The organism is Luteibacter sp. CQ10 (genome assembly GCF_040900725.1).
GTDB lineage: Bacteria > Pseudomonadota > Gammaproteobacteria > Xanthomonadales > Rhodanobacteraceae > Luteibacter.
The window spans coordinates 226,889-342,231 of sequence record NZ_JAEUYM010000002.1 but is presented as its reverse complement, the minus strand read 5'-3'; the positions used below and the strand labels follow the sequence as shown (position 1 = coordinate 342,231).

The 115,343-nt window shown below is 67.3% G+C and carries 89 protein-coding genes and 1 riboswitch (2 of these 90 running past the window's edge); of the genes, 50 read left to right on the top strand and 39 right to left on the bottom strand.

The genetic code is table 11. From position 1 onward, the window contains the following. Positions 1 to 1,438, top strand: the 3' portion of a protein-coding gene (locus JNG39_RS10365) for a YifB family Mg chelatase-like AAA ATPase (protein WP_368311271.1). Its footprint begins 65 nt before the window's first position; 1,438 of the gene's 1,503 nt are visible here — the last part of the coding sequence; its start codon lies beyond the left edge, outside the window; its stop codon occupies positions 1,436 to 1,438. A 125-nt stretch (positions 1,439 to 1,563) separates the two neighbouring features. On the opposite strand, the gene JNG39_RS10360 is transcribed toward JNG39_RS10365, so the two are convergent. The 3 genes from JNG39_RS10360 to aceB all read right to left on the bottom strand — a co-directional run bounded on the left by JNG39_RS10360 (position 1,564) and on the right by aceB (position 6,785). Beyond that, positions 1,564 to 3,012, bottom strand: coding sequence for an amidohydrolase family protein (locus JNG39_RS10360; RefSeq protein WP_368311269.1), 1,449 nt, complete (start codon positions 3,010 to 3,012; stop codon positions 1,564 to 1,566). Positions 3,013 to 3,883: 871 nt separating this feature from the next. After that, on the bottom strand, positions 3,884 to 5,173 hold the full coding sequence (aceA, locus tag JNG39_RS10355) for an isocitrate lyase (RefSeq protein ID WP_368311267.1): 1,290 nt from the start codon (positions 5,171 to 5,173) through the stop codon (positions 3,884 to 3,886). Between the two features lie 16 nt (positions 5,174 to 5,189). Then, positions 5,190 to 6,785 carry a malate synthase A gene (aceB, locus tag JNG39_RS10350; RefSeq protein ID WP_368311265.1) on the bottom strand — a complete coding sequence of 532 codons (1,596 nt, stop codon included), beginning with the start codon at positions 6,783 to 6,785 and terminating at the stop codon, positions 5,190 to 5,192. Positions 6,786 to 6,909: 124 nt separating this feature from the next. Between aceB and JNG39_RS10345 the strand changes: the two genes are divergently transcribed. Continuing rightward, positions 6,910 to 7,929, top strand: a complete 1,020-nt coding sequence (locus tag JNG39_RS10345) for a LysR family transcriptional regulator (RefSeq protein WP_368311263.1) — start codon at positions 6,910 to 6,912, stop codon at positions 7,927 to 7,929. On the opposite strand, the gene JNG39_RS10340 is transcribed toward JNG39_RS10345, so the two are convergent. The 7 genes from JNG39_RS10340 to JNG39_RS10310 form a co-directional block, all read right to left on the bottom strand. Next, positions 7,930 to 8,517, bottom strand: coding sequence for a 1-acyl-sn-glycerol-3-phosphate acyltransferase (locus tag JNG39_RS10340; protein ID WP_368311261.1), 588 nt, complete (start codon positions 8,515 to 8,517; stop codon positions 7,930 to 7,932). Beyond that, the gene (gene arfB, locus JNG39_RS10335) at positions 8,514 to 8,936 is read right to left on the bottom strand and encodes an alternative ribosome rescue aminoacyl-tRNA hydrolase ArfB (RefSeq protein ID WP_368311259.1); all 423 of its coding nucleotides are present in this window, start codon (positions 8,934 to 8,936) and stop codon (positions 8,514 to 8,516) included. The genes JNG39_RS10340 and arfB overlap by 4 nt, the downstream gene beginning before the upstream one ends. 164 nt (positions 8,937 to 9,100) lie before the next feature. Further along, entirely contained in the window at positions 9,101 to 9,817 is a 717-nt protein-coding gene (locus tag JNG39_RS10330; RefSeq protein ID WP_368311258.1) for a pseudouridine synthase, read from the bottom strand. 5 nt (positions 9,818 to 9,822) lie between these two features. Continuing rightward, a complete protein-coding gene (ubiB, locus tag JNG39_RS10325) occupies positions 9,823 to 11,469 on the bottom strand; it encodes a ubiquinone biosynthesis regulatory protein kinase UbiB (RefSeq protein WP_368311256.1) in 1,647 nt (548 codons plus the stop codon). After that, a complete protein-coding gene (locus tag JNG39_RS10320) occupies positions 11,466 to 12,134 on the bottom strand; it encodes an SCP2 domain-containing protein (protein ID WP_368311255.1) in 669 nt (222 codons plus the stop codon). The genes ubiB and JNG39_RS10320 overlap by 4 nt, the downstream gene beginning before the upstream one ends. A 130-nt stretch (positions 12,135 to 12,264) precedes the next feature. Next, the gene (locus tag JNG39_RS10315) at positions 12,265 to 12,729 is read right to left on the bottom strand and encodes a tRNA (cytidine(34)-2'-O)-methyltransferase (RefSeq protein ID WP_368311253.1); all 465 of its coding nucleotides are present in this window, start codon (positions 12,727 to 12,729) and stop codon (positions 12,265 to 12,267) included. A 7-nt stretch (positions 12,730 to 12,736) separates the two neighbouring features. Continuing rightward, positions 12,737 to 12,949, bottom strand: coding sequence for a hypothetical protein (locus tag JNG39_RS10310; protein WP_368311251.1), 213 nt, complete (start codon positions 12,947 to 12,949; stop codon positions 12,737 to 12,739). Positions 12,950 to 13,303: 354 nt separating this feature from the next. On the opposite strand from JNG39_RS10310, the gene JNG39_RS10305 reads away from it, so the two are divergent. The 6 genes from JNG39_RS10305 to JNG39_RS10280 all read left to right on the top strand — a co-directional run bounded on the left by JNG39_RS10305 (position 13,304) and on the right by JNG39_RS10280 (position 20,691). Beyond that, positions 13,304 to 16,147, top strand: a complete 2,844-nt coding sequence (locus JNG39_RS10305; protein WP_368311250.1) for a M16 family metallopeptidase — start codon at positions 13,304 to 13,306, stop codon at positions 16,145 to 16,147. A gap of 90 nt (positions 16,148 to 16,237) precedes the next feature. Next, complete coding sequence (locus JNG39_RS10300) at positions 16,238 to 16,648, top strand: DUF4156 domain-containing protein (protein WP_368311248.1); 411 nt, start codon at positions 16,238 to 16,240, stop codon at positions 16,646 to 16,648. A gap of 190 nt (positions 16,649 to 16,838) precedes the next feature. Beyond that, on the top strand, positions 16,839 to 17,330 hold the full coding sequence (locus JNG39_RS10295) for a MarR family winged helix-turn-helix transcriptional regulator (protein WP_368311246.1): 492 nt from the start codon (positions 16,839 to 16,841) through the stop codon (positions 17,328 to 17,330). Positions 17,331 to 17,341: 11 nt separating this feature from the next. Beyond that, positions 17,342 to 19,474 (top strand): FUSC family protein, encoded by a 2,133-nt coding sequence (locus tag JNG39_RS10290; protein WP_368311244.1) that lies wholly within the window; start codon positions 17,342 to 17,344, stop codon positions 19,472 to 19,474. Continuing rightward, positions 19,464 to 19,661 carry a DUF1656 domain-containing protein gene (locus JNG39_RS10285; protein ID WP_368311243.1) on the top strand — a complete coding sequence of 66 codons (198 nt, stop codon included), beginning with the start codon at positions 19,464 to 19,466 and terminating at the stop codon, positions 19,659 to 19,661. The genes JNG39_RS10290 and JNG39_RS10285 overlap by 11 nt, the downstream gene beginning before the upstream one ends. 10 nt (positions 19,662 to 19,671) lie before the next feature. Continuing rightward, the gene (locus JNG39_RS10280) at positions 19,672 to 20,691 is read left to right on the top strand and encodes a biotin/lipoyl-binding protein (RefSeq protein ID WP_368311242.1); all 1,020 of its coding nucleotides are present in this window, start codon (positions 19,672 to 19,674) and stop codon (positions 20,689 to 20,691) included. A gap of 131 nt (positions 20,692 to 20,822) precedes the next feature. Here JNG39_RS10280 and JNG39_RS10275 read toward each other — a convergent pair whose 3' ends face one another. After that, a complete protein-coding gene (locus JNG39_RS10275; RefSeq protein WP_368311240.1) occupies positions 20,823 to 21,410 on the bottom strand; it encodes a GNAT family N-acetyltransferase in 588 nt (195 codons plus the stop codon). A 4-nt stretch (positions 21,411 to 21,414) separates the two neighbouring features. Next, on the bottom strand, positions 21,415 to 21,621 hold the full coding sequence (locus JNG39_RS10270; RefSeq protein ID WP_144912859.1) for a YdcH family protein: 207 nt from the start codon (positions 21,619 to 21,621) through the stop codon (positions 21,415 to 21,417). 98 nt (positions 21,622 to 21,719) lie between these two features. Here JNG39_RS10270 and ttcA point away from each other — a divergent pair, with 98 nt between their 5' ends. The 4 genes from ttcA to JNG39_RS10250 all read left to right on the top strand — a co-directional run bounded on the left by ttcA (position 21,720) and on the right by JNG39_RS10250 (position 25,646). Further along, positions 21,720 to 22,592, top strand: coding sequence for a tRNA 2-thiocytidine(32) synthetase TtcA (gene ttcA / locus JNG39_RS10265; RefSeq protein ID WP_368311238.1), 873 nt, complete (start codon positions 21,720 to 21,722; stop codon positions 22,590 to 22,592). Between the two features lie 35 nt (positions 22,593 to 22,627). Next, the gene (locus JNG39_RS10260; protein ID WP_368311236.1) at positions 22,628 to 23,815 is read left to right on the top strand and encodes an amino acid aminotransferase; all 1,188 of its coding nucleotides are present in this window, start codon (positions 22,628 to 22,630) and stop codon (positions 23,813 to 23,815) included. A gap of 79 nt (positions 23,816 to 23,894) precedes the next feature. Beyond that, positions 23,895 to 24,803 (top strand): recombination-associated protein RdgC, encoded by a 909-nt coding sequence (locus JNG39_RS10255; RefSeq protein WP_247372576.1) that lies wholly within the window; start codon positions 23,895 to 23,897, stop codon positions 24,801 to 24,803. Positions 24,804 to 24,878: 75 nt separating this feature from the next. Then, positions 24,879 to 25,646: a M48 family metallopeptidase gene (locus JNG39_RS10250; protein WP_368311234.1), complete on the top strand. Its 768-nt coding sequence runs from the start codon at positions 24,879 to 24,881 to the stop codon at positions 25,644 to 25,646. Between the two features lie 115 nt (positions 25,647 to 25,761). On the opposite strand, the gene JNG39_RS10245 is transcribed toward JNG39_RS10250, so the two are convergent. From JNG39_RS10245 to JNG39_RS10200, 10 genes are all read right to left on the bottom strand, one after another. Then, positions 25,762 to 26,757 carry an alpha/beta fold hydrolase gene (locus tag JNG39_RS10245; RefSeq protein ID WP_368311232.1) on the bottom strand — a complete coding sequence of 332 codons (996 nt, stop codon included), beginning with the start codon at positions 26,755 to 26,757 and terminating at the stop codon, positions 25,762 to 25,764. 98 nt (positions 26,758 to 26,855) lie between these two features. Next, entirely contained in the window at positions 26,856 to 28,706 is a 1,851-nt protein-coding gene (locus JNG39_RS10240; protein WP_368311230.1) for a M1 family metallopeptidase, read from the bottom strand. 90 nt (positions 28,707 to 28,796) lie between these two features. Next, positions 28,797 to 32,096, bottom strand: a complete 3,300-nt coding sequence (locus tag JNG39_RS10235; protein WP_368311228.1) for a hypothetical protein — start codon at positions 32,094 to 32,096, stop codon at positions 28,797 to 28,799. A 65-nt stretch (positions 32,097 to 32,161) separates the two neighbouring features. Further along, the gene (locus JNG39_RS10230; RefSeq protein ID WP_368311226.1) at positions 32,162 to 35,506 is read right to left on the bottom strand and encodes a DUF6543 domain-containing protein; all 3,345 of its coding nucleotides are present in this window, start codon (positions 35,504 to 35,506) and stop codon (positions 32,162 to 32,164) included. A gap of 110 nt (positions 35,507 to 35,616) precedes the next feature. Next, a complete protein-coding gene (gene ubiE / locus JNG39_RS10225; RefSeq protein WP_368311913.1) occupies positions 35,617 to 36,366 on the bottom strand; it encodes a bifunctional demethylmenaquinone methyltransferase/2-methoxy-6-polyprenyl-1,4-benzoquinol methylase UbiE in 750 nt (249 codons plus the stop codon). 94 nt (positions 36,367 to 36,460) lie between these two features. Beyond that, positions 36,461 to 39,817: a DUF6543 domain-containing protein gene (locus tag JNG39_RS10220; RefSeq protein WP_368311225.1), complete on the bottom strand. Its 3,357-nt coding sequence runs from the start codon at positions 39,815 to 39,817 to the stop codon at positions 36,461 to 36,463. 119 nt (positions 39,818 to 39,936) lie between these two features. Then, the gene (locus tag JNG39_RS10215) at positions 39,937 to 43,182 is read right to left on the bottom strand and encodes a DUF6543 domain-containing protein (RefSeq protein WP_368311223.1); all 3,246 of its coding nucleotides are present in this window, start codon (positions 43,180 to 43,182) and stop codon (positions 39,937 to 39,939) included. A gap of 126 nt (positions 43,183 to 43,308) precedes the next feature. After that, entirely contained in the window at positions 43,309 to 45,927 is a 2,619-nt protein-coding gene (gene plsB, locus JNG39_RS10210) for a glycerol-3-phosphate 1-O-acyltransferase PlsB (protein WP_368311221.1), read from the bottom strand. Between the two features lie 16 nt (positions 45,928 to 45,943). Further along, entirely contained in the window at positions 45,944 to 46,894 is a 951-nt protein-coding gene (locus tag JNG39_RS10205) for a hypothetical protein (RefSeq protein ID WP_368311219.1), read from the bottom strand. Positions 46,895 to 47,146: 252 nt separating this feature from the next. After that, on the bottom strand, positions 47,147 to 48,052 hold the full coding sequence (locus JNG39_RS10200; protein WP_368311217.1) for a 5'-nucleotidase, lipoprotein e(P4) family: 906 nt from the start codon (positions 48,050 to 48,052) through the stop codon (positions 47,147 to 47,149). 147 nt (positions 48,053 to 48,199) lie between these two features. Between JNG39_RS10200 and JNG39_RS10195 the strand changes: the two genes are divergently transcribed. Both JNG39_RS10195 and JNG39_RS10190 read left to right on the top strand, forming a co-directional pair. Then, positions 48,200 to 49,219: a hypothetical protein gene (locus JNG39_RS10195; RefSeq protein ID WP_144912890.1), complete on the top strand. Its 1,020-nt coding sequence runs from the start codon at positions 48,200 to 48,202 to the stop codon at positions 49,217 to 49,219. A gap of 52 nt (positions 49,220 to 49,271) precedes the next feature. After that, complete coding sequence (locus JNG39_RS10190; protein ID WP_368311215.1) at positions 49,272 to 50,288, top strand: AI-2E family transporter; 1,017 nt, start codon at positions 49,272 to 49,274, stop codon at positions 50,286 to 50,288. A 170-nt stretch (positions 50,289 to 50,458) separates the two neighbouring features. Here JNG39_RS10190 and JNG39_RS10185 read toward each other — a convergent pair whose 3' ends face one another. Next, positions 50,459 to 52,453 carry a UvrD-helicase domain-containing protein gene (locus tag JNG39_RS10185; protein ID WP_368311213.1) on the bottom strand — a complete coding sequence of 665 codons (1,995 nt, stop codon included), beginning with the start codon at positions 52,451 to 52,453 and terminating at the stop codon, positions 50,459 to 50,461. A gap of 115 nt (positions 52,454 to 52,568) precedes the next feature. Between JNG39_RS10185 and JNG39_RS10180 the strand changes: the two genes are divergently transcribed. Continuing rightward, positions 52,569 to 53,222, top strand: a complete 654-nt coding sequence (locus JNG39_RS10180; protein ID WP_368311211.1) for a thymidine kinase — start codon at positions 52,569 to 52,571, stop codon at positions 53,220 to 53,222. Beyond that, on the top strand, positions 53,219 to 53,995 hold the full coding sequence (locus JNG39_RS10175; protein ID WP_368311209.1) for a hypothetical protein: 777 nt from the start codon (positions 53,219 to 53,221) through the stop codon (positions 53,993 to 53,995). Before JNG39_RS10180 ends, JNG39_RS10175 begins: the two co-directional genes overlap by 4 nt. 5 nt (positions 53,996 to 54,000) lie before the next feature. On the opposite strand, the gene mutM is transcribed toward JNG39_RS10175, so the two are convergent. The 5 genes from mutM to JNG39_RS10150 form a co-directional block, all read right to left on the bottom strand. Continuing rightward, positions 54,001 to 54,813: a bifunctional DNA-formamidopyrimidine glycosylase/DNA-(apurinic or apyrimidinic site) lyase gene (mutM, locus tag JNG39_RS10170; RefSeq protein ID WP_368311207.1), complete on the bottom strand. Its 813-nt coding sequence runs from the start codon at positions 54,811 to 54,813 to the stop codon at positions 54,001 to 54,003. Between the two features lie 88 nt (positions 54,814 to 54,901). Continuing rightward, positions 54,902 to 55,381, bottom strand: coding sequence for a hypothetical protein (locus tag JNG39_RS10165; protein WP_368311206.1), 480 nt, complete (start codon positions 55,379 to 55,381; stop codon positions 54,902 to 54,904). Position 55,382: 1 nt separating this feature from the next. Further along, entirely contained in the window at positions 55,383 to 56,729 is a 1,347-nt protein-coding gene (locus tag JNG39_RS10160; protein WP_368311204.1) for a GldG family protein, read from the bottom strand. Continuing rightward, entirely contained in the window at positions 56,729 to 57,484 is a 756-nt protein-coding gene (locus JNG39_RS10155; RefSeq protein WP_368311202.1) for an ABC transporter permease, read from the bottom strand. The genes JNG39_RS10160 and JNG39_RS10155 overlap by 1 nt, the downstream gene beginning before the upstream one ends. Beyond that, positions 57,481 to 58,203: an ABC transporter ATP-binding protein gene (locus JNG39_RS10150; protein ID WP_368311201.1), complete on the bottom strand. Its 723-nt coding sequence runs from the start codon at positions 58,201 to 58,203 to the stop codon at positions 57,481 to 57,483. The genes JNG39_RS10155 and JNG39_RS10150 overlap by 4 nt, the downstream gene beginning before the upstream one ends. 235 nt (positions 58,204 to 58,438) lie before the next feature. Between JNG39_RS10150 and JNG39_RS10145 the strand changes: the two genes are divergently transcribed. Further along, complete coding sequence (locus JNG39_RS10145; protein ID WP_368311199.1) at positions 58,439 to 59,632, top strand: acyl-CoA desaturase; 1,194 nt, start codon at positions 58,439 to 58,441, stop codon at positions 59,630 to 59,632. 316 nt (positions 59,633 to 59,948) lie between these two features. On the opposite strand, the gene rpmG is transcribed toward JNG39_RS10145, so the two are convergent. Together rpmG and rpmB are read right to left on the bottom strand one after the other, a co-directional pair. Continuing rightward, the gene (gene rpmG, locus JNG39_RS10140) at positions 59,949 to 60,113 is read right to left on the bottom strand and encodes a 50S ribosomal protein L33 (protein ID WP_144912918.1); all 165 of its coding nucleotides are present in this window, start codon (positions 60,111 to 60,113) and stop codon (positions 59,949 to 59,951) included. Positions 60,114 to 60,125: 12 nt separating this feature from the next. After that, entirely contained in the window at positions 60,126 to 60,362 is a 237-nt protein-coding gene (gene rpmB, locus JNG39_RS10135) for a 50S ribosomal protein L28 (protein ID WP_089981369.1), read from the bottom strand. Between the two features lie 304 nt (positions 60,363 to 60,666). Between rpmB and secB the strand changes: the two genes are divergently transcribed. From secB to JNG39_RS10110, 5 genes are all read left to right on the top strand, one after another. Beyond that, positions 60,667 to 61,158, top strand: coding sequence for a protein-export chaperone SecB (gene secB, locus JNG39_RS10130; protein ID WP_368311197.1), 492 nt, complete (start codon positions 60,667 to 60,669; stop codon positions 61,156 to 61,158). A gap of 2 nt (positions 61,159 to 61,160) precedes the next feature. Further along, positions 61,161 to 62,198: an NAD(P)H-dependent glycerol-3-phosphate dehydrogenase gene (locus JNG39_RS10125; protein WP_368311196.1), complete on the top strand. Its 1,038-nt coding sequence runs from the start codon at positions 61,161 to 61,163 to the stop codon at positions 62,196 to 62,198. Positions 62,199 to 62,326: 128 nt separating this feature from the next. Next, positions 62,327 to 65,335, top strand: a complete 3,009-nt coding sequence (locus JNG39_RS10120; protein WP_368311194.1) for a DEAD/DEAH box helicase — start codon at positions 62,327 to 62,329, stop codon at positions 65,333 to 65,335. 82 nt (positions 65,336 to 65,417) lie between these two features. Then, on the top strand, positions 65,418 to 65,735 hold the full coding sequence (locus JNG39_RS10115; RefSeq protein ID WP_368311193.1) for a DNA-binding protein: 318 nt from the start codon (positions 65,418 to 65,420) through the stop codon (positions 65,733 to 65,735). A 225-nt stretch (positions 65,736 to 65,960) separates the two neighbouring features. Further along, positions 65,961 to 66,977, top strand: coding sequence for a hypothetical protein (locus JNG39_RS10110; protein ID WP_368311191.1), 1,017 nt, complete (start codon positions 65,961 to 65,963; stop codon positions 66,975 to 66,977). 48 nt (positions 66,978 to 67,025) lie between these two features. Here the strand turns inward: JNG39_RS10110 and glk are convergent, their stop codons facing one another. Continuing rightward, entirely contained in the window at positions 67,026 to 68,069 is a 1,044-nt protein-coding gene (gene glk / locus JNG39_RS10105) for a glucokinase (protein ID WP_368311190.1), read from the bottom strand. A 190-nt stretch (positions 68,070 to 68,259) separates the two neighbouring features. Between glk and JNG39_RS10100 the strand changes: the two genes are divergently transcribed. The 3 genes from JNG39_RS10100 (at position 68,260) to JNG39_RS10090 (ending at position 72,450) form a co-directional block, all read left to right on the top strand. Continuing rightward, entirely contained in the window at positions 68,260 to 69,360 is a 1,101-nt protein-coding gene (locus JNG39_RS10100) for an ABC transporter ATP-binding protein (RefSeq protein WP_368311188.1), read from the top strand. Between the two features lie 146 nt (positions 69,361 to 69,506). Further along, a complete protein-coding gene (hemB, locus tag JNG39_RS10095) occupies positions 69,507 to 70,496 on the top strand; it encodes a porphobilinogen synthase (protein WP_368311187.1) in 990 nt (329 codons plus the stop codon). Between the two features lie 145 nt (positions 70,497 to 70,641). Beyond that, positions 70,642 to 72,450: a monovalent cation:proton antiporter-2 (CPA2) family protein gene (locus tag JNG39_RS10090; RefSeq protein ID WP_368311185.1), complete on the top strand. Its 1,809-nt coding sequence runs from the start codon at positions 70,642 to 70,644 to the stop codon at positions 72,448 to 72,450. Between the two features lie 92 nt (positions 72,451 to 72,542). Here JNG39_RS10090 and JNG39_RS10085 read toward each other — a convergent pair whose 3' ends face one another. Both JNG39_RS10085 and JNG39_RS10080 read right to left on the bottom strand, forming a co-directional pair. Continuing rightward, entirely contained in the window at positions 72,543 to 75,971 is a 3,429-nt protein-coding gene (locus JNG39_RS10085; RefSeq protein ID WP_368311183.1) for an ankyrin repeat domain-containing protein, read from the bottom strand. A gap of 90 nt (positions 75,972 to 76,061) precedes the next feature. After that, positions 76,062 to 76,352: a YcgL domain-containing protein gene (locus JNG39_RS10080; RefSeq protein WP_368311182.1), complete on the bottom strand. Its 291-nt coding sequence runs from the start codon at positions 76,350 to 76,352 to the stop codon at positions 76,062 to 76,064. A 220-nt stretch (positions 76,353 to 76,572) separates the two neighbouring features. Between JNG39_RS10080 and JNG39_RS10075 the strand changes: the two genes are divergently transcribed. Next, positions 76,573 to 77,997, top strand: a complete 1,425-nt coding sequence (locus tag JNG39_RS10075; RefSeq protein ID WP_368311181.1) for an OmpP1/FadL family transporter — start codon at positions 76,573 to 76,575, stop codon at positions 77,995 to 77,997. 127 nt (positions 77,998 to 78,124) lie between these two features. On the opposite strand, the gene JNG39_RS10070 is transcribed toward JNG39_RS10075, so the two are convergent. The 3 genes from JNG39_RS10070 to trxA form a co-directional block, all read right to left on the bottom strand. Beyond that, the gene (locus JNG39_RS10070) at positions 78,125 to 79,495 is read right to left on the bottom strand and encodes a glutamate--cysteine ligase (RefSeq protein ID WP_368311180.1); all 1,371 of its coding nucleotides are present in this window, start codon (positions 79,493 to 79,495) and stop codon (positions 78,125 to 78,127) included. A gap of 167 nt (positions 79,496 to 79,662) precedes the next feature. Then, positions 79,663 to 81,477, bottom strand: a complete 1,815-nt coding sequence (rho, locus tag JNG39_RS10065) for a transcription termination factor Rho (RefSeq protein WP_368311178.1) — start codon at positions 81,475 to 81,477, stop codon at positions 79,663 to 79,665. A gap of 158 nt (positions 81,478 to 81,635) precedes the next feature. Then, complete coding sequence (trxA, locus tag JNG39_RS10060) at positions 81,636 to 81,962, bottom strand: thioredoxin TrxA (RefSeq protein ID WP_247372643.1); 327 nt, start codon at positions 81,960 to 81,962, stop codon at positions 81,636 to 81,638. A gap of 434 nt (positions 81,963 to 82,396) precedes the next feature. Between trxA and JNG39_RS10055 the strand changes: the two genes are divergently transcribed. The 5 genes from JNG39_RS10055 (at position 82,397) to ung (ending at position 87,696) form a co-directional block, all read left to right on the top strand. Further along, complete coding sequence (locus tag JNG39_RS10055; protein ID WP_368311176.1) at positions 82,397 to 84,109, top strand: DEAD/DEAH box helicase; 1,713 nt, start codon at positions 82,397 to 82,399, stop codon at positions 84,107 to 84,109. 379 nt (positions 84,110 to 84,488) lie between these two features. Beyond that, positions 84,489 to 85,166, top strand: a complete 678-nt coding sequence (gene ftsE / locus JNG39_RS10050; protein ID WP_247372647.1) for a cell division ATP-binding protein FtsE — start codon at positions 84,489 to 84,491, stop codon at positions 85,164 to 85,166. Next, positions 85,163 to 86,143 (top strand): permease-like cell division protein FtsX, encoded by a 981-nt coding sequence (gene ftsX, locus JNG39_RS10045; protein ID WP_144912965.1) that lies wholly within the window; start codon positions 85,163 to 85,165, stop codon positions 86,141 to 86,143. The genes ftsE and ftsX overlap by 4 nt, the downstream gene beginning before the upstream one ends. A 9-nt stretch (positions 86,144 to 86,152) precedes the next feature. Then, positions 86,153 to 86,995, top strand: a complete 843-nt coding sequence (locus tag JNG39_RS10040) for a response regulator (protein ID WP_368311174.1) — start codon at positions 86,153 to 86,155, stop codon at positions 86,993 to 86,995. Next, a complete protein-coding gene (gene ung / locus JNG39_RS10035; RefSeq protein WP_368311173.1) occupies positions 86,992 to 87,696 on the top strand; it encodes a uracil-DNA glycosylase in 705 nt (234 codons plus the stop codon). The genes JNG39_RS10040 and ung overlap by 4 nt, the downstream gene beginning before the upstream one ends. Before the next feature lie 136 nt (positions 87,697 to 87,832). Here ung and JNG39_RS10030 read toward each other — a convergent pair whose 3' ends face one another. Together JNG39_RS10030 and JNG39_RS10025 are read right to left on the bottom strand one after the other, a co-directional pair. Continuing rightward, a complete protein-coding gene (locus tag JNG39_RS10030) occupies positions 87,833 to 89,260 on the bottom strand; it encodes a sugar porter family MFS transporter (protein WP_368311172.1) in 1,428 nt (475 codons plus the stop codon). A gap of 25 nt (positions 89,261 to 89,285) precedes the next feature. Beyond that, the gene (locus JNG39_RS10025) at positions 89,286 to 89,918 is read right to left on the bottom strand and encodes a nucleoside/nucleotide kinase family protein (RefSeq protein WP_368311171.1); all 633 of its coding nucleotides are present in this window, start codon (positions 89,916 to 89,918) and stop codon (positions 89,286 to 89,288) included. A gap of 231 nt (positions 89,919 to 90,149) precedes the next feature. Between JNG39_RS10025 and rpoH the strand changes: the two genes are divergently transcribed. The 6 genes from rpoH to JNG39_RS09995 all read left to right on the top strand — a co-directional run bounded on the left by rpoH (position 90,150) and on the right by JNG39_RS09995 (position 99,068). After that, on the top strand, positions 90,150 to 91,010 hold the full coding sequence (rpoH, locus tag JNG39_RS10020; protein WP_247372661.1) for an RNA polymerase sigma factor RpoH: 861 nt from the start codon (positions 90,150 to 90,152) through the stop codon (positions 91,008 to 91,010). 78 nt (positions 91,011 to 91,088) lie between these two features. After that, positions 91,089 to 91,775 (top strand): response regulator transcription factor, encoded by a 687-nt coding sequence (locus JNG39_RS10015; protein ID WP_368311169.1) that lies wholly within the window; start codon positions 91,089 to 91,091, stop codon positions 91,773 to 91,775. Then, on the top strand, positions 91,759 to 93,141 hold the full coding sequence (locus tag JNG39_RS10010; RefSeq protein WP_368311167.1) for an ATP-binding protein: 1,383 nt from the start codon (positions 91,759 to 91,761) through the stop codon (positions 93,139 to 93,141). The genes JNG39_RS10015 and JNG39_RS10010 overlap by 17 nt, the downstream gene beginning before the upstream one ends. Before the next feature lie 135 nt (positions 93,142 to 93,276). Further along, on the top strand, positions 93,277 to 96,480 hold the full coding sequence (locus JNG39_RS10005; RefSeq protein ID WP_368311165.1) for an efflux RND transporter permease subunit: 3,204 nt from the start codon (positions 93,277 to 93,279) through the stop codon (positions 96,478 to 96,480). After that, complete coding sequence (locus tag JNG39_RS10000) at positions 96,470 to 97,645, top strand: efflux RND transporter periplasmic adaptor subunit (protein ID WP_368311163.1); 1,176 nt, start codon at positions 96,470 to 96,472, stop codon at positions 97,643 to 97,645. The genes JNG39_RS10005 and JNG39_RS10000 overlap by 11 nt, the downstream gene beginning before the upstream one ends. Beyond that, the gene (locus JNG39_RS09995) at positions 97,632 to 99,068 is read left to right on the top strand and encodes an efflux transporter outer membrane subunit (RefSeq protein WP_368311161.1); all 1,437 of its coding nucleotides are present in this window, start codon (positions 97,632 to 97,634) and stop codon (positions 99,066 to 99,068) included. The genes JNG39_RS10000 and JNG39_RS09995 overlap by 14 nt, the downstream gene beginning before the upstream one ends. Before the next feature lie 177 nt (positions 99,069 to 99,245). Here the strand turns inward: JNG39_RS09995 and JNG39_RS09990 are convergent, their stop codons facing one another. After that, positions 99,246 to 99,935: a hypothetical protein gene (locus JNG39_RS09990; protein ID WP_368311160.1), complete on the bottom strand. Its 690-nt coding sequence runs from the start codon at positions 99,933 to 99,935 to the stop codon at positions 99,246 to 99,248. A 349-nt stretch (positions 99,936 to 100,284) separates the two neighbouring features. Between JNG39_RS09990 and JNG39_RS09985 the strand changes: the two genes are divergently transcribed. The 13 genes from JNG39_RS09985 to JNG39_RS09925 all read left to right on the top strand — a co-directional run. Beyond that, positions 100,285 to 100,461 carry a hypothetical protein gene (locus JNG39_RS09985; protein WP_186448268.1) on the top strand — a complete coding sequence of 59 codons (177 nt, stop codon included), beginning with the start codon at positions 100,285 to 100,287 and terminating at the stop codon, positions 100,459 to 100,461. A 156-nt stretch (positions 100,462 to 100,617) separates the two neighbouring features. After that, on the top strand, positions 100,618 to 103,242 hold the full coding sequence (mgtA, locus tag JNG39_RS09980; RefSeq protein ID WP_368311158.1) for a magnesium-translocating P-type ATPase: 2,625 nt from the start codon (positions 100,618 to 100,620) through the stop codon (positions 103,240 to 103,242). A 100-nt stretch (positions 103,243 to 103,342) separates the two neighbouring features. Then, complete coding sequence (locus JNG39_RS09975) at positions 103,343 to 103,840, top strand: hypothetical protein (RefSeq protein ID WP_368311156.1); 498 nt, start codon at positions 103,343 to 103,345, stop codon at positions 103,838 to 103,840. 108 nt (positions 103,841 to 103,948) lie between these two features. Continuing rightward, on the top strand, positions 103,949 to 104,422 hold the full coding sequence (locus JNG39_RS09970; protein WP_368311155.1) for a hypothetical protein: 474 nt from the start codon (positions 103,949 to 103,951) through the stop codon (positions 104,420 to 104,422). Between the two features lie 224 nt (positions 104,423 to 104,646). Next, complete coding sequence (locus JNG39_RS09965) at positions 104,647 to 105,768, top strand: acyltransferase family protein (protein ID WP_368311153.1); 1,122 nt, start codon at positions 104,647 to 104,649, stop codon at positions 105,766 to 105,768. Between the two features lie 542 nt (positions 105,769 to 106,310). Further along, positions 106,311 to 107,741 carry an N-acetylmuramoyl-L-alanine amidase gene (locus tag JNG39_RS09960; RefSeq protein ID WP_368311152.1) on the top strand — a complete coding sequence of 477 codons (1,431 nt, stop codon included), beginning with the start codon at positions 106,311 to 106,313 and terminating at the stop codon, positions 107,739 to 107,741. Positions 107,742 to 107,859: 118 nt separating this feature from the next. Next, positions 107,860 to 108,094, top strand: a riboswitch (cobalamin riboswitch). Between the two features lie 117 nt (positions 108,095 to 108,211). Further along, a complete protein-coding gene (btuB, locus tag JNG39_RS09955; RefSeq protein ID WP_368311150.1) occupies positions 108,212 to 110,089 on the top strand; it encodes a TonB-dependent vitamin B12 receptor in 1,878 nt (625 codons plus the stop codon). Positions 110,090 to 110,113: 24 nt separating this feature from the next. Then, complete coding sequence (locus tag JNG39_RS09950) at positions 110,114 to 110,689, top strand: hypothetical protein (RefSeq protein ID WP_368311149.1); 576 nt, start codon at positions 110,114 to 110,116, stop codon at positions 110,687 to 110,689. Further along, positions 110,686 to 111,315 (top strand): cob(I)yrinic acid a,c-diamide adenosyltransferase, encoded by a 630-nt coding sequence (gene cobO, locus JNG39_RS09945; protein ID WP_368311147.1) that lies wholly within the window; start codon positions 110,686 to 110,688, stop codon positions 111,313 to 111,315. The genes JNG39_RS09950 and cobO overlap by 4 nt, the downstream gene beginning before the upstream one ends. Next, complete coding sequence (locus JNG39_RS09940) at positions 111,312 to 112,601, top strand: cobyrinate a,c-diamide synthase (RefSeq protein WP_368311145.1); 1,290 nt, start codon at positions 111,312 to 111,314, stop codon at positions 112,599 to 112,601. Before cobO ends, JNG39_RS09940 begins: the two co-directional genes overlap by 4 nt. Before the next feature lie 14 nt (positions 112,602 to 112,615). Then, positions 112,616 to 113,584, top strand: a complete 969-nt coding sequence (locus JNG39_RS09935; RefSeq protein ID WP_368311911.1) for a CobD/CbiB family cobalamin biosynthesis protein — start codon at positions 112,616 to 112,618, stop codon at positions 113,582 to 113,584. Beyond that, complete coding sequence (gene cobD / locus JNG39_RS09930; protein WP_368311143.1) at positions 113,577 to 114,545, top strand: threonine-phosphate decarboxylase CobD; 969 nt, start codon at positions 113,577 to 113,579, stop codon at positions 114,543 to 114,545. The genes JNG39_RS09935 and cobD overlap by 8 nt, the downstream gene beginning before the upstream one ends. Further along, positions 114,542 to 115,343: the 5' portion of a cobyric acid synthase gene (locus JNG39_RS09925; RefSeq protein ID WP_368311141.1), read on the top strand. Its footprint extends 662 nt past the window's final position; the window shows 802 of its 1,464 coding nt (coding positions 1-802); the start codon lies at positions 114,542 to 114,544; its stop codon lies beyond the right edge, outside the window. Before cobD ends, JNG39_RS09925 begins: the two co-directional genes overlap by 4 nt.

Genomic DNA, 115,343 nt, shown 5'->3' with positions numbered 1-115,343 from the left:
AGTCCATCTCTCCGGCGGCTTGCCTAGCACCTCCATCGTCGGGCTGCCCGAGGCCGCCGTGCGCGAAGCGCGTGACCGCGTGAGGGTGGCCATCCAGAGCACCGCCTTCGAATACCCCAATCGCCGGGTCACGGTAAATCTCGCCCCGGCCGAATTGCCCAAGGACGGCGGTCGCTTCGACCTCGCCATCGCCCTGGGCATCCTGGCCGCCGGCGCCCAGGTGCCGAGGGAGCGCCTGGACGACTGCGAATTCCTTGGCGAGCTGGCGCTCTCGGGTGAATTGCGCGCCGTGCCCGGCATCCTGCCCGCGCTGATCCGCGCCCGCCGCTGCGGCCGCCGCGTGGTTGTGCCTCGCGCCAACGCCGCCGAAGCGGCGCTCATCGGCGAAGCCGACGTGCTCCTGGCCGACAGCCTCGCCGACGTCTGCGCCTGGCTGCGCGGGCAGGGCGAGCTCGACATCCCGCCGTCATCCACCGATTTCTACGACCTGCCGCAGGGCGGCCCGGACATGGGCGACATCCGCGGCCAGCACCAGGCGCGCCGCGCGCTCGAGATCGCCGCCGCCGGCGGCCACCACCTGCTCATGATCGGCCCGCCCGGCACCGGCAAGACGATGCTGGCCGAGCGCCTGCCGGGCATCCTGCCCTCGATGACCGAAACCGAGGCGCTGGAGAGCTGCGCGATCCGTTCGCTGGCTGGCGAAACCATCGATCCCGACGGCTGGCGGCGAAGGCCGTTCCGCGCGCCGCACCATACGGCGTCCGGCGCCGCGCTCGTCGGCGGCGGTTCCACGCCGCGCCCCGGCGAGATATCGCTCGCTCACAACGGCGTGCTCTTCCTCGACGAGCTGCCCGAGTTTCCCCGCCACGTGCTCGACGTGCTGCGCGAACCGCTCGAGTCGGGTCAGATCGTGATTTCCCGCGCCGCGCGTCAATCGACGTTCCCCGCGGAGTTCCAGCTCGTCGCCGCGATGAACCCCTGTCCCTGCGGTTTTTCGGGCGATCCGCAACACGCGTGCCGCTGCACACCCGACCAGGTGCAGCGTTATCGCTCCCGCATCTCAGGCCCGCTGCTCGACCGCATCGACCTCTGCGTGGAAGTGCCGCGCGTACCCATTTCCGCGCTGCTTGCCGCCGCGTCGCCGTTCGACGAGGACAGCGCGACGGTGCGCGCCCGTGTCGTCAACGCGCGCGAAAAAGCCCTTCTTCGCGCAGGCCAGAGCAACGCCGAACTCAGCGTCGTGAACCTCGAACGCGATTGCGCGCTACCGCAGTCCGAAAAGACCTGGCTGGAAGCCGCCCTCGACAAGCTGGGCGCCTCCGCGCGCGCGTATCACCGCATCCTGCGCGTGGCCCGCACCATCGCCGACCTCGAAGGCGGTACCGGCTGCGTGGAGCAACAACACCTCGCCGAAGCATTGCATTACCGACGCTTCTAGGTCGTCATCGCACCTGGGCGTTCTGCCTCGCCCGTCAATTCCCGAAGGCGATGCGACGGAACTTGAGGGGCAACTGCGGCGGCCTACGACGATGCAAGTGTCGAGTTCTTGGGGTACGTGGCGCCTCAGTGAAGACCTACCTGTCCCGCCACGCTCTGATAGATGGCCTGCGAGTCGTAGCCCACCCCCTTTTTGAAAACAAGCGAAGGACGTTCAATGGCGGATACGTCGTTCGCGATATCGCCCTGTAGCAAAACCAGGTCAGCACGTTTCCCGACCTCGATGCTTCCAATATCGTCCTGGCGCCCCTCGAAAATGGCCCCATTGAGCGTCGCAATGCGAATGGCTTCCGGTACGGTGAATCCCGCTTGCACGAGCAACTCAACGTTGCGCTGGTCGCCGAGGCCAGGGAAGGTGAATCCTTCACCGGTTGGATCACATCCAGCCATGAGCACGCCGCCCGCTTTCGCAAACGCATGTTCGAACACCATCTCCTTCTTCAGCGAGCGAGAGAGCAGGTCTTCGAGCCCCTTGCGCGCAGGCGACGGCGTGTTGAGATAGTTCCATACGACCGGGTGCAAGAGCTTCTCGAGCGTGGCTCGGCGTTGATCGGACATCCCGACGGCGCCCTCCAGCACGGCAAGCGTTGACGTGAGCGGTACATGGTGCTCGACCATCAGGCGGATTAGCGCGTTTGCTTCGTCGCCGTCGGGCGAAACGGTGTTGCTGATGTCGCTGAGTACAACGCGGGCACTCTTCTGATCGGGAGCCGAGCGGCACATGTCCGGGATCTTTCCCACTTCAAGGTCGCCATCGGGGGAGGCGAACGGGCCGTGCTCGAAGTTATCCATGCCGAGTTCAATCGCCTTGGCGTATCCGACCGAGCAAAGGTGGCCGGTGATCTTCATGCCGAGACGATGGGCCTCGTCGATACCCGCGGCGAGTTCGTCGGTTGTGACGTCCGAGTACGCCTTCACGGACGAGAATCCTTCGTCGTGCCAGTAGCGGACGAGCCGTCGCGCATCGTCCGCATCGGTCAATTCGTGCATTTGCGGAATGGCTGCCGGGCTCCCTTCGAGATAGGGCGTGGTTAGATCGAGATCGGGTCCTATGATGCGTCCCGCGTCGATACCCCGCTTCATCGACAGGTCGCCGTATGGATCCATGCTGCCAGCGGTTCTGGCTGTCGTAACCCCGCTTGCCAGATACAGAAGCGGCGCGGTGACGAACTGCTCGATCGCTACCGGCGGACCGGCCACGGGGGACGGATAGAACATGTGTTCGTGCATGCCGACAAGACCCGGGATCAGACTCATGCCCCGCCCATCGATGATTTCGTCGTCCTTCCCGACGGGAGCCCGCTTCAGGGCTCCGACGTACACGATGCGACCGTCCTCCACAAGGACGGTTTCGTCGTGCTTCGGCGCCGCGCCCGTCCCGTCAACGACCGTGACGTGTTCAATCGCCAGCCGCTTGGCGTGAGTTCGTACAACATTGGCCGGACCGGCCGGTTGAGCCGATACCGAGCCAGCCAGAAACAAACCCATGCCGCAGAAAAGGATGCAGGAACGCATGTGAGGAAGTCCGATAAAAAAGGGTTCGTAACGCTCAGTGCCCGCGTTAACGGGTTGAGGGACGGGAAGGTTAGAGAGATGCTTTCCCCACGTCGCGCCATATCAGGCGATGAAATGTATCCGCGCGACATCGCTCGCAAAAAAAGGACGTGCCCCCGGAAACGTTCAAGACGCTGCGCGCGGCCGTCTGGTCGAGAGCTCGATGGATACAAGCTGGACTGAAACGTCCAAAGCGTTGGTCACGTGTCCCGGCCCAATCGATGTGAGTGACCGATACGTCGGGTACATACGAGGACCGTCCTTCGTCGGCAGGAATCCGCACGTGCTACGGTCCCGAGCATCGAGCGGTCCATCGACGGAAGCACGACGTGGAAATTCCGTTCGAACGCCCATTCGGAACGTGCCGTCTCGACGCTCGCCTGGTTATGACCGGGTATGAAACCGACCCGTCTAGCTTGGTCAGAACGTTCGCGTGGACTTTTTCCGTGGACGGTTCGTGGGGACAGGCAACGACGGCGTGTTCCTTTCACCGAAACATCGGCTTGCTCCAGGTCGGTGGTATCGAGCTGGGTTTGGACATTTACGATTCGATCGACGCTCCTGTCGTCGCACCGGGGACGCCATCGGATGGCCCGTAGCCAGCCGGTGAATTCCAGCCCTGCCAGGGTGAAACTTATTTCATGTACTGGCGGGTTGACAAATAGCGGGGCCGGGCGGAGAATTCTGTACCAGGCGGTTTGCTAAAGGGCTGCCTGCCCCGCTCCGGTGCTGGATACCCCTCCCTCCCCCCGCTCCAGCACCGGGGCCCGGCCTTGAACTGACTCCACATTTCTTATTGACGGCCGGCGCATCCTTGCGTGGGTCGTTTTTTTTAGGCCGCAGAGGCCGGATGGAACTGGGCCTCCTCCGTCGAGCCGCTGAGGGCCGACAGGGAGCTGAGGGAGCCGGCGATGACCTGGTTCACGGCGTCGAAATAGCCAGTGCCCACCTCTCGCTGGTGCTTCACGGCCGTGTAGCCGTCTTTTTCCGCCGCGAACTCGGCCTCCTGCAGCTCCACGTAGGCCGCCATCTGGCGCTCGCGGTAGCCGCGGGCGAGCTGGAACATCGAGTGGTTGAGGGCGTGGAAACCGGCCAGGGTGATGAACTGGAAGGCGTAGCCCATGGCGCCCAGGCGCTTCTGGAAATCGGCGATGGTGGCTTCGTCCAGGTGCTTCTTCCAGTTGAAGCTGGGTGAGCAGTTGTAAGCGAGCTTCTTCCCGGGGAATGACGCGTGGATCGCTTCGGCGAAACGGCGCGCCTGCTCGAGGTCGGGGGTGGATGTCTCGCACCAGATCAGGTCCGCGTAAGGCGCATACGCGAGGCCGCGCGCGATGGCCTGCTCGATGCCTTCGCGGCTTTCGTAGAAGCCTTCCACGGTGCGCCCGCCCGTGAGGAACGGCTTGTCGTGCTCATCGATGTCCGAAGTGACCAGCCCGGCGCCCATAGCGTCGGTGCGCGCGACGATGAGCGTGGGCACCCCCGCCACGTCGGCGGCCAGCCGGGCGGCGATGAGTTTCTGCACGGCCTCCTGCGTCGGCACCAGCACCTTGCCGCCCATGTGGCCGCACTTCTTCGCGCTGGCGAGCTGGTCTTCGAAGTGCACGCCCGCGGCACCCGCCTCGATCATGTGGGTCATGAGTTCGTAGGCGTTGAGCACGCCGCCGAAACCGGCCTCCGCGTCGGCGACGATGGGCACGAGCCAGTCGCGTTCGTCCTTGCCTTCCGCGTGATGGATCTGGTCGGCACGCAGCAGCGTGTTATTGATTCGGCGCACGACGTTGGGCACGGCGTCCACGGGGTATAGCGACTGGTCGGGATACATGGTGCCGGCGGTGTTGGCGTCGGCGGCCACCTGCCAACCGGAGAGGTAGATCGCTTCGAGACCGGCCTTCACCTGTTGCATCGCCTGGTTGCCGGTGAGCGCGCCGAGGGCGTTCACGTAGGGCTTGTCGTGGATGGCGCGCCAGAGGCGCTCGGCCCCACGGCGGGCGAGCGTGTGTTCCACGTGCACGGTGCCGCGCAGGCGGACGACGTCGTCGGCGGTGTAGGGTCGCTCGATGCCGGACCAGCGGTCATTGGTCGCCCAGTCCATCGCGATCTGTTTGGCGGTATGCATGTTCATCGTCGGTCTCCTTCGATCAGGACAGGCGTTCGTAGGCGGGAAGGGTGAGAAAGTCGCGGAGCGTGTCGGCGTGCGTGAGCGTGCGGATCAGCTCGGCGGCCTCGTCGGCGCGCGAGGCACCGGGCAGATCGGACTCGCGCAGGCGGCGGCAGTGCGAGGCGAGCGCGTGGTCGAACAGCGCGAAAGTGATCGGCGCGTGGTCGCTGAACTCCACGGGACCGTGGTGCAGCCACTGCCACAGCTGCGCGCGCGCGATCTCCGCGGTGGCCGCATCCTCCATGAGGTGGTGGATCGGCACGCAGCCGAGTCCGTCGAGCCATGCGGCCGTGTAGCGCAGGCACACCTCCACGTTGTTGTCGAAGCCGGTGCGCGTCACTGTGCCGGGCGCGGGGCGGATCAACTCGTCGCGCGTCACCTCGACGTCGTCGCGACGCACGTGCAACTGGTTCGGCGTGGGCATGTGCGCATCGAAGACGGCTTGCGCGATGGGCACCAGCGCGGGGTGCGCCACCCACGTGCCATCGTGTCCGGCGGTGACTTCGCGCAACTTGTCCGCGCGCACCTTCGCCATCGCCGCCTCGTTGGCCGCGTCGTCGCCCTTGATGGGAATCTGCGCGGCCATGCCGCCCATCGCGAACGCGCCGCGACGATGGCAGGTGCGGATCAGCAGTTCGGAATACGCCTTGAGGAAGGGCACGGTCATGACGACGTGACCGCGCTCCGGCAGCAGGCGATCGGCATGCGCGCGGAACGTCTTGAGATAGGAAAAGATGTAGTCCCAGCGGCCGCAGTTGAGACCGACGACGCGACGGCGCAGCGCGTGCAGTATCTCGTGCATCTGGAACACGGCGGGAAGCGTCTCGATCAGCACCGTGGCTTTCATCGTGCCCACGGGCAGGCCGAGGGTGTTCTCGGCGTCGGTCATCACGTCGTCCCAAAGCGCCGCCTCCTCCATGCTCTGTAGCTTCGGCAGGTAGAAGTACGGGCCGCGATCGCGGGCGTACAGCGCCTTCGCGTTATGGAAGGCATAGAGGCCGAAGTCGACCAGCGAACCCGACACGGCCTCGCCGTCGACGCTCAGGTGGCGCTCGGGGAGGTGCCAGCCGCGGGGGCGCACCACGAGCACGGCCGGATCGGCCCCCACGCTGTATCGCTTGCCGGCCTCGTTGGTGAACTCGATGGTGCCGTTCACGGCGTCGCGCAGGTTGCGCTGGCCGTCGATCTGGTTGATCCAGGTCGGCGCGCTCGAATCCTCGAAATCGGCCATGAACACCTTCGCGCCGGAGTTGAGCGCGTTGATGATCATCTTTCGCTCCACCGGCCCGGTGATTTCCACCCGGCGGTCGAGCAGGGCGGCGGGGATGGAGGCGACGGTCCAGTCGCCGTCGCGGATGGCGCGGGTCTCGTCGCGAAAATCCGGCAGCTCGCCCGCGTCATAGCGTTGCTGGCGGGCGTCGCGCTCGGCGAGCAGGGCCCGTCGGCGGGCGCCGAACCGGCGATGAAGCCCGGCCACGAAAGCCAGCGCATCGGGGCTCAGGACATCCCGATGGGTCTCGAGGGCCTGGACGCGGATGCCGGACAGGGGATCGATCTCACTCTGGGGAACGGCCATGCGTGCGGTCTCCGTCGGATGGGCCGGGAGTTCACGCTAGAGCGCGAAGGCATGTTTTGACAAAGCATATGTTTCAATGCATATGATTAAGTATGTTAATTAGCCATTGAATTATTTGATTCAAATGGAAAAAAATCCTGCGAAGAAGCTGAATAGATCCAGGAAGCGGGCTTCGGCACCCGCCGCTCCGGACGCGGCTGGCCGCTTCTACTACAAGGGCAACCGCCTCAAGCAGCTACGCGCCTTCGTCTACATCGCCCGTCTGGGCAGCCTCAGCCGGGCGGCGGAGGCCTTGTTCCTGTCTCAGCCTTCGGTGAGCCTGCAGTTGAAAGCGCTGGAGCGCGAACTCGACGCCACCTTGCTCGAACGCACCCGTCGCCGCATCACGCTGACCGACGCGGGCGAGGCGCTTTACGAGATGGCACGCCCGCTGGTGGAGGGGTTCGAGCAGCTCGACCACGAGTTTCGGACGAAAACCCAGGGTTCCCGGGCGGGGCACCTCACCATCGCCGCCGGTTCCTCCACCATCCAGTACCTGCTGCCGGAGCTGGTGAAGACCTATCGAGAGCGCTACCCAGGCGTGCACCTGGCGCTGTCCAACGTGACCAATCGCGACGGCATCGCCCTATTGCGCAACGACGAGGTGGATATCGCGGTCGGTTCGATGATCGACGTGCCCCACGACATCGCCTGGGCGCCGGTCTATCACTACGACCCGATGCTGATCATGCCGCCGGACCATCCGCTCGCGGCGAAGAGCGACATCCGCCTGGAAGACATCGCGCCCTACGGCCTCATCCTGCCGCCCAAGCGCCTCACCACGTACAAGCTGGTGGACATGGTGTTCCAGCAGCGCCACGTGCCCTACACCGTGGCCATCGAGGTCGGCGGCTGGGACGTCATCAAGCAGTACGTCGCGATGGGCCTGGGTATTTCCATCGTCACCGGTATCTGCATCACCGAGGCCGACCGCGAGCGTCTGGCGGTGCGCAACCTGCGGCAATACCTGCCGCAGCGCAGTTATGGCGTGGTGATGCGCAAGGGCAAGTTCCTCAGTCCCGAAGCGCGGGCCTTCATCGACCTCATCAAGCCGGGGTTGCTGACCCATCGCGACTACGACGAGCCGGGTCACTCCGAACGCTGATCAGGCGTCGCGGTGCTTGCCGTGGTAACCGGCGAACATCGCGCGGATGCGCGCGAGATCGCCGTCGATATCGTCGGTGGCGTGTACGAGGGGGCCGAGGGTGAAGGTCTTCGTGGGGTAATCGATGAAGATCGGGAGGATCGGCACGCTGGATGCGCGCGCGATGCGAAGGAAGCCGGATTTCCACTGTTTCACGGGCTTGCGCGTGCCTTCCGGCGCGATGCCCAGCCACATGCTTTCGTGCGTGGCGAAGCGCTGGACCATCTGGTCCACCACGTTGGTGGCGGCCTTGCGATCGATGGGAATCATGCGCAGGCGGCGCACGATGGGGCCGAACGGTCCGCCGAAGACCTCGCGCTTGATCATGATGCCGAGGTCGAGACCGATGGCCACCTTCATCAACAGGCCCCATACGCCGTCCCAGTACGACGAGTGCGGGGCGCCGATGATGATCAGCTTCGGCAGGTTCGGGAACTCGCCGACGATGCGCCAGCCGCTCGTGCCGATGGCCCAGCGGGCCAGTCGGGTCCAGGGCGTGCGGGGCAGGGAGGGAACGTTCGGTGGCAGCGTCTCGGGCACGCCCTTCATTCGCGACTCCAGTCGCGCGAGCGGGTGCGCTTTGTCTGGCCTCGCTGGGCCTTGCCCGCGAGGCGGCGTTCCTTCGAGGCGCGGGTGGGCTTGGTCGCCACGCGCTTCTTCGCCACCACGGTCGCTTCGCGAATGATCTCCGCCAGCCGTTCGCGCGCGTCTTCACGGTTGCGCGCCTGGTCGCGAAAGCGGCGCGCCTGGATCACCAGCACGCCCGCGTCGGTCATGCGCCGGTCGCGCCGGGCGAGCAGGCGCTCGCGTACCTCATCGGAAAGCGAAGGCGAGGACGCCACGTCGAAGCGCAGTTCCACGGCGCTTTCCGTGCGGTTCACGTGCTGGCCGCCCGGACCGTCGGCGCGGGTGAAGCGCTCGATCAGCTCGGATTCGGCGATGGCGATGGAGCGGGTCACGGTGAGCATGGCGGTGGGATTCTAGCAAGCGAAAGCCGTAGCCGCCTTGGGGCGATAACGGGGATTCACGGCGCCAGGCTCCTGCGTGCGCAGGAGCGACGAGCCGCAAGGTTCACTACGGCGCCCAGAACCCTCACGTCGCTCCTGCGCACGCAGGAGCCCAGCGCGGAGCGTCAGGACGAGCGCCAGCGTTCGTAAGCATCTCGCCAGCCGAACGTCTCGAGCAAACGCAACCACGTCGCATCGAGTCCCGCCTCGACTCGCATCGCCCGCCCGTCACGCGGATGCGTGAAATCCAGCATCGCCGCGTGCAACAGCATCCGGTGCGACGCGAAGTGGATCTTGAACAGGCGGTTGTGGTCGCCCCGTCCATGCTGGCTGTCACCCACGATGGGATGATGGATGTGCGCGAAGTGCTTGCGGATCTGCCGAAAACGGCCGCTGCGCGGTTCGGCGGCGGCCAACGCGTAGCGCTGTTTCTCGTAGCGTCCGAGCGCGATGTCCACCTCGACGGTGGCGAGCCGCCGGTAGTCGGTCTGCGCTTCGCGGCGCGGTCCTGTCGCCCGGGAGCCGGGCAGCGGGTAGTCGATGCACCCCTCGTCGGGCTCAGGCCAGCCGCGGCACACGGTGAGATAGCGCTTGCGCACGCTGCGCCCCATGAACTGCTCGCCGAGCTGTGCGGCGATCTCCGGCGAGCGCGCCACGAGCAGCACGCCCGAGGTGGCGCGATCGAGCCGATGGGCCAGGTGCAGGCGGCCGTCGACCTGTTCGCGCAGCAGGTCGATCAGGAACGCGTCGTCGGGCCCCACGAAGGCCGAACGATGCACCGCGAGGTTCGCGGGCTTGTTGACGGCGACGAGGTCGTCGTCCTGGAACAGGATCTCCAGCATCGGTGTCAGCGGCGTGGCCAGCCCACGACGAAGGCCGCCAGCCCCGCCACGGCGAAGGCGCCGGGCAACGACCAGTGCGTGTGCGGGGCGAGCGCGTACACCACCGCCGAGCCCACCAGCAAGGCCGCGCCGAGGAAGCCGCACGCGAGTACGCGGTGGAGGCGGCGCGATTCCTCGCGGGCCTGCAGCACGACGAGCGGATCGGCCACTTCGCGGCGCTCCCCGCTGGCCACCTGACGCAAGGCGTCGCGCACCAGTTCGGGCACGCGCGGCGCCGTGTGGATCCACTCGGGCAGGCGGCGACGCACGTCGCGCAGCGTGGCGCGCACGCTATAGCGCTCGCGAAGGATGCGCTTGAGCACCGGATGCGCCACGGCCCAGATGTCGATGTCCGGGTCGAGCATGCGGCCCACGCCCTCGATGTTGAGCAGCGTCTTCTGCAGCAGGATCAACTGCGGCTGCAGCGTGAGCTCGAAGCGCCGCGCCGTCTGGAACAGCTTCACCACCAGCTCGGCGATGGATATCTGCGAGAGCGGGCGGGTGAAGTAAGGCTCGCACACCGTGCGCACGGCGGCTTCGAGTTCGTCGAGGCGAACCGTGGTCGGCATCCAGCCGGCGGCCACGTGCAACTGCGCGATGCGCGCGTAGTCGCGCTCGAACAGGGCGATGAAGTTTTCCGCGAGCCAGTACTGGTCGGCCTCGGGCAGCGAGCCCATGATGCCGAAGTCGAGCGCGATGAAGCGCGGTTCGTCGAGGCGGGTGAGGTCCACCCAGATGTTGCCGGGATGGGCGTCGGCGTGGAAGAAGTTGTCGCGGAACACCTGTTCGTAGAACAGGCGCACGCCCTTTTCGGCGAGCCGCTTGCGATCGAGGCCGGCCCGGTCGATGGCGGCGATGTCGTCGGCGCTCACGCCATGCACGCGCTCGAGCGTGAGCACGCCTTCGGTGCTCAACTCCCAATGCACCTCCGGCACGTAGAGGTCGATGCCGCTGGCGAAGTTGCGGCGGAGCAGGCTGGCGCTGGCGCCCTCGCGCTGCAGGTCGAGCTCGTTGGAGAGCATCTTCTCGACCTCGGCCACCACCTCGAGCGGCCGGATCTTGTCGGCGTTGGGATGCCAGCGCTGCGCCAGCTCGCCCAGGGCGTGGAGCAGGTCGACGTCGCGGGCGATGCGCTTGTCGATGCCCGGCCGAAGCACCTTCACCACCACCTCGCGGCCATCGTGCAGCGTGGCCGCGTGCACCTGCGCGATGGACGCGGAGGCGAGGGCGTTTTCGTCGAAGCGGGCGTAGAGCGTGCCGATCGGCGCCTTCAGTTCGCGCTCCACGATGGCGCGCGCCTCGGCGCCGGGGAAGGGCGGCACCTGGTCCTGCAGCAGGGCCAGTTCGTCGGCGACGTCGCCGGGCACGAGGTCGCGGCGCGTGGACAGCACCTGGCCGGCCTTGACGAAGATCGGCCCCAGCTCGGTGAGGGCCAGGCGCAGGCGCGCGCCGCGCGGCAGGGCACGCACTTCGGCGGGCGCGCGCGGGAACATCGCGCGAACGAGCTTGAGCGGACGGAACAGGTGGGCGCCGTCGACCAGTTCGTCGAGCTGGTATTTCAGGAGGATCGCGGCGACACGAAGCAGGCGGGGCGCGAGGCGCAGCGACGTCATGCGCCGTTCCCCTTCAGGGCGCGTTCGATGCGGGCGAAACGCGCCTCGGCGCGCTCCGTGCGCTCGCGAAGCTCGTCCACGCCGTCGAGGAAGCGATCGACCTCGCCCGGCGCCACGGCCACGCGTCCTTCGTCGCGAAGCCAGTCGGCGCCGTCTTCGGTGAAGTGTGCGGCGGACTGCTTCGCATGGGCGAAAGCGCGATGGAACGCCTGCGCCAGCGGCACGCCGATGGCGTCGCCGAACGTCCTGGCGAAGGCTTCCTCGATGTCCGGGGCATACTGGCGTGCAAGACGCTCCAGGCGGCGGGCCAGCTCCGCGTCGCCCGCGATATCGACCTTGCCGGGCGCCACGCCGTCGTCGTCGCGGCGCAGCGCCATGGCCAGCAGGCTGCCCGGCGAAGCGGTGACGCGCAGGCTGCCGCCGTCTTCCGCCGGACCCATGCGCAGGCGGCCCTTCTCCACGGTGATACGCAGCGCCAGTTCCGGTCCGCTCAGGTGTACCTGCACGCTGCGGCCGTCGAGCGCGTCGAGGCGGCCACGGGTGTCCGGGTCGAGATCGACGGCGCGGTTGAGCACGGTTTCCATGGCCTTGCCGGCGAGGACGCGCAGCGGGCGGGGGAGGAAGCGGGAGGGGCCGGTGTCGGCCTGGGGGCGATCGGGGGTCATGCGTCCGATTGTAGCCTGCCGTTTCGCAGGAATCGCCGACAGGGTCGGCTCCCACCCCTTCAGGCGCCGGGCTCCGACGGCCTTGCAACCGAAGGGGCGGGAGCCGATCGCATCGGCGAATCAGGTTGCCTCATGCCGCCCCGTCGAAGCCGCTCTGCCGCCACGCCTCGAACACCGCCACCGCCACGGCATTGGAAAGATTCAGGCTGCGATTACCCGGCCGCATCGGCAACCGGATGCGCTGCGCCTCGGGAATCGCGTCCAGCACGTCGTCGGGCAGCCCTGCCGTCTCGCAGCCGAACAGCAGCGCGTCGTCCGCGCGGTAGGTCACGTCGGTATGCAGATGGCGGCCACGCGTGGAAAAGGCGAAGACGCGCGGATGGCCGAGGGCTTCCAGGCAGGCGTCGAGATGGTCGTGGACCGCCACCCGGGCGAACTCGTGGTAGTCGAGTCCCGCCCGGCGCAGGCGCGTGTCGTCCAGTTCGAAGCCCAGGGGGCGGATCAGGTGGAGGCCGGCGCCCGTGTTGGCGCACAGGCGGATGACGTTGCCCGTGTTGGGCGGTATTTCGGGTCGGAACAGGATGACGTGGGGCATGCGCCCATTATGTGCCAGCGGCGGCGCAAAGCACGCCGTCCGGCGGCAGGGCGCAGGCGCCCGCGGTGATCGAGGCCGCGGCGGAGTCGCCGACGACGGTGGTCGGTGCGGCGAGCTGCACCGAGGTGCCGGAGAGGCCGAGCATGTTGCCGAGGATGAGGCCGCAGACCATCACCGAGGCGACGAGCAGGCTACGCAGGATGAAGAGTTCGTACTTCATGGGGTCAATCCTTCTGGGAATCCGGTTCAGGCCATCAGGGCCAGGGTGTAGCCGCACAGCAGCATCGAGGTGACGAGGAAGGCGGCGAGCATCGGCAGTTCGAATTTCATGGCGTTCTCCTTGAGCGTGGGAGGGCTGATCGCCCCGGCACGGGTATTAAGGCAAACCCCATGCCAGCCCCGGCAGGGCCTGCAATCAGCTGTTTCGCATGAGATTTGTCACCCGTCGGAAGATCGCGCCGTCTGTCCGCGGACAGCGGCGGCGCCATATCGGACAGTGGCCGCATGGACATTCCCCGAGCCTGCGGGCTAGCCTCGGGCGATTGCGGCCACGATGGCCCCTGAAGGAGTTCGCATGAAGAAACGTCTTGCCCTGCTCGCCGCGGGATTGCTTTCCATGGCCGGTGGCGCGTCCGCCGCCACCGCGACGATTCCCGACATCCCCTACACCCGGTTCCAGTTGCCCAACGGCCTGACCGTGATCGTGCACGAGGACCACAAGGCCCCCGTCGTCGCCGTCAGCATCTGGTATCACGTGGGTTCGGCCGACGAGCCGACGGGCAAGACGGGCTTCGCGCATCTGTTCGAGCACCTGATGTTCTCCGGCTCGGAGAACCACAAGGGCACCTACTTCCAGCCCTTCGAGGTGGCCGGCGCCACCGACATGAACGGCACCACCTGGTTCGATCGCACCAACTACTTCGAGACCGTGCCCACCACGGCGCTCGACATGGCGCTGTGGATGGAGTCCGACCGCATGGGCCACCTGCTGGGCGCCATCGGCCAGAAGGAGCTCGACACGCAGCGCGGCGTGGTGCAGAACGAAAAGCGCCAGGGCGAGAACGAGCCCTACGGTCGCGTCGACGAAAACGTACTGGCCAACATCTATCCGGCCAACCATCCCTACCACCACGACACCATCGGTTCGATGGCCGACCTGGACGCCGCCTCGCTGGCCGACGTGAAGCAGTGGTTCCACGACTATTACGGCGCCGCCAACACCACCCTGGTGCTGGCCGGCGACATCACGCTCGAGCAGGCGAAGGCCAAGGCGCAGAAATACTTCGGCGACATCCCGGCCGGTCCGCCGGTGCCGCGCCAGCAACCGTGGGTGGTGCCGCTGTCCGCCGATACGCGCGGCGTGCAGCACGACCAGGTGGCGCAGACGCGCATCATGCGCACCTGGGCCGTGCCGCAACTGGGCACCGACGATGCGGTGCAGCTGGACTTGGCCACCACCGTGCTCGGCGGGGGCAAGACCTCGCGCCTGTACCAGCGCCTGGTCTACCAGGACAAGCTCGCCGACGACGTCTCGGTGGGCATTTCGCCGTTCGCGCTCTCCAGCCGCGTGCAGCTTTCCGTCGACGTGAAGCAGGGCGTCGATCCGGCGAAGGTCGAGGCGGCCATCGCCGACGTTTGGAAAGACTTCCTCGCCACGGGCCCCACCGCCGACGAACTGGAGCGCGCCAAGGTCGCCAACCTCGCCGGCTTCGTGCGCGGCCTGGAAAAGGTCGGCGGGTTCGGCGGCAAGGCCGTCATCCTCGCGGAGGGCCAGGTCTACCGGAACGATCCGGAGGGCTACAAGAAAGACCTCGAGCGTGCGCAGCAGGCCACCCCGGCCTCGGTGCTCGCGGCATCGAAGAAGTGGCTCGGCAAGGGCAGCTATACGCTGACCATCATGCCGGCCGCGCCCGGTTTCGATCCGGCCGCCGAGGACAAGGCCGTCGTCGGCCTGCCGAAGGCGGAAGGCCGTCCCGCGCCCGTCATGCCCGCGGCGAAGCGTTACACCGCCGGCGCCTCGCAGGTCGATCGCGCGAAGGGCGTGCCCCCGGTGGCGAGCTTCCCCGACCTGTCGTTCCCCAAGCTCCAGCGCGGCAAGTTGAAGAACGGCATCGAGGTGGTGCTCGCCGAGCGTCACACCGTGCCGGTGACCCAGGTCCAGATCCTGTTCGATGCGGGTTACGCCGCCGACCAGGGCCGCAAGCTCGGCACGGCCAGCTTCACGTCCACCCTGCTCAACGAGAGCACGAGCGACCTGGATTCGGTGGAGGTGGCGCGTCGCAAGGAGCGCCTGGGTGCCATCATCGGCTCCAACTGCTCGCTCGACACCTGCGCGGTGGCGCTCAACGCGCTCAACGCCGAGCTGAAGCCCTCGCTGGCGCTATTCGCCGACGTGGTTCGCCACCCGGCTTTCAAGGCCGACGACATCGAGCGGGTGCGAGGCCAGTGGATCGCGGGGATCGCGCAGGAGAAGACCGATCCCACCGGCCTCGCGTTGCGTACCCTGCCGCCGTTGCTCTACGGCAAGCAGCACGCGTATGGCATCCCCTTTACCGGCAGCGGTACGGAAAAGGCCATCGCGTCGCTCACCGCGGAGGATTTCAAGGCGTTCCAGCGTGACTACCTGCGCCCGGACAATGCGCGCATCCTCGTCGCCGGCGACACGACCCTGGACGCCATCCTGCCCCAGCTCGACGCCGTGTTCGGCGACTGGACGGCGCCGTCGAGCGCGAAGCCGACGAAGAACATCGGCACGGTCGCCGCGCAGCCCAAGCCGCGCGTGTTCCTCATCAATCGCACCGACGCGCCACAGTCGCTGATCCTCGCCGGCCTGCTCGCGCCGTCCACCAAGGCGAAAGACGCGCTCGACCTGGGCATCGCCAACGGCGCGTTCGGCGGCACGTTCACCTCGCGGCTCAACATGAACCTGCGCGAGGAAAAACGCTGGGCCTACGGCGCCCAGAGCATGCTCTCCGACGCGCAGGGCCAGCGACCGCTGCTGTTCTACGCCCCGGTCCAGACCGACAAGACGGCCGAATCGGCGCAGGAAATCCTCAAGGAAGCCCGCGCCGTGGTCGGTCCCAAGCCGCTCACCGACGCGGAGATCGCCAAGATCCGCGCGCAGCGCGTGCGCGCCTTGCCGGGCAGCTACGAAACCACCTCGGCGGTGCTGGCGGCGATGTCGGGCATCGTGATCTACGACCGCCCGGACGACTACGTGCAGACCCTCAAGGCGCGCATCGACGCGGTGAACCGCACCTCGGCGGAAGCGGCGCTCTCGGCCGTGATGCATCCGGACTCGCTTACCTGGGTGATCGTCGGCGACCTGCGCAAGATCGAAGCACCGGTGCGGGCCTTGAACCTGGGCCCGATCCAGGTGATCGACGGCGACGGCGAGCCGGTGAAGTCGTCGAAGTGAGGTAAACCCAACGGCGGAACGCGCGAGCGGTGATCGCGCGTTCCGCTTCGTCGGGCTAGCATAGGCGCGACCGTGTTTCCGGAGCTGCACATGCGCAAGGCCCTCGTCCTCCTCATTCCCCTCGCCCTCACCGCCTGTTCCTGGGGCATCAAGCTCGACGACGGTGCGCGCAACGTTCGCACCGCATGGAACGGTGACACGTCCGGTTGCCGTGAGCTGGGCAAGGTCACGGTGTCGGTGATGAACCGCGTCGGCCCGGTCGATCGCAACGACCTCAAGGTGCGCGACGAACTCGAGGTGCTGGCGCGCAACGAGGCCGCCAAGATGAACGCCGATACGGTGAAGCCCCTGGGCGAGCCGCGTGACGGTTCGCAGGACTGGGGCGCCTACACCTGCGGCGCGCGTCCGCTGGCCGGCCCGCGCAGTGCGCCCGCTCCCGCCCCTCCCCAGAACGCCACCACTCCGCAGGGTGGTTTCGAGACCGTTCCACTGAAGAACTGACGCCCACGGGCGCGACGACGGGGCGCCGGCGAAACGGGGCCCCGACGAATCGACCGGGACGACGGGACGCACCGCAGGACGGCGAAGTGACGCCGTTCCGCGGAGCGTCCTTTTTTTATACTACAGGTATTGATATTTCATAAATGAATATTATATTTGTGAGGTAGCCGCCCGCCATCCTGGATGTCCCATGAGCGATTTCGCCCCCACCGAAGCCCGCCTCGACGTGACCCGGGGAAAGTACCCGGCGTTTCCACGTGCGCCGGCGATCCTGGTGCGCCTCATCAAGCATCTCTACAAGGAGATCCACGACGAGGCGAACGCGGCCATGCGCCCGCATGGGCTCAACCATCCCGAGTACAACATCCTGATGATGCTGTACGGGGCGCCGGACAACACCCTCAGCCCGTCCGAACTGGCCGGGGCGGCGGGGGAGAAATCCGCCAACGTCACCCGCCTCACCACGCAGCTGTGCGAGAAGGGCTACATCGCCCGCGCCGGCAGCGAAGACGACCGCCGCAAGGTGGCCCTGTCGCTCACCGCCGAGGGCGTCGCCCTGATCGAGCGTTTCCTGCCGGACATCGTTACCCTTCTTCAACGGCAGACGCGTAACCTGTCCGCAGGCGAGCAGGCGCAGTTGGAAGGCCTGCTCAAGAAGATGCTGGTCGGCTTCGGGGAATAACGAGCCACGCCATGTCCGCCGTCGACCCCGCCACCCCCAAGACGCCCGCCTTTCGCCAGGTGCTGGTCGAAGCCCTGCGCGAGGAAGGGTCGATCTGGCTGCTCGTGATCAAGACGCTGGTCGCGTTCTTCCTCACCGGCTGGATCGCGATGCGCCTGGAGTTGCCGTCGCCCTCGTCGGCGATGCTCACCACCATCATCGTCGCCAACCGGCAGTCGGGCATGGTGCTGGCGAAGAGTTTCTATCGCGGTATCGGAACGGTGGTGGGCGCCATCCTCGCCGTCGTCATCGTCGCGGCCTTCGCGCAGCAGCGCGTGCTGTTCCTGTTGTCGCTGTCGCTGTGGATCGGCCTCTGCTCCGCGGGCGCCACGCTCTATCGCAACTTCAAGTCCTACGCCTTCGTGCTGGCGGGCTACACGGCGGCGCTGGTCGCCGTCCCCGTCATCAATGCGCCGTTGAACGTCTTCGATTCGGCCTGGGCCCGCCTGAGCGAGGTGCTGCTCGGTCTGCTGGTGAGCGGCGTGGTGAGCGAAGCGATCTTTCCCGCGCGCATGCGCGACGTGATGCGCCGGACCGGACGCGAGCAGTTCACCGATTTCATCGCCTTCGTGCGCGGGAGCGTGGGCGGCGCGATACCGCGCGAGCAGATGGAGAACGCCCACCTGCGCTTCGTGCGCGCGGCGGTCACGCTGGAAGACCTGCGCAGCTCGGTGGTCTTCGAAGACGTGGAAACGCGTGCGCGCAGCAACCACCTGCGCCTGTTCAACCAACGCTTCATGGCGACCTCCACCAGCTTCCAGTCGCTGCACCACCTGATCAACCGGCTCAAGCGCGCGCAGCGCGAGCGCACGGCGGATGCGCTGATCCGCCTGTATGCGCCCTTGGGCAAGGGGCTCGAAGGCCCCCTCGGCGCGGGCCTGGCCGCGCAGGCGCTGCTGCCGCAGATGACCGTGGCGCGTGACGCGATCGCCGCCAACGTCGCCCCATTGCGCGGCACGCTCGACGACGCGCAGGACCTGCGCGACTTCGATACCGGCGCCGCCTTGATCCGCCGTTTCGCCGACGAGCTGTACGACTACATCGAGGCGGCCGCGTCCCTGCAATCGCCACGGCCGTATCCGAACATCTCCGCCGAGCGCGTGAGCTTCGATCGCGGCAACGACTACCTCGGCGCGGGCATCGCCATGGTCCGCGCGACGCTCACCATGCTCGTGCTCGGCCTGTTCTGGATCGAGAGCGCGTGGCCGTTCGGTTCGAGCGCGATGCTGCTGGCAACCGTTTTCGCGGGCCTGTTCGCGACGGTGCCCAATCCCACCCGCGTGACGTGGATCGTGATGCTGGGCTACCTGTCCGGCATGATCATGGCCTTCATCTGCCTGTTTTTCGTGCTCACCCAAGTCGACGGTTTCGGCCTCCTGGTAGTGTCCGTGTTTCCGTTCGCCGCCGTGGGACTGGTGATGATGTTCACCCCCAGTCTCGCGTCCTATGGGCTGGGATGGTCGTTCGGCCTGACCTACCTGCTCGGGCTGAACAACATGCAGGTATTCGACCCCGCGCGCGCCATCAACGACGCGATCGCCCAGATCATCGGGCTGGGCGCGGCGGCGGCCGCCTTCGTGATCATCCCGCCGGCCATCGGCAGTGCCTGGCTGCGTCGTCGTCTCATGGCGCGCCTGCGCGCCCAGGTGGCCCTGGCCGCCGAGGCGCCGCTGCCCGGCCTGCGCCATCGCTTCGAAAGCATCAACAACGACCTCGTCAGCCAGGTGGTGGCGCAGACCCAGCCCGGCAGCGCCGATTCGCGCGCGCTCATCGCGTGGTCGCTGGCCGTGCACGAGACCGGGCGGGCGCTCGTCGAGATGCGCCACGACATGGCCGTGCAGGACATCCCGTCGACCCTGCGTCCGTACCTCGACGCGGTACTGGACCGGCTGTCGCGGTTCTACGAAGTGCCCGACGTCGCCAGCTACGTCGCGGCGCGCGACGCGGTGGCGACCGCGATCGAGGGCGTCCGCGAACACACGGGGCAGGACTACCTGCTGGAAAACCTCAACCTCATCCGCATGACGCTGCTCGACAGCGAATCCGCGGTGGCCGCCTACATGCCCGACGCGCCCCTGGCCAAGGAGATCACCCATGCCCCGTGAGATAGCCCTCGGCGACGCACTCGTACCCGGGCTGCTCGTTCTGTTCGTCGTATCCCTCCTGGTGTTGTGGGCGCTGGACACCGTGGCCGGCCGCTTCGGGCTCTACCGCCTCGTGTGGCATCCGTCGCTGTTCCGCCTCGCCGCCTTCGTCTGCGTCTTCGGCGCCCTCGCGTACTTCCTGTTCTGAGTATCCCGTCATGAAACTCGCCTCCGTCGTTCGCTTCGCCGTCACCGCGATCGTCGTCATTCTCGCGGTGGTCGCCGGCCACTTCCTGTGGAAGCACTACATGTATTCCCCATGGACGCGCGACGGCCGCGTACGTGCCGAGATCGTGCGCATCGCGCCCGACGTGGCGGGGTTGGTCACGGACGTGCGGGTGATCGACAACCAGACGGTCAAGAAAGGCGACCTGCTTTTCGTCGTCGATCGTTCGCGCTACGAGAATGCCGTGGCCCAGGCGCAGGCCAACCTCAACGCGGCCGAAGCCGCGGCGCGGGCGTCGGGTGCCAGCATCAACGCCTCGCTGGCCAGCGCGCAGCAGAGCCGCGCCAACTATGAGATGTACCAGGCGCAGTCCGAGCGCCGGCAAAAGCTCATCAACAACGTGATCTCGGCCGAGGACAAGGCCAATGCCCTGGCCGCGGCGAACGCCGCCCGCGCCGGCTGGCAGGCCGCGCAGGCCGGTACCAAGCAGGCCGGCGCCTCGCAGCAGCAGGCCCTGGCCGCCGTGGCCCAGGCCCAGGTCGAGCTGGCGCTGGCCGAGCTCAACCTCGACCGCACCGAAGTGCGGGCTCCCGTCGACGGCTACGTCACCAACCTCGACGTGCGCGTCGGCGACTACGCCAATGCCGGTGCCCCCCGCCTCGCCCTGATCGACAGCCATTCCTACTGGATCTACGGGTATTTCGAGGAAACCAAGCTGCCCGGCGTGCACGTGGGCGACCCGGTGGACATCCGCCTGCTGAGCGGCGGCGTGCACCTGAACGGCACGGTCGAAAGCATCGCGCGCGGCATCACCGATGCCGACAATCCCACCGGCAGCGACCTGCTCGCCTCGGTCAATCCCACCTTCAACTGGGTGCGGTTGGCCCAGCGCGTGCCGGTACGGGTGAAGATCGATGCGGAGCATCTGCCCAAGGGCGTGGTGTTGGCGGCGGGGATGACGGCGACGATCGTGGTGAAGCCGGTGGGCGGGCAGCGCGTGCCCGAGCGGTGAGGCCTTTCGACGATACGATCGGCTCCCACCCCCTCCGGTAGGCCGCTCGCGATGGTCGGCTGCAGGCAGTTCGCAACGGGCTTGCTACCGAAGGGGTGGGAGCCGACCGTGTCGGCGATTGCCGCGGCGCATCAGCTTGTCAGTCGCGCCAACCTGAGCTGGAGCCATCGGTCCACATCCGCCCATTCCGTGGCCAGGATGCTGTAACACACCGTATCCCTCAGCGAGCCGTCCGGGCGCCGCTTGTGGGCACGCAACACGCCCTCGCGCTTGGCCCCCAACCGCTCGATGGCCCGCTGGGAATCCTGGTTGTAGCCGTCGGTGTGGAATTCCACGGCGACCACGCCCTCGTTCTGGAAGGCGTTGGACAGCAGCAGGTGCTTGCACGCCGTGTTCAGGTGGCTGCGCTGCCAGCGCCGGGCGTACCAGGTGTAGCCGATGGCCAGGCGAGGCGGATCGGTCACGATGTCGTAATAGCGCGTGGTGCCGACGATCTCGCCGCTGCCGTTCTCGCGCACCGCCCAGGGCGACATGCGGCCTTCTTCCTGGCCGCGCAGGGCCGCCTCGACGTAGTCGGTCATCCGACCCGGCGCGGGCACGGAGGTGAACCAGAGGTTCCACAAGTCGCCGTCGGCCGCCGCCCGTTCCAGCGGCTCCACGTGGTTTAGCGCCAGCGGTTCCAGCGTGACGTAGGCGTTTTCCAGGCGAACGGGCGTCATGGGGTCAGGCGTCGAGGTCGGGGATGAGGCGGCTTTCGATGCGCGCGATGGCGTCTTTAAGCTGAAGTTTGCGCTTTTTCAGGCGGGTAAGCTGGATTTCGTCGCGACCGATGGCGGCGGCGAGATGCTCGATGGCCACGTCGAGATCGCGGTGCTCGATCTTCAGCTCGGTGAGGAGCCGGGTCAGCTCGATGGGATCCTGAACCTGCATGGCGTGGGCCGGCGAAAAGGAAGGCCCAGTCTAACGCCGGGCGAGGCGCCTCGCAGCGGCTACAATAGGGGGCCGACCGTCCCCACAAGACACGCCCGATGTCCGCCTCGCCCGAAGCCACCCGCAAGCAGACCTACGAAGCCGCCAAGTTGGCCAAGCGCCTGCGCCGCCAGGTGGGCCAGGCCATCGCGGACTTCGGCATGATCGAAGACGGCGACAAGGTGATGGTGTGCCTGTCCGGCGGCAAGGATTCCTACACGATGCTCGACATCCTGATGTCGTTGCAGGCGAAGGCGCCCGTGCGTTTCGAGATCGTGGCGGTCAACCTCGACCAGAAGCAGCCCGATTTTCCCGAGCACGTGCTGCCGGACTACCTCACGAACATCGGCGTGCCGTTCCACATCATCGAGCAGGACACCTACAGCGTCGTCACCCGCGTGATCCCGCAGGGCAAGACGATGTGCAGCCTCTGCTCGCGCATGCGCCGTGGCGCGCTCTACCAGTGGGCCGCCGCCAACGGCGTCACGAAGATCGCGCTGGGTCATCATCGCGACGACATCCTCGGCACGTTTTTCCTGAACCTCTTCTACCAGGGCAGCCTGAAGGCGATGCCGCCGAAGCTGCAATCCGACGACGGCCGCCACGTGGTGATCCGCCCGCTGGCGTATTGCCATGAGGACGACATCGCCGCCTACGCGCAGGCGCGCAACTTCCCCATCATCCCCTGCAACCTCTGCGGCTCGCAGGAGAACCTGCAGCGCAAGGTGGTCAAGCGCATGCTCGCCGACTGGGAGAAGAACCATCCCGGGCGCGGCGAAACCATCTTTCGCGCGCTCGGCAACGTGGCGCCGTCCCAGTTGGCCGACCGGGCGCTGTTCGACTTCAAGGCGCTCGGCGCACGCGATGGCGCGGCGCTGGCCGACGCCCATGCATGGCTTTCCGGTGGCGACACCGTCGACGAAAACGACTGATCCTTTCCATTTCCACGCTTCAAGGCCCGCCGATCATGACTCTCTTCTCTTCCGTGGAACTCGCCCCGCGCGATCCGATCCTCGGCCTCAACGAAGCCTTCGGCGCCGATCCGCGCACCGACAAGGTCAACCTCGGCGTGGGCGTGTATTACGACGCCAACGGCCACGTGCCCCTGCTGCGCGCGGTGCGCGACGCCGAGAAGGCCCGCCTGGAGGCGCAGCTGCCGCGCGGTTACCTGCCCATCGACGGCATCGCGCTGTACGACGCGGCGGTGCAGAAGCTGCTGTTCGGCGCATCGTCGCCGCTGCTGGAAGAACGACGCGTGGTCACCGCGCAGGCGCTCGGCGGCACCGGCGCGCTGAAGGTCGGCGCCGATTTCCTCAAGCGCCTCAACCCCGACGTGCCGGTCGCCATCAGCAACCCGAGCTGGGAAAACCATCGCGCGCTGTTCGAGAACGCCGGGTTCGCGGTACAGGAATATCCCTATTACGACGCGGCGACGCATGGCCTGAACCTCGACGGCATGCTGGGCGCCCTCGCGAAGCTGCCCGCGGGCGCCATCGTGGTGCTGCACGCGTGCTGCCACAATCCGACCGGTGTCGATCTCTCCGATGCCGACTGGGCGCGGGTGATCGAGGTCGTGCGCGCGCAGGGCCTGGTGCCGTTCCTCGACATCGCCTACCAGGGCTTCGGCGACGGCATCGACGCCGACGCGGCGGCGGTGCGCCTGTTCGCCGACTCCGGCCTGCCGTTCTTCGTGGCCAGCTCGTTCTCCAAGTCGTTCTCGCTTTACGGTGAACGCGTGGGCGCGCTTTCCATCGTGACCGGCTCGCACGACGAAGCGTTGCGCGTGCAGTCACAGGTGAAGCGGGTGATCCGCACCAATTATTCCAATCCGCCCACGCACGGCGCCGCGGTGGTGTCGGCCGTGCTCAACCACGACGCGCTCCGCGCCACGTGGGAAACCGAGCTGGGCGAGATGCGCGAGCGCATCCGCGCCATGCGCCGGGGCCTCGTCGAACGCCTGGCCAAGGCGGGCGACTTCGGTTTCATCGCCAACCAGCGCGGCATGTTCTCCTACTCGGGACTGTCGTCGGCGCAGGTCGACCGCCTGCGCGAGGAGTTCGGCATCTACGCCGTCGGCACGGGCCGCATCTGCGTCGCCGCGCTCAACGACCACAACATCGATCGCGTCGCCGACGCGATCGCGAAGGTCGTCTAAGCGCCTTCGTCCGCCTTCGTTTCGCCGGCGGGCGTTCGCGCCCGCCACGGCTCTTCATTCCCACGAGAATCGCCGATACATGTTCTTTCGCAATCTCACGCTTTTTCGCTTTTCCGCCGCCGTCGCCGACGATCTCGAACGCCTCGACGAGGTGCTGCCCGAGCATCGCCTGCGTCCGGTCGGTCCGATGGAACTGTCCACCAAGGGCTTCGTGTCGCCGCTGGGCCGCAACGACGAGGCGCTGACGCACAGCGTGGGCCGTAACGTCATGGTCAGCGTCGGTGGCGAAGACAAGCTGCTGCCCTCGGCCGTGGTCAACGACGAGCTCGCCAACCGCGTGCAGAAGATCGCCGAGGAAGAAGGCCGCAAGGTGAGCGGTCGCGAGCGCAAGCGCATCAAGGACGACGTGATGAACGAGCTGCTGCCGCGCGCCTTCGTGCGCAGCTCGCGCATGCGCGGTTATGCCGACAAGAAGAACGGCTGGCTGGTCCTCGATACGTCCAGTCGCAAGTCGGCTGAGAATACGTTGAGCCAGGTCCGCACGGCGCTGGGCAGTTTCCCGGCGGTGCCGCTGGCGCCGGAGGAGTCGCCGCGCATCCTCATGACCCATTGGGTAGCCTCCGGCGACCTGCCGGGCGGCCTCGCGCTTGGCGACGAATGCGAATTGCGCGATCCGGCCACGGCGTCCGGCGCCATCGCGCGCTGCCGCCGCCAGGATCTCGACACTGATGAGATTCGCGAGCACCTGCGCACGGGCAAGCAGGTATTCCAGTTGGGTTTGGTTTTCGACGACCGCATTTCCTTCGTACTTGGCGAAGACCTCATCCTGCGTAAAATCAAGTTCACCGACGTGGTACTGGACGAGCAGGCCGACAGTCACGAATCGGCCGCGGCGGAAATGGACGCCAACTTCGCCCTCATGGCGCTCGAATACGAACGCCTGCTGGGCAAGCTGGAAGAATGGTTCAAGCTGCCGCGTCCGGAGTAAGCCGGGCGGTGCCGCGTCGCAGTGTTTGACACGGATGGGTGGGATGTTCGTCGGGATCGACACGAGACTCGCGACATGGCAGCAGACGAAGGCGACTGGCTGGAACTATCCACCCCTACGGGTGGCGTCATCCGCGTTCTCAAGGCGGCGCACCCCCGCGCGCGCCGCCTGCGCCTGACGGTCACCCCGAAGGGTGCCCGGCTGACCTATCCCAACGGCACGCACACGGCGCAGATGACGGCCTTCCTGCGCCATCACGCCGACTGGCTGGAACAGAAGCTGGGCGAATTCCACATGGACGCCAAGCCGCTGCCACCGCTTCGGGTCGGCGTGCCCACGTCGTTTCCCTTTCGGGGCGACGAGGTGGCGCTGGCATGGGCCGAAGGCCCGTATCCGAAGGTGGAACACGAGCCGGGCCGTCTCACCCTGGTGATTCCGCGGCCGCATACGCGCGCGTTGATGGTGGCGCGCGGCCTGCTGGCGAGTTTCTTCGAGGCGCAGATCCGTCGGGACGTGTCGCGCTGGCTACCCACGCACATTCCGCAGATCAATGCGGCGCCTACGGCATTGCGCATCCGCCCGCTCAAGAGCCTGTGGGGCAGCCTGGACACGCGCGACAGGATCAACCTCGACCTCGCGCTGGCGCTCGCGCCCCCGGCGGCATTGCGCTACGTGCTCGTCCATGAGCTATGCCACCTGAAGGTGCGCAACCACTCGCCGCGTTTCTGGCATTGGGTCGAGAGCATCCTGCCCGAGCACAAGGAGCAGCGTGCGTGGCTGCGCGCGCACGGCAGCGGGTTGAAGATGCAGCTGGATCGGCTGGTGGCGGACGTCGCCGATTGATGGCGTGTCGCCACGTGATTCGCCGATACGATCGGCTCCCACCCCTCCGGTAGCGAGCTTCCTACCGAAGGGGTAGGAGCCGATCGTATCGGCGATCAAACTCGCGAGGCGTGATTCAATGCGCCAGCGCGAAGCTCGTGATGATCCGCGCCGTCTCTTCCGGCTTCTCCAGCATCGGCATGTGGTTGCAGCCGTTGAGCACCGTCGAGCCGATGGCGGGGGAGCTCTTCAGGCCCGTGCGCAAGGTATCGAGCGCCGAGACGTCGATGAGCTTGTCGTCGTGGCACCACAGGCCCAGCACCGGCATCGGCAGGCGGCCGATCACCGGATCGAGCGACAGCGCCTGTTCCGGGCGGCGCAGTTCGTCGAAGGTGCGCGCGATGAAGGCGTGGTCGTCGCGATTGCGCGCGAGCAGGGCATCCTCGACGCGCGGCAGCAGGTGCGGCGGCTTCAGGAAGATGCGTGCGAGCATCGCCTCAAGATCGGCGCGGTTCTCGTACAGGAACGGATTCTTTCCGGCCTTTACCTCACGCGCGAAGTCGTTCTCCTTGAAGGTGAGGCCCAGCGAGTCCATCAGTACGAGGCTGGCGACGCGCTCGTTGTGTTGATCGGCGTAGACGCCGGCGATGGCGCCTCCCATGGAGTGGCCCACGAGCATGAAACGCTGCATGCCGACGGCGGCGAAGAAGGGTTCCAGGCGCTTGGCCTGGGCATCGATGCCGTAATCGCCGCCTTCGATGCGCGAGGATTCCCCCCAGCCGGGCAGGTCGGGGATGATGACGTGGAAATGCGCGGTGAGATCCTTGACCGACTCCAGCCAGGTTTCCTTGTTGGCGGCGAAGCCGTGCAGGAAGACGATGTTGGGACCTTCCCCACCCTCGTAGTACGACCAGTTGGTGTCGCCGGCCTTCACCGTCTTCTTCTCGACGTGCGCCTGCATGGCCATGCGTGCCGCATCCGCCTTCAGCAGCAGCGAGGGCGCGAACAGGTAGACCGCGCCGGCGCCCACGCCGAGTACCACCGCCACCACCACGAGAAACTTCAATCGCCGCAACAGCAATCGTTGCCAGAGCGGGCGCGCGGAAGGGGAAAGGCTGGGGGAGTTGGCCATGGGGAAAGAAACCGGGGAACGGGGGACGCCCCGCAAGATGCGGGGCCGGGGCTCAGGATGCAACCTTGCGACGCCCTGGGGCACCGCAAGAATCTGCGTCATTTCTTCTTCGACGTGCCTGCCAGGATGCGCTCCACGGCCTGCTGGGTCAGCGGATGGTAGCCCGCCCTGGCCTTGGCGTAGGTGGCCTTGGCGAAGGCGAGGCCTTCCGGCGTGCGGGCCAACGCGCGATACAGCGGGGTGGTGAGATAGAGCCGGCCGATGCGCGTCATGTGCTCGGCAGCGGCCGGCCATACGCTCTTGTCGCCCGCGGCGATCGCGTGGGCGTACCAGCGCATGCCGATCTCCGCGTTGGGCGTGCCGGTGAGATGCCAGGCGGCGTCGAGCGCGCGGACGCGGTCGATGGGCATCACGTCGGGCATGCGGTCGAGGAAGTACATCCACTCCTGCGTATTCCAGCCCTTGGCGTCGAGCTTGCCGGCGTCGAGCGTGCCGGCGAGGAAGTCGGTGCGCTCCTTGTCGATCGCGTCGAAACGCGGCGAGGTCGGGAGCGGGGCGTCCTTGGGAATGCCCGGCTGCCAGATCCACGCGCGCGCCTCGGCCTCGCTCATCTTGCCGGGGTATTTGTCGAGCAGGTTGGCCTTGAGGTAGGCGAACATCGTGTCGGTGTCGATGCTCTGGAAGGCGAAGTGGGCGAAGTAGCCCTTCAGGTAGGCATCGAAGTTCTCGCGGCCGAAGCGCTGCTCCAGCGTGCGCAGGAACCACGAGCCCTTGTCGTAGGCGACCGACGACAGCGAATCGTCCGCGCCCACGCCACGCGGATCCGGCGTGAGCTTCTGCGTGTTCTTCGGCATGTCGCCGATGGTCTTCTGCAGTTCGCGCGCCGAAAGCAGGGCCTCCTCATCGGCCAGCGCCTTGCCGTACACGGCCTCGGTGATGCGGCCCTGCACGTAGGTGGTGAAGCCCTCGTTCAACCAGATGTCGCGCCACGCGGCACTGGTGACGAGATTGCCCGACCACGAGTGCGCCAGCTCGTGCGACACGAGCGAGACGAGGCTCTTGTCGCCGACGAGCACGGTGGGCGTGGCGAAGGTCATGTTCGGGTTTTCCATGCCGCCGAACGGGAACGAGGGCGGCAGCACGAGGATGTCGTAGCGGCCCCAGGCATAAGGACCGTAGAGCTTTTCGGTCGTGGCGATCAGCTTCTCGGTATCTTCGAATTCATGGGCGGCCTTGCCGACCACCGAGGGCTCCGCGTACACGGCGCTGCGCGGGCCGGTTTCCTTCACGGCGATGTCGCCCGCGGCGATCGCCAGCAGATAGGAGGGGATCGGGTGCGGCTGGTCGAAGGTGAAATCGCCATCGAGCGGATGCTTCGCGTCGTTGATGGCGCTCATCACGACGCGGACATCCTTCGGCGCGGTGACGTGCGCGTCGTAGGTGAAGCGGATCGCCGGCGAATCCTGCAGCGGCACCCACGAGCGCGCGTGGATGGATTCCGACTGCGAGAAGATGAAGGGCTGCTTCTTGTCGGCCGTCTGTTCGGGCGCGAGCCACTGCAGGCCCGACGCCTGCGGCGACGTGGCGTAGACGATGCGCACGCTGGCCGGATGCGACGGCGCCTCGATGGTGAGCTTGGCGCCGAGTTCCTTGTCGCGCGGGGCGAGGGCGAACTTCAGCGGCGAGGCCTTGCCGGAAGCATCCAGCGCTTCCACGCGGCCGATGGCGAGGTCGCGGGTATCCAGCACGAGGTCTTTCGCCTTCGCGTCCTTCCAATCGAGCTTCAGCGTGGCGTTGCCCGCGAGTTCGCGCTTGCCGAAATCCACCTTCAGATCGAGGTCGAGATGGGTGACCTTGACCACGTCGGGTTGGGCGTAGGAGTGCGGATCGGCGGCGAAGGCGACCACGGGGAAGGCGACGGTGAGGGCTGCGAAGGGAAGCAGGCGCATGTAGGGTTTCCACGACAAGTGAAGCTTCCAGTATGCCACCGGTGCCCCCCGAGACGAGGCCCGCGGCACGGCGGGCCTCGTCGTATCCGGTCAGGGATGGGCCGGACGTGCTCGTCCCACCTGGAAGGACGGGCCTTGCAGGGGCAGCGGGCCGGGCGGGAGATAACTCGATCGACCGATGCGGTGGTTGACCGTCGACACCGGGCGGATGACGTAGCCGCCACCGATCTCCGCATTCGCGAGGTGATAGACGCGAACGCGATGGATGCCACCCGCATGGGGTGTCGTGCGAATGTGCTCCAGGTTGATGCGAACCCAGGCGCCGGCCGCTTCGCCCAAGGTCCTGCCCGGTGCGGCCGTGGCGGGCGGGAACAGGGCGCGCAGCGACTCGGGGAGGAGATTCAGCGGGGTATCCGGCCCCATGGTGAGGGCGGGAACGCCGATGGCATCCGGGAACAGCGCCTGCTGGGCAAGGACGATGTCGTCGCCCGATTGCATCCGGGCCAGCCGCTCCGGCGACAGGTAGTGGTAGACGTATTGGGGCCAGCGCCCAGGTCGCGTGGTCTGGAGCTGGGGCGGGGCGGGTGCCTGCACCGGCGGGGGCGGTGCAGGCGGCAGGCGCGCGATGCGCAGTCCCTCGCGCCATGCGTGGAGCTGGGTCGAGCGCAAGGCGATGGTTTCCCCCGGAAGCCGCGACACCATGTGCCTGAGCACGTCGAAGGCTTCGGCCGCGCCCAGGCGGTTCGAAAGCTCGGTCCACAGCGCATCGAACTGCATCCGTGTCAGCCCCGAGAAGGATGGATCGGAGGAGGTCGGCATCGCGTCGGCCATGAGGTCGAGTTCGGTCCGCGTGGGCCCGCGCCCGGAGCCGCCGCGCAGGCCGGTGTGCCGGAAGTGCCATAGGCCGTCGGGCCGTCGTTCGATGGCGGGACCGGAGACGTGGGCGTCGAGGGCGCCCGGGCGGGTGAGTCGCCAGCCGCGCGAGGCGGTGTCGAAGCGGACCTGGAAGACCTTGTCGCCGTGGCGGATGTAACGGGCCTGTCCGATGGCGTAGACGCCGTTGGCGGGCACCGGGCCCGAAGGCAGGGTGACGCCGTGGGCGAGGAAGCGGTCCTCGAAGAGGGTGTCGGGCCGTGGCAGGGGACGCCGCTGGGTGAGGAGGCGGCCGGAGCCGGGCGAGGCGCGCACGAGGGAGCCGGCGAGCATCGAGGGCACCTGGGCGTAGAGGGGCACGACGTTGAGGGCGGAGGTGTAGCCGTCGACGAGGTCGAGGAAGGCGGCGGTGGGATCGCCGGCCTTGGCGTGGTCGTAGAAGCGCCAGGCGGCCTGGGCGGTGCGCGGGACGCTCTGGACGACGCCGTGGATGAGGTGGGCGGCGAGCCGGCCACCGTCGTTGAAGGGGGCGGCGGCGAGGTCGAGGCCGCGGAGCACGCCGTCGACGGAGGCCAGCCGGGTGGAACGGGCCAGGTGGTGGGCGTTGCGCTTGGCCAGGCCGACGGCGGTGTCGTAGAGGGTGTCCAGGACGGAGGCGGTGACCTCCTGCTCGGCGAAGCGCTCGTCCAGGGCGGTGCAGTCGGCGCAGTCGTCGAGGTCGAAGACCCAGGAGGCGGAGCGGTTGCCGTTGAGGCGAGGCAGGGCGAAGTGGCGCTGTCCCCGGTCGTCGGCGACGGCGAACTCGTCGGGGAGGCGTTGGAGGAGGTAGGGCTCGAAGGCGGGGTCGACGAGGACGCGCCGGGTGAGTTCGGCGCGGTCGGCGAACTCGCGCCAGGCGATGCCGTCGGGTGCGTTGGGGGTGTAGAGGACGACGCGAGAGACTGAGCGGGGATCGCGCACGCCGATGAGCAGGACATCGGCCAGGGGCGCGCCGCGGTAGGTGAGCTGGTGGGCGACCAGTTCGTGGCCGCGGGAGGTACGGGGCCGGCCGGTGGCGTCGGGGTGGTCCAGCAGGGCCTGCGCCCATTGGAAGCCCTGCTCCTCGTAGTCGTCGAGGAAGCCGCGAGGTTCGTCGGGGCGGTAGTAGGCCAGACGTGCGTCGGCGGCTTCGAAGCGCATGCGGGCGCGCAGGAGGTCGAGGGCGAGGGATCGCTGGCGTCGGCCGGCGTCGGAAGCGTCGGTGAGGGCGTGGTCGAGGTGTGCGGCGTAGGCGTTGGGGAGGTCCAGTCCGGTGACCAGTTCGCGGACGGCGGCGGGGGTGACGTCGTCGCGCGGCGAACCGTCGGGGTGGAGGACGGTGACGAGCTCGGTGGGCGCGAGGTTGCGGAAGGCAAGCTGGACGAGGGAGAGGGTGTCGGCGGGCAGGGCGCCGGCGCTGGCGAGCAGATCGGAGGACGAGGTGGGCAGGCCGGATACGCGCACGTGGATGTCGGCCGGGTCGGCGTCGATGCCCCGGGCACGCAGGCGGCGGGTCAGCTCCGCATGGGTGAACGCCGGAAGGGACAGCGCTTCGGAGGACGGATGTTCCGCCGCATCGACGGCGGCATGGAGGAGGCTGCCACGGTAGCGGTCGAGCATCTCCCGCCAATGGCCCGCCACGTCGCGTGGCAACGACGCGATGCGTTCGCTCGCGACACGTGCCTCCAGCTCGGTGTCACGACGTTCCACCATGGCATGCACGTCGACCAGTTCATGCAGGTCGAGGGCGCGGCGCAGGGCATCGCGAAACCACTCGGCGGTCTCGGGAACCCCATGCCAGGCGTCACGCGCACGTTCGGACAGGCGCGAAACGATGCCGTCGGCGAGCACCTCGAACGGCATGCCGGTCATCGGGGCCGTGGCGAGGAAATGTCTGTCGAGCGCGGCCTCGAACGGCCGGGCACCGACGCCTGGAAGATACCCGTCGGCGGCGAATCGCTCGCGCAGGCGCGGTTCGACCTCGCGGTACAGTTCGTCGAGCGATGCGAAGCTTTCCCAACCCGTCCGGGTGGTGAACATCAGCACGCGATCGGGATGGCGATCGTCGTGCAGGACGATCGCGCCGGCGTAGGGCGTATCGTCGATGCGCAGTTCGTCGGCATGCAGGTGCGAGGGCAACGGGCCGCCGGGATGGCGTGCGACCGACTGCACCAGATCGAAGGCGTCGTCGGACAGCGTACCGTCGTTGTGGCGTAGCGATGCGTCGTCATAGGCGAGGTTCGCCAGTCGCCATGCGAAAACCTGCCGACGCGAAAAGATCGCCCCTTCCGACAGGTATTCGATCGGTGCGGACCAGTACGCATCCATCTGCGCGACGAAATCGCCGACCTCCGACGCGATGTCGGGAAACTCGGGTAACGCATCGCGTTGCGTGGCGATCCAGGCCTGGGTCGCGGCCAGGCGTTGCAGCGTATCGACGGCGGCCTGGTTGGCGTGGGAAACGAGGGCGGGCGGAGCCTGTGGGGGAAGCATGTCCAAGAGGGCAATCCTTGCGTCTGGAGGGGAAGGGGCGGCCGAACAGGCCGGTTGCGCCGCCGGAATCGTCAGCGTGGCGCGAAGTGGATCGAGTAATGGTTGAAGAAGCCGAGGGCCGCCTCGGGAGCACCGACGCGCGCAAGCGCGCCGGGACGACGGAGCACCACCGCCGTGCTTCCCGGCGTCGTGGAGCGGAAGGCCTCGAAGGTCGCGGGCGCGCCGAATTCGGTGTCGGCCGCGTACGCTTCGCGCAGGCGCAGGCGTACCCATGCGCCCGACGACTCGCCGAGCGACGACCCGGGCGGTGCGGCGGTGCGCGGGATGAAGCGCATGGTGGTGGCATCGAGCGACGAGAGGGCCGTCGTCGGTGGCGAGGTGAGCACGGGCACGCCCTGCACGCCTAGTGCGATGCGTCTTTCCAACAGCGTGACGAAGAACGTGCTGGCATCCTGCGCCAGCTCGCGTGGCGTGGCGTAGTAGAACACCTCCTCGGGCAACGCCGATGCGGGGATGCGCTCGAAGCCCTCGAGCAGGAGCGAGCCATGTTGGGGCGGCTCGCGCGTTGCCGCGGCGGTGGCTTGCGCGGAGGTTCCCGGTCGCGGCTCACTCGCGTTCCCGCGCGGCAACGAAGGAGCGGTCGCGGCGCGTCTCCGCGCGCGTGCCTGTAGCAGCGCGAGGTCCCACTGTCCCTCTTCGAAAGAGCTCACCCGCGGGCTCGGTACGCCGGCGAGCCGGCGTCGGCCCAGCGCGGCGAACACGCGGTTCCCGTCGGCTTGGCCCAGACGGGTGTAGACATCGGCCTGGAAGTCCACCAGCTCCTGAGGACTCATGTCGTCCAGCTCCGCGGTGAAGCGGTGGCGAGAACGTTCCCACCGGCTGATGTGGCGGAAATGGAACATCCCGCCGTGGCTCTTGGGAAGCGTCGGTCCGCCGCCGCGCAGTCCCACGTTCCGGTACTGCCACTGGTCGCCGACACGCTGTATGGCCGGCCCGCTGAAATTCGCGTCCGGGGCGCCGGGGCGGGTAAGCCTCCAACTGTCGATGGTGCGATCGAAAGCGACACGATAGGACTGGCCGCCCTGCCGTATGTAATGCGCATCCCCCACGACGACGACGCCGTCCTTTTCGGTGCCCGCGCGCCATGTCGGCGCGTCGCGGGCGACGAATCGCTCTTCGAACCGCGCGCCCGGCGCGGTGACGGGCTTGCCGCTGCGCATGATCGCGCCGGAGCGCAGGCCGGTACGCACCACCGATCCGACCACGGCCCGCGGTAGCCCATGCAGCCCCACCACGTTGAGTGCGGAGGTATAGCCGTCGACGAAATCGAGGAACGCCTGGGTGCCATCGCCGGCCTTCACGTTGTCGTAGAAGCGCCACGCGGCCTGTGTGGTGCGCGGGATGCTCTGCAAGATCGTCCACCCCATGTCGCTCACCAGTTTCGATCCGCCGTGGAGGGACGAAAAGAACGCGTTGATGACATCGATCACGCTTTCCCGGTCGGCCTGGCCCGTCGTACGGGCGAGGTGATGCGCGTCGCGCTTGGCGAGATCGAGGCCGGTGTCGTAGAACGCATCGAGTGCGGAGCCCTGGATGTCGGCTTCGGAGAAGTTCTCTTCCAGTCGCGTGCAGAAGCCGCAGTCGCCACCGCCGAAAGCCCATTGGGATGTCCTGGAGGCCCATGAAACGCTGAAATGTCGGATCCCCTGCGCGTCGGCGGCGGAGAATTCGAGAGGGAGTCGCGCCACCAGGTAGGACTCGAGGAACGGACTGCGGAGGAAATCGCGTTCGAGGCGGGCGCGGCTCTCGAATTCGCGGAAGGCGATGCCGTCCGGCGCGTCCGGGGTGTAGAGCACGACGCGGGAAGCGGACGAACGCGGCGCGATCAGCAGCACGCCGGCCAGTGGCGCCCCACGGTAGGTAAGCTGCCGGACGGTGATGTCGTCGGCGCCGACGGTGGCGGCAACGGAGCCGTTCGTTCGATCGAGCATGGCACTCACCCATCGAAAGCCGAGTTCGTTCGCGTCCGGGAGAAAGCTGCGCACTTTTCCCGCATCCGCGTAACCGAGTCGCGCCTCGTTCGCATCGAAGCGCATGCGCGCACGCAGCAGGTCGATGTCGACGGTACGCCGACGCTTGCCGTGTCCGACATCGGCGCGCGTCTCATCCAGGTGCAGGGCGTAGCGACGGGGCAGGTCGAGTTCTCGAACGAGATCCTTGATGGCCGATGCCGTCACGTCGGTACGCACCGTGCCGTCGGGATAGGTGGGCACGATGTATTCGTTCGACCGGCTGCCGATATTCCGCAGGGCGAACTTCGAAAGCGTCATCGTCTCCCAGGGAGGACCTTGAACGATCAGCTCCAGCTTGCCGCGGATGGATTCAGGAATAGCGTGGATCCGCACGCGGATGTTGTCCGGGTCGATGTCATGACCTCTCATGAGAAGTCCGTCGATCAAGGCTTCCCGGGTGAACTGGGCGAAGTCGAGAGGGTACGGCACGCCTGGTTCGCTTCGGACGCGGGCCGCCTTCAGTCCCGCGCTCATGTAGCCGTCGAACGCGGCGAGCCAATCGGCGCGGACGTTCGCGGGCTGCCTGGCGAGGCGCTCCTGTTGCAACGCGTTGGCGAGCAGGGCATCGCGTTGCGCGACCATGGCGTGGACGTCGAGCAGGCCATGCAGGTCGACGCGTTGCCCCAGCGTCGCGATGTCGTCGACCGCGGGGGCCGAATCGGTCGTCGCCTGTTCGGCGGCACGGGCGACGAGCCTTCGGGCGATGGTCTCGAAGGGATCGCGATCGATGCTCCGTACTCCGACGAGGACACCGTCGAGCGACATCCGGATATCGCTCGTTGCGACGCCGGGAAGCTCGCCATCGGACGCCAGTCGTTCGCGCAGGCGCGTTTCGTATTCGCGCTGGAGTTCGTCGAGCGACGCGAAGGTCTCCCATCCGGCTTGCACGGTGAAGAGCATCGCGAGGTCGGGGCGGCGATCGTCCTCCAGCACCAGGGCACCGGCATAAGCGACCTCGCCGGCCATCAATTCGAAGGCCCGGCGATGGGGCGGCAAGGTGCCCGGCGGATGGTTGGCCACCGCGAGGATGAGATCGAGCGCGTCGGCGGAAAGCGTGCCGTCGTCGGCGCGAAGGCTGGCGATGTCCTTGGCGGCGTCGGCCAGTCGCAGCGTGAAAGCCTCACGTCTGGCGATGGAGGTAAGTCCGGGAACGTGTTCGACCGGCGCGCTCCAGAAGGCGCCCATCAGGGAGGTCGCATCGTCGGTCGCGGCGAGCGGCTGCTCCGAAAGCACACGTTGTTGGGCGGCAAGCCATGCCTGGGTGTCGCCGAGGCGTCGCAGGGTGTCGATCGCCGCCTGGTTGGCGTGCGACGTGACGGCAGGCGGTGCCTGCGGGGGGAGCATGTCCAAAGGCAATCCTTGGCGTTGGAGGAACCGCCAAGGTTAGGCGAGGGCGAGCCCTCGCTCTGTCGGTGGGATGGACGACGCGCGTGTGGGCGTCGTGCACCGTGGCACTACAGTTTGTAGCCCCGGTGGATCGCGACGATGCCGCTGGTGAGGTTGCGCACCTCGACGTGACCGAAGCCGGCCCGGGTCATCATTTCTTTCAGCGTGCCCTGGTCGGGGTGCTTGCGGATCGACTCGGCCAGGTAACGGTAGCTGTCGGCATCGTTGGCGAAGAGCTTGCCCAGGCGCGGCAGGATCTGGAACGAATGCACGTCGTAGAGTTTCGACAGGAGGGGGCTCTGCACTTTCGAGAACTCCAGCACCAGCAGGCGGCCACCGGGCTTGAGGATGCGCTGCATGTCGGCCAGCGCCTTGTCCTTGTCGGTGACGTTGCGCAGGCCGAAGGCGATGGTGACCGCGTCGAAACGGTTGTCCGGGAAGGGGAGCATCTCGGCGTTCATCTGCGCCCAGCGCAGGCCGGACACGAGGCCCCGGTCGGTGAGCCGGTCACGGCCCACGCCGAGCATGGCGGCGTTGATGTCGCCCACCACCACCTCGCCCTCGTCACCCACCACCGGCTTGAGCAGGGCCGCGATGTCGCCGGTGCCGCCGGCGAGGTCGAGCACGCGGTCGCCGCGCCGCACGCCGCTCACCGCCACGAAATGCCGCTTCCACAGGCGATGGACGCCGAACGACATCAGGTCGTTCATCAGGTCGTAATTGCGGGCGACCGACGTGAACACCTGGCCGACGAGCTTCTGTTTGTCGCCGACGGGCACGTCGCGAAAGCCGAAATGGGTGGTCTTGGGGTTTTCCATGGAAGGCATGGTACCCCTCCCACCGTCGGGCGGCGAGTGTGCGGCCGAAGGAAACGACGCGACGGAGGAGGCCTTCCTCCGTCGCGCCGCGCGCTCAAGGCGTCTTCGGCGGCGCTTCGATGGAGAAGTTCTCGATGAGTCGGATGTCCGTGTTGGGTCCCTGGAGGCTCTGCGCGAAAGGCGTCGGCCGCAGCACGTATGCCGTGCCGGGTGCACCGGTGGGACGATAGAGCTCGAGATTCATGTGCGGCATGCCGCCGTTGGGAAGGCGGTGCCGAAGGTTGATGTGCACCCAGCCGCTGGAGGCCGACTCGAGCGTCGCCGTGGGGTCGGCCGAGCGTGGCAGCCAGGGCGGGCGCGCACCGCGCACCGCGGTGAGAGGCGTCCACGGTGTGGCGGCCAGTACGGGAACGCCCTGCATGGCCCCTTCGCCGATGCGCGTCTGGGGAAGCGTCAGTTCCACGTGAGCGGGCGACGCCGGATCCAGCTGGCGTACGTGGGCCTGTTGCAGGCGTCCCAGGTCGTCCGGGGTGGCGTAGAAGTACACCGCGGCAGGCCATTCGTCGCGCGGCACGCGCACGAGCCCTTCAGCGACCGCCGCCGGTGGTGTTTCGGGAGGGACGGCGGCCGAGCCCGTCGGGGTGCCGGGCCGTGGCGGAGGAGGTGTGCGCTGCGCGCGCACGTGTCCGATCGCCTGGTTCCACAGGGCCCGTTGGGACGCGGCGACCGCCGGGCGGGCAAGACCTTCGTCCCAATGCCTTCCCAATGTCTGGAAGAGGAATTCGGCGTCCCAGGGCGCCAGTTGCCGGTTCAGCCAGGCCTGCAGGTTGAGCACCTCCTGATGGGAAAAGTCGGCGATGTCGAGCGACAGCCGCGGACGAAGGGTCTCCCAGTCTTCGCCGCCATAGAGATTCGCCCGGACGGACACACGCCCGGAGCCGCCGCGCAGGCCGGTGTGCCGGAAGTGCCATAGGCCGTCGGGCCGTCGTTCGATGGCGGGACCGGAGACGTGGGCGTCGAGGGCGCCCGGGCGGGTGAGTCGCCAGCCGCGCGAGGCGGTGTCGAAGCGGACCTGGAAGACCTTGTCGCCGTGGCGGATGTAACGGGCCTGTCCGATGGCGTAGACGCCGTTGGCGGGCACCGGGCCCGAAGGCAGGGTGACGCCGTGGGCGAGGAAGCGGTCCTCGAAGAGGGTGTCGGGCCGTGGCAGGGGACGCCGCTGGGTGAGGAGGCGGCCGGAGCCGGGCGAGGCGCGCACGAGGGAGCCGGCGAGCATCGAGGGCACCTGGGCGTAGAGGGGCACGACGTTGAGGGCGGAGGTGTAGCCGTCGACGAGGTCGAGGAAGGCGGCGGTGGGATCGCCGGCCTTGGCGTGGTCGTAGAAGCGCCAGGCGGCCTGGGCGGTGCGCGGGACGCTCTGGACGACGCCGTGGATGAGGTGGGCGGCGAGCCGGCCACCGTCGTTGAAGGGGGCGGCGGCGAGGTCGAGGCCGCGGAGCACGCCGTCGACGGAGGCCAGCCGGGTGGAACGGGCCAGGTGGTGGGCGTTGCGCTTGGCCAGGCCGACGGCGGTGTCGTAGAGGGTGTCCAGGACGGAGGCGGTGACCTCCTGCTCGGCGAAGCGCTCGTCCAGGGCGGTGCAGTCGGCGCAGTCGTCGAGGTCGAAGACCCAGGAGGCGGAGCGGTTGCCGTTGAGGCGAGGCAGGGCGAAGTGGCGCTGTCCCCGGTCGTCGGCGACGGCGAACTCGTCGGGGAGGCGTTGGAGGAGGTAGGGCTCGAAGGCGGGGTCGACGAGGACGCGCCGGGTGAGTTCGGCGCGGTCGGCGAACTCGCGCCAGGCGATGCCGTCGGGTGCGTTGGGGGTGTAGAGGACGACGCGAGAGACTGAGCGGGGATCGCGCACGCCGATGAGCAGGACATCGGCCAGGGGCGCGCCGCGGTAGGTGAGCTGGTGGGCGACCAGTTCGTGGCCGCGGGAGGTACGGGGCCGGCCGGTGGCGTCGGGGTGGTCCAGCAGGGCCTGCGCCCATTGGAAGCCCTGCTCCTCGTAGTCGTCGAGGAAGCCGCGAGGTTCGTCGGGGCGGTAGTAGGCCAGACGTGCGTCGGCGGCTTCGAAGCGCATGCGGGCGCGCAGGAGGTCGAGGGCGAGGGATCGCTGGCGTCGGCCGGCGTCGGAAGCGTCGGTGAGGGCGTGGTCGAGGTGTGCGGCGTAGGCGTTGGGGAGGTCCAGTCCGGTGACCAGTTCGCGGACGGCGGCGGGGGTGACGTCGTCGCGCGGCGAACCGTCGGGGTGGAGGACGGTGACGAGCTCGGTGGGCGCGAGGTTGCGGAAGGCAAGCTGGACGAGGGAGAGGGTGTCGGCGGGCAGGGCGCCGGCGCTGGCGAGCAGATCGGAGGACGAGGTGGGCAGGCCGGACACGCGCACGTGGATGTCGGCCGGGTCGGCGTCGATGCCCCGGGCGCGCAGGCGGCGGGTCAGCTCCGCATGGGCGAACGCGGGCAGTGACAAGGCGCCCCCCTCCGGCTCGGCGTGGCGCGCGATGTCGCTCAAGGCTTCCTCGTAGGTGCGCGCCGCTTGCTGCCAACGCCCGCGGATCTCGGGAGGGACCTCCATCAGGCGCTCGCGAAGGACATGGCCGAGAAGGGATTCGTCGCGGCTTTCCACCAAGGCGTGCACGTCGAGCAAACCGTGCAGATCGGTGACCGCGTGCAGCGCGTCGTCGCGGTTTCCGGGGGAAAGTACGGCGGAATGCCTCAGCGTTTCACGGAGCGCCTCACCGAGTCGTTCGATGAGTCGGTCGGCGACGGCGTCGAAGGGCTGGCCCACGATGCCGTTGGTGTCGAGCAGCCGCTCGCCGACATGGAGGTGGACGGTGGCGTCGTCGACGCCTTGCAAGGCGTTCGTGGCGGCCAGCTGCCGTCGAAGGCGGCTCTCGGCCGCGTCGAGCAGCTTCGCCAGCGAGTCGAACGATTCCCACCCGGAGCGAGTGGTGAACAGCAGTACCTGGTCCGGGTGACGGTCGTCGCGAAGGACGAGTGAGCCGGCGTAGGTCGTGTCGCCGATGCGCAGTTCGGAGGCATGCAGGTGGGAGGGTCGCGGGCCATGGGTAGGGCGCACGATGGCTTGCACGCGTGCCAAGGCTTCTTCAGACAGGGTGCCGTCGTTCGCGCGCAACGAGGCATCGTCGTACGCGGCATCAGCGAGCTTTCGTGCGAAGAGTTCGCGACGCGGCATGGCCGGGCGTCCCGGAGCGTGATCGACGGGCGCATTCCAGAACGCCTCGACGTCGGCGAGAAACGCGCTTCGCCCCTCGTCGCCGGAAGGCCATGCCGGAAACGCGTTCTGCTGTCTCGCCAGCCATTGCTGTGTGTCGGCGAGACGCTGCAGCGCATCGACGGCCGCCTGGTTGGCGTGGGAAACGAGGGCAGGCGGAGCCTGCGGGGGAAGCATGTCCAAAAGGCAATCCTTGGCGATGGAGAAACCGCCAAGGTTAGGCGACGGGCCCGGGCGATTCTGTCAGCGCCAGGGGTGACCGAGGAGTAGGTGAAGTCCGACGGAAGGCGACAGGTTTATCGCGTGGCTCCGGGTGTGGCACCCCGACGTCCTTCCGACACGAAGACACCTTGCAGGGGAATGGACGGCAGCACGTTGCCCGTGTCGCCCGCATGGCCGGCACCCGACAGGCGAGGCGCACGAATCACGTACGTGCCGTCGTGCACGTTGGTGACGCGATGCAACGTGTAGCCGGGAGGTAGCGCGTCGAGGTCGAGCTTGAGCCAGCGATCCGTCATCCTTGGACGATTGGCCTGTCGCGTCCATGCGTTTCGACCGCTGAGCCACAGCGCGACCTGGTCCAGGTCGTTGCGTGCCGGGTCGAGCGTGGTTACGTAAGCACCGGAAGGGTATCCGCGGCGCGACACGGATTGCTCGAGCCATTGGAAGCGCTCGCCGCGCATCACCGCCATGGTGGTGTCGTCGGTGTAGTGCCAGACGTGTCGAGGCCACAGCGCGCGCTCCACGGGAACGGCATCGTGGGAAAGCCCTGCGCCCGGACGAGGTGCGGGCAAGGCGTCCACGCGTACCGGCGGTCGCGGTGACGCAGGGGCCGCGATGGGGTGGACGGAGGGCCGGTTGCGGGCCCAGTCCACCGCGGCCTGCCAGCGTTGGCGTTCGACGACGGTGAGCGGTTCGCGACCGATCTTGCGCCAGGCCAGCTTTCTCGCCGCGGCATCCGTGCCCTTTCCCGCCACGAGGTGGTTCGACAGGCGTTCGAGCTGCGCATCGCTCAGGTCGCGCAGGTCGGCGACGCGATGTCGGTGCGCCCGCAGCACGGATAGCGTGGTGGACCCTGCCGGTGGCGCGCCACCGAGCAGGCCGACGTCGGTGCGGTAGTGCCATCGGCCCTGGCCCACGTGCATGACGGCGGGACCGCTGAAGTGGCTGTCCGGTGCGCCCGGACGGGTTAGCCGCCAGGTTTGCGCCGAAGGGTCGTACTTCACGGCGTACATGCGGCCGCCCTGGGAGATCGCGGTCTGGCCGTCCACGTGATGGATACCGTGCATGTTGGCGACCGACTTGGCGCATTTCGCGCAGGTGAACGAGAAACGCGCTTCGAACAGCGTGATCGGCGTGATGAGGTCGACGCGCAAGGGACGAAGCTGGAGGCTTCGTTGCGCGCTACGCACGATGATCGAGTTGGCGAGCAGCGGCTTCCATGCGGCCGCCAGGCCAAAATCGAGCATGGCGGTATAGGTGGCGGTGAATTCCACGAACGCCCGTGGGGCGTTTCCCGCCTTGACCTCGTCGTAGAAGCGCCACCCCGCCATCGGTGCCCTGCCGATGAAGTGAGCCAAGCGCTTGGCGAAGTCCGCGGGGTCGATCAGCGGATGGTCGTCGTCGGCCTGCGCACTGCTGCGGGCCACCAGGCCCACCTGGGCTTCGCGCAGGCCGATTTCGGCGTCGTAGAGCGCTTCGAGAACATCGCCCTCGACCGTCCGATCGGTAAAGGCTTCGTCGGTATGGGTGGTGTTCGCGGTGGGGAACCCGCCGAAAACCCAACGGCTCAGGCGGGTGGACTCCGAAACGTGGAACTTGCGCGTCCCGTTGGACTGGATGCTCGTGAAGCGAGGCGGCAGGCGGTCCAGAAGATAGGTTTCGAACGAAAGGTCGTACAGGAGGTCCCGTTCGACATCGCCCCACTGTCGAAATTCACGGAAGGTGATGCCGTCGGGCGCACCCGGCGTGTAGAGCACCTGCCGTGGGTCGTGTCGGGAGGTGCTCGCGATGACGAAGACGCCCGCCACGGCCACGCCCTTGTACATGACCTGCCTGACCACGACGCCTTCCTTGCCGTCGTTTGCGCGACGCCGCTCGTCCGGTTCGTTCAGTACGCGATCCACCCATCGGTACAGGCTTTTCAGCGGCTGGCCCGCGACGGAGGCGACATCGTCCGAGAGCTCGGCGGACAAGCGGGCGTCTTCCGCTTCCAGGCGCATGCGGGTGCGCAGCGCGCCCGTCGCGAGCGTTCGGCGCATGGCGCTTTCGGGCGAGTCGAAAAACGTCGTGCGGATGAGTTTCGCGTAAGACCCTCCCACGTCGATGTCGCGGATCAGGCTTGCCAGCTCCGTCGCGGGCAGTTGTCCGTCCAGCGACCGGCCGTTTCCATCCACGGGGTGGAAGCATCTGAGGTCGAACCGGCCGACGTTCAACATGGCGAGCCGTTTCAGCTCGATGCGCTCGAAAGGCGGCGCGATCACATGGCAGGCGGGCAGGGGCGTCGGTAGGGGACGCGGTTCGGGCATGACGAAGATATCGTCCAGCGGATGCGTCACGCCGATATCCTTCAGGCGGCGTGCCAGCAACTCCCCGGCAAACGCTTCGATGTCCGGCAGTTCCAGCCACGTCCATTGCTCGGATACGCGCTGCAACGATTCGTACGCGCTCATGGCGCGTCGCCAGTCGCCGGCCACCTCCGCCGGCGCGCGGGCGAGCCGCTCTTCGGTCACTTTGTGGATGAGTCGGCGCTCATGCGCGGCCATCCATCGGCGTATGTCCGGCAACATGTCCAGGCGCAGCGCATGGCGCAACGCGTCGACCGCGAGCGAGCGATCGTCCTCGGGAAGTTCGGTGTCGAAGAGCAGGTTCCACGCGGCTTCCAGCCGTTCGCGCTGTCGGGCCACGACCGACAGCAGTCCGAAGAACGCCGATCCGCGCATGGCGTCGAGGCGAACGAGACGCTCCGGGGGATCCTCGTCGAGGTCGTCGAGGAAAACGCCTGCCGGAGCATGGCCGTCGCGCTGCCATTGCCTGACTTTCTGCTCCACCGCATCGAGCAGGGCGGTGGTATCGGCGTAGCTTTCCCAACCGCTTTCCGGAAAGAAAAGCAGGGCCGGGTCCGCGTCGTCACCGGTGACCACGACCGCGCCGGCATAAGGCGCGTCATGGATGATCAGGTGATGCGCCTTCAGCGGTGCGGGTGGCGCCTGCTCGATCGAGCGCGCGAACGTCGTCGCCATATCGCGCGAGCGCGCGTCGAGCGTGCCGTCGAATCCGCGCAGGATGGCCTCGTCCCGCATGACGCCGGCCAGGTGCGTTCTCAGTGCCTGCGCGCGCCCGCTGGAAGGGTCGTGCCAGAAGCGGGCCAGCGCGGAGAGGTATTCGGTCTTGTCGGCCGGTGCCGGGTCGTCCGGTAGCGGCGGCAGGGCAAGCGACAGCTCGTTGTGCCATGCGTGCGCCGCCACGAGGCGCCGGATGGCATCGTCCATTTCCTGTTGGGACGACGAGACGAAAGCAGGCGGGGCCTGCGGCGGAGCCATGTCCACGGGCAATCCTTGGCGATCGGGAAGCGCCAAAGCTTACGAGGGCGAGCCCGCGCACCTCTGTAGGTGCCGCGGGCTCAGGCTTGTAGTCCTACCGAGCCGTGTCGTCCGGTCGCCCCGCGATCACGGGCCTTCGTGCGTGTGGTGACGCTGCCTTTCGTTCGCCACGTGGCGTTCGTGCAGCGAATCGCCCGTGCCGGACGCCTGCGGGTCGTCGGGCGGGCGCGCGTCGAGGTCGCGGTCGTTTTCGCCGCCCGGGGTGATCTTGAGGATCGAGTGGCGCACCTCGCGGGCGAGGATCACGCGCGCGTCCCGCACCATGTCTTCCAGCGCATCGGCGAAATCGAGCTTGCCGTTCTCGTCGGTCCACACCACCTTCTGCTCGCGCAGTTTCTGGATGAAGCCGCGGAACAGCGCCTTGTCGAAGAATTCGGGCGCGGACAGCTCGTTGAGCAGGCTCAGGCGCTGCGCGGTGAGCGTGCAGGCGGTTTCCAGTTCGCCCGCGCTCATCGTGTGCGGACCGTTCTTCACCAGCGCGGCGACGGCGATGTAGTAGCGCTCGAACGCCTGCAGCATGCTGCGGGCGATGACGCGAAGCTGGTAGGCGCCGTCGTCCTGGCCGGGGCCGCGTTCGAGCAGGCGACCTTCGCCGTTGGACTCGAGCATGCCGCGTCGCACGAAGAAGTCGATGGTGTCCTGCACCTGATCGGCGAAGCCTTCCTCGTCCCACGGCAGGAACAACTCGCCCTGGATGAACGGATAGATGATCTTGCCCAGGCGCACCACCGACGAACGCGACATGCGCCGGTTGTTGAGGAAGCACGCGGCCACCCAGGCGGCCGCGGCGTTGAGGTGCAGCACGTTGTTGCGGAAATAGGAGAGCAGCACCGCCTGCTCGCCCTCGGTCACCAGCACGTCGCCCAACGGGTGTCGCACGCGACGGATCCAGCCCATCTGTTCGCCGTAGGCGATGATGCCCGGGGGATTCATCGGCGTGATCGTCACGCGGTCGGAGTAGGGCAGCTCCTGGAACATCGCCTTGGTCAGTTCCAGCTGCACCAGCAGATCGTTTTCGGCCATCGCGTGCTTGGGCGTCGCCAGCAGGGCGAGCGCGAGCAGGTTGATTGGGTTCACGTCGGCCGCGCGGTTGATGTTCACCTGGATGCGCTCGGCCAGGCCGTCGACGGCGCGACCGAGCCATTCGGGCTTGGCGTCGGGATCGGCTGTCGCGTCGCGCCAGTCGGCGGCCGCGGCTTCGAGCACGGGCTCGAGCAGGATCGGCTCGCCGAAGTTCAGGGTGACGTGGCCGTAGCGCTGGCGAAGCACCTTGAGGCCTCGGATCAGGCCGAGCAGGGATTCCTTCTCCTTCGGCTTGCCCGACAGTTCGCCGATGTACGACTTGCCCTCCATCAGCTTCTCGTAGCCGATGTACACCGGCTGGAACAGCACGGGACGGCGCGGCGCGCGCAGGTAGGCGCGTACCGTCATCGCGAGCATGCCGGCGCGTGGCGTGAGCAACCGGCCCGTGCGCGAGCGGCCGCCTTCGATGAAATATTCCAGCGGCACGCCGCGGTCGACGAGCTGCGCCAGGTACTCGTTGAACACCACCGAGTACAGGGCGTTGCCCTTGAAGCTGCGACGCAGGAAGAAGGCGCCGCCGCGGCGCAGCAGCGGGCCGATCAGCGGCAGGTTGAGGTTGACGCCGGCCGCGATGTGCGGCGGCACCACGCCCGAGTGATGCAACTGGTAGGAGAGCAGCAGGTAATCGGTGTGACTGCGGTGGCTGGGCACGTACACCACTTCGTGACCGGGCGCGATGGCACGCACCTTGTCGAAGTGATGCATGGCGATGCCGTCGTAGAGCTTGTTCCAGAAGTTGGACAGCAGGAACGACGTGGAGCGCACCACCGGATGCGAGTAGTCGGCGGCGATCTCCAGCGCGAAGTCGCGCGCCCGCCGCTCGGCCTTGGCCTGGGTGATGTTTTCCTTGCTGGCCGTGGCGGCGACGGCGTCGCGCACCGGTTGCGCGTTGAGCACCGCGTCGACGACCGTGCGGCGATGCGAGAGATCGGGGCCGATGACGGCCGCGCGGATGCGCCGGAAGTGGGTGCGCAGCACGCGGGCGATCTTGCGCGTGAGGCGCTCGGCGGTGAGGCCTTGCGACTCGGTCAGCACGTTGCGCAGGGAGACGGGGGCCGAGAAATGCACGACGGTGTCGCGGCCGTTGAGCAGCAGGGCGAGCAGGCGGCGGAAGCGGCCGACGACGAGCCAGTTCTCCGCGAACAGCACGCTGAACCAGCCCGTTTCGCGGTTGGGTGCGCGGCCCACGTAGATGGATACCGGCACCACCTGGATGTCACGCGAGGGATCGTCTTCCAGTGCGCGGATGAGCTGGCCGATGGGTTCCTTCGGGCCGCGCGCATCGGTGCGGCCGAACAGCCAGCCGTGACGGCGGCTCAACGAAAAGACGGAGCGCCGCCGGCGTCCGGGCAGTTCGAGCAGTTGCATCGGACTGGGCAGGCCGGCCTCGCGGCACGCGCGCTCGAGGATCAGCGCGTCGGAGGTCCCGTCGCGCTCGATGGCGTAGCAGACGGCCGCGCCGCCGTGCAGCAGCCCGGCGGGCTCCGCGGGCTCGCGCTTGATCTTCACCCAGGGCTCGAGCAGCCGGCCCAGCAGCTTGAACCACCAGGGCGAACGGGCGACATGGACGTGCGGATCCGCACTCATCGGAATTTCGGACATCGTGGGATTGTACGGCCTAGCGAATGTGGGCGGCGGTCACCGGCGCGGCGGTGCGGGATGGCTCCGCCGGGACGCTGGTAGCCGGTGCGGGGGTGTTGATCAAACGGGCATGCTCGGCGCGCACGTCCTGGAGCAGGTCGCTGTCGTACCAGCGCCCGTCGAGCAGCACCAGGGTGACGTCGGTCTGGATCGGCTTGTCGAGCAAGGTATAGGTGATCTTCACGTGGGCCGAGGCGCCGCTGTTCTCCAGCGTGTCGATGCTGGCCGCGTCGAAGCTCTTGTCCAGCGAGAGGCCGTAGACGTCGAGCAGGCGCTTGAGCCCGGTCCAGCCGGTGGCGTAGGTCGCCATGGACTGCTCGAAGTCCAGCGCGTGCAAGGCCTCGGGCGTGGAGAGATGCGCGTTGCGAGCGGTGTCCACCACGATGGCGATGGCTTGCTTCGCCTTGGCCTGGTCGCCCCAGGCCACGGTCTGGGTCCATGGCGCGATGACGTTCACCACGTCGCGCAGCTGCCGCTTCTGCGATGCATTGAGATCCTTCTCCTGATCGATGGCGGTCAGCGCCATCGACTGGCCGACGCCCGAGATCAGCGGCATCTGGTCCTTGTAGTCGCGATCGAACCGTACCAGCACGGGACGGAGGTCGGCGAAGAGCTTCTTCTCGGCGTCGGGCTCCGTCAGGCGCTTCACGCCCGCCTCGAAACGTTCGCGGTCCTGGGGTTCCACGGGTGTCTTCGCCGCGTTGCGCAAGGGCCAGTCGGCGCGCAGCGTGGCGAAGTCGGCCGGTGGCAGGGCGTGCCGCCAGTACATGTCGAACTTGCCGTCGCGGATGAGTTCGAGCGAGGCGCGCACGGCGTCCTCGGGCGAGCCGCCGCCCGGCGTGCCCGGCGGTTCCTTGTCCTTGCCGCAGGCGGCGAGCAGGGCGAGGGCCGGGAGCAGAAGCCAGGCCTTGGGGATGTAGCGGAGCATCGGGCGCGCGTCCGTAACCGGCGGGGAGGCGAGGTTACGAGGCCATCGGCCGCTTCACAAGGGCCGAAGTGTAAGAAATCCATAAAGAAAAACCCCGGAGACCTGAGGCCTCACGGGGTTATCCGGCCCGAAGCCGGCAAGGGAAATGGCCTTGCCCGCATTGCTTGAGGCACCACGGGTTTCGGCGAGAGCAATGATAGTTGGCCGACATTGTTAATGCAATATCAGCAAATCATTACTAACTCGTTGAATTTACTTGATTCGCAGCGAATCGATCTTTTTCTGGCGGCGAGCCTCGCGCGGCAGAGTGTAGTCGTTGTCGAACATCGCCGCTTCCCAGGCACCGTAGGTGGGGTTGGGAAGCACGAACCAGCGTTCACCGATCCAGGCGGTGTACGGGGCCATCGCCTTCGTCCGGCCCTCGGGGGTGTTGCCGTAGACGTTCGCGAAGTCGGCGATCTGGTCGCCGAACTGCATCAGCACGCGGTAGCTCTTGCCCACTTGCTGGCGGCGGCAGCCCTTCTCGCTGCCCGCCTGCTCGCAGCCTTCGACGACGGTGCCCAGGCCGAGGAACGATGCCTTGCCGGCCACCGGAAGGCCCGCCGAGCGCAGGTTGCCCAGGGTCGCCTCGTCGAGATCCTTCGCACGGTTGGAGATGTAGATCACCGCGATGCCGTGGTCGGCGGCGAACCTCGTGAACTCGACCACGCCCGGCAACGGACGGGCGATTCCTTCCTTGCACCAGGCGGCCCATTCGGCCTCGTTGTACTCCGTGCCCGAGCGCACCAGGCGAGCCTGGTAAGGCGAGTTGTCGAGGACGGTCTCGTCCACGTCGAGCACCACGGCGGGCTTGAGGCCCTTGAGCGACGGGTGTTCGGCGCGATCGTCCTTGGGCAGCGCGTCCCAGTTCGGGTCCTTCAACGCCTTGAGAAGTTTCTCCTGGGCATTGCGATACGTCTGCAGGTAGATGAAGTCGTGCTCGCTGGCGTTCTGCGACCAGGCCACCGCGTTGAGGTTGTCGTCGGCGGCGGGCCGCGGCGACAGGTCGGCGGAAGGTGGCGGGGCCGACGCGACGACCGGCGGTTGCTTCGGCGCGCCCGAGGCGCACGCAGCGAGCAGCAGGGCCGCGGCCAGCGCGGTCGGAACGGACTTCAGCATGTAAACCCCTTGCATGGATACGGCCTCGCGAGCCATGGGCCGGCGATTGTCCGCAGAGTTTACGACAGGGTGACGACGCGCGCGCCCACTGGCACATCGCCCCCGCGTCCTGACAGACTGCGCCCCACATCCACCGCAAGGCCCACCATGGACGCCGCATCATCCCGGACCCGCGCCGTGTGCATCGCCAGTTACCTCGCGGCGGGGCTCGGCCTGTTTCTCGTGCTGTACCTGCGGCTGCTTCCCGCGCTCATGGCCGGCCTGCTGGTGTACGAGGTGGTGGTGTCGGTGGCGCCGTTGATGGGCCGCCGGCTGTCGGGCGACCGCGCGCGCGTGCTCGCGGTGGCACTGGTGGGCATCATCGTGGTGGGGCTGCTCACGCTGCTGATCCTGGGCGGCATCAGCTTCTTCCGCAACGAAATCGGCAATCCCGAGGATCTCTGGCAGAACCGGCTCATGCCGATGGTGGAGCGTGCGCGCCAGCAGCTGCCGCCGGCCATCGTCGATCGCCTCCCCGACAGCGTGGACGCCTTGCGCCTCACGGCGCTGGACTGGGCGCGCTCGCATGCGGTCACCCTGCAGCTGGCCGGCAAGGAAGCCGCGCGCATCCTCGTGCATATCGTGATCGGCCTGGTGCTCGGTGCCATCGTGGCGCTCAGCCGCACGCGCCCGACGCACCAGGTGGGTCCGTTCGCCGCCGAACTGAGCCTGCGCGCCGCGCGCCTGGCCGACGCCTTCCACAACATCGTGTTCGCGCAGATCAAGATCTCCCTGGTGAACACCGCCTTCACCGCGATCTTCCTCGTGGCCGTGCTGCCGCTGTTCGGCGTGCACCTGCCGCTGACGAAGACGTTGATCGTGATCACCTTCATCGTCGGACTGCTGCCGGTGATTGGCAACCTGCTGTCCAACACCGCGATCACCATCGTGGGCCTTTCGGTGGGACTCTACGTGGGCCTGGGCGCGCTGGCCTTCCTGATCCTCATCCACAAGCTCGAATACTTCCTCAACGCCCGCATCGTCGGCGGGCAGATCCGCGCCCGCGCGTGGGAGCTTCTGGTGGCGATGCTGGTATTCGAGGCCGCCTTCGGGTTGCCGGGGCTGGTGGCGGCCCCCATCTTCTACGCCTACCTGAAGTCCGAGCTCGAAGCCGCGCGCTTGATCTGACGTTCATCGCGTCCCTGCTGGAATCACGTTCGTTACGCCAAGGACTTCGTGCATGGCCCCTTCCGACGCTACCTATCGCATCCGCATCGCCAGCTACGTGCTGGCGGGCATCGCCCTGCTCGGCTTCCTGGAGCTCCACCTGGTGTCCGCCTTGCTCGCCGGCCTGCTGGTCTACGAGGTGGTGGAAGGCCTCATTCCCCTGATCCGGCGCCTCGTGCCGGGCGAGCGGGCGCGCGTGATCGCGGTGGCCATCGTCGCGGTGGTGGTGGTCGGCGCGATCGTGCTGCTCGTGGTGGCGACCATGGATTTCTACCGGCGCGACATCGGCGATCCGAGGCAGCTATGGGACGTGAAGCTGGTGCCGCTCATCGAGAAGGCGCACGAACAGTTGCCCGCGTGGATCACCTCGAGCCTGCCGGACAGCCTGACGGACCTGCGCACGCAGGGCATGGACCTCGCGCACAAGCACGCGGGCGACCTGCAACTGGTAGGCACGCACGCCGCACGCATGCTGGCCCACATCCTGATCGGATTGGTGCTCGGCGCGATCGTGGCCATTTCCCACGGCTCCGGCGGCCGGCCGGCGCGCCCGCTCGCCTTCGAGCTGGCCACGCGCGCGGGACGCCTGGCCGACGCCTTCCACAACATCATCTTCGCGCAGGTGAAGATCTCGGCGATCAACACCGCGCTGGCCGCGCTGTTCCTGCTTGTGGCACTACCGTTGTTCGGCGTGCACGTGCCGTTGGCGAAGACGTTGGTGATCGTCACCTTCATCGTCGGCCTGCTGCCCGTGGCAGGCAACCTCATCTCGAACACCCTGATCACCATCGCCGGTCTGTCGGTGTCGATGTGGGTAGGCGTGGCGGCGCTCGGTTTTCTCGTGGTGGTGCACAAGCTCGAGTACTTCCTCAACGCGCGCATCGTCGGCGGGCAGATCCGTGCGCGCACGTGGGAACTGCTGGTGGCGATGCTGGTGTTCGAGGCGGCATTCGGCATCGCGGGGCTCGTGGCGGGGCCGATTTACTACGCTTACCTGAAGAGTGAACTGGAAGCCGAGGGGCTGGTTTGAGCGTCAGTGCCGTAGGAGGGGGCGTCGCTTGCGCCGACGCTGCGCGCTGGGTTCCTGCGTGCGCAGGAACGACGTGAGGTTGTTTTGACGCAACGGCGCATCGTGTAGCTCGTCGTTTCTGCGCACGCAGGAACCTGGCGCCTCGCGGTTCGCACATCGCGCCGACGTCGCTACGCATTCCCCGCCAGCATCGCGCGGATACGCTCCATGTGCGTCTGCGCCGTCTCCTTTTTCACTTCCGCGTCGGCTTCCGGGTCTTTCCCGTCCCAATGCAGGTCGTCCTGCGGCAGCTCGTCGAGGAAGCGGCTCGGGTCGTTGGAAAGGATCTCGCCGTACTTTCGTGACTTCGCGGCAAAGGACAGCGTGAGCGCCTCCTTGGCCCGCGTGATGCCCACGTACATCAGGCGACGTTCCTCGTCGAGGCGCCCTTCGTCGATCGCCCCTTCGTGCGGCAAGGTGCCGTCCTCGCAGCCCACGATGAACACGAAGCGGAACTCCAGCCCCTTGGCCGAGTGCAGCGTCATCATGCGCAGCGCGTTGCCCGGATCGTCGCGGTCGGCGTGGCTGAGCAAGGCCAGCTGCTGCGCGATGTCGCCGGTGCGGCCGCCGTCGCGGCCCATGGCGCGGAACCAGTCCATCAGTTCGCGCAGGTTGCCCAGGCGGCGTTCGCGCAGGTCGGGGTCGGGCGTGCTCGCGGCGATGTGCGCGCCATAGCCGGTTTTCTCCACCACGGTGGCGACGAGGTCGGCGGCGCTCTCGTGCACCGCGTGGCTGCGCAGTTCGTCCATCAACCGGGCGAACCCCGCCAGTGCCGAGGCGGGGCGGGGTGACAGCGATTTCAGTACGGTGTCGCTGCGCGCGGCATCGAGCAGCGAGGCGTTGCGCGTCTGCGCGATCTGGCCGAGCTTCTCCAGCGACGTGGCGCCGATCTCGCGCTTGGGCACGTTCACCACGCGCAGGAAAGCGGCGTCGTCGGTGGGGTTGGTGAGCAGGCGAAGATAGCTGAGGATGTCCTTCACCTCGGCGCGGTCGAGAAACGACAGCGCGCCGCTCAGGTGATACGGCACGCGCGCGAGGCGCAGCGCCTTCTCCAGCGGACGGGCCTGGAAATTACCGCGATAGAGGATGCAGAAGTCGTCCCAGCGGCAACCCTTGTCCTTGTATTTCTCGTGCAGGCTCGCGGCGATGGCGGCGATGCGCTCGGCTTCGTGGTCGTTGTCCTTGCACTCGAGCACGCGGATGGGCGGGCCTTCGATGTGGTCGCTCCACAGGCGCTTCTCGTGCACGTGCGGGTTGTTGGCGATGAGCTGGTTGGCGGCGCGTAGGATGCGTTTCGCGCAGCGGTAGTTTTGCTCCAGCTTGATGACCTTCAGTTGCGGGAAGTCGCGGCCGAGCTGGTCGATGTTTTCCGGATTGGCGCCGCGCCATGCATAGATGCTCTGGTCGTCGTCGCCCACGCAGGTGAAGCGCGCCTTGGGACCGGCGATGGCCTTGAGCAGGCGGTATTGGGCGTCGTTGGTGTCCTGGTATTCGTCCACCAGCAGGTAGCGCAGGCGCTCCTGCCAGATGGCGCGCGCGTCCGCGTCGTTCTCGAGGATGCTCAGTGGCAGGCGGATGAGATCGTCGAAGTCCACCGCGTTGAACGCCGCCAGCCGCTGCTGGTAGAGATCGTAGATGGTGGCGGCTTCGATCTCGCGCGGGCTGCGCGCGGCGGCCATGGCTTCGGCGGGCGTCAGGCCCGCGTTCTTGGCCTTGCCCACGAGGTTGCGGATGCCCTGGATCACTTCCGGCTTCACGCCCTTGGGCGAGAGTTCCTTGATCATGTTGGCGCTGTCGTCGGCGTCCAGCACCGAGAAACCGCGGCGCAACTGCGCGCGATCGTGTTCGATCTGCAGGAACTTCAGGCCCAGCGCGTGGAAGGTGCACACGGTGAGCGCCTTCGCGGCGTCGTCGGAAATCAGCTTGGAAACGCGCTCGCGCATTTCCTTCGCGGCCTTGTTGGTGAAGGTGATCGCGGCGATCTTCTCCGCGGCCAGGTGCCGGCGGGAGATCAGGTGCGAGATCTTCTCCGTGATGACGCGCGTCTTGCCGGAGCCTGCGCCGGCCAGCACGAGGAGGGGACCGTCGCAGTACTCGACGGCCGCGTGTTGTTGGGGATTGAGCATGGCCGGCCGGAAGACGAGGGGCGGACGAGGCCCCGGATGGTAGCAGGTGCCGGTCTCGGGGGCAGGTGGGCCGGGGTTCGGATACCATGTCGGGTCGCGACCCGACCGAAAGCCCATGGCCAAGCTGTATTTCTATTACTCGGCGATGAACGCCGGCAAGACCACCACCCTGCTGCAGAGCGCGCACAACTACCACGAGCGCGGCATGCGCACGCTCATCCTCACCCCGGCCCTGGACGACCGGTACGGCGAGGGCGTGGTCGCTTCCCGCATCGGCCTGCAGGCCCGGGCCATGCGCTTCTCGGGTGAGGAGAACCTGCTCGCCGTCGTCGAGCGCGACATCGCCTCGCGCGGCCCGCTGCATTGCGTGCTGGTGGACGAGGCCCAGTTCCTGTCCAAGGCCCAGGTCTGGCAGCTCACCGACGTGGTCGATCGCCTGGGCATCCCCGTGCTGGCCTACGGGCTGCGCACCGATTTCCGCGGCGAGCTCTTCGAAGGCAGCCAATACCTCCTGGCCTGGGCCGACAACCTCGACGAGATCAAGACCATCTGCCATTCCGGCCGAAAGGCCACCATGGTGGTGCGCGTGGACGAGCACGGCCGCGCGGTCACCCAGGGGCCGCAGGTTGAGATCGGCGGCAACGACCGCTATGTCTCCGTGAGCCGCGCCGAGTTCAAGACCATCACGGCCGGCGAAGGCCGCATCGAGCTGCAGCAACCCGTGCTGCCGCTGGGTGAATCCGATCCCGACGAAGGAAAACCGACGTGACCGAGACGACGAACGCCGCCGCCGAATGGCCGCGCCCCTATTGGCAGCCCAGCGACGAGCAGGCCGTGTTGCTGTACTTCGTGTTCGGCTCGTTCGCCGAGGACGTGGTCATCCCCTCGTCCACGTACGGTAGCCCGGGCTTGCCCGAAGGCATCGAGATGCAGCGCATGCAGAATGCGGTGCTGGCGCGCTGGGAGGGTTATCCGCTGGCCGGCGCGCTGGGCGAACTGCTGCGCGAGGACAGCCCCGAGGCGTTCAAGGCCGCCAAGGCGGCGCCGCACGTCATGGTCATCCGTGGCCGGTTTCCCGACCGCGACAGCCTGGACTACCTGCGCGATACGCTCGGCGTCGTCGCGGCGCTGACCGACGTCGGCGGCAAGGTGGTGGTCGATCCGCAGATCCTCACCCTGTTCGACTCGGCGAGCTGGCGCGAGCATTACCTGGTGCCGGGTGGCGCGCCGCCGCGACACCACGTGTTGATCCTGTGCAGCCCCGAGGAAGATGCGAAGGGTCGCTCGTGGATCCGTACGCGCGGCATGCGCAAGTTCGGTCGTCCCGACGTCAGCATCACCAACGTGCCCGACAACGCCATCGATTCGGTGGGCGCGTTGTCGGAAAACCTCGTGGAACTGTCCGCCCTGGGGTCGCGTTTCGACGACGGTCAGCTGATCGACGTGACCGGCGTGCGCGGCGGTCTGAAAGTGTCGCTCTCGGGCGACGAGGACGATCCGCGCTTCAACAATTCGCATGCCGCCATGCGCTGGCCCGACTGACCGGATCAGCGTTGGCAGGTGGGGCAGTAGAACGACGCCCGCTGCCCCAGCGTCACCACCTTGATGGGCGTGCCGCACACCTTGCACGCTTCGCCGGCGCGGCCGTAGGCGAACAGTTCCTGGTAGAAGTAGCCCGGCGCACCGTCGGGCGAGAGGAAGTCGCGCAACGTGGTGCCGCCACGGGTGATGGCGTACGCCAGGATGCGCTTCACTTCGGCGGCGAGTGTGGCGTAGCGTTCGCGTGAGACCTTTCCCGCCGCGCGACGCGGATCGATGCCGGCGGCGAACAAGGCTTCGCTGGCATAGATGTTGCCGACGCCGACCACCACCGCGTTGTCCATCAGGAAGGTTTTCACCGAGGCCGAGCGCCCCCGCGACAGGCGCCAGAGCAGGTCGCCGTCGAACGCGTCGGTGAGCGGTTCCGGCCCGATGCCCTCGAGCAATTCATGCGTTTCGCCGGGCATCTGCCAGAGCAAGGCGCCGAAACGGCGCGGATCGGTGAAGCGCAGCACCTTGCCGTCGTCGAGAACGATGTCCACGTGGTCGTGCTTGCCCAGGGGCGTGTCGGCCGGCAACACGCGCAACATGCCCGACATGCCGAGGTGGAGCAGGGCCGTGCCGGCCGCGGTGTGGATCAGCACGTATTTCGCGCGACGCTCCACGCTCGTGATCGTCTGCCCGGGGAGCAGCGTCGAGATTTCGGCGGGAATCGGCCAGCGCAGGTCCGGTCGTCGCAGCACCACGCCGGTGACGCGATGGCCTTCCAGGTACGGGGCGATGCCGCGGCGAGTGGTTTCGACTTCGGGGAGTTCGGGCATGGGCGAAAGATGGGGCGTCCCGTGCTGGCGGGCAAGTGGAAAGGGGCCGTCGCACCGGCGCAGGCCGACGCGGCGACCGCGTGGCGGGTCAAGGCCTGGGCCGTGTCGGCAACGCCTGCATCCTCGGCGGCCTCGGCAGCGCCTGCGCGGGCACGATCGCCACGCGATCGCCTTCGCGCACGTAGCGGCGCTTGCCCAGGGCCGTCATGTCACCGAATTCCAGTCGCACGTTATCGAGGGTCAGCACGGCCGTCGGCGGGGACAGGCCGATCTTCGCCGCGTCGACATCGGCAAGGGGTTTCCATTCGAAGACGGGCGTCCGCGCGAGGTCGGCCAGGTCGTCCACTCGCCCTTCGTCGACCGTGCCGGACGAGGTCCAGTGTCCCTCGTGGCGCTCGAAATGCTGGTCGGCGAAGCCGCGCAGCGAGACATCGATGCGCTCGAGGCGTCCGGGATCGAGTCCCGTGAGCGTGTGCTCGCGCGCGTCGGCCTCGTCGGCGTGCCATTGCCAGCCGACCGCCGCGACGACGATCGCCAGCACGGCGAGGGCGAGCAGTCGCGGCCTCACCTCAGCGCCTCCGCCGCCGCCACGCGATGCCCGTGCCGATGCCGAGCAGGAGCAACGGCAGCGCGACGAGAAAGCCGAGGGTGATGGCGCCAAGGCCATCCTGCGATAACGCGATGGCACGGTCCGGTGCGCCACGGGATGGCAGGTTCACCAGCACGTCGTCGCCCAGCAGCCAGTCGACGATGCGCTCACCCAGCGCGCGGTTGCCGCCGTTGCCGAGATAGGTGTTGGAGAGGAAATCGCCGTCGCCGATCACCACGGCGCGCTGCTCGCTCTTGGCCGGGCTGGGCGAAAGGCGGTTCAGCGCGAAAGCGAAGTCGAGCGGACCTTTCAGCTCACCGTTTTCGGGATGGAAGGCGACGGTGGAGGGTTTGTCGTTGTCGATGCCGCCGAAGGCGGTCCAGCTGCGCTCGCCCGAGCGAAGGAACGGCACCACCGCCCAGTCGTGCGCCGATACCTGCGCGAGCGCGGCCGCCTGCGGGAACAGCGTGGTGTCGCGAAACGCGCGCGTGATCGCGTGGAACGGATAGTCGCCCAGCACGACGATGCGCGGGTCCCGCACGTTGAGCGTGCTGCCCTGGCCGTCCACGAGCACGCCCGGCAGTATGCGGATGCCCAGCACGTCGGCGAGCGGCGCGGTACCTAGGTCGTCGTTCGACGGTTCGGTGAGCCAGAGCAGGTTGCCGCCGTCGCGCACGTAATCCACGAGCGCCTGCACGCTGCGCGCGGGCAGGGGGGCGAGGGGGCTGGCAAGAACGACGAGATCGGTGTGTTCGGGCACGCCCTGCGTCTGGCTGAAATTCAACGGCACCGCGCGGATGCCGCGCTTCTCGATCTGGCCCATGAAGATGCCGAGGTCGGCATTGGCCCGGCCGTCGGCCTGGCGCTCGCCGTCGCCGGTGACGAAGGCCACCACGCGTTCCCCGCCGCGCGCGAGTCGTTCCAGCGCGTTGGAAAGGTTGCGCTCGTTGATCGGGCTTTCCACACGTTGCTCGCGACCGCGATAGCGGACGATGAGGGCGCCGTCGCCGCCGATGCCCAGCTGCCGCGACGCGGCCGGGTCGAGGTCCGGATCGACGAAGGACAGCGTGAGATCGGGTTTCGCACGCGTGTAGCGTTCGATGACCGCGGCCACCTGTTCGCGCAACGGGCCCGTGGGCGAGAGATAGCCCACCACGTCGACGGGACCGTCGAGCGCGCGGAGCACGGCATCGCTCTCGGGAGCCAGGCTAGCCCGCGCGCCGTGCGTCCAGTCGGCGGTCCAGGCATGCCGGGAGCTCAGGAAGCCTAGGCCGCCGACGATGGCCAGCAGCACCACGAGGAACAGCCAGCGGTCGAGTCGACGCATCACTGGCGCTCCCGTTCGGCGCCGAGGCGGCGCGTAGCGAGGATCAGCGCGAGCGCGATGGCGAGCGCGAACCACACGATGTCGCTGGAGACGACGAGGCCGCGCAGCAGGTTCTGCAGGTGCGTGGCGAGCGTGAGCCATTCGAGGAAGCCCCCGCTGACGCCGGCGGCCTGCGCTCCGCGGTCGATGGTCCACAGCGCGAGCGACACGATCAACGCCGTCGCCGCGGCGATGGCGGGAACGGCCGTGGCGGCCGAGCACGCGATGCCGATGGCCGCCAGGGTGGCGAGGGTGAGGGCGGTGCCGAGCGTGGCGGCGGCGAGCTTGCCCCAGTCGGCCTCGCCGTGCAGGCCCACGGCCAGCGGCATCGCCAGCGTCGCCAGCAGCCACAGGCCCAGCCACGCGAGCACGGCCATGTATTTGCCGAGCACGATGCGCCAGGCGGGCAGGCCGGTGGACCACAGGAGGGCCAGCGTTCCCGCTCGCCGCTCGCCGGCCAACGCGGACATCGTCATCAGCGGCACCACGAGGAAGGACAGCTTCACCAGCTCGGCAAGCAGCGGGATCGCCACCAGGTCGGTGAACCCGGGCGCATCGGCGACGGCGGCGAGCCTGACCTGCGCGCCGAGGAACTGGCCCAGGCCGAGGGTGAAGGTCCAGGCCAGCCACGCGATGGTGAGGGCGGCCAGCGCCCACGCGAGCGGGCGCACCGCGAGGCGGCGCAGTTCGAGACGGGTCATCGCGCCCAGGCTCATGCGGAGGCCCCGGTGGCGATGCCGAAGAAGGTCTTCTCCAGTGCCGCGTGATCGCCCAGCGGCGCGTCGTGGCGCAGGTGCCCGTCGTGGAGGATGACCACGCGATCGCAGACGGCCACGACCTCGGCCAGCACGTGCGTGGACAGGATCACCGCGGTGCCCGCGGCCGCGCGTTCCCGCACGAGCTTGCGCAACTCGCCGACCTGCACCGGATCGAGGGCATTGGCGGGCTCGTCGAGGATCAGCAGCGGCGGCTCGTGGACCAGCGCGCAGGCCAGGCCCAGGCGTTGGCGTTGTCCCTGGGACAGCACGCCGGCCAGGCGTCGGCGCAGGTCGCCGAGCTGGAGGCGGGCGATCGCCGCATCCGCCGCCCGGCGGGCCTCTGCCCTGGCACGCCCGCGCAAGCGGGCGAAAGCCACCAGGTGTTCCTCGACCGACAGTTCCGGCCACAGCGGCGCCGACTCGGGCAGCCAGCCGATGACGTCGGAGGCGAGGGCGGGATGGAGATCCAGGCGGCGACCGTCGATCTCGATACGACCGGCGTCCGGGCGAAGGGCGCCGGCGAGCATCGCCAGGGTGGTGGATTTGCCCGCGCCATTGACCCCGAGCAGCCCCAGTACTTCACCGCGGTTCAGGTGAAAACTCAGGCCGGACACGGCGGCTCGCCCGGCCCGGCGTCGCGATACGCCGTCCACGTTCAGGAAAGTCGGCGCGTTCATGCGGCTACGTCGTCGAATGCCGCCCTATGGGCAGGATCTTGCGGGCATCTTGCCGCAGGGTGTTGATCTCTCTGAACGGCAAAGGCAGGCGTCATCGGGCGATTGTGCGCAAATGCCCGGTGTGACGACAACCACGGCTTTCACAATTTGCCGCGATCCATGCTGGTGGGTATGGAAACCCCCCGCTAGACTGCTACTTGTACGTCCCCTTCACTTCCCGCGCGGTACCGACTTCATGCTCGACACCCTGCTCGATTTCCTGGCCAACGGCCTCACCCGCGCAAGCTGGGGTGAGATGCTGGTCTATGTGCTCGTGGTCACCCAGCTCACCATCTTCACGGTGACGCTCTACTACCACCGCAGCGCCACCCATCGCGGCGTCGACTTCCACTGGACCCTCAACGGTTTCTTCCGTTTCTGGGGCTGGCTCACCACCGGCATGGTGGTGAAGGAGTGGGTCGCCATCCACCGCAAGCACCACGCCAAGGTCGAGACCGAGGAAGATCCGCACAGCCCGCAGATCTTCGGCATCAAGAAGGTGTTCCTCGACGGCGTGTCGCTCTACCGTGAGGCCAGCTACAACAAGGCCGACATGGACAAGTACGGTCGCGGCACGCCCGACGACTGGTTCGAGCGCCACCTGTTCGGCAAGCACCCGTACTGGGGCCCCACGCTCATGGCGATCATCGACCTCTCGCTGTTCGGCGTGGTCGGCATGGCCATCTGGGCCGTGCAGATGATCTGGATCCCGTTCTGGGCCGCCGGTTTCGTCAACGGCATCGGCCACTGGTGGGGTTACCGCAACTTCGAAAGCTCCGACACGGCGACCAACATCTCGCCGTGGGGCTTCTGGATCGGTGGCGAAGAGCTGCACAACAACCACCACGCGTTCCCCAGCTCGGCGAAGTTCGCCCTGCGCAAGTGGGAGTTCGACATCGGCTGGGCGGCCATCTGCACCCTGCGCGTCGTGGGCCTCGCCAAGGTGCTGCGTGTGGCGCCCACGCTCAACCTTCGCCCCAACGTGCACCTGCCCGACGCCGAAACGCTCAAGGGCGTGCTGGCGCTGCGCTTCCAGGCCACCACCGACTACTACCGCAACGTCATCCTGCCGACGATGCGCGACGAAGTCGGCCAGGCCGGCGACAGCATCAAGGCGATCCCGCGTCGCCTGCGTCGTGCACTGGCCGATGGCGGCCGCTGGCTCGACAACGACGCCCGCGAACGCATGCACGCGGCCCTGGCCAATCGTCCGGCCCTGACCACCGTGTGCGAGTTCCGCGCGCGCCTCGTGGCCCTGATGGAAGAGCGCGGTGCCGACAAGGCGCTGAAGGCGCTTCAGCAGTGGATCGTCGAGGCGGAAGAAAGCGGCATCCGTTCGCTGCAGCAGTTCGCGCAGCGGTTGAAGGGATATTCGGCGGTCGGGGCGTAAAGCCTTTCCGTCGGTTCCAAGAAAAAGCCCGCCATCCGGCGGGCTTTTTCTTGGCTTGAATCTGGCTACCGAGGGGTGGAGGCGGACCTGTCCGCGAACCCTCGAGCTGACTTTCGCGAATATGCCGCTCGGTAGAGCGGTCGAGGGCGGCAGCGGCTACGAAGTCACAGCCGCTTCGTTGGTCAGGACAGCCGGTTCGAAGCGATGCAAAGCCTCGTTTGTCTGCCCGATACCCTGAGGGTTCGCGGACTGGGTCCGCTCCCGCGCCGCGGCAACATCAAAAAAAAGCCGCCTTTCGGCGGCTTTTTTCGCAAGATCATTTGATCTTGCCTTCCTTGTATTCCACGTGCTTCCGGATGACGGGGTCATACTTCATGAAGACCATCTTTTCCGGCGTGTTCTTCTTGTTCTTCGTGGTCGTGTAGAAGTGACCGGTGCCCGCGGTGGAAATCAGGCGGTGCTTATCGCGCTTGCTTGCCATGAGGTGATCTCCTTAGATCTTTTCGCCGCGGGAACGGAGGTCGGCCAGCACGGCTTCGATGCCGTTCTTGTCGATCGTACGCAGGGCGTGGTTCGAAACGCGGAGCTTGACCCAGCGGTTCTCGCTCGCGACCCAGAAGCGGCGCTCGTGCAGGTTCGGCAGCCAGCGGCGGCGGGTCTTGTTGTTCGCGTGCGAGACGTTGTTGCCGGTCTGCACACCCTTGTTGGTGACTTGGCATCTACGGGCCATGGGGCCTCCTGATAGATTCGGTTGGACCGCCCTTTGGCCAGGACGGCGACGGCCCAGCGACCGTCCCGGACGGGACGCCACGCGATGGCTGGAGAGTGGAGCGCTTCCGCCGATGGGGGCCCGCGTCGCGTGACGGACCTGCCCGACGAATCGGGTCGGCATAGGGAAGCCGCGCATTCTCTCAGATTCCTACCGTCCGCCGCAAGCCGGATGTGCGGCGCGCCGGGATGTATGAAACAATCGACGCCTTTCGCGCCCCCTGCGCGCGAAGCCGACCACAGACGCTCATTCGAGGATTCATTTCATGGCAGAGACCAACGTCAACGGCCAGGCAGGCCAGCCGCAGCTCGTGCTGCAGAAGATCTACGTGAAGGACGCCTCCTTCGAGGCGCCCAACGCGCCGCAGATCTTCCAGGAAATGGGCGAGACCGAGGCCCAGCCTCAGGTGCAGCTCAATCTCGGCCACAAGGCCACCGACCTGGGCAACGACCTCTACGAAGTGGTGCTCAGCCTCACCCTCACCTGCGCCCTGGGCGATCGCACCGCCTACCTGGCCGAAGTCCACCAGGCCGGCATCTTCGGCATCGCGGGCTTCGCCAACGAAGACCGCGACGGCATCCTGGGCTCCTACTGCCCGAACCTGCTGTTCCCCTACGGCCGCCAGATGGTTTCGGCGATGGTCCAGGAGGGTGGTTTCCCGCCGTTCCTGCTGCAGCCGATCAACTTCGACGCCCTGTACGCCGAACAGCAGCGCCAGCAGCTCGAAGGCGCCGGGGCCCATCCGCTCAACAGCTGAGCATGAGCGTTCCCTCCCGTCCGACCGTCGCCGTTCTCGGTGCCGGTTCCTGGGGCACCGCGCTGGCGGCCCTGCTGGCGCGAAACGACGTCCCCACGCGCTTGTGGGGACGTGACGCCGCCGCGCTCGCGGCCATGGCCTCGGCGCGGCGCAACCTGCGTTATCTGCCCGACCTCGATCTCCCCACCGAGCTCACCTACGACAGCGACCTGAAGACGGTGCTTCGCGGTGCCGGCATCGTGCTGATCGTGGTGCCCAGCCATGCCTTCGCGTCGATCCTCGACGAGATCGTGCCCCTGCTCGACCCGGAAACGAAGATCTCCTGGGCCACCAAGGGCTTCGAGACGGGCACCGGCCGATTCCTGCACGAACTGGTCGGCGAGAAGCTTCCTGGCCGGCCGGCCGCCGTGGTCACCGGGCCGTCGTTCGCCCGCGAGGTCACCGCGGGGCTGCCCAGCGCCGTCACGGTGCACGCTACCGACGAGGCCTTCGGCAAGGAGCTGGCCCTGCTGCTGCACGCGCCGAACTTCCGCGCTTACACGGGCAACGACATCCTCGGTGCCGAGCTCGGTGGCGCCATGAAGAACGTGCTGGCCGTGGCCACCGGCGTGGCCGACGGCATGGAACTGGGCCTCAATGCCCGTGCCGGCCTCATCACCCGCGGCATGAACGAGATGCTCCGTCTCGGCGTGGCGCTGGGTGCGCGTGCGGAAACCCTCATGGGCCTGGCCGGCCTCGGCGACCTCGTCCTCACCTGCACGGGCGATCTCTCGCGCAACCGTCGCCTGGGGCTGGCGCTCGGGCGCGGCACGCCGCTGGACGAGGCCGTGCGCCAGATCGGCCAGGTGGTGGAGAGCGTGGTCACCGCCGACGAAGTGGCTCGCCTGGCGGGTTTCCACGGCCTCGACCTGCCCATTTCCGCCGCCGTGCGTGCCGTGTTGCATGGCGACGTCACGCCGGCGGAAGGCCTGCGCACGCTCATGGGTCGCGAGCAGAAGGCGGAATACCCCGTCGACCTGTTCGCGGGGCGTCGCGGCTGACTGCCATGGCCGGCGGCGTTTGCCGATCTCGCTGAACCGGGCCGGTCCACGGGTAAAAAGTCCTACCGGCACCTCATCCCGCGTTTGCTAAGCTTCCTGTTTTGGTCGCGCGGGCGGGATCGACACGGATGCAGCAACCGGACGACAAGCGCAGGCACAACGAGGCGGCGGGATCGCTGCCCATCGCGTGGCGACGCGCACTCGGCGTGGCCGGGCCGCGCGCGTCCGACGAGCGTATCGTGCTCGGTTTCTTCCTCGAGGGCGTCAACGACGACCACGAGCCCGCCGCCCGCCTCGACGTGGCGCCCGTCCTCCTGACCGTCGGCGCCGACGGTCGCCATACCCGGCCCCTGCCTCTCGACGCCCGGCACCTGCACGAGACCACCCTGACGGTCACCGAGAAGCGCCTGGCCGCCACCGTGCTGGGCTTGCCCCAGACGCTGCGGAAAAGTCGCAGCTACGCCCGCTTCGTCGGCATGCTGGGCGATCACCTGCTGGCCGACATCCTCGATAGCGCGCCCTGTTTCTTCGGTGGCGTGGCCGGCCTCCAACTCACCCGCGGCAAGCCGCAACCGCTGACCTGGCGCTGGCAACTGGAAAAGGACGGCAGCCAGAAGCTGCTGCCCGCCGTTCCCCCCAGCCGGCGGCTCTTCCGCATCGGCACGCTGTGGTTCCTCGATGCCGAACATGCCGAGGTGGGCCCCCTGCAGGGCGATCCGGCCGAGAGCGACTGGCTCGACCTGCCGCCGCTGCCGCCCGAGAGCACGGCGGCGTTCCGCAACGGCCTCGCGACCACCTCGATGGCCGGGCGCGTACCCGTGCCGCAGGTGTTCGGCGAGTTGCGGCGTGCGGAAGTCTCGCCGCGCCCGGTGCTCACGCTGCACGCCTTGACCCGCCATGCGCGGCTGGCCGCGGGCACGCCGCCGCTGGCCTATGGCCGCCTCTCGTTCGACTACGCGGGCGAGCGCCTGCCCAGCCGTGGCGGTGAGCCGCTGGTGCGCCGCGTGCGCAACGGCACCCTGCTGGAAATCGCCCGTCGCCGCGCCGAAGAACTTGCGACGATGGAAACCCTCGAAACCGCCGGCCTGAATCCGGCCGTGGATACCGAGGGGTTGCCCTGGGACATGGCCGATACCTTGCCCGACGATGCATGGCTGTTTCCCGGCAAGGGCTACGCCGGCGCGCTCGAGGTGAACACGCCCGCGCGCTGGCTTGCGCTGCGCACGCGGCTCGAAGTCGACGGCTTCCTCATCGATTACGCCCCGAGCTTTCCCTTCGAAGTGCTCGAAGGTCCGGTGCACTGGTACGGCCAGGCCAAGGAAGACGACGCCGACCGCGCCTTCGACCTCGAAATCGGCATCGAGGTGGAGGGCCGCCGGGTAAACCTGCTTCCCGCCGTCGCGCAGGCGCTGGCCGAACATCAGTTGAGCCTGAGTCCCGCGCCGGGCGAGGCGGAAGACTCGGTCTGGTATGCGCCGGTCGACGAGCGTCGCCGCGTGCCGGTTCGGCTGAAGGAACTGCGCGACCTGCTCGCGCCGCTCGCCGAATACCTGGAAAAACCCCGGCAGCAGTTGCATCTGCCGCGTGTGCAGGCCGGGCGCCTGGAGGAACTCGTCCAGGCATTGCCCAGCGGCGGGTCGTTCGAGGCGCCGGAGCGCCTGCGCGGTTTCACCCGCCGGCTGCGCGAGGCCGCCGAGCGTGCGAGCGACACGGTGCCCGAAGGCATCAACGCGACGCTGCGCGGTTACCAGCGCGACGGCCTGCGCTGGATGAACGCCCTCGCCGAGGCCGGCACCGGCGGCGTACTCGCCGACGACATGGGCCTGGGCAAGACGCTGCAGCTCATCACCCATCTGCTGGCGCTCAAGGACAGCGGCGCGCTCGATGCGCCGGCACTGGTCGTGGTGCCCACCAGCCTGGTGCCCAACTGGGTATCGGAAGTGGCGCGTTTCGCACCCAGCCTGCGCCTGCTCGCGTTGCACGGTCCGCAGCGTGCGGAAACCTTCGCGCGCATAGCCGGGAACGACGTCATCCTGACCACGTACGCCTTGCTGCCGCGCGATGTGGAAACACTGAAGAAACAGGCCTTCTCGCTGGTGGTGCTCGACGAGGCGCAGCAGGTGAAAAACCCGCGCACGCAGGCGCGTCGCGCGCTGCTCGCATTGAACGTGCCGCGTTGCCTGTGCCTCACCGGCACGCCGCTGGAAAACCACCTGGGCGAGTTGTGGTCGCAGATCGACCTCGCGGTGCCCGGCCTGCTCGGCGACGAAGGCGCCTTCCGGCGCCACTATCGCGTGCCGATCGAGAAGCACCAGGATGCCGCCTGCCAGGAGCGCCTGAACCGTCGCATCGCTCCCTTCATCCTTCGTCGCACGAAGTCGCAGGTGGCCTCCGAGCTTCCGGCGAAGACGGAAATCACCCGCCGCGTGGTGATGGAGTCGCGTCAGCGCGATCTCTACGAAAGCCTGCGGCTCTCGCTCGCCGAGGAGTTGCGCGAGGTGATCGCCCAGCGCGGCATCGCGCACAGCGGCATCGTGGTGCTCGACGCGCTGCTGAAGCTGCGCCAGGTCTGCTGCGATCCGCGCCTGGTGAAACTGGAGGCCGCGCGCGGCGTGCGCGAATCGGCCAAGTTCGAACTGCTCATGGACATGCTGCCGGCCCTGCTCGCCGAAGGCCGCCGCGTGCTGCTGTTCAGTCAGTTCACCGAAATGCTTCGCCTCATCGCGCACGAACTGGATCGACGCCGCATCGCCTACGTCACGCTCACCGGCGAAACCCGCGATCGCGCCGAGCCGGTGCGGCGTTTCCAGGACGGTGAAGTGCCCTTGTTCCTCCTGTCGCTCAAGGCCGGCGGCGTGGGCCTCAACCTCACCACGGCCGACACGGTGATCCATTACGACCCGTGGTGGAATCCCGCGGCCGAAGCGCAGGCGAGCGACCGCGCGCACCGCATCGGCCAGGACAAGCCCGTCTTCGTCTACCGCCTCATCGTCGCCGGCACGGTGGAAGAGCGCATCGAGGAACTGAAGGTGCGCAAGGCCGACCTCGCCGATGCCGTGCTCGAAGGCGGCGGCACGCGCGAGCGCCTGAGCTTCGACGAGAACGATCTGGATGCGTTGCTCGCGCCTTCGATCTAGTCGACTGCGATGACAGTTTTTTGTTGGAAAATATTCGGGATACGATCGCAACTTGCTTGCCGCGTTATAGAGAGTGTTGGACATGGAAGAACCGGACGCGCATTGGGAGTCGGCAGAAACCCTGCGCACCGAAGCCGATCAGGCTGCCTATTTCAATACCTGCCTGGATAATGATCCTGGTGATGGACGCCTGGTGCGATTGGCCCTGGAAGACATTGTGCGTGCTCGGGCGATGAGCTCTGCATCGCAGAAAGTTGGACTGCCGGACGATGTGCTCTGCGAGTCTCTCGTTGCGGAGAATGGACTGAAATTTTCGGCTTTCATGCGCACGATAAGTGCGCTTGGCTTTCGTCTTCGAGCGACTCAACGGGTTCATCTGGCAGGCGATGATTCACCTTAGAGCAAGAATATTCTCAAGTACATTTGCCTCTGGATAAGAGAAAATTTACTGCGCGGACGTCCCACGTGCATTGGTAGCCATATTCGTATGGCTTTGATGAACTCCTTATGGAGGTGAAACGTGCGGACGAACCGAAGTGTGAGTTGTATGGCCCTCATGGCGCTCTCCGTTTCCTCATGGACGACGCAGGCGCATTGGGGGGAGTCGTGTTCCGCGGATCTCCCCATGCCTCCGGAAAAGATCGTCACCGGTTTGGGTGGGGGCGTGGACGATCTGGTCCACAGCGGATACTCGATTCAATGGAGAACGAGGGATGTGGATCGTAAGGGATGGAAGATTCAGTATGGAAACTCGTCTTCCGTCGATGTGCTCAACAAGGTGATGACCGTTCTCTCAGGGCAATCGGTGTCTTACACCACGTCGCACTTTTCGCACGAGGTGGGACATGCGACTAGCAGCTTTCGAGAGGATCTGACGTCGCGCGATGCCTACATACGAAGTAGGTGCACGGACGAGGGTTTTGCTCTTGGCGTGAATATCGTTGCAAGAAAGGAAATCAAACATTGCGCCGGTGTCGATACCGGGGTGGTGTCGGCGGACGTGCCGTACTTCACGGATTGGTTTGCTTCAATGGCCAATAACCCTCCTGTCCTTTACGGCGACTTCGGGTACGCGTTTTGCGAGAGGAACATTGAATCCGTATCCGGCAAGAACTATCTTGACTATTACGGCGACTGGTATGACGCGCACTATATGGCGCGGGGGCCTGAAGCATCGGGTTTTGCAACGGATCCCTTCTTTGACAAGCTGGACATGATGGCCGGCCAGGCGCGTCGAGGCATCGAATACCTGCAAGACGTGTGGCCGGGCGCTGAAACGCTGGTGCGCTCCAAGACCTTTTCGCGAAGTTTCGTGGGGGGATCGTCGGCATTCGTTCCCGGTGTGACGGTCGTCGACTCCGAGATCAGGGTGACATCGCTGGATACGTCGAAGTTGCTGTTGGCGACGATGAATGTCGAGGGACGCTGCGTCAGTCTGGAGAGCGTACGCGCGAGGTATCCGTCGGCGATCATGATCGACTCGCCGACAACGGGCGACCCTGACGACAAAGGCTCGTGGTCCGTCTTCGGTCCCTGGGGGCAGCTCGGTTTCGGATTCGCCTATAAAAACCCGAAATGCGTGGCGAGCGTGACGTTCAATCCGAATGAATCCGCACCGGAATGGGCGGCGGACGCATTGTAAAGACGAGACTCGGCGATGCCCGGCGCACGGCGCCGGGCATCTTCCACATCAGCGACGCAGCGGCGTGCCGCCGGCTTCGACGATCGCCAGCGCGGCGCCGCCGATGAGGCCGGGTTCCGGATTCATGATGGCCTGGGTGGGGACGTTTTCCATCGTGTCGCGGAAACGGCCCTTGGCCTCGAAGCGTTCGCGGAAGTGTTTCTGGATCCACGGCAGGAGGATCGGCGTCATGCCGCCCGTGAGATACACGCCGTCCCACGCGCCGAGGGTGAGCACGAGATCGCCGGCGACGCTGCCGAAGATGCCCGCGAAGGTTTCCACGGCGCGGGCGCACATCGGGCACGAGCCGTCGGTCGCTCGGCGGGTGATGTCCTCCGGCGTGATGTTCTCGTCGGCCTTCTGGCCAGAGATCTCGCAGATCGCCGTGTAGAGGTTGGCCAGGCCCTGGCCGCTGATCAGGCGCTCGTTCGACACGCGGCCGTACTTGAGGTTGAGCACCTTGAGGATTTCGATGTCCTCGGGGCTGTGCGCGGCGAAGCCGGCGTGGCCGCCTTCGGTCTGCAACACGCTCACCTTGTCGCCGCGGATCAGCAGGCCGCCGACGCCCAGGCCGGTGCCCGGGCCCACGACCACGAAGGTCTGCTCGTCCTTGGCGCCGATCTTGGGCGCGTCGACGGTACCGACCTTCTCGAGTTCGTGGTGGCCGTCCTTGTCGACCACCTTGTCGGGGCTCATGAGCATCACCGCCATCGACTGCGCGGCGAAATCGTTCACCAGGTGCACCCACTCCAGGTCGAGTTCCTTCGCGAGCTTGTGCGCGGAGATGGCCCAGGGATTGTTGGTGACCTTGACCGTCTCGCCGCCGTCGATGCGGCCGGCGGCGGCGATGATGGCGCGCTGCGCCTCATGGCCGGTTTCCTTGAAATACTGCTTGGCGGCATCGGCCAGGGAGGGGTAGTCCTTGACGTGGTAGCGGCGGATGCTTTCCTGGATAAGCGGTTGATCTTCCTGGGGATGAGCAATGCCGAAGCGCACATTGGTGCCGCCGAGGTCGGCGAGCAGGGTCGGCGCCGCGGCGCTAACGTTGGCCATGTTGGAAAACCTGTCGTGTCACGGGGATAGCCCGGAAGGGTGCCTCGGGCGAGGGCTCGCGTCCAGTGACGATTTCCTTCAGGCGCATTTCACGAATGCCATGCCGCCACTTTGACGTAAACGTTTACGTCGGCAGAATAGCCGATTGTCCGGCACCTTGCAGGCGTCGGACCCCACGGGAGAGCAGGTCATGGCAGCGGTTCGTCTGGACAAGGTGCGCAAGGTCTACCCGAACGGGCACGTGGCCCTGAAGGAGGCCAGCTTCGAGATCGCCGACGGCGAATTGCTGGTGCTGGTGGGGCCTTCGGGCTGCGGCAAGACCACGTTGCTGCGCATGATCGCCGGCCTGGAATCGATTACCGGCGGCACGATGACCATCGGCGACCGCGTGGTGAACGACGTGGCGCCGAAGGATCGCGACATCGCCATGGTGTTCCAGAACTACGCGCTCTACCCCCACATGACCGTGCGCGAGAACCTCGGCTTCGGCCTGCGCCTGCGCGGCACGGCAAAAGACGAGGTCGAGCGCCGCGTCGCGGATGCGGCGGCCATGCTCGGCCTGGAGGAGCGCCTGGACCATCGGCCCGCCGCGCTCTCGGGCGGACAGCGCCAGCGCGTGGCCCTGGGCCGCGCGATGGTGCGCGACCCGGCGGTATTCCTGCTCGACGAGCCCCTGTCGAACCTCGACGCGAAGCTGCGCCTGTCCACGCGTGTGGAAATCGCACGCATCCATCGCCGCGTCGGCGCCACGATGGTCTACGTCACGCACGACCAGATCGAGGCGATGACGCTGGGCCAGCGCATCGTGGTGCTGAACGGCGGCGAGGTGCAGCAACTGGACACGCCGATGAACCTCTATCGGAAGCCGGCGAATCTCTTCGTGGCCGGATTCCTCGGCAGTCCCGCGATGAACCTGTTCCACGGCACGCTGCGCCGCGAAGACGGCCTGCGCCTGGCGATGAAAGACGGCGCGATCAGGCTGGGCACGGACGCGCCCGCGCTCGCCGCCTACCTCGACAAGCCGGTCGTCGTCGGGCTGCGCCCCGAAGACCTGCTTACCGTCGACGACCATGCGGGCATCGACGAACGCCTGCGCGCGCACGTCGAGGTGGTGGAGCCCGTGGGCAACGAAATCTTCCTCAACATGCGCCATGCGGGCGAGGAGCTGGTCGCGCGCGTGCCGCCGCAGTCGGCGGTGACGCCGGGAGCGGATGTCGGACTCGGGTTCCATGCCGAGCGGTTGCATTTCTTCGATCCGGAGACGACGAGACGTATCGACGTGGGCGGCTGAGGCTTGCCTTGCGCTTCGCCGTGGGCACCGGCCTGCGGCGGTGGGTCCGGTTGTCGCGACATGCGCTGGCCTGCGACGCTTTGGCACCCTCGCGATCGACCCTGGGGAGTAAAATGCCCCGATCGCCACCGAACAGGCAGCCTGTCATGAGCTTTCCCGCCGTCCGCATGCGCCGCATGCGTCGCGACGCCTTCTCCCGCGCCCTCATGCGCGAGAACGTGCTTACCGTGTCCGACCTCATCATGGTCGCCTTCGTCGTCGACGGGTCCGGTGTGCGCGAGGCGGTGCCATCCATGCCGGGCGTGGAGCGCCTGTCCATCGACGAGCTGGTGAAGCTCGGTGCCGAGTGCGTCGAACTGGGCATTCCGGCGCTGGCGCTGTTTCCCTCCGTCGGCACGTCGGTCAAGAGCGAGGATGCCCGCGAGGCATGGAACCCCGATGGCCTGTTCCAGCGCGCCACGCGTGAGCTGAAAAAGCGCTTCCCCGGCCTGGGCCTGATCGGCGACGTGGCGCTCGATCCCTACACCACCCACGGCCAGGACGGCCTGATCGATGCCGACGGTTACGTGATGAACGAGCCCACCGTCGAGGCGCTCATCAAGATGTCGCTGGCGCAGGCCGAGGCGGGCATGGATTTCATCGCGCCGTCCGACATGATGGACGGTCGCATCGGTGCCATCAGGGAAGCCCTGGAAGCGGCCGGCCACATCCATACGCGCATCCTCGCGTACTCGGCGAAATACGCGTCCAGTTTCTACGGTCCGTTCCGCGATGCGGTCGGCTCGGCCGCGAACCTGGGCAAAGGGAACAAGCACACCTATCAGATGGACGTGGGCAACAGCGACGAGGCGCTGCGCGAAGTCGAGCTCGACCTCGCCGAGGGCGCCGACGTGGTGATGGTCAAGCCGGGCCTGCCGTACCTCGACATCGTGCGGCGCGTGAAGGATGTCTTCGGTGCGCCCACCTTCGTCTACCAGGTGAGCGGGGAGTACGCGATGATCAAGGCCGCGGCGCAGAACGGCTGGATCGACGAAAAGGCCGTGGTCATGGAATCGCTGCTCTCGATGAAGCGCGCCGGCGCGGACGCGATCCTCACCTATTTCGCCATCGACGTGGCCCGTTGGCTGAAAGCTTGAAGCACCCATGCCCGGCAGGAGCCGATTCATCGGCGAAAAGCCGATGGAGCGATGACGCGGGGGCGGCCCGATCGCCGATGAATCGGCTCCTACCAAGCCCGCTTCGCATGACATAATCGAAGGCGATTTTGCGGGGAGTCGCTGGATGGACGGTCATCACTTTCTCGAGACGGCAGTCGTCTTCCTGCTGGCGACGGTCATCGCCGTTCCGCTGACCAAGCGCTTCCGCCTCGGCGCGGTGCTCGGCTACCTGCTGGCTGGCGTGGTCATCGGTCCGTCCGTGCTGGGCCTGGTCGACGATACCGAGGGCGTCGCCACCATCTCCGACTTCGGCGTGGTGCTGATGCTCTTCGTCATCGGCCTCGAACTTTCCCCGTCGCGCCTGTGGGTGATGCGTCGCGCGGTGTTCGGCAGCGGCAGCCTGCAGGTCGTCGCCTGCACGACGGCGCTGGGAGCCATCGGGTACTTCCTCTTCGGGCTCACCTGGAAGGCCGCGCTGATCGTGGGCGGCAGCCTGGCCCTGTCGTCCACGGCGTTCGGGCTGCAGATCCTCGCCGAGCGAAAGGAGGCGGGCACCGTCTACGGTCGCCAGGCCTTCGCCATCCTGCTCTTCCAGGACCTCGCGGCGATTCCGCTCATCGCCGCGGTGCCCCTGCTCGGCGGAGCGCTGGCGCGCGACAGCCACGCCCCCGATCCGATGATGGCCCTGCGCGTGGTGGGCACCATCTTCGCGGTGATCGTCGGCGGCCGGCTGCTGTTGCGCCACGTGTTCCGTTTCGTGGCGCGCGCCAAGAGCACGGAGGTATTCACCGCCACGGCCCTGCTCGTGGTGATGGGTACCGCATGGCTGATGGAGGTGGCGGGCATCTCCACCACGCTGGGCGCGTTCCTCGCCGGGCTGCTGCTCGCCGATTCGGAATACCGCCACGAGCTCGAGTCGAACATCGAGCCGTTCAAGGGCCTGCTGCTGGGTCTGTTCTTCGTCAGCGTGGGCATGTCGGTGGACCTCGCCCTGCTGCTTGCCAAGCCCTTGCTGGTGCTGGGCATGGTCGCGTTGCTGCTTGTCGTGAAGGCCCTCCTCATCGTGCCGTTGGGGCGGCTGGTGGGGGCGCTCACGCGCGCCGATTCGGTGCGCCTGGCCGCCGTACTCGCCAGCGGCGGCGAGTTCGCCTTCGTGATCCTCAACCTGGCCCAGCAGAAGCGTCTGATCGACGACAGCCAGCGCGGGCTGATGGTCATGGCCATCTCGCTGTCGATGGCGCTCACGCCGCTGCTGGTGCTGCTGGCCTCGCGCATGGTCCGCGAGCGCGTGCGCAAGCCCGATCGCGAGTTCGACCAGATCGAGACCGACGCGCCACGTGTCATCATCGCCGGTTTCGGCCGCATGGGGCAGATCGTGGCGCGCATCCTGCGCGCGCAGGACATCCCCTTCGTCGCGCTGGAAAGTTCGGTCGAGCAGGTGGAAACCTCACGCCGCTTCGGCGGCACGTCGCTGTTCTTCGGCGACCCCGCGCGGCCGGAAATGCTTCGCGCGGCGCAGGCCGACAAAGCGCAGGTCTTCGTGATCGCCACCGACGATCCCGAGGCGAACATCCGCACGGCGCGGCTCATCCGCCGCCAGTATCCGCATCTGAAGATCGTCGCCCGAGCGCGCAACCGCCAGCACGTGTTCCGCCTGATGGACATCGGCGTGGAAGATCCGGTACGCGAGACGTTCTTCTCCAGCCTGGAGATGACCAAGCTCGTGCTCGAGTCGCTGGGCATGGCGCCCGAGGTGGCGTCGAGCCGCGTCGAACGGTTCCACGCGCACGACGCGCAGGTGCTGCGCCAGCAGTACCTCGTCTACGACGACGATGCCGCCCTGGTGCAGACGTCGAAGGAGGCGCTGCACGACCTGCAGCAGCTGTTCGAGGCGGATCTTGCCGAGGAGCGCGAGCGCGACGGCGGGAAGTGATCGCTGCGTAGGGTTCGCCGATACGATCGGCTCCCACCCCTCCGGTAGCGAGGTTGCCTACCGAAGGGTGGGAGCCGATCGTATCGGCGAATTCAGTCCGGTTGGGCCGGCTGCCTCAAGGTCTGCCGCACGCTCGGGATCGCCCCGGCGCGTACGCCCAGTTCGTGCGCGATATCCACGTAGCCCAGGTGCCGTGCCACGTCGCCCGCCGTGCGGCCGAACGCATCCGCGGCATGGCGGTTGGCGCCGCGGGTGAGCAGCACGCGCGCCGGCGCGAGCAGGGCGTGCATGGCGCTGGCATGCAGCGCGCTGACGCCGCGGTGATCGGCGTGTTCGACCGATGCGCCGGCATCGAGCAGTACGGGCACCAGGGCGCCCAGGTGCGTGGCGTCGGCGCCGCTGCCCGGACGCATGTGCGAGCCGAGCAACAGCAGTAGCGGTGTGGCGCCGTCCTTGTCGGCCTTGTTGACGTCGGCGCCGCGACCGATCAGTACGTCGAGCAGGCGGCGTGCGCGCAGGCTGTCGTTGCTGCCGAAGCCATACTGCGCGGCCGCGTGCAGCGCGGCATGACCGTGGGCGTCTTCGGCGTTGACGTCGGCACCGGCGCCGAGCAGTCGCTCGACGATGTCCGGATAGCCCATCGCCGCGGCGATCATCAGCGCGGTGGCTTGGCCGGGCAGCCGCTGGTCCGCGGCGACGCCCCTCGACAGCAGCAGCTCGACGACGGCCTCGCGGCGCGCATTGACCGCCGCGGCCAGCGGCGTGATACCGGAGACGGCCTGGGCGGAGGCATCGGCGCCCGCGTCGAGCAGGCGTGCGACCACGTCGCGATGCCCGGCACCGGCGGCGCGCAGCAATGCCGTGGCACCCTGCGCGTCCTGCGTATCCACGGCGAACCCCCATTCCAGCAGGCGCTCGACCGCGTGCAGGTCGCCCGCGGCGGCAGCGGCGGGAAGGTCGTCGGCGCGCAACGGACGACGCGGCGGTTGCCAGGAGGGCCAGCTCAGCCAGCGCTCGACGTCGCCGCGACCGATGCCGATGCCATAGGGCGTTTCGCCATTGACGTCGGCGGCTTCGGGATCCGCGCCATGGGCGACGAGCGGGCGCACGAGGGGCAGCGTATCGCCGCCGTGTTCGAGCGCCGCGTGCAGCGGCGTGCGGCCGCCGCCATCGCGGACGTTCGGGTTCACGCCGCGGGCGAGCAGGGCGGCGAGCACGCGCGGCTGGCCGGTGGCGGCGGCCATGTGCATAGGCGTGCGTCCCCGCGTGTCCGCGCCGAACGGGTCTGCCCCTGCCTCGAGCATGGCCAGGGGCAAGGCATCGCCGGTCCCGTCGAGGCGGCAGATGGCCTGGCCGAGCAGGCCGGCCCCGGCGGGCGTGGCGCCAGCGCGAAGCAACTGGAACAGGGCGTCGGCGGAATGAGGCAATTGTTGGATCAGGGCATCGAACAGTCGGCGCCCGGGCGATCCGCCGCCGTCCGGCGAGGCGAGCCGCGCCTCGGCGGCCAGGCCGTGGTCGAGCAGCCATGCGCGAGCGGCGTCGAGGCCGGGGCCGGCCAGGTCGACGTAGAGCGCGGCGAGCTCGTGCGCGGGCCACTCGCGTACCTTGGCGGTGAAGGTGGAGGCGACGGCCCAGTGGCCGAAGCGCAGCGCGTCGTGCAGATGGCTGGGCGAATCGGCACCCGCTTCAGGAGCGACGGATTCGCTCAACGACGTGGGCAACGGCGTATCGGGATCGAGCAGGGCGACGAAATCCCAGCGGCCCGCGGCGGCGGCGTGGTCGAGCGCGCTGCGGCCGTCCGCCCCCGGTTCTTTCGGTTGCGCGCCCAGTGCGAGGAGCGCGCGCACGGTGGCGGCCTGCGCCCGCGGCGATTGGCAGGCGAGCGTAAGGGCATCGCGTCCGTGCGCATCGCGCGGCGATGCGTCCGCCTCGGCCTCGGCCAGCAGTTGCACGATGCCGTGCGCACCGGCGCGCGCCGCTTCCATGAGGGCGGTGGTGCCGTGGCGGTCGGCGAGGTTGGGATTGGCATGCGCCTGCAGCAGGGCGCGCACGATCTGCTCATGCCCTTCGGCCGCGGCGGCGATCAGCGCGGAACGGCCGACGGGGTTGACCGCGTTGACCGATGCCTTGTGGCGCAGCAGCACCTTGATGCCTTCGGCGTCGTCGTCGGAAATGCCCGACGCCGCCACGAGGGCGGGTTCGGCACCGACCGGCGCGGGCTTCGCCCCATGCTCGAGCAGGAAGCGAACGAGCGTCCAGTTGGCGGCCCGCGCGGCAACGGCCAAGGGTGTATCGCCCGCGGCGTTCACGGCGTCCACGGGCGCACCGGCGTCGACCAGCATGGCCGCCACCGTCGGTTCCGCGCTGAGCACCGCCCCATGCAGCGCGGTGTTGCCCTCGGCGTCGGCAAGCGTGGCGTCGGCACCGTTGGTGAGCAGGGTGAGTACCGCGTCGGGGCGGCCGTGCCAGCTGTCACGCGACGCGGCGAGCAGGGCGGTGACGCCGTTGTGCGTCCGGTCGACCTGCGCACCACGTGCGATCAACGCGCGCAGCAGGCGGATATCCGGGGAGAGCGCGGCCAGGGTAAGTACCGGACGCTGGTCGCGGTCGCCCGGCTCGGCGACGGTGTTCGGGTCGGCGCCGGCTTCCACCAGCGCCACGGCGCGGGCCACGTCGCCCGCGCGAATGGCGGCGAGCAGTTCGCGCTCGCGTACGCCGGGCTGGCTTTCTTCCTGGCTAAGTACCGGGATCGGCGCCGGTGCGGGGGGCGCGCTGGCGACCGGCGCGGGCTCCCTGCGCGGCTCGGCGCGAGCGGTGCGGATATGGCCACGGCGATCGCAAAGCAGCGCGCGCAACGTGCGGTTGGCGATGAGCATGCAGCCCAGCGGCAGCAACACCACGGCGTAGAAGCCCAGCGCGGCGATGCGCATTTCCGACGGCAGCACGCCGTACAGACCCGACAGGGCCACGGCGCAGAACGCGAGCACCAGCAGGCTGAAGGCCGAGGGCAGGAAGTGCGAGAAGAAGCGCTCCTCCGCGGAAAGGTGGCGACCGAAACTCGCCGAACGGGCGACCGCGGTGAAGATCCAGGAGCCGTTGCCGCTGTCTTCCGGATAGGCGTCGTCCCAAAGGAAGAGCAACCCGAACGCCGGCCAGGTACGCCACAGCGCGGCCAGCGCCACCACCAGCGTGGCTGCCAGCAACAGCGCCGCGCCGAGGCTGGGTGCCTGGGTGAGCTTGAGCAGCGGCCAGGCCACGAGCACGAACACCACGAACGTATACGCGGTGAAGATCACCACGTGCGCCGCGCCGCGCCGCAGTACCGTGCGCAGATAGCTCGGCTCGGGATCGAAGCCGATGGCGTGGCACACCGCGCCCATGGCCAGGGCGTTGGCGAGCAACAGCGGGATCAGGGCAAGCGGGGAAGCGGTGAGTCCGGCGCACGCCACGGCGGCGAGGGCGGGAAGGAACCAGGGCAGCGCCTTGATCAGCGGTGGTCGACGACGTTTGGGATTGGCCATGCGCGGGAGTATACGAAGCGGAACCGCCCCAGTCGGTAACGAGGTGTTAACCACGATTGCACGGATCGCGCATACGCGGATTCGGCCGGATCATCCCTTGACCGGATCGATCTCGCGGTTGTGGTTGGGCCGATTGCAGACGCTCAGGGTCTGGTTCGGTGGCGTCTGCAGGTGCCAACCCTGCTCGGCGAGGTTCGCCAGCACTTTCTCGTTGTCTTCGTGGGGAAGCTTGCGCTGCGGGGTGAGTTCCACCTCGAGGGCGAAGCGCAGGTCGCCCAGGAGCAGGGCGAGGGGCTCGGGGAGAAGGTCGAAGCCTTCGCGGCGGGTGAGCCAGACGTAGGTGTCGGGCTTTCGCTGGCTTGCGTAGACGAAGCAGTGCATGACGGCAGGTCTCTCGCGGCGGCTCGGCATCCCACCCTAGCAAAAACACGCGGGCAGATGCGCATGAATCCCACGCCCGTTTCGGCTTTGTTGCGGTTGCACTTGCAAAAAAGCGGTCAAGTCATACACAGTTCGACCCCGGATTGTTAAACGCGCGTATGAAAACAGATAAGTTTTCCGCGTAGCCGACGCCCCCAGAGCACACCAAGCAGGAGCCCCCATGCAGATGAACGTCCGTACCCGCCCGCTGGCCGCCGCCGCCCTTTCGCTGGCCATCGCCGGCGCGCTGGTGGCTCCCCAGGCCGCCCAGGCGAGCGCCTTCCAGCTCAAGGAAAACAGCGCCAAGGCCCTCGGCCGCGCCTTCGCCGGCTCGGCCGCCGCGGGTGACGACGCCTCGGTCATCGTGAACAATCCGGCGGCGATGAGCCTGCTCAAGGGCAACGTGTTCCAGGCCGACGTCACCGGCATCAACTTCTCCACGAAGTTCCACGGCACCGCCACCGACGCGCAGGGTCGTCCCATCAGCGGCGGCAACGGCGGCGACGCCGGCACCACCATCCCGGTCCCGGCGCTTTACTTCGCCACCCAGGTCGGCGACAAGTGGCACTTCGGCCTCGCGGCGACCGCGCCGTTCGGGTTCAAGACCGATTACGACAACGACTGGAAGGGCCGTTACAACGCCATCAAGTCCGACTTCAAGTCGTTCGACTTCACCCTCTCGGCCTCCTACGACGTGACCGACGACTTCGCCGTCGGCGTCAGCGCCATCGCGCAGAAGACCAGCGCCGAACTGACCAGCGCCATCAACTACAACACGGTGGGCCTGGGCCTGATCCAGCGCGCCGCCGCCGCCGGCCAGATCTCGCCGGCCGTGGCCCGCGCGCTCGCCACGCAGTACGCCACCGTCGTTCCTCCGGGCAGCGACGGCATCGCCCGCATCAAGGGCGACGACTGGGCCTACGGCTGGCAGGTCGGCGGTCTGTGGAAGCTGACCGAGAACGATCGCCTCTCGCTCGCCTACCGCAGCAAGATCAAGCACACCCTCGAAGGCACCGGCAACTTCACGATGCCGTCGAACGTCACGGCCGTGCTGTCCAACCCGACCGTGGGCGCCCTGCTGGGCAGCGGCCAGCCGCCGTTCACCCATACCGACGGCCAGGCGGGCTTCACCACGCCGTCCGTCGCCACCGCGAGCTTCTGGCACCAGGACGTCAAGTTCGGTCTCGGCTTCGACCTGTCGTGGACCAAGTGGGATTCGTTCGAGAACCTCACCGTCAACTACTCGAACCCGAACCAGCCGCCGACCTCCGAGCGCTACGGCTGGCGCAACAGCTACTTCCTGTCGGCCGGTGGCGAGTACTACCTCTCCGACCGCTTCACGCTGCGCGGCGGCGTGGCCGTGGACAGCACCCCGACCTACGACGACACCCGCTCGCCGCGCGTGCCGGACTCCACCCGCAAGTGGCTGGCTTTCGGTATCGGCTACAAGGCCTCCGATCGTTTCGAGATCAACGCGGGCTATGCGCACATCTTCGTCAACAAGGCGCACATCGGCGGCGTGAACAGCTCCACCAACGATCGCCTGGTCGGCGAGAACGACGACAAGGGCAACCTGCTCTCCGTGTCGGCCAAGTACCAGTTCTGATCGCTTCCCCCGATCGGGCCTGAAACGAAAAAACCTCCCCGGCGACGGGGAGGTTTTTTTATGGCTTGACGTTGCTGCGACCTCGTTCGCCGATCGTATCGGCGAAGACGACGAAGCGGAAAGGCGGTCAGTACGCGTACTCGCGGAACACCGGGTCCACGCTGCCGTTCCACTTGCCATGGAACAGCTCCAGCTTCGTATCCGCCTGCGTCTTGCCCGACAGTGCGATCTCCAGCAACGGTTCGAGGTAGATCGATTCGTCGGAACCGCGCGAGCCCACGACGTTGCGGCGCTTCAGGCCATGCTCGGCGATCTTCAACGATTCCAGCGCCAGCTCGCGAACGCTATGGGTGCGGAACTTCAGGGCGAGGGCGTCCTTCGGTACGCCGTCGCGCAGCGCATGGCGCTCGGCCTTGCTGAAATCCTTCACCAGGTCCCACGCGGCATCCAGTGCCACGTCGTCGTAAAGCAGGCCTACCCAGTAGGCGGGCAGCGCGCACAGCTGGTTCCACGGGCTCGCGTCGGCGCCACGCATCTCGAGGTATTGCTTCAGGCGCACTTCGGGGAAGGCCGTGGTGAGGTGGTCCGCCCAGTCCTTCATGTTGGCCTTGACGCCGGGCAGCGCGGGAAGCTCGCCGCGCATGAACTTCTTGAAGTCCTGCCCGGACAGGTCGACGTACTTGCCGTCGACGTAGCTGAAGTACATCGGCACGTCGAGGATGTAGTCCACGTAGCGTTCGTAACCGAAACCGTCCTCGAACACGAAATCGAGCATGCCGGTGCGATCGGCGTCGGTGTCGGTCCACACGTGCGAGCGATACGACTTGAAGCCGTTGGGCTTGCCCTCGGTAAACGGCGAGTTGGCGAAGAGCGCGGTGGCGATCGGCTGCAGGGCCAACGCCACGCGGAACTTCTTCACCATGTCGGCTTCGGTCGCGTAGTCGAGGTTCACCTGCACCGTGCAGGTGCGGGTCATCATGTCCAGGCCGAGCGAGCCGACCTTGGGCATGTATTCGCGCATGATCTTGTAGCGGCCCTTGGGCATCCACGGCATCTGGTCGCGGCGCCACTTGGGCTGGAAACCCATGCCGAGGAAGCCGATGCCGAATTCGTCGGCCACCGAGCGCACTTCCTTCAGATGGGTGCCGACCTCTTCGCAGGTCTGGTGGATGGATTCCAGGGGCGCGCCGGAAAGCTCCAACTGGCCAGCCGGCTCCAGCGTGATGTTGGCCATGCCCTTGGTCAGGGCCACGGGCGTGTCGCCCTCGCGGGCGATGTCCCACCCGTACCGCTCGGCCAGTCCTTCGAGGATGGCGCGGATGCCCGGGCGCGGGCCTTCGAACGGCGGCGGCGTGAGGTCGTCGGTGTAGAAGCCGAATTTCTCGTGCTCGGTGCCGATGCGCCACCGTTCGCGGGGCTTCTCGCCCTTGGCGATGTAGTCGACCAGGTCGTGACGGTCGCCGATCGGCGTGCTCTTGGCGGCGCTGGGAATGGACACTGAACTTCCTTGGGGCTGATCGGCTGACCGGTGCCGCCCACATGGGGGCGCCTGGCGCCGGACAAAAGGTGCCGGCGGCGGCAGCGTAGCAAAATGCCCCTGGGACGGCGGCAAAGAAAAAGGCCGCCCGTTGCAGGGGCGGCCTTTTCGTATTTTCCGGCGAAGGCTCAGCGCTTCATCGAATTGAAGAACTCGTCGTTGGACTTGGTGTTCTTCATCTTGTCGAGCATGAACTCCATCGCGGCCAGTTCGTCCATCGGATGGAGGAGCTTGCGCAGGATCCAGATCTTGGCGAGCAGGTCGGGATCGATGAGCAGGTCTTCGCGGCGGGTGCCCGAGCGGTTGATGTCGATCGCCGGGTAGACACGCTTTTCGGAGATGCGGCGGGACAGGTGCACTTCCATGTTGCCCGTGCCCTTGAACTCCTCGTAGATCACCTCGTCCATCTTCGAACCGGTATCGGTCAGCGCGGTGGCGATGATGGTCAGGCTGCCGCCTTCCTCGACGTTGCGCGCCGCGCCGAAGAAGCGCTTCGGACGCTGCAGGGCGTTGGCGTCGACACCGCCGGTGAGCACCTTGCCGGAGCTGGGCACCACGGTATTGTAGGCACGGGCCAGGCGGGTGATGGAGTCGAGCAGGATCACCACGTCCTTCTTGTGCTCGACCAGGCGCTTGGCGCGCTCGATCACCATCTCGGCGACCTGCACGTGGCGTACCGCCGGCTCGTCGAAGGTGGAGCTGATCACCTCGGCGCGCACCGTGCGGGCGATTTCCGTGACTTCTTCCGGACGCTCGTCGATCAGCAGCATGATCAGGTGCACGTCGGGATGGTTGTACTGGATGGCCTGCGCGATGTTCTGCAGCATCATCGTCTTACCGGACTTGGGCTGGGAGACGATGAGGCCGCGCTGGCCGCGCCCGATCGGTGCCACCAGGTCGAGGATGCGGCCCGTGATGTCCTCGGTCGAACCGTTGCCGCGCTCGAGCTTGAAGGCCTTGCGCGGGAACAGCGGGGTGAGGTTCTCGAACAGCAGCTTGTTCTTCGACGCCTCCGGCGGATCGCCGTTGATGTCGTCGACCTTGAGCATCGCGAAGTAGCGTTCGCCTTCCTTCGGATGGCGCACGCGTCCGGTAATGTAGTCGCCGGTGCGCAGGTTGAAGCGGCGGATCTGGCTGGGCGAGACGTAGATGTCGTCGGGACCGGCCAGGTACGACTCGTCGGCCGAGCGCAGGAAGCCGAAGCCGTCCTGCAGGATCTCGAGCACGCCCTCGGCCCAGATGCCGCCGCCGGAGCGGGCGTGCGCCTTGAGGATGTTGAAGACCACGTCCTGCTTGCGCTGGCGGGCCACGCCTTCGCGGACGCCCAGCGACTCGGCGAATTCCAGGAGCTGGATCGAGTTCTTGCGCTTGAGTTCGGTCAGGTTGATCAGGCGATCGTTGCTGCCGGCATCGGCGTTCTCGTCGTCGTCGACGGGATAGCCGTTGTTGTTGCGCGGATGCTGGTAATTGCCGTTGTTGCCGTTTCCGCCTTGGCGCTGCTGCTGGTTGCCGCGCTCGGGACGGTCGTTGCGATCATTGCGGTCGTTGCGGCGGCGACGGCCACGGCCTTCACGCGGCTCGTTGTTGTTGCGGTTCGGGTTCTGGCCTTGCCCCTGGCCCTGGCCTTGCTGCGGGTTCTGGCCCTGCTGCTGCGGCTGCTGGTTGGGCAGGCTGGGCAGCGGCGCATAAGGCTGGGGCTGGGGCTGTTGACCCTGCGGCGCCTCGTTCTGCGGGGCGGGGCGCGGAGCCTCGGGAGCCGGCTGGGAGGAGAGCTGCAGCTCGGCCTGCGGCGCGGGCGCCGGGGCCTTGGCGGGAGCCGGAGTCTCGACCGTGGGGGCCTCGGCGGCGGGTGCCTTGCGGCGGGTACGCGGACGCGGTTCGGTCGCAGGCGTATCGCCGGCGCCCTTGGCGTCGATGGAATCTTTCGTTTCGATATCAGACACGGGCAAACCTCACGGGGCGCCGTTGGAAGAAAAGAGGGGGTGGGTTCGCAGCGAGGGGGACAAGGCGTGTCCCGGCGAACACCTAGAGCCTAGCATCGCGTGAGGCGCAACGTAAAGCGCCCCACGCGGCGGCGGAAGGGTGAAGCGTAAAACGGGTGTTAGATGGACTTATCGATGAACTGGGCAAGCACGCCCTTGTTGACGGCACCGACCTGCGTGCCGGCGACCTTGCCGTCCTTGAACACCATGAGGGTAGGAATGCCGCGGATGCCGAACTGGCGCGGCGTCTGCTGATTCTCGTCGATGTTGATCTTCACGATCTTGACCTTGCCCTGATACTCATCGGCGAGCTGCTCGAGCGCCGGCGCGATGGCCTTGCACGGTCCGCACCATTCCGCCCAGAAGTCGAGCAGGACGGGGGTATCCGACTCCAGGACGTCCTTCGAGAAAGCGGCGTCGCTGGTATGGGTGATCTTCTCGCTCACCGTGGTCTCCAAAGCAATGAAAGGGGATGAAAAGGGGAGTTTGCGACCCCGACGCTGGCATCGGCTACACTTAGGCGCCCCATGTCGCGGGTCCAACCGGAACCGAAGGTCTTGGCGATTGCCGCCCTTGGCCCTCATTCCAACCCAACTAGGGGCGCGATTCAAGCGATTCAAGTCGCCGGAGGATGGTTTCCGTTGACATAGGTAAACCGGTTCACGTAGCCGGTTCACCTATGCCAGCGGAAGCCGTCGGACCGGCCACACCGCCTCCGGCCATCGTGCGCCGGGTGTTTCGACAGGCCGCCGGCACTGGCAACCGGCCGCTCCCGACTCTCCCGTGACGCCGGCCGGATTCCCTCCGTCCCGCGGTGCTTCGGCGCCGCCGGACGGCGCCGCGTCAGCGCGGCGCAAGCCACAAGGCCCATCATCACACCATGTCCGAAACCGTTCTCACCGACGTCTTCTACGAAAACCTCGACCTCCATCCGTTGCTCCACCAGGGTCTCGCCGCCGCCGGCATCACCCGCTGCACGCCGATCCAGGCCCTCACCCTGCCGTTGGCGCTCACCGGCCGTGACGTCGCCGGTCAGGCGCAGACCGGCACGGGCAAGACCTTCGCCTTCCTCGTGGCGCTGGTCGACCGCCTGCTGAAGAACCCCGCCCAGCCCGGCCGCCGCGACGCTGATCCGCGCGCCCTGGTGATCGCTCCCACCCGCGAGCTGGCGATCCAGATCGAAAAAGACTTCCAGACCATCGGCAAGGCCACCGGCCTGCGCAGCGCCCTGATTTACGGCGGCGTCGATTACGACAAGCAGCGCCAGCAACTGCGCGATGGCTGCGACATCATCATCGCCACGCCGGGCCGCCTGCTCGATTACCACAAGCAGGATGTCTTCGGCTTCGGCAGCGTCGAGATCATGGTCATCGACGAAGCCGACCGCATGTTCGACCTGGGCTTCATCAAGGACGTGCGCTTCATCTTCCGCCGCCTGCCGGCCCGCGAGAAGCGCCAGGTGCTGCTGTTCTCGGCCACCCTCAGCCACCGCGTGCTGGAACTGGCCTACGAGCACATGCACGAGGCCGAAAAGCTCGTGGTCGAGACCGAAAACGTCACGGCCGACCGCGTTCGCCAGGTGGTGTACTTCCCGTCCAAGGAAGAAAAGATGCCCCTGCTGCTCAACCTGCTCGAAGAGAGCAAGGCCGAGCGCAGCATCATCTTCGTCAACACCAAGGCCGCCGCCGAGCGCATCACCGATCGCCTGAAGCGCCACAATTTCCGCGTGGGCGCCATTTCCGGCGACGTGCCGCAGGTGAAGCGCCAGAAGCTGCTCCAGCGCTTCCAGGCCGGCGATATCGATCTGCTGGTGGCCACCGACGTGGCCGCGCGCGGCCTGCACATCCCGGCGGTGAGCCACGTCTTCAATTACGACCTGCCGCAGGATGCCGAGGATTACGTGCACCGCATCGGCCGTACCGCGCGCCTGGGCGCCGAGGGCGACGCCATCAGCTTCGCCTGCGACCTCTACGCGATGGGCCTGCCCGACATCGAGACCTACATCAACCAGAAGATCCCCACCGCGTCCATCGACGCGAAGATGCTGGTGATGCCCGCGCCGCGTCCGCGCGCCGACGGGGTGCAGGACGAAGTCGACGATCCCAACGATACCGACGGCCACGTGCCCACCCGCGGCGCGCCGCCGGAGAAGGGTGGCCGCGCGGGGTCGCGCGGCGGCCGTGGCGGTCCGCGTTCGGGCGAGCGTTCGGGCAGCCGCGAGCGCAAGCCGCGTCCGCCGCGCGAGGACAAGCCGGCGTCGACCGAGGTGCCGGTGAAGACCGTGGTGGTCGCCGACACCGTGTCCGAACTGCCGGCCGCCGCCGAGGCGATGGCCGCCGAATCGGCGCCGAAGAAGCGCCGTCGCCGCCGTGGCGGTCGTGGTCGCGGCCAGCGCGAGGGAGGCGAGAACGTCGCCGCCACGCCGAGCGCGCGTCCGCAGGGCGAGGCCCGTCCGTCGCACTCCCCGCAGGGGCAGCGTCCGTCGCGCCAGGTGACCGCCAGCCGTCCGGCCAGCACGCCGGCACCGGTGGCTCCGGTGAAGGAAAAGGTCGGCTTCTTCCGCCGGCTCGGCCGCCTGTTCGGCGGCAACTGAGGCCATTCGCCGATACGATCGGCTCCCACCCTTTCGGTAGGCCCGGTTGCCGAAACGTGGCTACCGAAGGGGTGGGAGCCGATCGCGCCGGCGAAGTCGCGCCACCGCCAGCCGTCCGGCCAGCACGCCGGCACCGGTGGCTCCGGTGAAGGGAAAAGGTCGGCTTCTTCCGCCGCCTCGGCCGCCTGCTCGGCGGCAACTGAGGCCATTCGCCGATACGGTCGGCTCCCCCCTTCGGTAGGCCCGGTTGTCGAAACGTGGCTACCGAAGGGGTGGGAGCCGATCGTATCGGCGAAGTCGCGCGAAGCGCGACGCCGACCCCGCAAAACCCCGCGCCATCCCGTATCCTTGAAGCCTTCACGGACCAACGGGTAACGCGGTGATCGGTTTCGATCTGGTGAGCAAACGATACGAGGGCGGCCATCAGGCCCTCACCGACGTGTCGTTCCAGGTGGACGCGGGCGAAATGGCCTTCGTCACCGGCCATTCCGGCGCCGGCAAGAGCACCCTGCTGAAGTTGCTGGCGATGATCGAGCGGCCTACCAACGGGGTCGTCACCCTCGACGGCCAGAAGCTCAATGCCGTGCGTTCTTCCGACATCCCCCGCCTGCGTCGCAAGCTCGGCATGGTCTTCCAGGACCATCGCCTGCTGCTCGACCGCAGCGTCTTCGCCAACGTCGAACTGCCGCTGGTGATCGCCGGCGTGTCACCGGCCGATCGCGGCCGGCGCGTGCGTGCCGCGCTGGAGAAGGTGGGCCTGCTCAGCTACGAAAAACAATTGCCCTCGGCACTGTCCACGGGCGAACAGCAACGCGTGGGCATCGCGCGTGCCATCGTCGCCAAGCCCGCGGTGCTCATCGCCGACGAGCCCACGGGCAACCTCGACCCGCAACTCGCGCTGGAGATCATGAGCCTGTTCGCCGAATTCCAGCAGGTCGGCACCGCCGTCCTCGTCGCCAGCCACGACCTCATGCTGATCAAGCGGATGAAGAAACGCGTGGTCGTACTCGATCACGGCAAGCTGGTGGCCGACGTGCCCGCGACGGAGGTCGTATGAACGCCGTCCGCGAGCCGCGTCGCGCCCCCGAGCCGGAAAAGACCCGCCGCAGCGGCCCGCACAAGGTGGGCGCCTGGCGAGAGCACCATGCCTGGAGCCTGTCGATCAGCCTGCGCCGTCTCGGCGCGCGCCCGCTCGGCACGTTGCTCACCGTGGCGGTGATGGGTGTGGCGCTCGCGTTGCCGCTCGCTTTCTACCTGTTGCTGGGCAACGTGCAGCGCATGGGCGACGCGCTGGGGCGCAACCAGACCATCAGCGTGTTCATGAAAACCGGCCAGAACGCCGGCATGGCCGAAACGGCGGCGTCCGCGTTGCGCGGTCGCCCCGAAGTGGACGAGATCGTCGTGCGCACGCCGAAGGACGGCCTCGACGAACTGGCCGAGGTGCAGGGTTTCTCCGGTTCGCTGCAATCGCTCGACGCCAATCCGTTGCCTTTCGTGCTGTCGGTGAAACCCAAGCCGGGCCTTTCCGCCGACGCGGTGGCAAGACTGGTCGATGCCATGAAAAATACGCCTGGCGTGGACATGGTGCAGGACACCGGCTCGTGGCGGCAGCGCCTCGATGCCCTGCTCGGCGTCGGTACGCGCGCGGTCACGATGCTGGCGCTGCTGCTCGGCATCGCCGCGCTGCTCGTGGTGGGCAACACCATTCGCGTGGACATCCTCAGCCGCAGCGAGGAAATCGGCGTGCTGCTGTTGATCGGCGCCAGCCGGCCGTTCGTGCGTCGCCCTTATCTTTATGCCGGCGCGTGGCTGGGCTTCCTCGCCGGCGTACTGGCCGTGGTGCTGGCGGCGGTGCTCGAACTGGCCATGGCCGGACCGGTGTCGCGCCTGAGCGCGGCCTACGACGGCAGCGTGAGTTTCGGCGGCCTGCCGGGCTGGTTGTTCGTCGCGGTACCGTTCGCTTCCGCGCTGCTGGGCTGGCTGGGTGCGCGGCTGGTCAGCGCCCGACAGATACGCCGCATGGCGGCGGGCTGAGGAGGCACCGTGGGGGCGGGCATTCACGTGGACACGGCGGCGGGAGCGTCGCCACGCATCCTCGTCGTCGACGGTTCGAAGGTCGTGCGTCAGCTCATTTCGCGCGTGGTGCTGGCCGAAGTGCCCGGCGTCGAGATCGTAGGCGTGTCCACCGGCTCGGAGGCGCAGGGCGAACTGCAGCGTGGCGTGTTCGACTTCGTCACCGTCGCGCTGCGCCTGTCGGACATGGACGGGCTCGAACTGGCGCGTTACGTGCGCGAATCGGCGCCGCAGATCTACATGCCCATCGTGGTGGTGTCCGGCGACGTCGAATCGCGCCTGCATCGTCGCGAGCTGGGCGAATACGTCACCGACTACTTCGACAAGTCGCTCGGCTTCGAGGCCCTCGCGGAGTTCATTCGCGGCTACGTCGCGCCGGAAGGCGGGGCCGAGGGCGAAGTGCTTTACGTCGAAGACAGTCGCGTCGTGGCGCTCGCCACGCGACGCATGATGGAAAAGTACGGCCTCACCGTGCACCACGTGATCAGCGCCGAGGATGCGCTCAGTCACCTGCGCGTCGCGCGGGCGCGGGGCGACATCGGTGCCGACGTGGTGCTGACCGACGTAAGCCTCAAGGGCGAACTCACCGGCGGCGACCTCGTCGAGCGCATCCGCAACGAGTTCGGTTACGGGAAGGGCCGGCTGCCCACGCTGGTGATGACCGGCGACGAAAACCCGGCCAACCAGACGGCCCTGCTTCGCGCGGGCGCCAACGACCTGGTGGAAAAACCGGTAGAGGAAAAACTCCTGATCACCAAGCTGCTGTTCCAGCTGCGCGTGGCGCGGCACCTGCGCGAAAGGACGCACGCGTGAACGACCGCGTCAAACTCGAGCCCTCGTGGAAGGAGCGCATCGGCGCCTACCTCGACCGCCCCGACATGCAGGCCCTTTCGGCTTTTCTCCGCGACGAGAAGGCGAACGGCAAGGTCATCTACCCGCCGGGGCCGGAGATCTTCAACGCCTTCACGCACACGCCATTCGACCGCGTGCGCGTGGTGATCCTCGGGCAGGATCCGTACCACGGCCCGAACCAGGCGCACGGCCTCAGCTTCTCCGTGCGTCCCGGCGTGCGCGTGCCGCCGTCGCTGCAGAACATGTTCAAGGAAATCCACGACTGCCTGGGCATCGCGCCGCCGGATCATGGCTGCCTCACGCCGTGGGCCGACCGGGGCGTGCTGCTGCTCAACGCGGTGCTCACCGTCGAAGCCGGACTGGCCGCATCGCACCAGGGCAAGGGCTGGGAAGGGTTCACCGACGCGGCCATCGACGCGCTCAACCGCGAGCGCGAGGGCCTGGTCTTCATGCTCTGGGGCAGCCACGCCCAGAAGAAAGGCCAGCTGATCGACGGCAAGCGTCATGGCATCCTGCGCAGCGTGCACCCTTCGCCGCTGTCGGCGCACCGCGGCTTCATGGGCTGCGGGCACTTCGCCAAGGCCAACGCCTACCTCGAAGCGCGCGGCGAGCCACCCATCGACTGGTCGCTGCCGCGCCGCTCCGAGCTGGAAGCCGTTTAGCCATCGAAGAAAGCGTGCGCAGGAACGACGAGCTACGGGATTCCCCCGCGGGTCGAAAACCCTCACGTCGTTCCTGCGCACGCAGGAACCCAGCGCCTTGCGCCGGGTTCTCGCGGAAGAAGGGTTCGGCTCTGGCCTAGCCTCCGCGCCGCTCCCTGGCCAGCCGCTTCTGCTGGTACGGATAGAAGCGGTGTTCGCGCAGTTCGTGTTCGATTTCTTCCAGGCTCTTGCCCATCGTCTCGGGCACGAGGAAATAGACGAACGCCAGCGCGCCCACCGAGATCACCGCATACAGCCAGAACGTGTGCGTGGCACCCAGCGAGGTCACGAGGGTGAGGGTGGTGAGCGTCACGATCAGGTCGAACGTCCAGTGGCTGAAGGCGCCCAGGCTCGCGCCCTTGCCGCGCACGAAGAGCGGATACACCTCCGAATTGATCAGCCAGATGCACACGCCGAAGCTGCCGCAGTTGAGCATCATGTAGGCGGCCAGGCAGCCCACGGTCACCCAGCGGCTGAAGTCCGTGGCCGGCCCCTGGCCCTGGAACAGCCAGCCCATCACCACCAGGGCCACGATCGAGCCGGGGATCATCCACAACAGGTAGCTGCGCCGGCCGATGCGGTCGACCAGGAAGCTGCCGATCACCGTCATCACCACCACCAGCACCGTGCTCGCGCCGGTACCCAGCACGGCCGCTTCATCGGAGAAGCCCGCCTTGGTGAGGATGGTGGGCGCGTAATAGATGAGCGCGTTGTTGCCGGTGATCTGCGAGAACATCGAAATACCCGCGCCGACGATCACCGCCGGGCGGATCCAGGGCTTGGTGATGTCCTTCCAGCTTCCGGTGGGTTCCTTCTGCGCCACCGTCTCGATTTCCGCCACTTCCGCGCGCGCCGCCGAAGCGCTGCCGCGCACGCGCTCCAGCACGCGCAGGGCGTCGTCCCTGCGGTGTTCCGCCACGAGCCAGCGCGGGCTTTCCGGCAGCCAGGCCATGCCGGCCAGCAGGATCACGGCGGGCACGACGCCCAGGCCGAACATCCAGCGCCAGTGCTCGCCGAGCACGAAGCCGGTGAAATAGGCCACGGTGATGCCGAACACCACCATGAACTGGAACAGCGTCACCATCTTGCCGCGATGCTTCGACGGCGCGACCTCGGCGATGTACACCGGGATGATCTGCGTGGAACTGCCCGCGGAAAGGCCCAGCACGAACCGCGCGGCGACCAGCCAGCCCACGCTGGTCGCCATCGCCGAGGCGATCGATCCGATCGCGAACACCACGCCCACGAAGATCACCATGCGCCGCCGGCCGAGGCGGTCGGAGAACGGCCCCGTGGCGAGGCAGCCGAACAGGGCGCCGAAGATGATCGCGCCGGTCACCAGCTGCTTGGTGGTGTCGTCGAGCGCGAACTGCCGGCCGAGGCCGAGCAGCGCCACGCCGATCACGCCGGTGTCGTAGCCGAACAGCAGGCCGCCGAGGGCGGCGATCACCGCGATACCGACGACGATGCCGGTGGAAGAGGAGGCGGCGGTATCCGCCGGTTGGTCTGGGGTTACCGCGTGCATGCAAGACTCCCTGGTTGATGCCGTGTCATGACGCCACCCAGGCACCCAGGCGGACGTGGAAGTCCGCGTGGTGCGCCGTGGCGGCGATGCGGCGAGCGTTCGGCTCGTCGGTGTGTTCGATCCAGTCGAGCGCGGCCTGGCGTTCGCGGCCGTAGCGCATGTGACGTTCCAGCAGCTGGGTGCGGCGTTGCGCGTCGTCCACCTCGACGAACCACGTCTCGTCGAGCAGTCCGCGAATGTCCGCCCAGGGGCCGTCCTCCATCAGGAGGTAATTTCCCTCGGTGATGACCAGCTGCGCCTCGGCGGGAATCGGCACCTCACCGGCGATGGGTTCCTCGATCTCTCGGTGGAACGCCGGGGCGTACACCGTTTCCCCCGCCATCGGCGAACGGAGCCGGCGGAGCAGGGCGACGTAGCCGGCGGCATCGAAGGTGTCGGGGGCCCCCTTGCGGGCGGCGCGGCCAAGGCGGCGCAGCTCGGCGTTGGCCAGGTGGAAGCCGTCCATCGGCACTCCGACGGCCAGGTCGCCCAGCTCGGCGAGGAGGGCCGCCGCCAGGGTGGATTTCCCGGCCCCCGGCAATCCGGCGATCCCGAGGATGCGCCGTCCACCCTTGGCCAGCAGCGCATCGAGTCGTTCGCGGACATTTGGATCGATCATAACGACGGACCGTAGCACTGCCGACGGTGTACGGTCGATAAAAAAGCGAGTGGCTGTAACCCACGGTCGCCGTAGGGCGAATAGTTCCTGAACCGAGAGGTACAGCTATTGACCTGGGTGGGTCATTTCTGTACTATGGCGTACAGATAAGGCCGAACGAACTTCGGCAGGGGTTAGCAGTCCCATGGTGGGACTGCTAATCTGCCCCAAGACTTTCAGGAGGTTCCACACATGTCCCAAGCCCTCGCTACCCGTAACTACGGGCTCCCGAGCGTCGTCGGCAGTCTGGATTCCTACATCGCGGCCGTCCATCGCATCCCGGTGCTCAGCCTTGACGAGGAACAGGCGCTGGCGCGGCAGTTCCACGACGACGCCGATCTCGACGCCGCCAAGAAACTCGTGATGTCGCATCTTCGCTTCGTGGTCCACGTGGCCCGCGGCTACAACGGTTACGGCCTGCAGCTTTCGGACCTCATCCAGGAAGGCAACATCGGCCTGATGAAGGCCGTGAAGCGCTTCGACCCCGACCAGGGCGTGCGTCTGGTCAGCTTCGCCGTGCACTGGATCCGTGCCGAAATGCACGAGTTCATCCTGCGCAACTGGCGCATCGTGAAGGTGGCCACCACCAAGGCGCAGCGCAAGCTGTTCTTCAACCTGCGCAAGAGCAAGAAGCGCCTGGGCTGGATGAACGCCGAGGAAGTCCGCGTGGTCGCCAACGACCTGGGCGTGCCCGAGGCCACCGTCCGCGAGATGGAATCGCGTCTCTCGGGTCGTGACGTCGGCTTCGAAGCCCCGGCCGACGCCGACGACGACGAGAAGCCGGCCCCGGCCGCCTTCCTGGTCGACGAAGGTGCCGATCCGTACGACAACCTGGCCGAGGCCGACGCCTCGGACAACCAGATGGGGGCGCTGTCCTCCGCGCTGGCCAATCTCGACAGCCGCTCGCGCGACATCATCCAGCGCCGCTGGCTGGCCGAGGACAACAAGGCCACGCTGCAGGACCTCGCCGACGAGTACGGCGTGTCCGCCGAGCGCATCCGCCAGATCGAGGCGAATGCCATGAAGAAGATGCGCGTCGCCATCGCCGCGTAAGGCGAAGATCGGCGTACCATCCGAAAACGGCCCCCTCGGGGGCCGTTTTCCGTTGTCCGAGACGTGGGAGAACCGAGGATGCCCAGGGCCCTGGTCATCGAAGACGATGAAGTGACCGCCCGCGACATCGTCGCGGAGCTGGGTGCGCACGGATTGACCGCCGACTGGGTGGCCAACGGCCGCGAAGGCCTCGACCGCGCCCTGGCCGACGGTTACGACATCATCACCCTCGACCGCATGCTGCCCGGCATGGACGGCATCGACGTGGTGTCCGAACTGCGCAAGCGGGCGGTGGATACCCCGGTGCTGATGATCAGCGCGCTGTCCGACGTGGACGAACGCGTGCGCGGCCTGCGCGCCGGCGGCGACGACTACCTCACCAAGCCCTTCTCGCCCGACGAATTGTCCGCGCGCGCCGAAGTGCTGCTGCGCCGCCGTCGACGGGCGAACGGCGGCGAGGAAACCCGCTTGCGCGTCGGCGACCTCGAGCTCGACCTGGTCCGCCACAATGCCCTGCGCCAGGGGCAGCCGCTCACGCTGTTGCCCACCGAGTTCCGCCTGCTGGAATTCCTCATGCGCAACGCCGGCCAGGTGGTGACCCGGCAAATGATCTTCGAGCACGTGTGGGGCTTCCATTTCGATCCGGGCACCAACGTGATCGACGTCCATATCGGCCGCCTCCGTCGCAAGATCGACGGCGCCGGCCAAGCGCCGCTCATCCGCACGGTGCGCGGCTCGGGGTACACCCTTGCGCCCGCTGACTGACGCCTGGCGTTCGGCCACCTCGCGCCTGATCATCATCTACGGCGCGCTCTTCGCCATCTGGTGCGTGGTGCTGCTGGGCGTGGTGCAGTGGGAGGCGTCGCGCTATCTCTCCAGCGTGGTCGACCAGATGCTCGCCGCCCGCATCCACTACCTCGAGCGCACCGACCAGAGCAGGCTGCGCGACACGGTGGACGCCGCCGGCGCGATCGATTCGCAGGGCTACATGTGGGCGGGCCTGTTCGACGCGAAAGGCAACCGCCTCGCCGGCAGCATCGCGCGCATCCCGAAGGAGCTGACCGACGACGGCGTGGCGCGCCCGCTCGAAGCCGGCCTGGCCGACCTCACCCGCGAAGGCGATTCGCGCACTCGCGCCACGGCCCGTACGCGCGCCGTGGCGCAGACGCTGCCCAGCGGCGAACGCCTCGTCGTGGCCAAGGAGAGCGCGGCCATCGACGGCATCGGCGTGATCATCCGCCGCGGCGTACTCTGGGGCCTGACGCTCACCCTCATCCCCGGCCTGCTCGGCGGCATCCTCATCGCCAGGGCGCCCGCGCGGCGCGTGCGTGCCATCCAGCAGGCGATGGAGCCCATCCGCGAAGGCGACCTCAGCGTGCGCCTGCCGATCAGTCGCGCGAACGATGAAGTCGACCTCCTGGCCGGCACCGTCAACACCACCCTGGACGAGATCGAGCGGCTGCTCGGCGAGGTCAAGGGCGTCACCGACAACATCGCCCACGACCTGCGTACGCCACTCACCCGTATGCGCACGCGGCTGTACCGCTTGCAACAGCAATTCGAGGGACGCCCCGAGGGGCAGCAGCTGGACGATTGCGTAGCCGAGATCGACACGGTGCTGGCGCGCTTCCGTGCCTTGCTGCGCGTGTCCGAACTGGAAGACCGCCAGCGCAGCGCCTGCTTCGAGGCCATGGACCTGGGTGGCGTCCTGCGCAACGTGCACGAGTTCTACGCGCCCGTTGCCGAGGATCGAAGCCAGGTCTTCGAGCTGAGCATCGGGCCGTTGCCGAGCCTGCGCGGCGATCCGCAGCTGATGTTCGAAGCCCTGGCGAACCTCGTGGGCAACGCCATCAAGTTCACGCCGAACGGCGGCGCCATCCACCTGGCGGCGCTCACCGATTCGACCGGCGACGCCCGCGTGGACATCGCCGATACCGGTCCGGGCATTCCCCCGGACGAGCGCGAAGCGATCTTCCGGCGCTTCTACCGCGGCGACGACACCCGCTCCAAGCCCGGTTGCGGACTGGGCCTGGCCATCGTCAGCGCCATCGTGCGCCTGCACGGCTATTCGTTGTCGGTGGGGGGGAACGAGCGGGGCGCGGTGTTTTCCGTGATCTGCCCGGTTAACTGACGCGCGGGCTAAGCCCTTAGCCCGGCGGCAATTTTTTGCGCATGTACCCAGCCTAAACAAAACTTAACTTCGCCTGGCGAGGGCGACGGCGCAGAATTCGCCGCGACGCAACATCGCGCACGGAATCCGTCCCCCATGATTGGCATCGTCCGGATCGCACTCCAGCGGCCGTATACCTTCGTCGTCCTCGCCTTGCTGATCCTCATCGTGGGTCCGCTCGCCGCCCTGCGCACGCCGACGGATATCTTTCCCGACATCAAGATCCCCGTGATCGCGGTGGTGTGGCAGTACAACGGCCTGCCGCCCGACCAGATGGTGGGTCGCGTGTCGTCGCCGTTCGAGCGCGTGCTCACCACCACGGTGAACGACGTGGAGCACATCGAGGCCAGTTCGATCCAGGGCTTCGGCATCATCAAGATCTTCTTCCAGCCGACGGTGGACATCCGTACCGCGAACGCGCAGGTGACCGCCGTGGCGCAGACGCTGCTGCGCCAGCTGCCGCAGGGCACCACGCCGCCGCTGATCCTCAACTACAACGCGTCGACGGTACCGATCATCCAGCTCGCGCTGTCCGGCAAGGGGCTGACCGAGCAGAACCTCGGCGACCTCGGCCTGAACATCATCCGTCCGCAGCTGACCTCGGTGCCGGGCGCGGCGATCCCCTATCCGTTCGGCGGCAAGACGCGCCAGGTGCAGATCGACATCGATCCCCCCGCCCTGCAGGCGCGCGGGCTATCGGCCCAGGACGTGGCGAACGCGCTCGCGGCGCAGAACCTCATCACGCCCGTGGGCACGCAGAAGATCGGCGAATACGAGTACACGCTCCAGCTCAACAATTCGCCGTCGGACATCAACGAACTCGGCAACCTGCCGATCAAGAGCGTCAACGGCGCCACGGTATTTATCCGCGACGTGGCCCACGTGCGCGACGGCGCGCCGCCGCAGACCAATATCGTGCACGTGGACGGCAATCGCTCGGTGCTGATCACCGTGCTCAAGAACGGCTCCGCCTCCACCCTGGCGATCATCCAGGGCATCAAGGACCGCGTGAAGAGCATGAAGGACGCGCTGCCCGAGGCGCTGACGATCGCGCCGATCGGCGACCAGTCGCTGTTCGTCAGCGGCGCCATCGCCGGGGTGGCCCGCGAAGGCGTGATCGCCGCCGCGCTCACCAGCCTCATGATCCTGCTGTTCCTCGGCAGCTGGCGCTCGACGGTGATCATCGCCACGTCCATCCCGCTGGCGATCCTGGGCTCCATCGCGATGCTTTCCGCGTTCGGCGAGACGATGAACATCATGACCCTCGGCGGCCTCGCGCTGGCGGTGGGCATCCTCGTCGACGACGCCACGGTAACCATCGAGAACATCAACTGGCACCTGGAACACGGCAAGGACGTCGAGACGGCCATCCTCGACGGCGCGGCGCAGATCGTGACGCCCGCCTTCGTGTCGCTGCTGTGCATCTGCATCGTGTTCGTGCCCATGTTCTTCCTCGAGGGCGTGGCGCGCTTCCTCTTCGTGCCGATGGCCGAGGCGGTGATGTTCGCGATGATCTGTTCGTTCATCCTCTCGCGCACCCTGGTGCCGACGATGGCGAAGTACCTGCTCAAGCCGCACGACCACGACGATCCGCACGGCGACCAGCGCGCGCCGTCGCGCAATCCGCTGGTGCGTTTCCAGCGCGGCTTCGAGGCGCGTTTCGAGCGCTTCCGCGAGAGTTACCACGGGTTGCTCGACCTGGCCCTGGCCCATCGCAAGGTGTTCACCATCGGCTTCATGGCCTTCGTGCTGCTGTCGTTCCTGCTGGTGCCGGCGCTGGGCCGCAACTTCTTCCCGGCGGTGGATTCCGGCCAGATCCTCATGCACGTGCGCGCGCCGGTCGGCACGCGCGTGGAGGAAACCGCCAACCTGTTCGCGGCGGTCACCAAGGAGGTGCGTCGGATCATCCCGCCGGAGGAGCTGGGCACGGTCGTGGACAACATGGGCCTGTCGTCGTCAGGCATCAACAACACCTATAACAACACCGGCACCATCGGTTCCCAGGACGGCGACATCCAGATCTCGCTAAAGGAAGATCACCGCCCGACGGCCGACTACGTGCGCGAACTGCGCGAAAAGCTGCCGCGCCTGTTCCCGACGGCGACGTTCTCCTTCCCGCCGGCGGACATCATCAGCCAGATCCTCAACTTCGGTTCGCCCGCGCCGATCGACCTGCAGGTGCGCGGCCCCCACGTGGCGGCCAACTTCGCCTACGCGTCGAAGCTGCTGCGGGAGATCCGCCGGGTACCGGGCGTGGTCGATGCGCGCATCCAGCAGTCGCAGGCCAGCCCCGGTTTCAACGTGGACGTGGACCGCAGCCGCGCGCAGCAAGTGGGCATCACCGAGCGTGACGTCACCAGCAGCCTGGGCGTGAACCTTGCCGGTTCCAGCCAGATCGCCCCCACCTTCTGGCTCAATCCGGATAACGGCGTGTCGTACCCCATCGTGATGCAGACGCCGCAATACAGCATCGACAGCCTGCCCGACCTCGCCAACGTGCCGATCAGCGCCAGCAGCGGCAACGGCGGATCGCAGATCCTCGGTGGCCTGGCCAACTTCACGCGCACCACCACCAGCGCCGTCGTCAGCCAGTACAACATCCAGTCGATGGTGGAAATCTTCGCCACCACGCAGGACCGCGACCTCGGCGCGGTGGCCGCCGACATCCAGAAGATCATCGACGCGCACAAGAAAGACCTGCCCAAGGCCTCCAGCACCGCGCTCCTCGGCCAGGTGCAGACGATGAACAGCGCCTTCTCGGGCCTCATCCTCGGCCTGATCGGTGCGATCGTGCTGATCTACCTGCTGATCGTTGTGAACTTCCAGTCGTGGAGCGATCCGTTCGTGATCGTCACCGCGCTGCCCGCCGCCATCGCCGGCATCATCTGGATACTGTTCGCCACCCACACCACGCTGTCGGTGCCCGCGCTCACCGGCGCCATCATGTGCATGGGCGTGGCCACGGCCAACTCGATCCTGGTGGTGAGCTTCTGCCGCGAGCGCCTGGCCGAAACCGGCGACGCGGTGAAGGCCGCGCTCGAAGGTGGCTTCGTGCGCTTCCGTCCGGTGCTGATGACCGCGCTGGCGATGATCATCGGCATGGCGCCGATGGCCCTCGGCCTCGGTGAAGGCGGCGAGCAGAACGCACCGCTCGGCCGCGCCGTGATCGGCGGCCTCATCTTCGCCACCACGGCCACGCTGTTCTTCGTGCCGGTCGTCTTCAGCATCATCCACGGCCGTCGCGGCCATCCGTCTTCCACCCCGGTGAACGCCTCCGGAGAGCCCGTCCATGTCGTCTGATAACCTGCACCGTCCCTCGCCGCGCCGCCTTCGCCTGGTCGGCATCATCGCGGGCATCGTCGTTCTCGCCGTCGTCGTGGCGGGCGTGGCCACCCGGGCCAACGACGCGCGCAAGCTGCGCGCATGGACCGACGACCAGGCCGTGCCCACGGTGAACCTCGTGCATCCGGAAGGTAACCAGGGAGGCGGTGACCTGCACCTGCCCGCGCGGTTGCAGGCGTTTGCCCGCGCACCGATCTACGCGCGCACCAGCGGTTACCTGAAGTCGTGGAAGTTCGACATCGGCCAGAAGGTGAAGGCCGGCGACGTGCTCGGCGAGATCGAAACGCCCGACCTCGACCAGCAGCTGCTGCAGGCGAAGGCCGACCTGGCCAGCGCACGCGCCAACGAAGCCCTGGCGCAGACCACCGCGAAGCGCTGGCAGTCGATGCGCGATTCGGACTCCGTGTCCAAGCAGGAAGTCGACGAGAAGACCGGCGACTACCAGGCCAAGCACGCGCTCGCGCAGGCGGCCCAGGCCAACCTGGAACGCATCCAGGCCACCAAGGGATTCGCGAAGCTCGTCGCGCCGTTCGACGGCGTGGTGACCGCGCGCGAGACCGACGTCGGCGCGCTCATCAACGCCGGCGGTGGCGGACAGGAACTCTTCGTGGTGTCCGACACGCGCAAGCTGCGCCTGTACGTCAACGTGCCGCAGAACTACGCGCCGGCGATCAAGCAGGGCGCGCAGGTGAAGCTCAGCGTGCCCGAGTATCCCGGCCAGACGTTCACCGGCACGGTCGAGTCGTCGTCGGCGGCGATCAACGCCGCCAGCGGCACCACGCTGGTACAGGTCGCGGTGGACAACCAGGACGGCCGACTCCTGCCCGGCGCCTACGCGAGCGTCACCTTCGACCTGCCCGCCAATGCCGCGCTGTACCGCGTGCCCGCCAGCGCGCTCGTCTACGACGAGAAGGGCCTGCGCGTCGCGTTGGTCGACGCGCAGAACAAGGTGACCTTCCGCACGGTCACCATCGCCCAGGACTTCGGCAAGACGGTGCAACTCGCCTCCGGCATCCAGGCCGGCGATCGGCTCATCGAAAGCCCGCCCGACGGCCTGGCCGACGGCGACACCGTGCGCGTGAGCCAGCCCAAGCCGTCGGAAGGCGACCATGCCAAGGCGTAACGCGATGATCCTCCGCCATGTCCTCGGTGGGCTGCTGGTGTCCGCGGGATTGTCCGCGTGCTCGCTCGCGCCCACCTACAAGGCACCCGACGTGCCGGTGGCGCCGCAGTACGCCAATGCCGATTCGCCCTGGGTCGAAGCGAAGCCCGCCGATCACCTCGATCGCGACGCGTGGTGGAAACTCTACGGCGACGGCCGCCTCGACGACCTGCAGGGCCGCCTGCTGGCCAACAACGCCACGCTGGCCGCCGCCTTGGCGCATTACCAGCAGGCCGAGGCGTTCACCAAACAGGTGCGTGCCGGACTGTTTCCGACGATCGGCCTGAACGGCAACGCCAGCCGCAACCGCGAATCCGACACGCGTCCGCTGCGCGGCGCCACGTCGCCGGCGTACTACGACTCGTACACCATCGGTGCGCAGCTCGACTACGAAGTGGACCTGTGGGGCCGCGTGCGCGACACGGTGGCGGCGGGTAACGCCGAGCAGGCCGCGTCGGCGGCCGATCTCGCGTCGGCACGCCTGAGCCTGCAGGCGCAGCTCGCCGACAGCTACCTCCAGCTCAACGGCTTCGATCGCCAGATCAAGGTGCTCAACGAGAGCATCGACGCGTTCAGCAAGGCGTTGCAGCTCACGCAGTCGCGCCACGACGGCGGTATCGCCTCGGGTCTGGACGTGGCGCGTGCGCAAACGCAGTTGTCCAATGCCAAGTCGCAACTGACCCAGGCGCAGGCACAGCGTGCGCTCGTGCTGCACGCCATCGCCGTCCTGGTGGGCGATTCGGCGTCGACCTTCCAGCTCGCTACGAACGATGCGAAGGTCGAGGTGCCGAAAGTGCCGCTCGACGTGCCGTCGACGCTGCTGCAGCGCCGTCCCGACGTGGCCGCCGCGGAGCGCCGCACCGCCGCCGCCAATGCGCAGATCGGCGTGGCCCGTTCCGCCTTCTTTCCGCAGCTCACGCTGGACGGGCAGGGCGGTTGGCAGAGCGACCGGTGGGGCAGCATCGCCACGGCGCCGAACCGCTTCTGGGCGATCGGCCCGTCATTGCTGCTCAACGTGTTCGACGGCGGCCGTCGCAAGGCCGTGGTGGAATCGGCCAAGGCCGCCACGGACGAAGCCGGCGCGAAGTATCGCGACGTGGTGCTCAACGCCTTCGCCCAGGTGGAAGACAACCTCACCCTGCTGCGCGACCTCGGCACGGCGCTCACCGACCAGCGCGCGGCGGCCGACGCGGCGCAGCGTTCGGTCGACCTGTCGCTCAACCGCTATCGCGAAGGCGCGGTCGGTTACCTCGACGTGGTGCAGGCGCAGACCGCCGCGCTCGATGCGCGTCGCAGCGTGATCGACCTGGAGACGCGGCAGTTGCGTGCGAGCGTGCAGCTGATCCGGGCGCTGGGTGGCGGCTGGTCGTCCGCCGGGGCCTGAACGCGCGGCAGGATTCGACGCGACCTGGAAGCCAACCTCACGTCGTCCCTGCGCACGCAGGGACCCAGGGCCTTGACGTCGGGTTTCGCACGAACGCGGTTCGGCTTCGCGCAGCACCTCCCATGAGGGTCTACCGGAACGATCGTCGCCACGATGCGGCGTGAACGGACGGCTGGCTTATGAAGAAGGCATCGCAGGCTGCGTGGCCTGAGCGGGCGGCGCTACGTTGTTCGTGAACTCCCGCACGATCGAAACGTCTTTTGACCGTCGCTTGAACTCGGTCGTGACCACCAGGCGCGAACGATCGGGCGAGACGTCGTAGCGCTGCACGATATCCCCGCGCTTGTCGTCCACGTGGGTGACCACCACGAGGCTGTCGCCGTCCCAGCCCGCGCGCGTGGTATCCCCGCCCGCCTCCTTGCCGGTCACCACCGGAATGCTCCGCGGATGCCCGTCGGGCGCGATTCGCAGGCTGCCCGGCTGCATGGCGATATCCAGGGTATCGGGGAGCAGGAGGGCGCGGCGCATCATGTCGCCGTTGCCGTTGCCGTTGCCGTTGCCGCCCGCCGCGTCGCTTCCGCCGCCATGCCCGCCTCCGCCGCTATGACGGCCACCCATGCCACCCCCACCCATGCCTCCGCCACCGTGCCCGTGGCCTCGCCCCATTCCGCCGCCACGACCGGACGCCCCACCGCCGCCAGCGGCATCGGGATCCTCGCTGCGAGAGGTGTCGACCACCCAATGGCCGTCGAACGAAACGGGGTGGAGGGGCGCGGCGGCCAGCCGTATGCCGTCGCCCGCGCAGCCGGCGAGGGCGAGAGCGCCGGTCGCCGTCAGGCAAAACCGGGCGAGGGGAGAACGATGCATCGGCATGATCCGGATAAGGGGAATGGGTCGTCCAACGTGGGCTCGGCCATTAGGTTGACGAAGGCGAAACCGAGGCCGCGAAACCCCTTGACCGCCCCTTGCCGCAGCGCGACAATTCTCCGGCTACCCGGGCAGCTTCATGCCCGCGCGGCACCCTCCTTACCTTACCCAGGCATATGGACGTCTACCCTAGTCGACGCGCCGGCATCCGCACGCATCGGGTTCCGGCGCTGGAAAAACTCATCGCCTGCGGCGACCGCTCCCGGTCGGCCGGCGCTTTCCTCCGCTAGGGAAAGTCCGGCTCTCCTCGACGGAAGCCGCGAGCTTTCGTTATTTCGAGGATTGAGCCATGAACCTCCAGCTCGACAAGACCGGTCCGCGCATGTTCGGCCGCCGTCTCGCTTTCGCCCTCGCACGCCGCCGCGCCGGTGCCCAGCCCGTGAAGCGCACGATCACCGTGCCGCGTTCCCTCGACGTGGTCGAAAGCCCGTCGAAACCCGCGGAAGGCAAACTGCCGCAGCCATGAATAGCGACATAGACACTACGACGCGGCCCGCGCCGCTCGTCGTTACGTTCAACCCGGATACCGTTCGTCGGCATCGAGCCGGCGCGCCTGTCTTCAGTCGATAGCTGAGGGCGGTTCGCGCCCGTCCGGAGTCCTCGTCCGGAAAGGCAGCGAGCCATGAAGAAGCATCCCTCGCCGGCGGTCGTCGCCGCCAAGACCTTCACCCACGCCACCGCGGACGCTTTCCGTCCCGCGGATGAACTGCTGCGCGCGTTGGGGTCCCGTCCCGACGGCCTCGACGAAGCCGCCATCGCCGAGCGCCTGGATCGCGACGGCATCAACGAAGTGGGCCACGAGAAGCCGCCGCACTGGTCGGTGCAGCTCCTGCGCGCCTTCAAGAACCCGTTCATCATCGTGCTGCTGGTGCTGGCGGTGGTGCAGCTGTTCACCGAGCCCGACGATCTCACCGGTCCGATCATCATCGCGGTGATGGTCGGCATCAGCGTGCTGCTGTCTTTCACGCAGGAATACCGCTCGTCGCAGGCCGCCGAGAAGCTCAAGGCCATGGTCCGCAATACGGCGACGGTCACCCGACGGGCCGACGACGGCCACGCCGAGCGCATCGAGGTGCCGGTGGAAGAGCTGGTGGTGGGCGACATCGTGCACCTGGGCGCCGGCGACATGATCCCCGCCGACCTGCGCCTGCTGGCCGCGAAGGATCTCTTCATCAGCCAGGCCATCCTCACCGGCGAATCGATCCCCGTGGAGAAGTCGGCACCGAACGGCCACGCGGCGGATGAGGGCGGTGGCCCGCTCGATCTCCCCACGGTCTGCTACATGGGCACCAACGTGGTGTCGGGCACCGCCACCGCCGTGGTGCTGGCCACGGGCGTGCGCACCTACCTGGGCTCGCTCGCGCGCACGCTCTCGGGCGAGCGCGTGCAGACCAGCTTCGACCGCGGCATCTCCTCGGTGAGCTGGCTGCTGATCCGCTTCATGGCGGTGATGGTGCCCGTGGTGTTCCTCATCAACGGCTTCGACAAGCACGATTGGGTCGGTGCCTTCATGTTCGGCCTGTCGGTGGCCGTGGGCCTCACGCCGGAGATGCTGCCGCTGATCGTCACGGCCAACCTGGGCAAGGGTGCCATCGCCATGTCCCGGCGCAAGGTGGTGGTCAAGCGCCTCAACGCGATCCAGAACTTCGGCGCCATGGACGTGCTGTGCACCGACAAGACCGGCACGCTCACGCTGGACAAGATCGTGCTCGAGCGCCACGTCGATCTGGCGGGTGAGGACTCGGACGAGGCCTTGGAGTGGGGTTACCTCAACAGCCGTTTCCAGACCGGCCTGCGCAACCTCATGGACAAGGCCGTGCTCACCCATCGTGACCTCGAGCCGGTGGCGCGTCGCTTCCGCATCGTCGACGAGATTCCCTTCGACTTCCAGCGCCGCCGCATGTCGGTGGTGGTGACCGACGGCCGCGACGAGCAGCTGGTGGTCTGCAAGGGCGCGGTGGAGGAAATGCTCGCCATCTGCACGCAGGCGCGTACCGGCGACGTCGTCGAGCCGATGACCGACGAGAAGCGCCGGGAAATCCGTGCGATGACCCGTCGCCTCAACGAGGACGGCCTGCGCGTGCTCGTGGTAGCCGTGCGCCACGACCCCATCGGCGACCGCGCCTATGGCGTGGCCGACGAGTCCGGCCTGACCGCCGTGGGCTGCCTGGCCTTCCTCGATCCGCCGAAGGATTCCGCCGCCACGGCCATCCGCGCGCTCAACCACCACGGCGTGGCGGTGAAGGTCATCACCGGCGACAACGAGGCGGTGACGCGCAAGATCTGCGTCGAAGTGGGCCTGGACGTGCAGGGTTCGGCCCAGGGTCGCGACATCGAAAAGCTCGACGACGATGAACTCGATGCGATGGTGGAGCGCACCACCGTCTTCGCCAAGATGTCGCCGGTGCAGAAGGCGCGCGTGGTGAAGGCCTTGCAGCGGCGTGGGCACACCGTGGGCTTCCTTGGCGACGGCATCAACGATGCCCCGGCGTTGCGCGACGCCGACGTCGGCATCTCGGTGGATACCGCCACCGACATCGCCAAGGAATCGGCCGACATCATCCTGCTCGAGAAGAACCTGATGGTGCTGGAGGAGGGTGTGGTCGAGGGCCGCATCACCTTCGGCAACATCATGAAGTACATCAAGATGACGGCCAGCTCCAACTTCGGCAACGTGTTCAGCGTGCTGGTGGCGAGCGCGTTCCTGCCGTTCCTGCCGATGCTTCCGTTGCAGATCCTCGTGCAGAACCTGCTGTACGACCTCTCGCAGCTGTCGATTCCGTTCGACCGCATGGACGAGGAATACCTGCGCAAGCCGCGCAAATGGGATGCGGGCGACATCGGCCGTTTCATGGTCTGGATCGGCCCGGTCAGCTCGGTGTTCGACATCACCACGTTCTGGCTGATGTGGCACGTCTTCGGTGCGAACGACGTCGCCCACCAGTCGCTGTTCCAGTCGGGCTGGTTCATCGAGGGCCTGCTCTCGCAGACCCTGGTGGTGCACATGATCCGCACGCGGCGCATTCCGTTCCTGCGCAGCATGGCCTCGGCGCCGGTGCTGGCGTTGACCGGCACGATCATGGTGGTGGGCATGCTGTTGCCGTTCTCGCCGCTGGGTGCGCACATCGGCATGGTGCCGCTGCCCGGCATGTATTTCGCCTGGCTGGCGCTCACCCTGGTCTGCTACTGCGTGCTGACCCAGGTGGTGAAGACGATCTACATCCGCCGCTATGGACACTGGCTGTAAGGCGGGCGTAACGACTACGACATCGCACAGGCGCGGCGGGACAGACCCGCCGCGCGGCTAACGCTGAAATACCGGCTCCTTCAACCACGGAGCCACCACGATGATCCGATCCACGCTTGCCGCCGCCCTGTTCGTCCTGCCTGCCGTCGCCTTCGCCCAGGCTACCCCGGCGCCGACCGCACCCCCGGCGCCCGCCCGGTACGCCGATATCATCAACTGGCCGACGTCCGAAGCGAGCTTCGATCGCTTCTTCAACGCCGAAACGGCGCTTGGCCGCGCCTTCGATAACGTCTGCGGCGACACCTTCTGCGAAGGCGATTTCGGCAACCTCCGCCCGATGCAGCTGCGCTGCTCGGTCGACACCACCAAGGGCACGGTCAAGCAGTGCCTGTGGACCTTCGCCGGCAGTTACGCCGACGTCAACAAGAAGACGGGTGCCGTGCAGGTCAACGCCAAGCTCTACAAGTGCAAGCTCCCGCTTGCCAAGGATACCCCGGTCGAGCAGTTCTTCCAGTTGATCGAAGGCGAAAACCCGCTCGAGTCCAAGCTGCCGATGTCCCGTGCATCGATCTACGACGGCCTGGCGACCTGCCTCTGATCGCCGTCACCGTTTCACCGGGTTAAGCCCACGGCTCGCCGCATGACGCTATGCGGCGAGCCGTTCGCTTGCCTAGGGTGGCGTACCCATCCCTCGAGGACGCTACCGATGACGCTTCGCCAAGGTTTTCTCGCGCTCGCCCTGATCTTGTCCTTTCCCGTTGCCGCGGCCGATTCGCCGCAGGCCGATATCCAGAAGGTGGTGGACACGTTCCAGACCGCCCTGCGTGCCCATGATGCGAAGACGCTCGGCTCGCTGTTCCTTCCCGAGGGCAAGAGCTGGTACACGGCGCTGGGCAAGGCATCGTTCGACTCGGTGAAGGCCAAGCATCCCGAAGTGAAGCCGTACAAGGCGGGTACATGGCAGGAGTTCGCCGACTTCGTCGGCTCGGCCAAGGGGACCGTCGAAGAGCGCTTCCATAACGTGAAGATCCATACCGATGGCACGGTCGGCACGGTGTACTTCGACTTCGAATTCCTCATGGACGGGAAGGTGGGCAACCGTGGCGCCGAAACCTGGCAGATGCTGCGCACGCCCGACGGCTGGAAGATCGTGGCGATGCTGTACTCGTCGAATTTCTGACGATTGCCCGCGAAACGCCTCGATCGTTTCACGCGCAAGCCTCGCGGGACGCGTTTCATGGTGACGCCTCGCCCTGGGTTCCTGCTTTCGCAGGAACGACGTGAGGGGCTGGAGCGGGGCGTCCGATCATGTAGCTCGTCGTTCCTGCGAGAGCAGGAACCCAGCGTCTTGCGTCGGAGGGCCCTGCAGCCTGCCTAGGTAAAGCGCATAAGGGAATCGTATCGATGCACCGCCAACCCGGCCTGGACACCCTCCGCGCCATCGCCATCGTCTGGGTGATGCTTTTCCACAGCTATTTCATCGGCGGTCTCGGCGATGGCTTCTCGCTGCTGGAAAGCTCAGGCTGGATGGGCGTCGACCTGTTCTTCGTACTCAGCGGCTATCTCATCGGAAGGCAGGTGCTCGCATCGATCGCGGCGAGCGGCACGCTCGACCTGGCCGCTTTCTACCGACGGCGCATGTTGCGCATCCTGCCCGCGTTCTTCGTGGTGCTTGTGCTTTACGTCTTCTGGCCCGCATGGCGGGAAACGCCGCTCATGCAGCCGTTGTGGCAATTTCCGACGTTCACCTTCAACCTGCTTTTCGACGCGCCGGATCGTTACGCCTTCTCGCACGTCTGGTCGCTGTGCGTCGAAGAACACTTCTATCTCGTGTTTCCGTTTCTCGCCCTGGCCGTGGCGAAGCGACCGTCGATGCGACGCTTCGCGTCGATCGGCGTGGCGGTGGTGCTGGGCGGCATCGGTCTGCGTGCATGGCTGTGGGAAACGCAGGTGGCGGGGGCAGGCGGTCCGGCGTATCTGCGCTACCTCTACTACCCCACGTACGCCCGGCTCGACGGCCTCGTCGCCGGCGTGGCCTTGGCGGCCTGCGCGGTGTATCGGTCGCGGTGGATGGCGTGGGTGCACGCGAATCCCGGCCGGATCGCGTTCTGCGCGATCCTCCTGCTCGGCGGTTGCCTGGCGCTGTTCACCGGCAAGCGCACCGCATTCTGGCCGTGCGTGATCGGTTACCCGCTGTTGGCGGCGGCCATGGCGGGTTTCGTGGCGGCGTCGAGCGGACAGGCCGGTCCGATGGCGATCCGGATTCCCGGCGCGGCGTGGCTGGCCCGCGCGTCGTACAGCCTCTACCTCAGCCACAAGGGCGTTTTCACGCTCACGGCGGCCCTGCTGGGCAGCCATCTGGACGGCCATCGCATCCTGCGCTTCGCGGTATTCGCCGTGGCCACGCTGGCCGGTGGCGCCTTGCTTCACTACGCGGTGGAGCGCCCCTTCCTGCGCTGGCGTGATCGTACGGTCGTTCGCCGTGCGCACCTGGGCATGGCCGGGCAATTGACGAAGGTCGAATGACCTATTCGTCAAGCATTGAGAAATGACTCACGCCAGCAGTGCGACGGTAGCGTGCAGATGGCCCCTATCCATGGGGGGCAACGCAGAGACTTCTTCGTGTGGTGCCCGGCGCACGATGCTGTGAAACAGCATTGTTTTTCCGTGCGTTTCGAGCGTAGGGCGTAGACCGATTCGATGTCAGGCAAGCGCCGATTCGCGCCGGGTCGGCAACGCCGTTTCGCGGGAGTGATAGCGTGCCTACGTGTCCCATGCGTGAGCGCAAAGTATGCATAGAAGTGTTCCTTCGGCGAGCAAAAAAATGCTCCGTTCGAAAAAATCATGCATGGGGCACGTTTCTCGTCTCAATCAAACATTGATGCCAGCCTTGGGGCGCGTTAGGTGATTCCAAGGAATGTCGGTATCTGGAGGAAACTGGATTGAACCTCTGCAGAAAAAATAAGCGACGGAAGATGTCGCGGACATTGCTTTTTGTCGTGGGTTGCAGTGTTCTGGCCGCGCTATCTCCAAACCGGAGCGACGCCTCGCAGACCACGTTATCGTCGATGAGCATCTCTGATCGGGACGCATTGACACTGAAGATCAATGCGGCCGCAAATGAGTTCGCCAACGTCCGGCCACACTTCGAAAATGATCATCTTCCGATCCATATAACGGCGATACTTGACCCGGTTTCGGAGTCGCTGATCGTGCATATGGACGAGCGATTCGGTCCGATTTCGGCGTATGTGGAGATGGAGGATTTCGAGCACGGTCTATGGTTGACCCTTGAACCTTTATTGGAGAACGTTCCATCCGTTCGAGGGCTGGAGCTAAGGTTTGGTGGAAAGGATATGTACTTCTGGTTTCCTGAGGAAAGAAGTCCACCGGAGGTGAAGAGGGTTGAGATGAGTAATCGAAACGGCCGGTTCTCTCCCGTTGTAGCTGTCGCTGCTGGCCATGGATACTATTTTCATCACGGCTACAACGATTGGCGTCCTCAACGGTCGATGCATAACGGAATTCTTGAGGACGAAATATCCGTTACTTTTGCGACTCTACTTTATGCAGAGCTTTACTTGGCAAGCATGTCCCCGGTAGATGTCAGGGAGAGCAAATTTGGAAAGCATAAGCCAAGCGGGCAGCCATACTACATGATGGCTGCCAGGTATCTCCTTGAAGAGTCTATCCCCGAAAGGCCGGATATATGGCATTCTCTTCCTGATTCGACGGAAGTCTTGCGTGAGCGTGACGAGGATATCCGGAGTCGTCCGTTATATGCGAACGCTATCGGGGCAGAGGCGGTGTTTCATGTGCATACGAATGCATCCGATGATGGATCCGTTCGTGGCACAAGGGCGTTTGTACAAAAGGGTCGTGATGAGTCGGTAAAGCTTGCGAACTCCGTATTGTGCTATATGAAGGAGCAGATTCACGCGCAGGAAAAGTTCGCTGGCTTTCCGGTTGCAGCTTCACCTCAGGACGGTAATCACGGTGAAAACCGCCTTGCTTCGATGCCTTCCGTCATTATCGAGGTAGGCTTCCATACGAATTCCGAAGACGCAAAAGCCTTGAAGGATATCGACTTTCAGAGTGCTTCGATGCGAGGGGTCGCGAAAGGCTACAAGCTGTTCAAGGAAGGAAAGGGATGCGAGGAATTTTCCGTCGAAGCGCCGGCTGCGGCCGAGGGGATGGTCGATGATCTGGTATCGATTCCCGTGCGCAAGGTAAGAGGGTTTCCGAGTTTTCCCGTGACTGTGGTAGCGAGTCGCAAGGAGTGTGCGGCGGGTAGCTCGTGCGAATCCGCTTCCGGGAGGGCTAAAGACGAAAGCGCCATGTCTGAGTTTGCGCTCGGCTATAAATGCGTTGAAGCGGACGTCGCACGTTCTCCTTTCACGATGGTGGTGAGTGGAAAAGACTCGGATGACGTATTCGCGAAGCCTGTTGAAATCTCTCTGACGTGCAAACCTCGACCGGTAGAGCCGGAGAGCGTTTAGGTTTTAACCCCGCGCGGCCTAGTCGTGCTCCAAGGTCGTCCGGTTTAAGGCTCCTGCAAGGGATTTGCAGATTCCGGCTTCCTTTGCGCCGAGTCGACCAACACGGCCGCCGTTCAGCTACACTTGCCAGGCCCAAGGTGATCCCCGGCTTATCAAGCCGGGGATTGAAACGGGAATCCGGTGACGCGCCGTTTTCTTCGAAAACGCGCCATTCCGGAGCTGCCCCCGCAACGGTAAGCGAGTCAACGACCGGCTTCATGCCACTGTGCCCATGGCACGGGAAGGCGCCGGTCCGATGGGATGCCCTCCCATGCCCGCAAGCCCGGAGACCGGCCTCGAGGCGACACCGGACTGGCGGAGGGCCTGTCGAGGGTGGCCGTCCGCGATTCGCCGGCACTCCTTCGTCTCCCCTTTCGTCCGTCCCCGCATCCATGCCGCGCGGGTTGGCGCGGTTCGTAGGGAGTGACACCGTGAAGTTCCGCTCGTCCCGCCTCGCGCTCGCTATCGCGACGGTTTTCGTTTTGCCCGTGACCGCCCATGCCGATGAGGCATCCACCGACCTGGACAAGGTGATGGTCACCGCCTCGCGCACCGAGCAGTCGGCCACGCAGGTGCTCGCCGCGTCCACGGTGATCGACCGCGCCGACATCGAGCGCCTTCAGCCGAACTCCGTCGCCGACCTGCTGCGCGCCGTGCCGGGCGTGTCCATCGCCAACAACGGCGGTCCGGGCAAATCCACGTCGGTGTTCCTGCGCGGCACCGAGTCCGACCATGTACTGGTGCTGGTCGACGGCGTGCGCATCGGCTCGGCCACATCGGGCACGGCCGCCTTCCAGGACATCCCGGTCGACCAGATCGAGCGCATCGAGATCGTCCGCGGCCCGTATTCGAGCCTCTACGGCTCCGAAGCCCTCGGCGGTGTCATCCAGATCTTCACCCGTCATCCGCAGGGCACGTTCGTGCCCAGTTTCTCGGTGGGTGTCGGCAGCTGGTCGACGTTGCGCGGTTCGGCGGGTTTCGCCGGTAGCGGCAAGAACGGCTGGTACGCGGTGGAAGCCACCCACGACCAGACCGACGGCATCAATGCCTGCCGCGGCAAGCCCAGCCCGGGTGGCGGCGGTTGCTTCACCTATGAGCCCGATCGCGACGGTTACCGCGACAACGCGCTGTCGCTCAAGGGCGGCTGGCGTTTCGACGAGCAGTGGGACGCGGACGCGAGCGCCACGCGCAGCGAAGGCCGCAACCATTACGACGGCACCAGCAGCAACTTCGCCGAATCGACCACGCAGGCCATCGGTGGCCGCGTGCACTACCGTCCGTCGAAGGATGCGTTGATCACGCTCAACGTCGGTCGCAGCGGCGATTTCTCCACCGACTACGAGAACGGCGTCTACGCCGACACCTTCAACACGCATCGCGACATCGCTTCGTTGCAGGCCGACCTGGGCCACGTGGGCGGCAGCTACGGCCTGGCGACGGTGGGCTTCGACTGGCAGCAGGATCATGTGGTCGGCAACACGGATTATCTCGTCGACGCGCGACACAACCACGCCCTGTTCGCGCAATGGCAACAGGAATTCGGCGCCAGTTCGGTGCAGGGCAGCCTGCGTCGCGACGAGAACAGCCAGTTCGGCGGCAAGACCACCGGCAGCCTGCTGTACGGTTACGCGCTGACCGATGAGCTCCGCGTCACCGCCAGCTACGGCACCGCGTTCAAGGCACCGACCTTCAACGATCTCTATTACCCGGATTACGGCAACCCCGATCTCGGTCCCGAGACCTCGCGCAACTGGGAGCTGGGCCTCAAGGGCACGCCGGGTTGGGGCCATTGGTCGGTCAACGCGTTCCAGAACCGCATCGACCACCTGATCGTGTTCGATGCGGGCCTCACCGGCCCCTTGTTCCCGTTCGGCGGCGCCAACAACATCGACCGTTCCCGCATCCGTGGCGTCGAACTGGCCGCCGACACGACCGTCGACGACTGGACGCTTGCCGGTAGCGCGACGTGGCTGCAACCCGAGGACGACAGCGACGATGCCAGCCACGGCAACCTGTTGCCGCGTCGCGCGCGACGCACCGCCAACATCGACCTCGACCGCCGGTTCGGCGCGTTCAGCGTCGGGGCCAGCGTGTTCGCCTCGGGCTACCGCTACGACGATACGGCCAACCTGCATCGCCTCGGCGGCTACGCGCTCACCGACCTGCGCATGGCCTACGCCTTCGACGCGGCGTGGAAGCTCGAACTGGCGGCGAAGAACGTCTTCGACCGCCATTACGAAACCGCCCGCTACTTCAACCAGCCTGGCCGCAACTGGATGCTGACGCTGCGTTACCAGCCCCGCACGTAATCGATCCCTACCGGAGACCTGACGATGAAGCCGCTTTCCCGATCGCTGACCGTTGCCGTCGCCGCGCTGTTCGCGCTGGTGATGATCGGTACCCGCTTCCATCATTTCGGCGACTGGCTGCACTTGCCGGATGCCTCGATGGCGTTGTTTTTCCTCGGCGGCATCTACCTGCGGAAGCATCTGCTCTTCGTGGCTTTCGTGGCGCTGGCGGTGCTGGTGGACTGGTATTCGGTGAGCTACGCGGGCGTGAGCGCGTTCTGCATCACGTTGGCGTATGCGTTTCTGCCGCTCGCGTACGCGGTGCTGTGGTACGCGGGGCGTGCCGTGGCACCGCGCTTCGACGGTTCGCTGCGTTCGCATGCCGTTGTCTTCATGACGTTGCTCGTGAGCGCATCGCTGTCGTACGTGGTCTCCGGTGGATCGTTCTACTTCCTGGGCGGCCGCTATCCCCACCCGACGCTCGCCGACTACGGCGTGCGCCTGATGACCTGGGGGCCGCTGTTCGTGCGCACCACGGCGTGCTACGTGCTGGTGGCCCAGGTGGCGCATGCCGTGTTCGCCCGCGTCTTCCGTGCCCACGAAGGCGCGGCGCACGCATGAGCGGCGACACGCCCTGGCGCGAGATGGACGAGGAGGCGCGCCATCGTGACCGCATGCAACGCAAGAAGGAACTGATCGACCGGCGCATCGCGCGTGCCACCATCGATCGCGGCGTGCTGGTGGTGAACACTGGCAATGGCAAGGGCAAGAGCTCGTCGGGCTTCGGCATGCTGGCGCGTTCGCTCGGCCACGGCTTCCGCTGCGGCGTGGTGCAGTTCATCAAGGGCAGTTTCTCCACCGGCGAAGAGGCGTTCTTCCGACTCTTCGACAACGAGGGCGTCGACTACCACGTGATGGGCGAGGGCTTCACCTGGGAAACCCAGGACAAGGCCCGCGACATTGCCGCCGCCATTGGGGCCTGGGACATCGCCGAGCGCATGCTCGGCGATGCGTCGTATGATTTCGTGCTGCTGGACGAGCTGAACATCGCGCTCACCAAGCAGTACGTGCCCGTGGAGCGCGTGATCGCGGCCCTTCTCGCGAGGCCCGAAAGGCAGCACGTGGTGGTCACCGGCCGCGGGGCGCCGGACGACCTCGTGGCCGTCGCCGACACCGTTACCGAGATGCGGGTGGTAAAACACGCCTTCCAGGCGGGCATCCGCGCGCAGAAGGGTATCGAGCTGTGAGTCGTTCCTGTCCCGCCCTGCTGGTGTCCGCGCCCGCGTCGGGGCAGGGCAAGACCAGCGTCACCGCCGCGCTGGCCCGCGCGCACGTGCGCCAGGGGCGCCGGGTCCGCGTCTTCAAGACGGGGCCCGATTTCCTCGATCCGATGATCCTCGAGCGGGCGAGCGGCGCACCGGTGTACCAGCTCGACGCCTGGATGGGCGGTGAGAACGATGTCCGTCGCCGCCTGTATGAGGCGGCGGGCGAGGCCGACCTGATCCTCGTCGAGGGCGTGATGGGCCTGTTCGACGGTTCGCCGTCGAGCGCCGATCTGGCGGTGCGTTTCGGACTGCCCGTGCTCGCCGTCATCGACGGCTCGGCGATGGCCCAGACCTTCGGTGCGCTGGCACACGGGCTCGCCGCGTACCGCGACGACCTGCGCGTGCAGGGCGTGCTCGCCAATCGCATCGGCAGCGATTACCACGCGACCCTGCTGCGCGAGAGCCTGCGCGAGGGCATCGACTGGTACGGCGCCTTGCCGCGCGACGAGGCGATGAGCCTGCCCGAACGGCATCTCGGTCTCGTCGCCGCTGGCGAACTGGCCGATCTCGACGCACGGCTGGATGCGCTGGCCGATGCGTTGCTCGCACGCAGCGCGCTGCCAATGCCGCCGCCGGTGGCGTTCGAAGCGCCCGTCGACGAGACGGCGCGCGTGCGCCTCGACGGCCGGTGCATCGCCATCGCGCATGACGAGGCGTTCGCCTTCGTCTATCCGGCGAACCTGGATGTGCTACGCCGGGCGGGCGCCGAGCTGAGGTTCTTCTCCCCGCTGGCAGGCGATCCGCTTCCGCCGTGCGATGCGGTATGGCTGCCGGGTGGCTATCCAGAGTTGCATCTCGACACCCTGGCGGCCCATGCCGGTTTGCGGAATGCGCTGCACGCGCACGTGGATGCCGGTTTCCCGCTGCTCGCCGAATGCGGCGGCCTGCTTTACGCGCTGGGCCGCCTCGCCGATCGCGAGGGACGCGACGCTGCCATGGCGGGATTGCTGCCCGGCCATGCGACGATGCAGCCGCGACTGGCGGCCTTGGGCATGCAGGCGGTGCAGCTTCCCGAGGGTGCGTTGCGCGGGCATTCGTTCCATTACGCACGCGCCGAAATCGCTGCCGAGCCGCTGGCTCGCGCCATCAATCCGAACGGTGGCCCCACCGCCGAAGCCGTGTATCGCCGCGACCGCATGACGGCGAGCTTCGTGCATTTCTATTTCCCGTCGAACCCCGACGCCGCGGCGCGTCTGTTCCTGCCGTGAGCACGGCGCTGGCCATGCTGGCGGCGGTCTTGATCGACGCGTGGCTGGGCGAGGCGCGCCGGTTTCATCCGCTGGTCGGTTTTGGCCAGGTCGCGTCGTTCGTGGAGCGCCGCATGAACCCCCTCACGTCGTTCCTGCGTACGCAGGAACCCAGGGCCGGGCGTGTGGAGCCGGCGCGTCGTCCGGAGGCTTCGCTCTGGGCTCCTGCGTACGCAGGAGCGACGGCATGGGGGGTGATGGTCCTCGTGCCATGCGGCATCATGGTCGCCCTGCGCCATGCCTTGCCTTTGGCGTGGGCTTGGGGCCTTGACGTCGCCACCCTCTACTTCGCGCTCGGCCGCCGCAGCCTCGCCGATCACGCGACGCCGATCGCCCATGCCCTCGAAGCGAACGACCTGCCCACCGCCAGGGCGGCCGTCAGCCGCATGGTGAGTCGCGATACCGGCGCCCTCGATGCCGCGCAGGTCGCCGGCGCCGCCACCGAGTCGGTGCTGGAGAACGGCCACGACGCCGTCTTTGGCGCCTTGTTCTGGTTCGCCTTGCTGGGGGCTCCCGGCGCCTTGCTCTTCCGACTCGCCAACACGCTGGATGCGATGTGGGGCTATCGCACGCCGCGCTACCTGCGTTTCGGCTGGGCCGCCGCGCGCGCGGACGACGTGCTGGGTTGCGTTTCCGCACGACTCACCGCGCTCACCTATGCGGCCGTCGGGCGTTTCGACACGGCGATGCGCTGCTGGCGCGTGCAGGCGCCGACGTGGAAAAGCCCCAATGCGGGTCCGGTCATGGCGGCGGGTGCCGGTGCGCTGGGCGTGGCCCTCGGCGGTCCCGCGCCGTACCACGGACGCTGGGAAGATCGCCCTCCGCTCGGCGAAGGCGACCGGCCCGGCGCGGCATCCATCCGTGGCGCCCTGCGCCTCGTCGACCGCGGCGTCGTGCTCTGGCTCGCCCTGGCCCTGGCGGCGGGAGCGGCGGCCCATGCTTGAGCACGGCGGACGGCTCGCCCGCGCGGCCCGGTGTTATGGCATCCCGCGCGAACACTGGCTCGATCTTTCCACGGGCGTCAGCCCGCATGCGTGGCCCGTGCCGCCGACGCCGCCCGACGCCTGGCACCGCCTGCCCGAAGACGAGGACGGCCTGCTCGACGCGGCGCGCGCCTATTACGGTGTCGAACACCTGCTGCCCGTCGCGGGCACGCAGGCGGCGATCCAGGCCTTGCCCTGGCTTCGCGCTCCCAGCCGCGTGGGCATCGTCGCGCCCGGCTACGCGGAACACGCGCACGCCTGGCGCATAGCCGGGCACGACGTGACGGCATGGCCCATGGACGCGTTGCTCGCGAACGCGGAGCGCTTCGACGTCGTGCTGCTGATCTCGCCCAACAACCCCACGGGCGAATGCGCCGCCCCCTCGGTGGCGTCGCGCATCGCCACGGCGGGGCGCTGGCTGGTGGTGGACGAAGCCTTCGCGGATACGCGTGACGCGTCGTTCCTGCAAGACGGCGTACGCGAAGGGCTTATCGTATTGCGTTCGATCGGCAAGTTCTTCGGGCTCGCCGGTGCCCGCGCTGGATTCGTTGCCGCGTGGCCCGTCCTGCTCGAAGCGCTCGCCGAACGGCTCGGCCCGTGGACGCTCGCCGGCCCGAGCCGCGTCGCGGTCACGCAGGCCTTGCGCGACCGTGCATGGCAGGACCACATGCGGCCACGCCTGCGCGAGGAAGCCGCGGCGTTAGCCGCGCTGCTCTCGCGAGCGGGCCTGTCACCTTCCGGAAGTACGGACCTGTTCCACTACGTGATGCACGCCAACGCTTCCTCCCTTCACGACGCGCTCGCCCGTCGCGGCATCCTCGTTCGCCTGTTCGAGGATCCTCCCGCCCTGCGTTTCGGCCTGCCGCCGAACGCCGAGGGTTTTTGCCGGCTCGACGCCGCCCTGCGGGACATCCTCGCGTGAGCGCGCGCGTGCTCATGGTGCAGGGCTGCACGTCGGATGCGGGCAAGAGCACGCTGGTGGCGGCGCTTTGCCGCTGGTTGCGCCGTCGTGGCATCGCGGTCGCGCCGTTCAAGCCGCAGAACATGGCCCTGAACTCCGCGGTGACCGTCGACGGGGGCGAGATCGGTCGCGCGCAGGCGGTGCAGGCCCAGGCGGCGGGCGTGGACCCCCATACCGATTTCAATCCGGTGTTGCTCAAACCCAACAGCGATACGGGAGCGCAGGTGATCGTCCACGGCCACCCGGTGGGCAACATGGATGCGGTGGGATACCACGCGTACAAGCGCGTCGCGATGGATGCCGTGCTCGCCTCGCACGCGCGGTTGGCCGAGCATTACGACGCCGTGGTGGTCGAAGGCGCGGGCAGTCCCGCCGAGGTGAATTTGCGCGATCGCGATATCGCCAACATGGGCTACGCCGAAGCGGTGGACTGCCCGGTGATCCTCGTCGCCGACATCGACCGGGGCGGCGTGTTCGCCCATCTCGTCGGCACGCTGGCCGTGTTGTCGCCCAGTGAGCGCGAGCGCATCGCGGGCTTCGTCATCAACCGCTTTCGCGGCGATCCGGCCTTGCTGAAGCCGGGCCTGGATTGGCTGGAGCGGGAAACGGGCAAGCCGGTGCTGGGCGTGCTTCCATACCTGCACGGCCTCGCGCTGGAAGCCGAGGACGCCTTGCCGCGGGATCGCGATGCGCGCCCGGACGCCTCGCTACGCATCGCGGTGCCCGCCTTCCCGCGCATCAGCAACCACACCGATTTCG

Coding starts and splice junctions, on each gene's coding strand:
- JNG39_RS10145 (WP_368311199.1), top strand. CDS start 58,439: ATGCTCGACACCCTGCTCGATTTCCTGGCCAACGGCCTCACCCGCGCA.
- JNG39_RS10260 (WP_368311236.1), top strand. CDS start 22,628: ATGACTCTCTTCTCTTCCGTGGAACTCGCCCCGCGCGATCCGATCCTC.
- JNG39_RS09975 (WP_368311156.1), top strand. CDS start 103,343: ATGATCCGATCCACGCTTGCCGCCGCCCTGTTCGTCCTGCCTGCCGTC.
- mgtA (WP_368311158.1), top strand. CDS start 100,618: ATGAAGAAGCATCCCTCGCCGGCGGTCGTCGCCGCCAAGACCTTCACC.
- cobO (WP_368311147.1), top strand. CDS start 110,686: ATGAGCGGCGACACGCCCTGGCGCGAGATGGACGAGGAGGCGCGCCAT.
- rpmB (WP_089981369.1), bottom strand. CDS start 60,362: ATGGCCCGTAGATGCCAAGTCACCAACAAGGGTGTGCAGACCGGCAAC.
- JNG39_RS10280 (WP_368311242.1), top strand. CDS start 19,672: ATGAAACTCGCCTCCGTCGTTCGCTTCGCCGTCACCGCGATCGTCGTC.
- JNG39_RS10195 (WP_144912890.1), top strand. CDS start 48,200: ATGGACGCCGCATCATCCCGGACCCGCGCCGTGTGCATCGCCAGTTAC.
- JNG39_RS10290 (WP_368311244.1), top strand. CDS start 17,342: ATGTCCGCCGTCGACCCCGCCACCCCCAAGACGCCCGCCTTTCGCCAG.
- aceB (WP_368311265.1), bottom strand. CDS start 6,785: ATGGCCGTTCCCCAGAGTGAGATCGATCCCCTGTCCGGCATCCGCGTC.
- glk (WP_368311190.1), bottom strand. CDS start 68,069: ATGGCCAACGTTAGCGCCGCGGCGCCGACCCTGCTCGCCGACCTCGGC.
- JNG39_RS10230 (WP_368311226.1), bottom strand. CDS start 35,506: ATGCTCCCCCCGCAGGCACCGCCTGCCGTCACGTCGCACGCCAACCAG.
- JNG39_RS10150 (WP_368311201.1), bottom strand. CDS start 58,203: ATGAACGCGCCGACTTTCCTGAACGTGGACGGCGTATCGCGACGCCGG.
- JNG39_RS10320 (WP_368311255.1), bottom strand. CDS start 12,134: ATGACCCCCGATCGCCCCCAGGCCGACACCGGCCCCTCCCGCTTCCTC.
- JNG39_RS10310 (WP_368311251.1), bottom strand. CDS start 12,949: ATGAAGTACGAACTCTTCATCCTGCGTAGCCTGCTCGTCGCCTCGGTG.
- hemB (WP_368311187.1), top strand. CDS start 69,507: ATGAGCTTTCCCGCCGTCCGCATGCGCCGCATGCGTCGCGACGCCTTC.
- JNG39_RS10080 (WP_368311182.1), bottom strand. CDS start 76,352: ATGCACTGCTTCGTCTACGCAAGCCAGCGAAAGCCCGACACCTACGTC.
- plsB (WP_368311221.1), bottom strand. CDS start 45,927: ATGTCCGAAATTCCGATGAGTGCGGATCCGCACGTCCATGTCGCCCGT.
- JNG39_RS10190 (WP_368311215.1), top strand. CDS start 49,272: ATGGCCCCTTCCGACGCTACCTATCGCATCCGCATCGCCAGCTACGTG.
- JNG39_RS09985 (WP_186448268.1), top strand. CDS start 100,285: ATGAACCTCCAGCTCGACAAGACCGGTCCGCGCATGTTCGGCCGCCGT.
- arfB (WP_368311259.1), bottom strand. CDS start 8,936: ATGCTCACCGTGACCCGCTCCATCGCCATCGCCGAATCCGAGCTGATC.
- JNG39_RS10345 (WP_368311263.1), top strand. CDS start 6,910: ATGGAAAAAAATCCTGCGAAGAAGCTGAATAGATCCAGGAAGCGGGCT.
- JNG39_RS10245 (WP_368311232.1), bottom strand. CDS start 26,757: ATGGCCAACTCCCCCAGCCTTTCCCCTTCCGCGCGCCCGCTCTGGCAA.
- JNG39_RS10125 (WP_368311196.1), top strand. CDS start 61,161: ATGAGCGTTCCCTCCCGTCCGACCGTCGCCGTTCTCGGTGCCGGTTCC.
- JNG39_RS10180 (WP_368311211.1), top strand. CDS start 52,569: ATGGCCAAGCTGTATTTCTATTACTCGGCGATGAACGCCGGCAAGACC.
- JNG39_RS10315 (WP_368311253.1), bottom strand. CDS start 12,729: ATGCCCCACGTCATCCTGTTCCGACCCGAAATACCGCCCAACACGGGC.
- JNG39_RS10085 (WP_368311183.1), bottom strand. CDS start 75,971: ATGGCCAATCCCAAACGTCGTCGACCACCGCTGATCAAGGCGCTGCCC.
- ubiE (WP_368311913.1), bottom strand. CDS start 36,366: ATGGAAAACCCCAAGACCACCCATTTCGGCTTTCGCGACGTGCCCGTC.
- JNG39_RS09995 (WP_368311161.1), top strand. CDS start 97,632: ATGCCAAGGCGTAACGCGATGATCCTCCGCCATGTCCTCGGTGGGCTG.
- JNG39_RS10240 (WP_368311230.1), bottom strand. CDS start 28,706: ATGCGCCTGCTTCCCTTCGCAGCCCTCACCGTCGCCTTCCCCGTGGTC.
- JNG39_RS09970 (WP_368311155.1), top strand. CDS start 103,949: ATGACGCTTCGCCAAGGTTTTCTCGCGCTCGCCCTGATCTTGTCCTTT.
- JNG39_RS10340 (WP_368311261.1), bottom strand. CDS start 8,517: ATGAAGGGCGTGCCCGAGACGCTGCCACCGAACGTTCCCTCCCTGCCC.
- JNG39_RS10295 (WP_368311246.1), top strand. CDS start 16,839: ATGAGCGATTTCGCCCCCACCGAAGCCCGCCTCGACGTGACCCGGGGA.
- JNG39_RS10215 (WP_368311223.1), bottom strand. CDS start 43,182: ATGGCTCCGCCGCAGGCCCCGCCTGCTTTCGTCTCGTCGTCCCAACAG.
- ubiB (WP_368311256.1), bottom strand. CDS start 11,469: ATGACGTCGCTGCGCCTCGCGCCCCGCCTGCTTCGTGTCGCCGCGATC.
- JNG39_RS10000 (WP_368311163.1), top strand. CDS start 96,470: ATGTCGTCTGATAACCTGCACCGTCCCTCGCCGCGCCGCCTTCGCCTG.
- JNG39_RS10015 (WP_368311169.1), top strand. CDS start 91,089: ATGCCCAGGGCCCTGGTCATCGAAGACGATGAAGTGACCGCCCGCGAC.
- JNG39_RS10185 (WP_368311213.1), bottom strand. CDS start 52,453: ATGCTCAATCCCCAACAACACGCGGCCGTCGAGTACTGCGACGGTCCC.
- JNG39_RS10030 (WP_368311172.1), bottom strand. CDS start 89,260: ATGCACGCGGTAACCCCAGACCAACCGGCGGATACCGCCGCCTCCTCT.
- JNG39_RS10115 (WP_368311193.1), top strand. CDS start 65,418: ATGGAAGAACCGGACGCGCATTGGGAGTCGGCAGAAACCCTGCGCACC.
- mutM (WP_368311207.1), bottom strand. CDS start 54,813: ATGCCCGAACTCCCCGAAGTCGAAACCACTCGCCGCGGCATCGCCCCG.
- secB (WP_368311197.1), top strand. CDS start 60,667: ATGGCAGAGACCAACGTCAACGGCCAGGCAGGCCAGCCGCAGCTCGTG.
- JNG39_RS10120 (WP_368311194.1), top strand. CDS start 62,327: ATGCAGCAACCGGACGACAAGCGCAGGCACAACGAGGCGGCGGGATCG.
- JNG39_RS10270 (WP_144912859.1), bottom strand. CDS start 21,621: ATGCAGGTTCAGGATCCCATCGAGCTGACCCGGCTCCTCACCGAGCTG.
- cobD (WP_368311143.1), top strand. CDS start 113,577: ATGCTTGAGCACGGCGGACGGCTCGCCCGCGCGGCCCGGTGTTATGGC.
- JNG39_RS10250 (WP_368311234.1), top strand. CDS start 24,879: ATGGCAGCAGACGAAGGCGACTGGCTGGAACTATCCACCCCTACGGGT.
- JNG39_RS10200 (WP_368311217.1), bottom strand. CDS start 48,052: ATGCTGAAGTCCGTTCCGACCGCGCTGGCCGCGGCCCTGCTGCTCGCT.
- JNG39_RS10110 (WP_368311191.1), top strand. CDS start 65,961: ATGCCTCCGGAAAAGATCGTCACCGGTTTGGGTGGGGGCGTGGACGAT.
- JNG39_RS09965 (WP_368311153.1), top strand. CDS start 104,647: ATGCACCGCCAACCCGGCCTGGACACCCTCCGCGCCATCGCCATCGTC.
- JNG39_RS10275 (WP_368311240.1), bottom strand. CDS start 21,410: ATGACGCCCGTTCGCCTGGAAAACGCCTACGTCACGCTGGAACCGCTG.
- JNG39_RS09935 (WP_368311911.1), top strand. CDS start 112,616: ATGCTGGCGGCGGTCTTGATCGACGCGTGGCTGGGCGAGGCGCGCCGG.
- JNG39_RS10220 (WP_368311225.1), bottom strand. CDS start 39,817: ATGCTTCCCCCGCAGGCTCCGCCTGCCCTCGTTTCCCACGCCAACCAG.
- JNG39_RS10100 (WP_368311188.1), top strand. CDS start 68,260: ATGGCAGCGGTTCGTCTGGACAAGGTGCGCAAGGTCTACCCGAACGGG.
- JNG39_RS10330 (WP_368311258.1), bottom strand. CDS start 9,817: ATGCTGGAGATCCTGTTCCAGGACGACGACCTCGTCGCCGTCAACAAG.
- JNG39_RS10360 (WP_368311269.1), bottom strand. CDS start 3,012: ATGCGTTCCTGCATCCTTTTCTGCGGCATGGGTTTGTTTCTGGCTGGC.
- JNG39_RS09950 (WP_368311149.1), top strand. CDS start 110,114: ATGAAGCCGCTTTCCCGATCGCTGACCGTTGCCGTCGCCGCGCTGTTC.
- JNG39_RS10255 (WP_247372576.1), top strand. CDS start 23,895: ATGTTCTTTCGCAATCTCACGCTTTTTCGCTTTTCCGCCGCCGTCGCC.
- JNG39_RS10025 (WP_368311171.1), bottom strand. CDS start 89,918: ATGATCGATCCAAATGTCCGCGAACGACTCGATGCGCTGCTGGCCAAG.
- JNG39_RS09990 (WP_368311160.1), bottom strand. CDS start 99,935: ATGCATCGTTCTCCCCTCGCCCGGTTTTGCCTGACGGCGACCGGCGCT.
- JNG39_RS10075 (WP_368311181.1), top strand. CDS start 76,573: ATGCAGATGAACGTCCGTACCCGCCCGCTGGCCGCCGCCGCCCTTTCG.
- rpmG (WP_144912918.1), bottom strand. CDS start 60,113: ATGGCAAGCAAGCGCGATAAGCACCGCCTGATTTCCACCGCGGGCACC.
- JNG39_RS10160 (WP_368311204.1), bottom strand. CDS start 56,729: ATGCGTCGACTCGACCGCTGGCTGTTCCTCGTGGTGCTGCTGGCCATC.
- JNG39_RS10005 (WP_368311165.1), top strand. CDS start 93,277: ATGATTGGCATCGTCCGGATCGCACTCCAGCGGCCGTATACCTTCGTC.
- JNG39_RS10300 (WP_368311248.1), top strand. CDS start 16,238: ATGCGCAAGGCCCTCGTCCTCCTCATTCCCCTCGCCCTCACCGCCTGT.
- JNG39_RS09960 (WP_368311152.1), top strand. CDS start 106,311: ATGAGCATCTCTGATCGGGACGCATTGACACTGAAGATCAATGCGGCC.
- JNG39_RS10155 (WP_368311202.1), bottom strand. CDS start 57,484: ATGAGCCTGGGCGCGATGACCCGTCTCGAACTGCGCCGCCTCGCGGTG.
- JNG39_RS10305 (WP_368311250.1), top strand. CDS start 13,304: ATGAAGAAACGTCTTGCCCTGCTCGCCGCGGGATTGCTTTCCATGGCC.
- JNG39_RS10090 (WP_368311185.1), top strand. CDS start 70,642: ATGGACGGTCATCACTTTCTCGAGACGGCAGTCGTCTTCCTGCTGGCG.
- ftsX (WP_144912965.1), top strand. CDS start 85,163: ATGAACGCCGTCCGCGAGCCGCGTCGCGCCCCCGAGCCGGAAAAGACC.
- JNG39_RS10285 (WP_368311243.1), top strand. CDS start 19,464: ATGCCCCGTGAGATAGCCCTCGGCGACGCACTCGTACCCGGGCTGCTC.
- JNG39_RS10205 (WP_368311219.1), bottom strand. CDS start 46,894: ATGCTCCGCTACATCCCCAAGGCCTGGCTTCTGCTCCCGGCCCTCGCC.
- rpoH (WP_247372661.1), top strand. CDS start 90,150: ATGTCCCAAGCCCTCGCTACCCGTAACTACGGGCTCCCGAGCGTCGTC.
- JNG39_RS10055 (WP_368311176.1), top strand. CDS start 82,397: ATGTCCGAAACCGTTCTCACCGACGTCTTCTACGAAAACCTCGACCTC.
- ttcA (WP_368311238.1), top strand. CDS start 21,720: ATGTCCGCCTCGCCCGAAGCCACCCGCAAGCAGACCTACGAAGCCGCC.
- aceA (WP_368311267.1), bottom strand. CDS start 5,173: ATGAACATGCATACCGCCAAACAGATCGCGATGGACTGGGCGACCAAT.